The sequence below is a fragment of the Reinekea sp. G2M2-21 genome (assembly GCF_015687175.1).
Classification (GTDB): domain Bacteria; phylum Pseudomonadota; class Gammaproteobacteria; order Pseudomonadales; family Natronospirillaceae; genus Reinekea.
Genome location: NZ_JADPQG010000001.1, coordinates 1,671,814 through 1,787,156 on the forward strand (window position 1 = coordinate 1,671,814; position 115,343 = coordinate 1,787,156).

At 48.8% G+C, this 115,343-nt stretch carries 101 protein-coding genes, 1 tRNA gene and 1 pseudogene (2 of these 103 only partly in view); 21 read left to right on the forward strand and 82 right to left on the reverse strand.

Features of this window, described 5'->3' with window-relative positions:
* The 10 genes from IYN85_RS07640 to IYN85_RS07685 all read right to left on the reverse strand — a co-directional run.
* Positions 1-28 carry the beginning of a MerR family transcriptional regulator gene (locus tag IYN85_RS07640; protein ID WP_196158211.1) on the reverse strand. 344 nt of this gene lie to the left of the window's left edge, so only the first 28 of its 372 coding nucleotides appear in the window; its start codon is at positions 26-28; its stop codon lies beyond the left edge, outside the window.
* Positions 6-311, reverse strand: a complete 306-nt coding sequence (gene ihfA / locus IYN85_RS07645; RefSeq protein ID WP_196158516.1) for an integration host factor subunit alpha — start codon at positions 309-311, stop codon at positions 6-8. Before ihfA ends, IYN85_RS07640 begins: the two co-directional genes overlap by 23 nt.
* Positions 312-318: 7 nt before the next feature.
* Positions 319-2,694, reverse strand: a complete 2,376-nt coding sequence (gene pheT / locus IYN85_RS07650) for a phenylalanine--tRNA ligase subunit beta (RefSeq protein ID WP_196158212.1) — start codon at positions 2,692-2,694, stop codon at positions 319-321.
* A 24-nt stretch (positions 2,695-2,718) separates the two neighbouring features.
* Positions 2,719-3,735, reverse strand: a complete 1,017-nt coding sequence (gene pheS, locus IYN85_RS07655; RefSeq protein ID WP_196158213.1) for a phenylalanine--tRNA ligase subunit alpha — start codon at positions 3,733-3,735, stop codon at positions 2,719-2,721.
* A gap of 109 nt (positions 3,736-3,844) precedes the next feature.
* On the reverse strand, positions 3,845-4,297 hold the full coding sequence (pyrI, locus tag IYN85_RS07660; protein WP_196158214.1) for an aspartate carbamoyltransferase regulatory subunit: 453 nt from the start codon (positions 4,295-4,297) through the stop codon (positions 3,845-3,847).
* Positions 4,290-5,228: an aspartate carbamoyltransferase gene (gene pyrB / locus IYN85_RS07665; protein WP_196158215.1), complete on the reverse strand. Its 939-nt coding sequence runs from the start codon at positions 5,226-5,228 to the stop codon at positions 4,290-4,292. The genes pyrI and pyrB overlap by 8 nt, the downstream gene beginning before the upstream one ends.
* A gap of 355 nt (positions 5,229-5,583) precedes the next feature.
* Positions 5,584-5,659 (reverse strand) — tRNA-Ala (locus IYN85_RS07670).
* A gap of 96 nt (positions 5,660-5,755) precedes the next feature.
* Positions 5,756-7,252 carry a glutamate--tRNA ligase gene (gltX, locus tag IYN85_RS07675; protein WP_196158216.1) on the reverse strand — a complete coding sequence of 499 codons (1,497 nt, stop codon included), beginning with the start codon at positions 7,250-7,252 and terminating at the stop codon, positions 5,756-5,758.
* Between the two features lie 705 nt (positions 7,253-7,957).
* Positions 7,958-9,415, reverse strand: a complete 1,458-nt coding sequence (locus IYN85_RS07680; protein WP_196158217.1) for a glyceraldehyde-3-phosphate dehydrogenase — start codon at positions 9,413-9,415, stop codon at positions 7,958-7,960.
* A 269-nt stretch (positions 9,416-9,684) separates the two neighbouring features.
* Positions 9,685-11,124, reverse strand: coding sequence for a glycoside hydrolase family 13 protein (locus tag IYN85_RS07685; protein ID WP_196158218.1), 1,440 nt, complete (start codon positions 11,122-11,124; stop codon positions 9,685-9,687).
* 195 nt (positions 11,125-11,319) lie between these two features.
* Between IYN85_RS07685 and IYN85_RS07690 the strand changes: the two genes are divergently transcribed.
* Positions 11,320-12,237 carry a DegV family protein gene (locus IYN85_RS07690; RefSeq protein ID WP_196158219.1) on the forward strand — a complete coding sequence of 306 codons (918 nt, stop codon included), beginning with the start codon at positions 11,320-11,322 and terminating at the stop codon, positions 12,235-12,237.
* A gap of 34 nt (positions 12,238-12,271) precedes the next feature.
* On the opposite strand, the gene IYN85_RS26340 is transcribed toward IYN85_RS07690, so the two are convergent.
* The 16 genes from IYN85_RS26340 to leuC all read right to left on the reverse strand — a co-directional run bounded on the left by IYN85_RS26340 (position 12,272) and on the right by leuC (position 31,989).
* Entirely contained in the window at positions 12,272-13,885 is a 1,614-nt protein-coding gene (locus IYN85_RS26340; protein WP_196158220.1) for a diguanylate cyclase, read from the reverse strand.
* 96 nt (positions 13,886-13,981) lie between these two features.
* Positions 13,982-15,967 carry a DUF3488 and transglutaminase-like domain-containing protein gene (locus IYN85_RS07700; RefSeq protein WP_196158221.1) on the reverse strand — a complete coding sequence of 662 codons (1,986 nt, stop codon included), beginning with the start codon at positions 15,965-15,967 and terminating at the stop codon, positions 13,982-13,984.
* Positions 15,960-16,928, reverse strand: a complete 969-nt coding sequence (locus IYN85_RS26135; RefSeq protein WP_196158222.1) for a DUF58 domain-containing protein — start codon at positions 16,926-16,928, stop codon at positions 15,960-15,962. The genes IYN85_RS07700 and IYN85_RS26135 overlap by 8 nt, the downstream gene beginning before the upstream one ends.
* A gap of 6 nt (positions 16,929-16,934) precedes the next feature.
* Positions 16,935-17,858, reverse strand: a complete 924-nt coding sequence (locus IYN85_RS07710) for a MoxR family ATPase (RefSeq protein ID WP_196158223.1) — start codon at positions 17,856-17,858, stop codon at positions 16,935-16,937.
* A 163-nt stretch (positions 17,859-18,021) separates the two neighbouring features.
* Entirely contained in the window at positions 18,022-19,539 is a 1,518-nt protein-coding gene (gene purF, locus IYN85_RS07715) for an amidophosphoribosyltransferase (protein WP_196158224.1), read from the reverse strand.
* 3 nt (positions 19,540-19,542) lie between these two features.
* Positions 19,543-20,034, reverse strand: coding sequence for a CvpA family protein (locus IYN85_RS07720; protein WP_196158225.1), 492 nt, complete (start codon positions 20,032-20,034; stop codon positions 19,543-19,545).
* A 160-nt stretch (positions 20,035-20,194) separates the two neighbouring features.
* Positions 20,195-20,719, reverse strand: a complete 525-nt coding sequence (locus IYN85_RS07725) for an SPOR domain-containing protein (protein ID WP_196158226.1) — start codon at positions 20,717-20,719, stop codon at positions 20,195-20,197.
* On the reverse strand, positions 20,709-21,941 hold the full coding sequence (locus tag IYN85_RS07730) for a folylpolyglutamate synthase/dihydrofolate synthase family protein (protein ID WP_196158227.1): 1,233 nt from the start codon (positions 21,939-21,941) through the stop codon (positions 20,709-20,711). Before IYN85_RS07730 ends, IYN85_RS07725 begins: the two co-directional genes overlap by 11 nt.
* Positions 21,925-22,788 carry an acetyl-CoA carboxylase, carboxyltransferase subunit beta gene (gene accD, locus IYN85_RS07735; RefSeq protein ID WP_196158228.1) on the reverse strand — a complete coding sequence of 288 codons (864 nt, stop codon included), beginning with the start codon at positions 22,786-22,788 and terminating at the stop codon, positions 21,925-21,927. The genes IYN85_RS07730 and accD overlap by 17 nt, the downstream gene beginning before the upstream one ends.
* Positions 22,789-22,872: 84 nt before the next feature.
* A complete protein-coding gene (locus IYN85_RS07740; RefSeq protein ID WP_370592167.1) occupies positions 22,873-23,529 on the reverse strand; it encodes a phosphoribosylanthranilate isomerase in 657 nt (218 codons plus the stop codon).
* A gap of 1 nt (position 23,530) precedes the next feature.
* Entirely contained in the window at positions 23,531-24,391 is an 861-nt protein-coding gene (gene truA / locus IYN85_RS07745; protein WP_196158229.1) for a tRNA pseudouridine(38-40) synthase TruA, read from the reverse strand.
* Between the two features lie 63 nt (positions 24,392-24,454).
* Entirely contained in the window at positions 24,455-27,313 is a 2,859-nt protein-coding gene (locus IYN85_RS07750) for a FimV family protein (protein WP_196158230.1), read from the reverse strand.
* Positions 27,314-27,691: 378 nt separating this feature from the next.
* Positions 27,692-28,810 carry an aspartate-semialdehyde dehydrogenase gene (gene asd, locus IYN85_RS07755; protein ID WP_196158231.1) on the reverse strand — a complete coding sequence of 373 codons (1,119 nt, stop codon included), beginning with the start codon at positions 28,808-28,810 and terminating at the stop codon, positions 27,692-27,694.
* 13 nt (positions 28,811-28,823) lie between these two features.
* Positions 28,824-29,906 carry a 3-isopropylmalate dehydrogenase gene (gene leuB / locus IYN85_RS07760; RefSeq protein WP_196158232.1) on the reverse strand — a complete coding sequence of 361 codons (1,083 nt, stop codon included), beginning with the start codon at positions 29,904-29,906 and terminating at the stop codon, positions 28,824-28,826.
* A gap of 11 nt (positions 29,907-29,917) precedes the next feature.
* Complete coding sequence (leuD, locus tag IYN85_RS07765; RefSeq protein WP_196158233.1) at positions 29,918-30,565, reverse strand: 3-isopropylmalate dehydratase small subunit; 648 nt, start codon at positions 30,563-30,565, stop codon at positions 29,918-29,920.
* An 11-nt stretch (positions 30,566-30,576) separates the two neighbouring features.
* Positions 30,577-31,989 (reverse strand): 3-isopropylmalate dehydratase large subunit, encoded by a 1,413-nt coding sequence (gene leuC, locus IYN85_RS07770; protein ID WP_196158234.1) that lies wholly within the window; start codon positions 31,987-31,989, stop codon positions 30,577-30,579.
* Positions 31,990-32,095: 106 nt separating this feature from the next.
* Here leuC and IYN85_RS07775 point away from each other — a divergent pair.
* Positions 32,096-32,899 (forward strand): annotated as a pseudogene (locus IYN85_RS07775) (LysR family transcriptional regulator); the annotation flags it as partial.
* A 16-nt stretch (positions 32,900-32,915) separates the two neighbouring features.
* Here IYN85_RS07775 and rrtA read toward each other — a convergent pair.
* A complete protein-coding gene (gene rrtA, locus IYN85_RS25850; RefSeq protein ID WP_230390521.1) occupies positions 32,916-33,533 on the reverse strand; it encodes a rhombosortase in 618 nt (205 codons plus the stop codon).
* Between the two features lie 76 nt (positions 33,534-33,609).
* Between rrtA and IYN85_RS07780 the strand changes: the two genes are divergently transcribed.
* Both IYN85_RS07780 and IYN85_RS07785 read left to right on the forward strand, forming a co-directional pair.
* The gene (locus IYN85_RS07780; protein ID WP_196158236.1) at positions 33,610-34,497 is read left to right on the forward strand and encodes a recombination-associated protein RdgC; all 888 of its coding nucleotides are present in this window, start codon (positions 33,610-33,612) and stop codon (positions 34,495-34,497) included.
* A 227-nt stretch (positions 34,498-34,724) separates the two neighbouring features.
* A complete protein-coding gene (locus IYN85_RS07785) occupies positions 34,725-35,393 on the forward strand; it encodes a hypothetical protein (protein ID WP_196158237.1) in 669 nt (222 codons plus the stop codon).
* 32 nt (positions 35,394-35,425) lie between these two features.
* On the opposite strand, the gene IYN85_RS07790 is transcribed toward IYN85_RS07785, so the two are convergent.
* From IYN85_RS07790 to ccmA, 15 genes are all read right to left on the reverse strand, one after another.
* Complete coding sequence (locus tag IYN85_RS07790) at positions 35,426-35,890, reverse strand: DUF2489 domain-containing protein (protein ID WP_196158238.1); 465 nt, start codon at positions 35,888-35,890, stop codon at positions 35,426-35,428.
* Positions 35,887-36,135: a YheU family protein gene (locus IYN85_RS07795; RefSeq protein WP_196158239.1), complete on the reverse strand. Its 249-nt coding sequence runs from the start codon at positions 36,133-36,135 to the stop codon at positions 35,887-35,889. Before IYN85_RS07795 ends, IYN85_RS07790 begins: the two co-directional genes overlap by 4 nt.
* Before the next feature lie 3 nt (positions 36,136-36,138).
* A complete protein-coding gene (locus IYN85_RS07800) occupies positions 36,139-36,585 on the reverse strand; it encodes a hypothetical protein (RefSeq protein ID WP_196158240.1) in 447 nt (148 codons plus the stop codon).
* A gap of 242 nt (positions 36,586-36,827) precedes the next feature.
* Positions 36,828-38,858 carry an NAD-dependent DNA ligase LigA gene (gene ligA, locus IYN85_RS07805; RefSeq protein ID WP_196158241.1) on the reverse strand — a complete coding sequence of 677 codons (2,031 nt, stop codon included), beginning with the start codon at positions 38,856-38,858 and terminating at the stop codon, positions 36,828-36,830.
* Positions 38,859-38,880: 22 nt separating this feature from the next.
* The gene (gene zipA, locus IYN85_RS07810; protein WP_196158242.1) at positions 38,881-39,972 is read right to left on the reverse strand and encodes a cell division protein ZipA; all 1,092 of its coding nucleotides are present in this window, start codon (positions 39,970-39,972) and stop codon (positions 38,881-38,883) included.
* Positions 39,973-39,989: 17 nt separating this feature from the next.
* Complete coding sequence (gene smc / locus IYN85_RS07815) at positions 39,990-43,490, reverse strand: chromosome segregation protein SMC (protein WP_196158243.1); 3,501 nt, start codon at positions 43,488-43,490, stop codon at positions 39,990-39,992.
* Between the two features lie 315 nt (positions 43,491-43,805).
* On the reverse strand, positions 43,806-45,011 hold the full coding sequence (gene ccmI / locus IYN85_RS07820) for a c-type cytochrome biogenesis protein CcmI (protein WP_196158244.1): 1,206 nt from the start codon (positions 45,009-45,011) through the stop codon (positions 43,806-43,808).
* Complete coding sequence (locus IYN85_RS07825) at positions 45,011-45,481, reverse strand: cytochrome c-type biogenesis protein (protein WP_196158245.1); 471 nt, start codon at positions 45,479-45,481, stop codon at positions 45,011-45,013. Before IYN85_RS07825 ends, ccmI begins: the two co-directional genes overlap by 1 nt.
* On the reverse strand, positions 45,468-46,001 hold the full coding sequence (locus IYN85_RS07830; protein ID WP_196158246.1) for a DsbE family thiol:disulfide interchange protein: 534 nt from the start codon (positions 45,999-46,001) through the stop codon (positions 45,468-45,470). Before IYN85_RS07830 ends, IYN85_RS07825 begins: the two co-directional genes overlap by 14 nt.
* Positions 45,998-47,956, reverse strand: a complete 1,959-nt coding sequence (locus IYN85_RS07835) for a heme lyase CcmF/NrfE family subunit (protein ID WP_196158247.1) — start codon at positions 47,954-47,956, stop codon at positions 45,998-46,000. Before IYN85_RS07835 ends, IYN85_RS07830 begins: the two co-directional genes overlap by 4 nt.
* Positions 47,957-47,964: 8 nt before the next feature.
* Positions 47,965-48,411 (reverse strand): cytochrome c maturation protein CcmE, encoded by a 447-nt coding sequence (gene ccmE / locus IYN85_RS07840; protein ID WP_196158248.1) that lies wholly within the window; start codon positions 48,409-48,411, stop codon positions 47,965-47,967.
* Complete coding sequence (ccmD, locus tag IYN85_RS07845; protein ID WP_196158249.1) at positions 48,408-48,581, reverse strand: heme exporter protein CcmD; 174 nt, start codon at positions 48,579-48,581, stop codon at positions 48,408-48,410. Before ccmD ends, ccmE begins: the two co-directional genes overlap by 4 nt.
* A 1-nt stretch (position 48,582) precedes the next feature.
* On the reverse strand, positions 48,583-49,341 hold the full coding sequence (ccmC, locus tag IYN85_RS07850) for a heme ABC transporter permease CcmC (RefSeq protein WP_230390522.1): 759 nt from the start codon (positions 49,339-49,341) through the stop codon (positions 48,583-48,585).
* A 107-nt stretch (positions 49,342-49,448) separates the two neighbouring features.
* Positions 49,449-50,120, reverse strand: coding sequence for a heme exporter protein CcmB (ccmB, locus tag IYN85_RS07855; protein WP_196158250.1), 672 nt, complete (start codon positions 50,118-50,120; stop codon positions 49,449-49,451).
* The gene (gene ccmA / locus IYN85_RS07860; protein ID WP_196158251.1) at positions 50,117-50,749 is read right to left on the reverse strand and encodes a cytochrome c biogenesis heme-transporting ATPase CcmA; all 633 of its coding nucleotides are present in this window, start codon (positions 50,747-50,749) and stop codon (positions 50,117-50,119) included. The genes ccmB and ccmA overlap by 4 nt, the downstream gene beginning before the upstream one ends.
* A gap of 106 nt (positions 50,750-50,855) precedes the next feature.
* Between ccmA and IYN85_RS07865 the strand changes: the two genes are divergently transcribed.
* Entirely contained in the window at positions 50,856-52,937 is a 2,082-nt protein-coding gene (locus IYN85_RS07865; RefSeq protein ID WP_196158252.1) for a hypothetical protein, read from the forward strand.
* On the forward strand, positions 52,934-53,260 hold the full coding sequence (locus IYN85_RS07870) for an EscU/YscU/HrcU family type III secretion system export apparatus switch protein (protein ID WP_196158253.1): 327 nt from the start codon (positions 52,934-52,936) through the stop codon (positions 53,258-53,260). The genes IYN85_RS07865 and IYN85_RS07870 overlap by 4 nt, the downstream gene beginning before the upstream one ends.
* A gap of 451 nt (positions 53,261-53,711) precedes the next feature.
* On the opposite strand, the gene IYN85_RS07875 is transcribed toward IYN85_RS07870, so the two are convergent.
* The 15 genes from IYN85_RS07875 to hppD form a co-directional block, all read right to left on the reverse strand.
* The gene (locus tag IYN85_RS07875; protein WP_196158254.1) at positions 53,712-56,801 is read right to left on the reverse strand and encodes an AAA family ATPase; all 3,090 of its coding nucleotides are present in this window, start codon (positions 56,799-56,801) and stop codon (positions 53,712-53,714) included.
* Complete coding sequence (locus IYN85_RS07880) at positions 56,798-57,952, reverse strand: exonuclease SbcCD subunit D (RefSeq protein WP_196158255.1); 1,155 nt, start codon at positions 57,950-57,952, stop codon at positions 56,798-56,800. Before IYN85_RS07880 ends, IYN85_RS07875 begins: the two co-directional genes overlap by 4 nt.
* Before the next feature lie 138 nt (positions 57,953-58,090).
* Positions 58,091-59,230, reverse strand: coding sequence for a hypothetical protein (locus IYN85_RS07885; protein WP_196158256.1), 1,140 nt, complete (start codon positions 59,228-59,230; stop codon positions 58,091-58,093).
* On the reverse strand, positions 59,220-59,912 hold the full coding sequence (locus IYN85_RS07890) for an ABC transporter ATP-binding protein (protein WP_196158257.1): 693 nt from the start codon (positions 59,910-59,912) through the stop codon (positions 59,220-59,222). The genes IYN85_RS07885 and IYN85_RS07890 overlap by 11 nt, the downstream gene beginning before the upstream one ends.
* A 10-nt stretch (positions 59,913-59,922) precedes the next feature.
* Positions 59,923-61,152: an FtsX-like permease family protein gene (locus tag IYN85_RS07895; protein WP_196158258.1), complete on the reverse strand. Its 1,230-nt coding sequence runs from the start codon at positions 61,150-61,152 to the stop codon at positions 59,923-59,925.
* Position 61,153: 1 nt separating this feature from the next.
* Entirely contained in the window at positions 61,154-62,383 is a 1,230-nt protein-coding gene (locus IYN85_RS07900) for an ABC transporter permease (RefSeq protein ID WP_196158259.1), read from the reverse strand.
* Positions 62,384-62,395: 12 nt separating this feature from the next.
* Complete coding sequence (locus IYN85_RS07905) at positions 62,396-63,139, reverse strand: outer membrane lipoprotein-sorting protein (RefSeq protein WP_370592168.1); 744 nt, start codon at positions 63,137-63,139, stop codon at positions 62,396-62,398.
* A gap of 1,021 nt (positions 63,140-64,160) precedes the next feature.
* Positions 64,161-64,673 (reverse strand): GNAT family N-acetyltransferase, encoded by a 513-nt coding sequence (locus IYN85_RS07910; RefSeq protein ID WP_196158260.1) that lies wholly within the window; start codon positions 64,671-64,673, stop codon positions 64,161-64,163.
* An 8-nt stretch (positions 64,674-64,681) separates the two neighbouring features.
* The gene (locus tag IYN85_RS07915; RefSeq protein ID WP_196158261.1) at positions 64,682-65,257 is read right to left on the reverse strand and encodes a hypothetical protein; all 576 of its coding nucleotides are present in this window, start codon (positions 65,255-65,257) and stop codon (positions 64,682-64,684) included.
* Entirely contained in the window at positions 65,254-65,661 is a 408-nt protein-coding gene (locus IYN85_RS07920) for a GNAT family N-acetyltransferase (RefSeq protein WP_196158262.1), read from the reverse strand. The genes IYN85_RS07915 and IYN85_RS07920 overlap by 4 nt, the downstream gene beginning before the upstream one ends.
* Before the next feature lie 92 nt (positions 65,662-65,753).
* Entirely contained in the window at positions 65,754-66,116 is a 363-nt protein-coding gene (locus IYN85_RS07925; RefSeq protein ID WP_196158263.1) for a hypothetical protein, read from the reverse strand.
* Between the two features lie 83 nt (positions 66,117-66,199).
* Entirely contained in the window at positions 66,200-66,850 is a 651-nt protein-coding gene (gene maiA / locus IYN85_RS07930; RefSeq protein ID WP_196158264.1) for a maleylacetoacetate isomerase, read from the reverse strand.
* A gap of 23 nt (positions 66,851-66,873) precedes the next feature.
* Positions 66,874-67,887 carry a fumarylacetoacetate hydrolase family protein gene (locus IYN85_RS07935; RefSeq protein WP_196158265.1) on the reverse strand — a complete coding sequence of 338 codons (1,014 nt, stop codon included), beginning with the start codon at positions 67,885-67,887 and terminating at the stop codon, positions 66,874-66,876.
* 42 nt (positions 67,888-67,929) lie between these two features.
* On the reverse strand, positions 67,930-68,484 hold the full coding sequence (locus IYN85_RS07940; protein WP_196158266.1) for a VOC family protein: 555 nt from the start codon (positions 68,482-68,484) through the stop codon (positions 67,930-67,932).
* A 15-nt stretch (positions 68,485-68,499) separates the two neighbouring features.
* Positions 68,500-69,582, reverse strand: coding sequence for a 4-hydroxyphenylpyruvate dioxygenase (gene hppD / locus IYN85_RS07945; RefSeq protein ID WP_196158267.1), 1,083 nt, complete (start codon positions 69,580-69,582; stop codon positions 68,500-68,502).
* A gap of 116 nt (positions 69,583-69,698) precedes the next feature.
* Here hppD and IYN85_RS07950 point away from each other — a divergent pair, with 116 nt between their 5' ends.
* Positions 69,699-70,172, forward strand: a complete 474-nt coding sequence (locus IYN85_RS07950; RefSeq protein ID WP_196158268.1) for a MarR family winged helix-turn-helix transcriptional regulator — start codon at positions 69,699-69,701, stop codon at positions 70,170-70,172.
* 74 nt (positions 70,173-70,246) lie between these two features.
* Here IYN85_RS07950 and IYN85_RS07955 read toward each other — a convergent pair whose 3' ends face one another.
* The 3 genes from IYN85_RS07955 to IYN85_RS07965 all read right to left on the reverse strand — a co-directional run bounded on the left by IYN85_RS07955 (position 70,247) and on the right by IYN85_RS07965 (position 72,571).
* The gene (locus tag IYN85_RS07955; protein WP_196158269.1) at positions 70,247-70,768 is read right to left on the reverse strand and encodes a cysteine hydrolase family protein; all 522 of its coding nucleotides are present in this window, start codon (positions 70,766-70,768) and stop codon (positions 70,247-70,249) included.
* A 136-nt stretch (positions 70,769-70,904) separates the two neighbouring features.
* Positions 70,905-72,068: a type III PLP-dependent enzyme gene (locus IYN85_RS07960; protein ID WP_196158270.1), complete on the reverse strand. Its 1,164-nt coding sequence runs from the start codon at positions 72,066-72,068 to the stop codon at positions 70,905-70,907.
* A 125-nt stretch (positions 72,069-72,193) separates the two neighbouring features.
* Positions 72,194-72,571 carry a GNAT family N-acetyltransferase gene (locus tag IYN85_RS07965; protein ID WP_196158271.1) on the reverse strand — a complete coding sequence of 126 codons (378 nt, stop codon included), beginning with the start codon at positions 72,569-72,571 and terminating at the stop codon, positions 72,194-72,196.
* A gap of 147 nt (positions 72,572-72,718) precedes the next feature.
* Between IYN85_RS07965 and IYN85_RS07970 the strand changes: the two genes are divergently transcribed.
* The 4 genes from IYN85_RS07970 to IYN85_RS07985 all read left to right on the forward strand — a co-directional run bounded on the left by IYN85_RS07970 (position 72,719) and on the right by IYN85_RS07985 (position 79,474).
* Positions 72,719-73,186, forward strand: a complete 468-nt coding sequence (locus IYN85_RS07970) for a DUF2271 domain-containing protein (RefSeq protein WP_196158272.1) — start codon at positions 72,719-72,721, stop codon at positions 73,184-73,186.
* A gap of 18 nt (positions 73,187-73,204) precedes the next feature.
* Entirely contained in the window at positions 73,205-74,491 is a 1,287-nt protein-coding gene (locus tag IYN85_RS07975) for an ankyrin repeat domain-containing protein (RefSeq protein ID WP_196158273.1), read from the forward strand.
* A gap of 3 nt (positions 74,492-74,494) precedes the next feature.
* Positions 74,495-76,708: a PepSY domain-containing protein gene (locus IYN85_RS07980; RefSeq protein ID WP_196158274.1), complete on the forward strand. Its 2,214-nt coding sequence runs from the start codon at positions 74,495-74,497 to the stop codon at positions 76,706-76,708.
* Between the two features lie 408 nt (positions 76,709-77,116).
* Complete coding sequence (locus tag IYN85_RS07985; protein WP_196158275.1) at positions 77,117-79,474, forward strand: GH36-type glycosyl hydrolase domain-containing protein; 2,358 nt, start codon at positions 77,117-77,119, stop codon at positions 79,472-79,474.
* Between the two features lie 27 nt (positions 79,475-79,501).
* Here the strand turns inward: IYN85_RS07985 and IYN85_RS07990 are convergent, their stop codons facing one another.
* The 3 genes from IYN85_RS07990 to IYN85_RS08000 form a co-directional block, all read right to left on the reverse strand.
* Positions 79,502-80,347, reverse strand: coding sequence for a RimK family alpha-L-glutamate ligase (locus IYN85_RS07990; protein WP_196158276.1), 846 nt, complete (start codon positions 80,345-80,347; stop codon positions 79,502-79,504).
* 371 nt (positions 80,348-80,718) lie between these two features.
* The gene (locus tag IYN85_RS07995; RefSeq protein WP_196158277.1) at positions 80,719-81,306 is read right to left on the reverse strand and encodes a lysophospholipid acyltransferase family protein; all 588 of its coding nucleotides are present in this window, start codon (positions 81,304-81,306) and stop codon (positions 80,719-80,721) included.
* A 133-nt stretch (positions 81,307-81,439) separates the two neighbouring features.
* Positions 81,440-82,174, reverse strand: coding sequence for a helix-turn-helix transcriptional regulator (locus IYN85_RS08000; protein ID WP_196158278.1), 735 nt, complete (start codon positions 82,172-82,174; stop codon positions 81,440-81,442).
* 89 nt (positions 82,175-82,263) lie between these two features.
* On the opposite strand from IYN85_RS08000, the gene IYN85_RS08005 reads away from it, so the two are divergent.
* Positions 82,264-82,800, forward strand: coding sequence for a peroxiredoxin-like family protein (locus IYN85_RS08005; protein ID WP_196158279.1), 537 nt, complete (start codon positions 82,264-82,266; stop codon positions 82,798-82,800).
* A gap of 14 nt (positions 82,801-82,814) precedes the next feature.
* Here the strand turns inward: IYN85_RS08005 and IYN85_RS08010 are convergent, their stop codons facing one another.
* Both IYN85_RS08010 and IYN85_RS08015 read right to left on the reverse strand, forming a co-directional pair.
* Positions 82,815-83,729, reverse strand: a complete 915-nt coding sequence (locus IYN85_RS08010) for a GNAT family N-acetyltransferase (RefSeq protein WP_196158280.1) — start codon at positions 83,727-83,729, stop codon at positions 82,815-82,817.
* Between the two features lie 214 nt (positions 83,730-83,943).
* Entirely contained in the window at positions 83,944-84,390 is a 447-nt protein-coding gene (locus tag IYN85_RS08015) for a hypothetical protein (protein WP_196158281.1), read from the reverse strand.
* A gap of 331 nt (positions 84,391-84,721) precedes the next feature.
* Between IYN85_RS08015 and IYN85_RS08020 the strand changes: the two genes are divergently transcribed.
* Positions 84,722-85,081, forward strand: coding sequence for a DUF3088 family protein (locus IYN85_RS08020; protein ID WP_196158282.1), 360 nt, complete (start codon positions 84,722-84,724; stop codon positions 85,079-85,081).
* 42 nt (positions 85,082-85,123) lie between these two features.
* A complete protein-coding gene (locus tag IYN85_RS08025; RefSeq protein ID WP_196158283.1) occupies positions 85,124-85,342 on the forward strand; it encodes a DUF1653 domain-containing protein in 219 nt (72 codons plus the stop codon).
* Positions 85,343-85,475: 133 nt separating this feature from the next.
* Here the strand turns inward: IYN85_RS08025 and IYN85_RS08030 are convergent, their stop codons facing one another.
* On the reverse strand, positions 85,476-85,805 hold the full coding sequence (locus IYN85_RS08030; RefSeq protein WP_196158284.1) for a hypothetical protein: 330 nt from the start codon (positions 85,803-85,805) through the stop codon (positions 85,476-85,478).
* A 238-nt stretch (positions 85,806-86,043) separates the two neighbouring features.
* On the opposite strand from IYN85_RS08030, the gene IYN85_RS08035 reads away from it, so the two are divergent.
* The gene (locus IYN85_RS08035; protein ID WP_196158285.1) at positions 86,044-87,174 is read left to right on the forward strand and encodes a carbohydrate kinase; all 1,131 of its coding nucleotides are present in this window, start codon (positions 86,044-86,046) and stop codon (positions 87,172-87,174) included.
* Positions 87,175-87,178: 4 nt separating this feature from the next.
* Entirely contained in the window at positions 87,179-88,096 is a 918-nt protein-coding gene (locus IYN85_RS08040; RefSeq protein ID WP_196158286.1) for a pseudouridine-5'-phosphate glycosidase, read from the forward strand.
* A 58-nt stretch (positions 88,097-88,154) separates the two neighbouring features.
* Here the strand turns inward: IYN85_RS08040 and IYN85_RS08045 are convergent, their stop codons facing one another.
* Complete coding sequence (locus tag IYN85_RS08045; RefSeq protein WP_230390524.1) at positions 88,155-89,117, reverse strand: hypothetical protein; 963 nt, start codon at positions 89,115-89,117, stop codon at positions 88,155-88,157.
* Positions 89,118-89,346: 229 nt separating this feature from the next.
* Between IYN85_RS08045 and IYN85_RS08050 the strand changes: the two genes are divergently transcribed.
* On the forward strand, positions 89,347-92,514 hold the full coding sequence (locus IYN85_RS08050; RefSeq protein WP_196158287.1) for a DEAD/DEAH box helicase: 3,168 nt from the start codon (positions 89,347-89,349) through the stop codon (positions 92,512-92,514).
* A gap of 15 nt (positions 92,515-92,529) precedes the next feature.
* Here the strand turns inward: IYN85_RS08050 and IYN85_RS08055 are convergent, their stop codons facing one another.
* A complete protein-coding gene (locus IYN85_RS08055) occupies positions 92,530-93,267 on the reverse strand; it encodes a YafY family protein (RefSeq protein WP_196158288.1) in 738 nt (245 codons plus the stop codon).
* Positions 93,268-93,356: 89 nt separating this feature from the next.
* On the opposite strand from IYN85_RS08055, the gene IYN85_RS08060 reads away from it, so the two are divergent.
* Positions 93,357-93,686, forward strand: a complete 330-nt coding sequence (locus IYN85_RS08060; RefSeq protein ID WP_196158289.1) for an antibiotic biosynthesis monooxygenase — start codon at positions 93,357-93,359, stop codon at positions 93,684-93,686.
* Between the two features lie 49 nt (positions 93,687-93,735).
* Here IYN85_RS08060 and IYN85_RS08065 read toward each other — a convergent pair whose 3' ends face one another.
* From IYN85_RS08065 to IYN85_RS08105, 9 genes are all read right to left on the reverse strand, one after another.
* A complete protein-coding gene (locus IYN85_RS08065; RefSeq protein WP_196158290.1) occupies positions 93,736-94,404 on the reverse strand; it encodes an HAD family hydrolase in 669 nt (222 codons plus the stop codon).
* Between the two features lie 81 nt (positions 94,405-94,485).
* Complete coding sequence (locus IYN85_RS08070; RefSeq protein WP_196158291.1) at positions 94,486-95,082, reverse strand: nitrous oxide reductase accessory protein NosL; 597 nt, start codon at positions 95,080-95,082, stop codon at positions 94,486-94,488.
* 2 nt (positions 95,083-95,084) lie between these two features.
* Positions 95,085-95,903, reverse strand: coding sequence for an ABC transporter permease (locus tag IYN85_RS08075; RefSeq protein WP_196158292.1), 819 nt, complete (start codon positions 95,901-95,903; stop codon positions 95,085-95,087).
* A complete protein-coding gene (locus tag IYN85_RS08080; RefSeq protein ID WP_196158293.1) occupies positions 95,893-96,843 on the reverse strand; it encodes an ABC transporter ATP-binding protein in 951 nt (316 codons plus the stop codon). The genes IYN85_RS08075 and IYN85_RS08080 overlap by 11 nt, the downstream gene beginning before the upstream one ends.
* Complete coding sequence (locus IYN85_RS08085) at positions 96,836-98,116, reverse strand: nitrous oxide reductase family maturation protein NosD (RefSeq protein WP_196158294.1); 1,281 nt, start codon at positions 98,114-98,116, stop codon at positions 96,836-96,838. Before IYN85_RS08085 ends, IYN85_RS08080 begins: the two co-directional genes overlap by 8 nt.
* Before the next feature lie 64 nt (positions 98,117-98,180).
* The gene (gene nosZ / locus IYN85_RS08090) at positions 98,181-100,070 is read right to left on the reverse strand and encodes a TAT-dependent nitrous-oxide reductase (RefSeq protein WP_196158295.1); all 1,890 of its coding nucleotides are present in this window, start codon (positions 100,068-100,070) and stop codon (positions 98,181-98,183) included.
* 41 nt (positions 100,071-100,111) lie between these two features.
* Complete coding sequence (gene nosR, locus IYN85_RS08095; RefSeq protein ID WP_196158296.1) at positions 100,112-102,229, reverse strand: transcriptional regulator NosR; 2,118 nt, start codon at positions 102,227-102,229, stop codon at positions 100,112-100,114.
* Between the two features lie 194 nt (positions 102,230-102,423).
* On the reverse strand, positions 102,424-103,602 hold the full coding sequence (locus IYN85_RS08100; protein WP_196158297.1) for a dipeptidase: 1,179 nt from the start codon (positions 103,600-103,602) through the stop codon (positions 102,424-102,426).
* A 92-nt stretch (positions 103,603-103,694) separates the two neighbouring features.
* Positions 103,695-104,084, reverse strand: a complete 390-nt coding sequence (locus IYN85_RS08105) for a helix-turn-helix domain-containing protein (protein ID WP_196158298.1) — start codon at positions 104,082-104,084, stop codon at positions 103,695-103,697.
* A gap of 99 nt (positions 104,085-104,183) precedes the next feature.
* Here IYN85_RS08105 and IYN85_RS08110 point away from each other — a divergent pair, with 99 nt between their 5' ends.
* On the forward strand, positions 104,184-105,038 hold the full coding sequence (locus tag IYN85_RS08110; RefSeq protein ID WP_196158299.1) for an SDR family oxidoreductase: 855 nt from the start codon (positions 104,184-104,186) through the stop codon (positions 105,036-105,038).
* Positions 105,039-105,126: 88 nt separating this feature from the next.
* Here IYN85_RS08110 and IYN85_RS08115 read toward each other — a convergent pair whose 3' ends face one another.
* Entirely contained in the window at positions 105,127-105,276 is a 150-nt protein-coding gene (locus IYN85_RS08115; protein WP_196158300.1) for an RICIN domain-containing protein, read from the reverse strand.
* Positions 105,277-105,370: 94 nt separating this feature from the next.
* Positions 105,371-105,439 (reverse strand): hypothetical protein, encoded by a 69-nt coding sequence (locus IYN85_RS26345; protein WP_370592179.1) that lies wholly within the window; start codon positions 105,437-105,439, stop codon positions 105,371-105,373.
* Between the two features lie 888 nt (positions 105,440-106,327).
* Here IYN85_RS26345 and IYN85_RS08125 point away from each other — a divergent pair.
* Positions 106,328-108,910, forward strand: coding sequence for an ExeM/NucH family extracellular endonuclease (locus IYN85_RS08125; RefSeq protein ID WP_196158301.1), 2,583 nt, complete (start codon positions 106,328-106,330; stop codon positions 108,908-108,910).
* A 299-nt stretch (positions 108,911-109,209) separates the two neighbouring features.
* Here the strand turns inward: IYN85_RS08125 and IYN85_RS08130 are convergent, their stop codons facing one another.
* The 3 genes from IYN85_RS08130 to IYN85_RS08140 form a co-directional block, all read right to left on the reverse strand.
* Entirely contained in the window at positions 109,210-111,873 is a 2,664-nt protein-coding gene (locus IYN85_RS08130; RefSeq protein ID WP_196158302.1) for a TRAP transporter large permease subunit, read from the reverse strand.
* 12 nt (positions 111,874-111,885) lie between these two features.
* Positions 111,886-112,911: a TRAP transporter small permease subunit gene (locus IYN85_RS08135; protein WP_196158303.1), complete on the reverse strand. Its 1,026-nt coding sequence runs from the start codon at positions 112,909-112,911 to the stop codon at positions 111,886-111,888.
* Positions 112,912-113,011: 100 nt separating this feature from the next.
* Positions 113,012-114,106: a TRAP transporter substrate-binding protein gene (locus IYN85_RS08140; protein ID WP_196158304.1), complete on the reverse strand. Its 1,095-nt coding sequence runs from the start codon at positions 114,104-114,106 to the stop codon at positions 113,012-113,014.
* Positions 114,107-114,726: 620 nt separating this feature from the next.
* Between IYN85_RS08140 and IYN85_RS08145 the strand changes: the two genes are divergently transcribed.
* A protein-coding gene (locus IYN85_RS08145; protein ID WP_370592180.1) for a Re/Si-specific NAD(P)(+) transhydrogenase subunit alpha crosses the window boundary here: on the forward strand, positions 114,727-115,343 show its beginning. 946 nt of this gene lie beyond the right edge of the window; only the first 617 of its 1,563 coding nucleotides appear in the window; its start codon is at positions 114,727-114,729; the stop codon falls past the right edge of the window.

Here is a 115,343-nt window from a genome sequence, read left to right on the forward strand (position 1 = left end):
ATTCATCATTCTGGCTGGGTTCCAGCATAAGTCTCGACGGTCACCTTTAGTTTCTGTCCGGGGCGGAATGTCACGACGCGACGCGCCGAAATAGGTATCTCTTCCCCGGTTTTTGGATTGCGTCCTGGCCGCTGACGCTTGTCCCGTAGATCAAAATTCCCGAAACCGGACAATTTGACCTGCTCATTATGAACGAGACTCTCTCGAATTTCTTCAAAGAAAATCTCAACCATTTCTTTGGCTTCACGCTTATTGAGGCCTAATTCCTCGTATAAACGATCCGCCATTTCAGCTTTAGTCAGGGCCATGATGAGCTCCTTAACCTCGCAGAACAGCATCCAAGCGGGTCTGCAGAGTATTAATGATCGATTCCATGAATCGATTTATTTCGTCATCTGTAAGAGTGCGCGAAGGATTCTGCCAGGTCAAGCCCATTGCTAGACTTTTTCGTTTGGAATCAATACCTTTGCCGCGATAGATGTCAAACAAGTTCAAGCTGATCAGATCGTCTCCAGCCATTTCCCGAACAGTGTCCATAACCGAACTGACCGATACATCCTCATCCACAACGACGGCTAAATCCCGGGTAGACGCAGGGTGTTTCGACAACGGCTGGAACACAGGAAGCTCGGATTTCAGCACTCTGTCCAAGCGCAATTCAAACAAGAAAACGTTCTGTTTAAAGCCATAGTCCTTAGCGAGTGTCGGGTGCAAAGCACCTACATATCCGACTAATTTACCATTTCGCTCAATACGGGCACACTGCCCTGGATGCATGGCTGAATTGGTTCCGGGCACAAATTCGAAATTAACGCCTTTCACCAACGCCAGCATTTGCTCAATATCGCCTTTCACATCGTAAAAATCGACGGCTTCACCGGTTTCATACCAACCTTCCGCAAGGCGTTTACCGGTGACGACACCGGCCAGCATTTGCACCTGCTCCAAGCCCTTCTCTTCCTGACGAAAGCGTAGACCAGTTTCGAACAAACGGACATGATCCTGTTGACGATTCAAGTTGTGTAGCATGGCCTTCAGCAAACCTGGCCATAACGATACGCGCATGACCGACATATCGTTTGAAATCGGGTTGGCTAAAACCACACCCTCTTTCTTTGGAAACATTGCTTTCTGGGCTGCGGGCTCAACAAAGCTGTAGGTTATCGCTTCTTGGTAACCCAAAGAGACCATCCGATCGACGATCGCAGACTCTGGCGTCTCCTGTTCCGGCGCGCCCTGTGGCTTCAAGGCGGCCATCGGTGCCGTTACGGGCAGTTTGTTGTAGCCATAAATACGGGCCAGCTCTTCAATCAGGTCGGCCTGTATTTCCATATCAAAACGCCAGCTTGGCGCCTGAACTTTCCAGTATCCTGGCTTGGTATCGAGCAAGGCAAAACCTAGACCTGTTAAAATCTGCGAAATGACCTCGTCTGCCAGTGTCATACCCAAGCTGCTGGACACAACATCCGCAAAAAGCTCGATAACCGCCGCCTTGGGCAGATGGTCGGCAGACTCCCTGACAATAACCGGGCCCGGCTGGGCACCACAAATATCCATTAACAACTGCGTTGCACGTTCAATAGCGGTGACCTGCAGCGCGCTGTCTACGCCACGCTCGAAACGGTGACTGGAATCTGTATGCAAACCATAAGATCGGGCCTTACCGGCAATCTCAATAGGTGCAAAGAATGCGGACTCTAAAAACACCCGAGAGGTATTTTCCGATACGCCTGAGTGTTCACCACCCATAATGCCGGCCATAGCCAATGGGCCTCGCTTGTCTGCAATAACCAGCACAGAGTCGTTTAACGCTATTTCCTGCCCATCAAGCAACGTGATTTTCTCTGCTTTCTCAGCGCGCCGAACAATGATCTTCTCATTCAATTGGTCCAGGTCAAATCCGTGCATCGGCTGACCCAGCTCTAACATCACGTAGTTGGTCACATCAACAACAGGGTCAATGGAGCGGATACCGCCCCGACGCAACCGTTCAACCATCCAGATCGGCGTTGCCGCTTTGACATTCACATTATTCAGAACACGTCCGGCGTATCTTGGACAACCTTTGCTATCGATAATGTCGACCGGGAATACATCGTCATGAACGGGGGCAATGGGGCTGATTGCAGGCTCAGAAACGGCGACATCGTTTAATACACCCACCTCACGTGCTATACCACGCATGCTCAAACAATCTGCTCGGTTGGGCGTCAGGTCGACTTCAATAGCGATATCATCCAACTCAAAATAGTCGCGAAGATTAGTTCCCACCGGCGCATCGGCGGCCAACTCCATGATACCGTCATGGTTTTCAGACAGTCCCAATTCTTTTTCACTGCACAGCATACCGAAGCTTTCTACCTGACGAAGCTTGGCCTTGCTGATTTTAAAATCACCAGGTAATACCGCACCTACTTCCGCAAAGGCAACTTTCAGCCCTGCCCGGGCGTTAGGTGCACCACAGACCACTTGTGCAACACTGTTGCCATTGCTGACTTCACAAACCTGCAATTTGTCGGCATTCGGGTGAGGTGCACAGTTGATTATTTCACCGATGACAACACCGGAAAAATCTTCGGCAACTGGCTCAAAACCATCGACTTCAAGGCCAGCCATGGTCACCTGATCCATGAGTTCCTGAGCGGTAATGGACGGATTAACCCACTGACGCAACCACTTTTCACTGAAATTCATATGCTTACTTAGTCCTTACCGATATCAGTTGAATTGACTCAAGAATTTTAAATCGTTCTCGAAGAACAGCCGCAGGTCATTAACGCCGTAGCGCAGCATAGCCATACGCTCAACACCCATGCCGAAAGCAAAACCCTGATATTTTTCCGGATCTACACCGGATGCGCGTAATACATTGGGATGTACCATCCCGCACCCCATAATTTCCAACCAACCGGTCTGACTGCAGACACGACAACCATCACCACCGCACATAACACAGGCGATATCCACTTCTGCACTGGGTTCCGTAAACGGGAAATAGGAAGGACGGAACCGAACCGGTAGCTCTTTCTCAAAAAAGACCCGCAGAAACTCTTCAATCGTCCCTTTCAAATCAGCGAAACTGACCTTTTCATCGATCATCAAGCCTTCCATCTGATGGAACATCGGGCTATGAGTTAAGTCAGAATCGCATCGGTAAACTCTACCCGGACAAACGATCCGGATTGGTGGTTGCGATGACTCCATGGTTCTGACCTGCACAGGCGATGTATGCGTCCGCAATAGAGTCGTTGCATCAAAGTAGAAGGTATCGTGCATGGCTCGCGCGGGATGATGAGACGGAATATTCAACGCTTCAAAGTTGTGATAATCGTCTTCAATTTCGGGGCCGGTCGCGATGTCATAGCCGATATTGGTGAAGAAGGACTCCATGCGTCGAAGCGTCATGGTCACCGGGTGCAAACCACCCGTTTTCTGCCGACGACCAGGCGCTGTTACGTCAATTTTTTCAGAAGCCAGCTTTTCAGCAAGCGCATGTTGCTCAAGATGGGCTTTTCGTGCATTGATCGCATTCGAAACGGCTTCCTTCACTTCATTGATTCGGGCCCCGGCAGCGGGACGCTCTTCAGCAGTAAGCTTGCCTAGGGACTTTAACTGAGCGGTGATATCACCTTTTTTACCCAGATATTTAACTCGAATCTCATCTAACGCCTGAGCATTACTTGCTTCATTTACTGCTGCCAGAGCGTCGTCATGCAGCTTATTGAGGGTATCCATGTACCGTCTAAACTCCCGTCAATCGGTGGGCTTAAAAGGCGTTCACTATAAGGAAGGATGAGAAATAAGCAACTGATCTGACAGCATTTTTTGCCGTCAGATCAGGGTTTTAGTGCTTAAAAAGACTGTCTGCGAAACTGCGTTCACAAAAATGACAGCGCAACTGCACTTTTTCCGGTGTTTCGGTCACTGAGAACCGGGTAGCCACCGGTTCTGCGTGTGATATGCAGTTAGTGTTTGGGCATGGGAAAATCCCGGTAAATTCAGCCGGCAGGCCAATGGGGAATTTCTTCACCACTTTGTACGCTTCAATGATGTTAACTGTTGCGTGAGGTGCATATAAAGCCATCTCAGCAGCATCTTGTTCAGAAAACAACCAACCCTCCACTTTAATGATGTCTTTAAGACCACTCCCTTTGGACGGTAAATTCAAGCCGACAGTGAGTCTGGCTTGGGCGTTACGCTTCTGGATTCGGGCCAGTATGTTTAGCCCCTGACCCGCCGGGATATGATCGATCACCGTGCCGGTTTCAATTGCCTCTACGGCCATGGTTTCACGCATTATTCAACTCCTGAATGTTTTCATTCATGACCAACGCCAACAGTGCTTCGCGCGCATAAACGCCGTTTTCTGCTTGCTGGAAGTAATAGGCGTGACTGGTAGCATCCACATCTGGGTGAATTTCATCAACCCGCGGCAATGGATGCATAACCTTCATTGTCGATTTGGCGGGATTGAGCATATCGGCGGTCAGAACATATTGCGAAGCGATGTGCATGTATTCGGTTGGATCAAAACGCTCTTTTTGCACCCGGGTCATGTACAGAATATCGACTTTTTCAATGGCTGCATCCAGCGAGTCCAGATACTCAAATGCGACACCCTGTTCATTCAGACTTTGTTCAATATACGAAGGCATTTTCAATACTTCAGGCGCAACAAAATAGAAAGTCGGGTTAAAGCGCCCTAATGCCTGGGCCAGCGAATGAACTGTCCGGCCATACTTTAAATCGCCCACAAAAGCGACGGACAGGTTTTCCAATCGACCCTGGCATTCATAGATAGAGAATAGATCCAACAGCGTTTGCGATGGATGCTGATTCGCCCCATCCCCCCCGTTAATAACCGGTACCGTTGCAACTTCGGACGCGAGCCTTGCTGCCCCTTCGCGTGGATGCCGCATAATAATCGCATCCGCATAAGATGAAATCATATGGATACTGTCGGTTAAGGTTTCACCCTTTTTCGTCGACGTATTGGCACCATCCGAGAAGCCGATCAGACTGCCACCCAACCTCTGCACAGCAGTTTCGAATGACAATCGAGTACGCGTGGACGCTTCAAAAAAACAACTGGCAATGACGCGATTCGCGAGATACGGACTGGGGCCTTGGGATTTAAAAATAGTAGCAAGATTAACAATGAGTTCGAGGTCTGACTTGCTCAGATCACTAATAGAAACAATGTTCTTCCGAAACAGTGGGTTGACCATGATTTTGCCTGAAACGAATTTGCGGCAGTATACAAAAGAAACCCGATAGCGGATAGGTGCCCGTCAGGTGACTGGTGCTTACGAGCACGTCTTAGAATGATGGAACTCGGGTGGTCCGACATCTCGGTCGAACCGCAAGCGGTTTGATCCCGCTTCAATCTATAGCGTCACTTCAATCCCCCAGACACAAAAATGCCCGCGATAAACGCAGGCTTTTTCTTGAAAATGGTGGAGCTCGGGTGGTCCGACATCTCGGTCGAACCGCAAGCGGTTTGATCCCGCTTCAATCCATAGCGTCACTTCAATCCTCCAGACACAAAAAAGCCCGCGATAAACGCAGGCTTTTTCTTGAAAATGGTGGAGCTAAGCGGGATCGAACCGCTGACCTCCTGCATGCCATGCAGGCGCTCTCCCAGCTGAGCTATAGCCCCTCAACAGGTGCGAGGCATATTAATGAGCCTCGCTATGCCTGTCAATATTTTTCTTTGAATTTTTTCAGTTAATTCAAAGAGTTACGCGATCAATCCTTAATCAAGAAAAGCAGAGATCTGATTAAACTCTTTTTCCAACGATTTCAGTTTCTTTTTACCCAAGCCACCCAGAACCGAAATAGCGTGTCGCAAACGACCTCTGGTCATATCCGGTCCCAAAATAGCCATGGCGTCCATTACAGATACTGATGCCGTCGAGCCGGTAATGGCGATGAACAATGGCGCATTCACGTCTTTAAATTTATGACCTGTATGCTCGGCAATGGCTTTGACATCGGCAAAAATATTGTCTTTCTGCCAATCTCGCAACGTTTCTAATTTCCACAATATTAGCTGTAAAACGTTTTTAATCTCCTCTGTTTCTAGTTTCAGCCCGGCAAAGCTGGCCTCCGTCAAATCAGGATTGCCCTGAAAGAAGAACGCCAACAAAGGAGCGATATCACCCAGAGTCTCTGCCCGCGTTTGCGCTAAAGGCATCAGTTGAGTAGCAAACTCAGCATTGAATTTCCAATCGACTAAACGCTGCAATAACTGCTCTGGCGTATGATGTTCACGGAGATACTTGCCGTTTAACCAGTTCAATTTCTCCTGATCAAACACCGGTCCGCCAAGTGAGATTCGGTTAACGTCGAAGGCACCGATCATATCCTGCAAATTGAATATTTCTTCGCCATTTGGCATGGTCCAGCCCATCATTCCCAGGAAATTCAACAAAGCCTCTGGCAAAATTCCTAGCTCTCGAAAGTATGTGATAGACGTAGGATTCTTGCGCTTACTCAACTTGGATTTGTCTGCGTTACGTAACAACGGCAAATGCACATAAATCGGAGCTTCCCAACCAAAGTACTGGTACAGTGCCAACTGTTTCGGAGTGGATGATATCCATTCCTCGCCACGCATGATGTGGCTGATTTCCATCAGGTGGTCGTCAACAACGCTGGCCAAATGATAGGTTGGCAAGCCGTCTGACTTCATCAGAACCTGCATATCGATTTGCTTCCAATCGATCTCCACATCGCCGCGTAAAACATCTTTAATGACGCAAACGCCCTCTTGCGGGACTTTCATACGAACAACATGTGTTTCGCCTGCGCTTAACCTTTGCTGCACTTCTTCGGCAGACAAATGCACGCAATGGCCGTCGTAACCGATATCTTCGCCAGCTTCGCGCTGCTTTTCCCGCAAGTCATCTAAACGCTCAGAAGTACAGAAACACGGGAAAGCATGCCCTTCATCGACCAGCTGCTGAGTGTATTTCTGATAGATATCTTTGCGGTCCGATTGTCGGTAAGGACCGTGAGGACCGCCAACATCGGGCCCTTCAGACCAACTCAAACCGAGCCAGTTCAGACTGTCCAGAATAGCCTGCTCCGAAGCTTTGGTTGAACGCGCCTGATCCGTATCTTCAATGCGTAAAATGAACTCACCACCGGCACTTTCCGCAAAAACTTTGTTAAACAGGGCAATGTAGGCGGTCCCTACATGAGGGTCACCTGTTGGGGACGGTGCGATGCGCGTTCGAACTTTGGTCATGTTGGTCTCTTTAACTGATTTGAGAAAGAGCCGGATTATAGCGATGGACGTAACCGCCCGCCAGCCAGTCCTCTAATTAAGAACAACGCAAAAAGCCTTTTCTAACCCGACACGCGTTCGCTCAGAGCGCAGAAACGATATAGGTGCTTCAAAATACCCTCACGAGTTTCAATCTGAATGGCACTTAATTAAGCTGATTTGGCGAATAAATATTATTTGCAAGAGCAACTGCGACCTGTTTTAACTGTATATACCTTGCCGTGAAGAACCAATCCGATCCGGCGACTATTCTTAGGCTCTTAACACAAGACTCCATTGGAGGATTTTTTTCCAAGGGTAGATCCCCTTGATCCGGCCCTCATCAGTGGCGAAGTCGTTACAATCGAATCAAAATCCATTGGAGCTTCGCTTCTAATCGATTGCAAGCCCACTTTTGCCGCACGCATTGGCTTTCTGCCTTTCAAACGACCACGCGAGAAATTTACGTCTCACAGATTGGTCAAGCAGAGGTGCTCGAACAAGTGAGTCGACCAGGAGTGGCAGTCGTGAACGACCTGATGAAAACGGAACTGACGAGAGTGATCAATCGTTTGTGGCGGCTGGGATTATTAAGTAACGAGCCATAATCGTAGGACCGGCATGGCCCTTGACGGTACGATACACGCAATAATCCCCAGCCTGGGAATTAGGCAAATGCCAACTGGCTTAAGCTTTAGGGTAAATTTGATAGTGCACGCCTGCCATGGTGTGCATTAACCGCACAACCTGCGCGCTATATCCAGCTTCATTATCATACCAGAGATACAGAACGGCACGATTGTCACGAACAATAGTTGCACCACTGTCCACGATAGCGGTTTTCCGATTGCCCACAAAATCACTGGACACCGCCTCCGGCGAGTTGGTGAAGTCAATTTGCTTGGACAGTTCTGAATACAGCGATTGTTCGCGCAGAAAATCATTCAGGGCTTCAGTTGTCGTGTCGGTCGACAAGTTTAAATTGAGAATGGCCATGGACACGTTCGGTGTGGGAACCCGAATGGCATTACCGGTCAGCTTGCCTTTCAGCGTTGGCAGGGCTTTCGCAACTGCGTTGGCTGCTCCGGTTTCTGTGATCACCATATTCAACGGCGCAGATCGCCCGCGTCGCTCACCACTGTGGTAGTTATCGATGAGATTCTGGTCATTGGTGTAAGAGTGAATTGTTTCAACGTGACCATTCACAATGCCAAAGTGTGCGTCTATGACCTTCAATACAGGCGTAATTGCATTCGTTGTACAGGATGCCGCAGACACAATGGTATCCGTTGCCAGCACATCTTCATGATTCACCCCATAAACAATATTTTTTAAGTCGCCTTTGCCGGGCGCCGTTAACAACACTTTGCCAGCTCCCTTTGCTTCAAGATGCTGGGCCAATCCGGCTTCATCCCGCCAAATTCCGGTGTTATCAACAATTAATGCATCGTGAATCCCGTAAGATTCGTAATCGATTTCTTTCGGTGAGCTGGCGTAAATAACCTTAATCGACGTACCATTTGCAATAATGCACTGATTTTCTTTATCGACCTGAATAGTGCCTTCAAAACTGCCATGCACCGAATCCCGACGCAACAGGCTCGCTCTCTTGGTCAGATCATCGGCAGCTTTGCCCGGGCGGACTACAATGGCGCGCAAGCGCAAACCCGAGCCGGTTGTTTTCTCAATCAGAATACGCGCGAGTAAACGTCCGATACGACCGAACCCGTAGAGAACGACATCACGCGGGGCTGTTTCATATTGACGGTTCACGTCATATCCATCAACCAATTCCGCCAATTCATCTTTCAAAAAATGCGACAGCGGTGTTCCTGCCTGTTGACCCTTATATTTCAGGGCGAGCTTACCGATATCGATATGACCGGCGGCTAGGTTCAACTTCGTCAACTCTTGCAACACAGACAACGTATCTTGAACGGACAACTCATGCCCTTCCACCTGCTTCACAAAACGGTGCGATTTAAGCAATCCGATGGAGGATTGATTAATAATCTGGCGACCATAAATCGACGTTATCACATCATTCTTTCGGTACAACTGACCGATCAAAGGAATCATGGTTTCGGCCATTTCTTCTTTCTGCTGCCACTGTGACAACGTCTGATTAACTTGAGTCGCATTCATGTGTTCGGAGCCTTGTTTATTATGAATTGTCAGTCAAACTGGCCCGGTTTAGTTTGGTTTTATGACAAGTTGATAGGGTCTTGAGCCAGCGTCGCGGCGTGATCCTAGTGAAGAACAGAAACAGCAACCAGAGGTTTTGTCAGCAATTTATGGTCAACTCGTGAGCGTATGAACAGATAAACCCTCTGACTGTGTTTTTATTACAACAATTTATCGGCCCATCTCAATAAAAAAGGACAGATTTGGCTAAATAACCGTACATCTCGAAATTAACTTACGAAAACTTCCACCGCGCCTGCCGGTAAATTAATTTCACTTTGCACTGCTTTTTTTTCATTGCCTTCAGCACCTTGCAGATGAAACAGCGGCCTACCGGTACTCTCCAAACGAATTCGCTGTTCTTTGAAGCTCCGATTAAAGGCAACAACCACTTGCTCGTGATCGCAGAAACGCTTGAGCAATACAACATCGTCACCAACAGCGGTCATCGAAAAATCTCCCTGTGTCAAAGCGGGGTATTGTTGACGAATGCGGGCATGTTTGCGTATGCAAGACGCGATAGACAAATCCCAGGACTCCGTCTCCTGCCAAGGGAACGCTTCGCGACAATGTGGATCGTTACCTCCCGTCATTCCCACCTCGGTTCCGTAATAGATACAAGGCGCGCCTGGAACGGACAGTAAAAATGCCAAACTCTGGCGCACAGCCGTCGTATTGTCACTCACAAGCCACTTTGCTCTTGGCATATCATGACTATCCAATAGATTTAACTGCACCCTGTTTATTGCCCAGTCGTACCAGCTGTAAACCGCATCGACCCGTCGGCAAAATTCCCGAGCTGACGCGGGCGTCAGATCAAGGTGATTCTGCCGATAGTTCGTCTTCAATGAGTCCGCACCAAAGAAACTCAATGCTGCGGTTCCCATTGGGTAATTCATGGCAGCATCGAATTGGTCACCTTGCAGCCAGCGATCTGCCTTGTCCCAGATTTCACCACAAATATAAGCTTCAGGATTCTTAGCTTTCACTCGAGTTCGAAATTCCTGCCAAAAACTGTCGTCATCGATATCACCCGGAACATCCAGACGCCAACCATCTATTCCGAAATCGATCCAGTATTCAGCCACCGAAAATAAATAGTCACGAACGCCTGGATTATCTGTATTGAACTTGGGCAATGCTGGCAGATCCCACCAGGCTTTGTAGTTTAATTGCTCATCTTTACCTGACGGATAAGGGTTTAAAGGGAAGTCTTCTATATGAAACCAATCCAAGTAAGGGGATGTCGGACCGTTCTCAAGAATATGGTGAAAAGGCCAGAATCCGCGTGACGCATGATTAAACACGCCATCCAGGACAATTCTCATGCCCCGCTCATGTGCATCGTCCAGCAGTTTGCGCAATGCTGCGTTGCCGCCAAGAAGCGGATCCACCTGAAAATAGTCGAACGTATGATAACGGTGATTTGCGGCTGACGAAAAAATGGGATTCAGATAAATGGCGTTGACCCCCAAGTCCTTGAGATAGTCTAATTTTTCCGCAATGCCATATAGATCCCCCCCCTGATAACCCTGTTCAGACGCCGGCGTTCCCCAGGGTTTGAAGTGAATTCCTCTTGGCCCATGATTGACGGACCCACGTGCAAAACGATCTGGGAAAATCTGATAGAAAACCGCGCTCTTCACCCAATCGGGTGTTACTATCGCCATGCTGCCCCTCTCAAAGTCTTATCTGTCCCGTTAGCCTGCCACACACCAAGACGCCTGTTAACTTATTGTCGATAGCAAAGGGGGTGGAATATAAGGGAAGTTTTATTCGTTCACGCTATTCAAATTCTCGCGAATACTGTGCAAAATGACGTAATAATAATCCAACACAAACGAATGACTGGAGTATCGTAAAGGATGACAACATTAATCGTTGATTCAGCCTGTGACTTACCAAAGGCTTTGATTGAAAAGTCGAATATTCGATTGCTCCCTGCCACGATCATTTACGATCAACAATCCATGCAGGACTTTCGAAATACGGAACAAACGATTCGACTGTATTCCAGCGGCGCGATGGATAAAGGCCATGACGGCGAAACAGCGCCAACTTCGACCACCGACATTATTAAAATTATTGAATCCGTCATTGAAAGCGGTGAAGAAGAGATTGTCATTCAAACAGTCAACCGTGTTCGCAGCCCCACCTATGAAAACGCGGTAGAAGCGGTTTCAATCATCACTAAGAAAAATACCAATAAAAACCTTAACATCCGGGTACAGGATAGCCGCACGATCTTTACGGGCCAAGGCGTTCTCGCTGCACACACCATTGCTTTGATCAACAAAGGGGTGAACGGCACAAAACTGCGCCGAACCATTGACCTGCTGAGTTCAAAAGTGCACGCATATCAAGTACCGCAAGACGTATATTATCTGCGCGAAAGGGCTCGAAAGAAAGGCGACAACAGCATCAGTTGGCTAGGCGCTATTGTCGGACGAACAGTCGGAATCTGCCCTATTGTACTGGCCTTGGATGACCAGACTTTCCCGGTCACTAAAGTAAGGGGCTTTGCGAAAGCAGCTCAGACCCTATTTGACCATACGGTGGTCAAAGTAAACGAAGGATTGTTGTCCCCTTTTATTGCAGTCAGTTACGCAGGCAACCCAACAGAACTGGACAACATCAGTGGATTTGCCGAGTTAAAGAAGGCAGCCAAAGCCAGACGCTACCAACTGATTGTTACTCCCATGTCACTATCTGGGGGCATCAATCTGGGCCCAGGTACGCTGTCAGTTGCTTTCGCAACTGAGCCATACCCTTGGCAAGATTAACAACCAGCTATCTCAATGTTCTACACAGCGACGTCTATTCGGCATCGCTGGCCATACAGACCTGATTGCGACCATTTCGTTTTGCGGCATATAAAGCTGAGTCTGCACGTTGGGCCAATTCGGAGAACTCTTCGTCCGGCTGACTGCTCGCCACACCACAGCTGAATGTCACAGTTATATCGGTATCTTTGTGGCGATGCACCAACTTAGCAAAGCTGTCTCGAACTTCGTTCAAGAGGTTATAAGCGGTGGCTTCATCGGTATCCGGTAAAATTACCGCAAACTCTTCGCCACCGTAGCGACCAATAGTATCGGTCATACGGAAACGCTGTCGCAGATACAACGCCAAGGCGTGAATTACCCGATCTCCCATGCCGTGTCCATAGGTATCGTTTACCAGTTTGAACCGATCAATGTCGATCATGGCGAAACTCACAGGCTTGTTTTCCGAAGCCATTCGCTTTAAATCATTCTTCAATGCTTCCAATGTATTATTGTGATCGACCAGTCCGGTCAAACTGTCGCGTATCATTTGCTCACGCAATCCACGATGTCGCCGACACCGGTTTATTACGGTGGCAATCAGTACATCTTTGGGTACCGGTTTGGTCAGAAAGTCATCTCCGCCACGTGACACCGCGTCGAGTTGTTTCTCTATATCTGACTCCGCGGATAAATAAAGAATCGGGATGGCATCATACTTAGCCTGCTGGCGAATAACCTGTGCCAACTCTGGTCCCATACAGCCAGGCATATACATATCCATTAAAATGGCATCCGGGTGAAAACTATCCATGACATCAATGACGTCCAATGGCTGGTTCACGGCTCGGGTAAAAATTCCAGCAAAATTCAGCGTTTTTTCCGCATAAGTTGATTGCGACCTTGAGTCATCGACCACCAGTACCCGATAAGGGGGTTCATTGCGCAAAGAATAGATGCTCATTAACTGTTCAATTAACATGCCGAAATCAAGCTGACCATCAAAAAAGGCGATCCCGTTCGCGCGAACAACCGCCAGACGTTCTTCAATGGTAGGTGGATTGGCGGAATAAAATACTGCAGGAATGGGTGCCCTTAATTCACCCTGCAACTTAGTAACCAAAGCAATGCCGTCGTCAGCAAAATCTTTGTCGACAATGATTGCCGATGGCAGACGATACAGAATGGACTTTTCAAACTCTCCTGAATCATCGTAGCATTGCGTGGGTATGCCGAAGTGTGACATCTGCTCTGCTAAGGATGACGCCATGCTGGGATCTTTAAAGCACAGATAAACCGGTTTCCGCCCCGCAGACATCTGTTTAACCGGCAGATCATCATTGACCCGAGAACAAGCGTCTGCAATATCACTGATACAACGATTCAGCTTTTCCAGGACATCCGACTTTGGCGCTTTATGGCCATCTTCTTGCACCAGTAATTCAGACAGCTGTTGAGACGCGGCAGCTAGAGTGGTGAATTTGTAGCGATCGGCCAATTTATGTAACTTCGCGGCAGACTGACTGAATTCATCAAACCAGACTTCATTCCAATGCACATCCTGCAACGTGCTCCAGCCATTAACAATGCTACGAGCCTGCTCATGAACACGTCTGCCAAAATGTTGTTTTAATTGTTCTAATTGATCTTGTTTTGAATTCGTCACAAATAACTCTATTCAATGACTGTCGTTCTTCAGACTGCGTTGAGTCTGAAATCCTATCTCCTTATATAGTAGTGGCATATCCTGATTTCTGCAGCGTTAATACATCTTTTGTTGACGCAAATCCGCTATCAGAAGGCTCAGCGCCTTTTTATCCAAACGTTCTCCGGGCTTATAGATAGACCTTTCAATCAGCGTTTTTATCGAATCAAATCCGCTCCACTCAGGATACTGATGCGCCAGACGATCCAAGTAATTATTAATGGTCTCACCTGGCTCACGTGCTCCAAACCAGCGTTCGATTTTAGCTAAACTACGATAAGGCTCCTTGGTACGAGCGGGAAACTGAATCATGCCTAAAAAATACGCGACCATCAGCGCGACAATGCCCATCAGACTTAAAAAGGCGATGGCCAATTTAAGCGCGGTGGCCTTACCAAAACCCGCCTCAAACCAATTGAGCGCGGTGCTGTTGTCGTAATCCAGTACGAGAACCTGCCACTTATAATTCAGAGAATCCCAGTACATGGTTAACTGATTTATCAAACCCAGTTTTCCGACGCGAGTCATCAACGATAAATCTGACGGTTGAGTATCCAGGAAGAAGTCATCGATGTTAATCTCGACTCTCCCTGGCGCTACTGCCGCGGTGGGGTCTATTCGACGCCAAGAGCCATTAATCCATGCCTCCAGCCACGCATGAGCTTCCATTTGACGAACCTGGATGTAATCACCAGAAGCAACATAATTGCCCCCCAGGTAGCCCCCTACCAAGCGCGTGGGTATGCCTACAGACCGCAAAATGATCGCCATCGCACTGGCGTAATGCTCACAAAAACCACGACGTGCACCCAACCAGAAATTTTCCATGCCCTGAGCGCCCTGATACAGAGGGGGCCGCAAGGTATAGTAAAAGTCCTGTTCACGAATGTAAGAAAGAATGGATTCAATGAATTCTGAATCTGAGTTAACTTGCGAACGCCGATCAATCGCCCAGGCTCGCAGACCCTCATTTCCAGTCCTTGGCAGCAAGGTACTTTCTTGTAAATACCTTTCTTGATCCGACCACTCTACTTCCAAGGCACTGCTAGCCTGGTATCGGTACACGGAATTCAACGGTCGTTCAGACACGGCCCGACCGTCCGGCATGACTTGAAGGTTATCGCCTTGGGCTTGCGTTGGCCAATCGAGAAAATACAACCAGCGACGCCCGGAACTCTCCATGATTACCGTGTACTGATACCCCGTATTCAACGGAGTCGGCAATGTCGCGTTTCGTGGCCAGCTGAATCGATTGTTCTCACTGACGGTGGAACGCCAGGTCTCCCCGTCGAACGCTGACATGGTGTTTCCACGCCAATACCACTGAGATCGGGGCGGCAGATTACCAGAAAAACTCACCCTGAATGCAGGTGCGTTAGACCGTGCTAATTCCGCAACGGAGCCAGGATTGAGTTCATCCGACATACCGGTCATAGCCCCTCGTTGTTCATTAGGGATGGTCCATAAAGGTGGCAGGCGCGGAAAAAAGAGGTAACCGGCAATCATGACGGGGATTGCGCCGATAATGAGCAGCGTAGATTGTTTAGCGGCATAGCGGAAATTGAATTGCACGTCAGATGTCACGGCCTGAAGCGCAATAAAGTTAACCAACAGTAACCCAACCATGACTAAGCCAGCCACAGGATCAAACCGATATAGAAGGTAAACACCCGTTAAAAATAAACCTAAGTAAATCTGTAAAATAGCGTCTCTGCGCCGCAGTACTTCCAGCGACTTCAACAAGTACCCCAATAAACAAAGCGCGACTGCTGTATCCAGCGAGTAGCGGTTCAAACCAGAAAGCAAAATTCCGATGATACCAACGGCCATCGCGGCCAACACAACAATCAACGGTGGTTTTTTCAACTCACCGTGTAATACGCGCCACCGCCAAATCACCACCAAAAACAGCACAACTAAAAGCCAATTCGGCATATAGGGCATGAACGGCATTACGGTGAGAAATTGAACCACCAATAGCGCCTTGAAGGCCGCTTGATGGATAACCCTTTGATATGGCGGAATGTAGACAAGGTCAGACATAGCCAAACTCCGCAAGAATTCGCCGTACTTTATTCAGATGCTCACTCCCTTTCCCCGGTTCTATTTCGTACCCAGGCAACACAACTCCAAATGGCAATTGGCGACGATGAAACACCTCGCTGTAATAAGCTATCGCGGCTAATCTCTGTTCATCTGATACCCCAGGAAATTGATCCCATGCAATAATTTCATCGGAAGATTGATAGTCGGAAAAGGCCTTTACTAACAACACGTCTCTGGCAAATCCTGGCCAGTGCATTCGCTTGATCGAGTCACCGGGGACATAGGCTCTCAAGGAGTGAAAATCCTCAGAGCCTTCACGAAAAAAATGATCGTCCAGCAAATCTTGATCGTCATCGACATCTGAACCGACAGCAACACGCTCAAACTGTTGCGAAATCGGATATGCCCATGCCCGCACATCAAGGTGAACTTGCGACCAAGCGACCACTAAACCGAAGGGGAAGCGTGACTCCAGGCGAAACCGGGGTGGCGATACCGGACCACGGTTATAGGCTGTTAACGGTAACCGTACCCATGTTTCCAAACCGGAAACATGGGCTTGAACAGAGCCCCATTCTTCATGGATAAATTCTACCACCCCTCGATCAATGGGCTTACGGGATGTCAGTTTAATCGTAACCTCAGCGGTGTCGCCTACCCTAACAAGATTTCCTGAGATACCTATTAGAGATAAACCGCTGAGATTCCGAAAAGTCAGGTGCACCGCTACCCATAAAATGGAGACAATCCAGAAAGCAAGCGCGTAGTTCAAAGCACTTTCAAAATTAATCGCCAACAGGATTACCAGCAATGAAATCAGTAAGAGCATTAACCCTTGACGCGTTGGAACAATAAATATTTTCGACTGATCCAGCGTGACAGAAGGCTGCACCGGCAAACGCTTTTCGATCCAGTTCGACATATTGATGTTGAGCTTTTTACGTAACCAGCGAATCACGACGGTTTACTCACCGATCACATCGACAGATTCCAGTATCTGCGACACCAATAAATCTGTGCTCAGGGAACGGTGTGCTTTAAGGCGGTGACCCGCAACACTGGGGAAAACGGCTTGAACATCATCTGGCGTTACGTAGTCCCGACTAAAAGTAGCGGCATAGGCCCGAGACGCCATGGCCAGTGACTGAGATGCGCGTGGGGAAAGCCCTAATGCGCACAAGGCATTATCGCGTGTACGTTGCACCAAGCGCATCAAATAGTTCAAAATAGCGTCACTGACCTGCACTTCACGAACCAACGCTCGCATCGCCAAAAACTCATCGACCGAGAACAAGGGCTCAAGCGCATTCAGGTTCACACGGCCAACGCGCCCCATCAATAACTCCTTTTCTACCTGCTCAGCTGGGTATCCCAGTGTTAACCGCATGAAAAAGCGGTCCAATTGAGATTCCGGCAGCGGATATGTACCCGATTGTGTTTGTGGATTCTGTGTAGCAATGACAAAGAAAGGTTGAGGTAAGGGCTCGGCTTGGCCGTCTATAGAGACTTGGTTTTCCTCCATAGCTTCTAACAAGGCAGACTGTGCTTTCGGTGTTGCGCGGTTTAATTCATCGGCCAATAACAGTTGGGTGAACACAGGTCCGCGATGAAATTTGAACTCTTGTCTGTCGCGGTCAAATATCTGTGCGCCAATAATATCCGAAGGCAGTAAATCAGCCGTAAACTGTACACGCTGATACTTCAAACCGAGTAGATTGCCCAAACTTTGCGCTAGCGTCGTTTTGCCTACACCTGGGAGATCTTCCAACAGAACATGCCCACCACACAGCAACGATACCCATATCAACCGTATCTGTTCAGACTTACCTGCAACAACCCGACTGGCCTGTTTGACCAACTGATCGGTGACTTGAGCGATGCGCGCCATGAACTCTCCAATTCCATATTTTTCGATAATTAATCATTATTTATAGCAGAGCAGTCAGCTAAGGTCGCGGTCTTTGCAGGAAGTTTAATCAATACGCGGAAGACAGAAGAGAAAATTGGTACAGAACAGAAAAAGGCCGCTGGTGCGGCCTCGGAGGTTACTACTATTGTTCGTCGTTGTGCAAGTCGACCATCGATGAGTCACTGATCTGAGTCTTAGACTTACTGTCATCGTTACGCAGTGCTTCAAGCGCTTCTAAGTACGCCTGGTCAACATCACCCGTCACATAACATCCGTCAAACACCGAGCAATCGAAATCGTGAACATCTGACTTTTTGGTTTGCGTGGCCCGTTTTAAGTCATCAAGGTCCTGATACACCAACCAATCTGCGCCAATCGACACTCGGATCTCCTCATTTGTCCGTCCATGTGCGATCAATTCTTTTGCCGCGGGCATATCGATGCCGTAGACATTGGGGAAAATCACTTCAGGTGCAGCACTGGCAAAATACACCTTACTCGCTCCAGCATCACGAGCCATTTCGATAATTTCGTTACAGGTCGTTCCTCGAACGATGGAATCATCAACCAATAAGACATTTTTCCCTTTGAATTCCAAACCAATGGCATTCAGCTTTTGACGTACGGATTTTTTTCGTTGCGTCTGTCCAGGCATAATGAAGGTTCGGCCAATGTATCGGTTCTTCATGAACCCTTCCCGAAAATTAACTCCTAACCGGTTAGCCAACTGCAAGGCTGACGTGCGGCTGGTATCAGGAATAGGAATAACCACATCAATGTCATGATCGGGCTTTTCCCGTAGAATCTTGTCCGCCAAAGCGTCACCCATACGCAAACGGGCCTTATAAACTGAAATTCCATCAATAATGGAATCGGGCCGCGCAAAATAAACGAACTCAAACATACACGGCGTTTTTTTGACTTGATCGGCACACGCTTGCACATGCAACTGACCGTCAGCATCAATAAATACAGCTTCACCCGGGGCGACATCATCAATCAATTCGAAGCCAAGCACGTCCAATGCGACGCTTTCAGAGGCGACCATGTACTCTGTCCCGCCCTGCTCATTAACGCGTTTACCGTAGACTAAAGGCCGGATGCCATTTGGGTCCCGAAACGCCAGCAGACCAATGCCACTGATCATTGCAACAACACCGTACGCACCTCGACATCGCCTGTGTACGCCTCGTACTGCAGCGAACACATCCTCTGCCATAGGTCGCAACTTGCCCTGAAGTTGCAATTCATGGGCAAACACGTTCAATAAGACTTCGGAGTCTGACGTGGTATTAACGTGTCGCAGATCCGACTGAAACAGCGCCTTATTCAACTCGGCAGCGTTAGTCAAATTGCCATTATGAGCCAACACAATACCGTAAGGTGAGTTAACATAAAAAGGCTGGCTTTCAGCTGTACTGCTGGTCCCAGCAGTCGGGTAACGCACATGACCAATACCCGTATGACCAACCAAGGACTGCATGTGACGAGTGTGAAAAACATCGCGGACCAAACCATTATTCTTGCGCAAGAAAAACTTACCGTCTTGCTCGGTAACGATACCGGCCGCATCTTGCCCGCGGTGCTGTAACACGGTCAATGCATCGTATAACAACTGATTTACCGGTGACTGACCTTTAATCCCAACAACACCACACATTCGTTACTCTCCTCCAACCGACAAGATCGCACCTGACGCTTTATGAATATTCTCGCCTGTCCAGCGAATAACCGGCTCAAAGTATGGCACCAGTACAGAATCCTGCCAGAACTGATCCAGAGCAAATAATTGACCCAACGCCAAAATAGCAACGACGATGATCAAGCCCCGCAGTAATCCAAATACGACACCCAACGCTCTATCGGTGCCGGTAAGGCCGGTCATCCGCACAAATTCGCCGAGTAAATGATTGATCAGTGAGCCTACGATCAGGGTAACCAAGAATAAAATGACAAAGGCGGCGGTATAGCGTTGCGCCTCATTGGCCAGCCAATTTGACAATAGGGAAGCCAGATTGTCGCTGAATATGCGCGCGATCAATAGCGCAGCTATCCATGAGGCCAGTGACATAGCTTCTTTCGTGAAGCCACGACGAATGCTGATAAGCGCAGAAACGATAAGAATGACCAATATGGTCCAATCAATAAAAATCATGATGCAACCGAAATAGAAATCGCGCGCATTCTAACAGGAATGACAGATTTGTGAATGACTTTCACCACTCTCAACCGCTTGGTCAAGAATGAACATTGGATTGAAGCCGGTCGGCCTAATGGCTCGAACACGAAAGCCTTTAAAGGTGTCAGCGGTATCCTTACTCTTCCCGGTAGCGGACGACAAGCCCTTGCTCACCGAATGTGTCCTTCACCATTGCTTTCATTTCATCCGCTTCAGATTTACTCTGCAAAGGACCGACAAACACTTGAGTGAACAGACTGCCATCCGACAGAATTTTTTCACGAACATAAACCTGCAGTTCAGCACCTCTGAGAGCCTCTTTAAACTGAGTTGCCTTTTTGGCATCGCGGAAACTGGCGACCTGAACACTCCACAAATCAGAGCTATTGCCAGATTTAACAGCCACCGTTGTTTCGTTGGTCGTCACCTGAGGGGTAATGACGAACTCTACCTCGTCGGGATCTGGCAGAGGACTCAATTGCGGCTCGGACGATTCCACCACCTTGATGTGAGATAAATCAGGTCGTTTCGGCTGAGGAGGAATATTCGTAATGCGTTCCGGAATCCGACCCTCAGCATCCAGCAAAACGGGAGCGATCAGCAACACAAAAGAGGCCAATACCAAAATACCGACCAAACGCTGCTGTAATTTACGTTCCAACACAACTCTCCAGGAAAGCTAAAGCGACGCAAACGGTATAGAAAGACCCACCAATAAACAAGGGTTCCGAAGGGTAATGTTGATCTAGAAAGTCCATGCTCTGCTCGATATTGCCGAACAACTGGAGTTCGTCTGTAGCGGACAGTTTTTGCTCAAAATCTGCGGCAGACAAGCCACGGGGGACATTGAGGTCCAACAAATTCACACTTTTTGTAATAGGCTTTAACGCGTCGACAAAACCCTTTGCGTCTTTATCAGATAACATACCCAACAATAAATGATACTGCTTTGGCGCCAGTTTCCGCGCGATATACTCGCCTGCATGGGGGTTATGACCAACATCGACAATAATGTCACGATTATTATGGCGCACATGTTGCAGTCGACCAGGCATTTTTACGTCAGCAATCGCAATCTCAATATTCTCATCCGACAGATGAAAACCAGAAATGAGCCAGGCCTGTATTGCAGTGACCGCATTCGCATCGGGAACAGATGGATTTAAGTTACGACAATGACCATCATTCCAACTCAAGACACCGCTTTCCGTCGAAAACTGCCCCCCAAAGCGATAAGGAATGGCACCAATCATTGAAAGGGTTTCATACAGACTTTCAGGCACTTCCTGACTACCGATAACAACCGGTCGCGCATGTCGGGCGATACCTGCCTTTTCTCGCGCTATCTGCTCGACCGTATCACCGAGAAAACCTTGGTGATCCAAGCCAATATTGGTGACTACTGCGACATCAGGATCGATAATATTAACGGCATCCAGGCGACCACCAAGTCCGACCTCCAGAACCCAAACGTCAAGGTTTTTCATGGCGAAAAGATACAATGCCGCGAGAGTTGTGAACTCAAAATAAGAAAGTGACACGTCTCGCCTGGCTTTATTTACCTCATCAAATGCCGCTACGAGCTCTTGATCGGCAACCGGACTACCATTAACGCGAATGCGTTCATTAAATTTAAATAGATGAGGCGAGGTGTACCAACCTACTGATTTACCGGCTTTTTCTGCTAATTTAGCCAATACCGCCGTCGTCGTGCCCTTGCCATTCGTACCGGCGACGGTAAATACGAAAGCATCCGGATTCAGTAAGGATAATCGATGAGCTACGGTCTTTAATCGCTCTAGACCGAGCTCGATTTCAATGGGATGAATGGACTCAATATAGCCGAGCCATTCATTTAGAGAATTATTAATTGACGGGTGCATTCACAAGTTTTTTCATTAAGCCAGAGAGTTTAGTGCGCAGATCGTGACGCCGCACGATCATATCGATAGCTCCCTTCTCCAGCAAGAACTCACTGCGCTGAAAACCTTCGGGTAATTTCTCGCGAACGGTTTGCTCAATTACCCTGGGGCCTGCAAAACCAATCAAAGCATGTGGTTCGGCCACGTTAATGTCACCCAACAACGCCAGAGAAGCCGATACGCCTCCAAAGCAGGGATCAATCATCACGGAAATATACGGAACACCATTTTGACGCAACCTTTCCAGAACCGCGCTGGTTTTCGCCATTTGCATCAGCGAGAACAAGGCTTCTTGCATCCGAGCACCACCAGAGGTCGCAAAACAAACAAAAGGAATACGTTTTTCCAACGCTACATTTGCTGCTTGTACGAACTTTTCGCCGACAACAGAGCCCATGGAACCGCCCATGAAGTTAAAGTCGAATGCAGCGACGACCACTGGTTGCCCTTCTACGGTGCCTTGCATGGCAACCAAAGCGTCGTTTTCACCCGTTTGTTTTTGCGCAGCACTTAAGCGATCTTTGTAACGTTTACCGTCTTTAAATTTCAGGCGGTCTTCTGGCTTGACCTGAACCGCAAGCTCCTGACGGCCTTCACCGTCCAAAAATAAATCCAGTCGACGTCTCGCGCCGACACGCATGTGATGATCACACTTTGGACAGACATCGAGGTTTTTTTCCAGTTCTGGGCGGTAAAGCACTGCCGCACATTTAGGGCATTTTTTCCACAACCCTTCAGGCACGTTCGACCGGCCATCTGAATCGGATCGAATAATCGAAGGTACGATTTTCTCCAACCAACTGCTCATAATGTCCCCATACTATATTTGATGAATATTCACCTATTATTACTGATTAACAGGCAATGTTTTATAAGTGAACGACGGACACACTTATGACGAAATTTCATTGAAGGATAGATCAGCCTGCCGCACCTGCTCAGCAAAAGAGCGCATTTTGGCAGCATCCTTCACACCTTTGGACATTTCAATCCCACCACTGACATCGACAGCATAGGGTTTGATCCGACAAACCGCGTCTTTAACGTTGGCGGTGTTAAGCCCCCCTGCCAGAAATAATCGAGATTTGATCTCCTCGGGAATCAATGCCCAGTCAAAAGACTGACCAGTACCGCCCGGAACCCCTTCAACAAAGGCATCCAGCATGATCGCATCCGCGTTGGGGTGCATCGTCAGTTGGCTTTGCAGCTGTGCTGCATCCTTTACGCGCAATGCTTTGATGTAACGCTGACCAAATTGCTCACAAAAAGATTCAGTTTCGTCACCGTGAAATTGAATAACGTCAGCTCGGGTCGCTTGAACGGCTTCACGAATATAACCGGGATCGGCATTCACAAACAGCAACACCTTATCCACAAGCAAGCTCACTTGTTGCGCCAGTTGCTCCGCAATGTCCAAAGAAACCGCTCTCGGACTCGGTGGATAAAAAACCATACCGACGGCATCAGCGCCTGCAGCGCAGGCATATTGCATATCTTCCGGGCGGGTCATACCGCACATTTTAATTCTTGTTCGGTGATACATAGTCATATCAAACCTGATCAAATCTGTGGTGTGTCATATCCAGTATGGGCTGAATAAATGTCGGTCCCGGACTGGTTTCCGGGAAGTTGGGCACATCATATGAGGCTTTAATAAAATATAACCCCGCACCCTTGGCTGTGACTCCACCTTTACTGCGATTACGATGTGTCAGCACCTCTTCCGCCCAAGCTACCGGCATCCGTCCACGACCAATAGGAAGTAAAACACCAACCAGGTTACGTACCATATGGTGCAGAAAGCCATCTGCACGTGCTTGTATAATGACAAACTCACCAAATCGTTCAACCGTCAATTCACGCAACGTCTTCACTGGAGAGTGCGCCTGACATTCCGCCGCCCGAAAAGAACTGAAATCATGCGTACCCACCAGCAGATTGGCGGCCTGTTGCATGGACTTCTCATCCAGAGAATATTGCTCCCACGTTGTCACCTCATGCAAAAGGGCCGATTTCACCCAACTGTTATGAATAACAAACCGATAAGCGCGCTCTTTTGCTGAAAACCGGGCATGAAAATGAGTGTCTACAAACTGCACCCACTTAACACTGATATCGTCAGGTAATTGCCCGTTAATGCCCATTTTCCAGCCATATTCTGTACGCTCACTTTGCGTATCGAAGTGAATCACCTGATTAGTGGCATGGACGCCGGCATCGGTTCTACCCGCAACAATGGTCGATATTGACTCATTGGCAACTTTGCTCACTGCTTTTTCAACAGCAGCCTGTATTGTTTTCATACCGCTTTTTTGAACCTGCCAGCCGTGAAAATGGGTACCTTTGTATTCCAGTCCCATGACAACTCGGTAGCGATCAGTTTCTCGTTCAAAAGGAAAATTTTCTTGCATGCTTCATCTTTTAAAACAAAAAAGCCGCTCTAAAGCGGCTTATTCAATAAGTGGCAGGCTCGATTAAAGCTGCGCCATCAATTCTTTTGCTTGCGCTTTCTGGTCGTCATTACCCTCTGAAGCAACTTCTTCCAGAATGTCCCGCGCACCTTCTTTGTCATCCATTTCAATATAAGCCCGCGCTAAATCGAGTTTAGTGCTCGCTTCGTCATTTCCGGACAAAAAGTCGAACTCATCCTCTTCTAATTCTGCTTCACTGTCGAGAGAATTTGCCAACTGCTGCAATGGATCATTATCAAGCTCCATCCCATCAGGCGTAACCATATCAATATCCAGGCTATCTGACTCATCTTCTAGACTCAACTCTAGCCCATCATCTTCGGCAACTTCTGCAGCAACATCATCGTTTGAATCTAACGATAACTCATCGAGCGAACCCAAATCTAAATCAAGATCGGTATCAAGCTCATCGTCACTGGCTAAACCGAAGTCAATATCCATTTCAACAGATGAATTGTCAGAGGCAGGCTCCTCTGCTACATCAACAGACAGACTATCCGAGTCATCCTCTTCTCCCAGATCGAGTGAGAAGTCCAGGTCGCCATCATTGCTTTCTAATGTCTCTTCGGGAGTGCCCAAATCAAGACCGTCTGTTTCCAAGTCGTCCAGACTAAAATCAAGATCACCTGCCGAGTCGTCAGAAGTTGATTCATCCAAATCACCTAAATCCAGGCTGAAATCAAGATCCGATTCTACTTCTTCCGCTTTATCTGGCTCTACCGCATCTACAGAGGTGCTCAGATCAAGATTCATAGCGTCGTCGGATGCCGGTAGCGTAGCTCCAACATCCGCTGAATCGTCTTCCAGATCTAGATCAAAGTCGAGACTTTCACTTTCAGTTGTAGATTCTGCGTCATTTACATCAAGGTCGAAATCCAAGTCAGCGCCCAAGTCCAGATCATCTGAACCAGCCACCATTGAATTGTCATCTGAACCCAACGACAGATCATCATTCATGAAGTCGAGATCTGACTCATCAGCACTGGCAGCACCAATTGGTAATTTAGTGCGCAATTCCGCAACTTGAGTCTGTTCAGCACCACTCAGTGACAACCGACCTTCAAGAGCATCAAACGCATTGCTATTACCCGTTTCGGCGTATACTTCCAACAACTTGAGCGCGACATCGGTTCGATTCGGATGATCCGCGAAAGCTTCCTTCAGTTTTTCTTCGGCCTGATCGTATTTCTGATAAGCCATGTACATTTCTGCTTCAACAACAGCATCCAGTGTTTCTGGCTCATCGCTTATTTCTTCATCAAACTCGTCTTCAACTTCTGCAAGCAGATCATCATCCAGATCGGCAGAAAATTCTGAGGTCTCGTCAAACTCAACGTTAGGCTCCATATTCATTTCGCCCAATGTCTGATCGCTACCCTGACGTTTACTGCGAATGTACAATGGCAGCAAGATCAACAGCAGTAGCGCGGCACCAGTGATGGCCATATTTATGGTACTACCCATCAACCAATCAGAGGCTTTGCGTGTTAAATCATTCACGAAACCCATAAAGCCAACCGGAGCAGTTTGAACTGGCGCTGGCGTTGTAACGGGTGGTGGAGTTGTAACCGTAGGCTGTACAGGCGTTACGGTGTTATCTTGCGTTTGAGCATCCGCCGCGGGGGCAGTAGCGTCTGCAGGTGTCGTTGCAGTCGCTGCGCCTTGCTGGTCTGCTGCGGCATCAGTAGCTTCGTTAGTCGCAGTCAACGCTTCCTGAACTTGGGCAAGATCTGAATTTTGAACATCCAACAGACGTTCCATAATTGAGATCTGCTCTTGCAGTTCCTGCACACGGGATTGCAACTCATCACGCTCACGTTCAAATTGATCATTCAACTCTTCAGCTACAGCCAATTGGTTTTGCAATTGATCAACTGTTGCCGATGCCTCACCTGAAGCCGTCGTGGTTGTGGACTCTGACTCCGCCGTTAACTCAAGGTAACCATCGGGATTTTTATCGCCTTCGCCTGTAGGCAGCGCCGAAGATGTGGATTCTGTGGCGGACAATTGCACCTCGGTACTACCTGTTACCGGTGACCGTAGTTTCGCAGCCGCACCTTTATTCTGTGCCTGTACCTCGGCAATTGCTTCATCCAGTGTTCGCGCGGCAATCTGCCTTCCATCCGGCAAGGTCAAAACGCTACCAGCTTTCACGCGATTGATATTTCCATTCAGGAAAGCCTGTGGGTTCAGATCCTGAATCGCCAACATCACTTGCTGCGGAGAATAGCCCTCTCGATCTGGCACTTTCAGGGCAATTTCCCACAGAGTATCATTGCGCTGCACGCGATACTGGTTCGATCCGAAATTATCTTCACGTGGGGTAACCGGGTTGGCAACAGCAGTGGTAGTCGTTGTTTGGTTGGATTCAATGACCGTACTGGTTGTCAAGTCAGTCGCTGCGATGGTTGATTCACCCGCATTAGTCGACTCAACCACCAACGCATCAACGGCCAATCCCGTGTCAAAGACAGGCGGATCTAACAATACAGTGTATTCTTTTAACAAACGACCGCCGGGCCAATTGAGCTCCACTAAGAAATTCAGAAATGGCTCTCGAACGGCCTGCTTAGTGGTTAAGGTAACCACCACATCACCCGAATCATTTTCTTTGACCCGAAACTGAATGTTTGAAAGGAAAAAGCTTCGTTCAATACCCGCACGACGAAAATCGTCGTTACTGGCCAACGTCGGCAAAATTTCGCCGGCGGTAAGACCTTGTAACTGAAGCAACTTGATTTCAGCCACCAATGGGTCATTTAGATTCGACTTGACCGAAATATCACCCAGGCCCAAACCAAAAGCTGAACCGATGAATGACATCATTGCCACGAGTACTGCAAACGCCTGTTTTTTTACCATAATCCTTTTTCCCTTTCTCCAACCTGACCAAAACCGCCGGGGTCTAAAGTTTATTGAAGAGGAATCTCTCTTGTAATGACCATTAAAACTTCATTTGAGAACTGGTTCACATTTGAAGTTTTAATGTCCGATTTCGTTGTTAACAAATGTAGAAAGAACATTCAAAACTGCGGCTAAGTATTATTTATAAAAGGACTTTTAGCAACTAAAGGCTTGTTCAAGTTCTCGTTTTTGTGACGAAAAATTGATGTCTTACATAACAAAAGGCGACCCCAAAGGGTCGCCCATGAAGACAAGTTCATGAATTTCAAAGAAATTTTTCTTGTAACCGACGAAAAATCACTTGCTTTTTCAAGTTAAAAAAAATCAAGAAATTGCTTACAAATCGCCTTTCAAAATAGCCAACATTCTCCGCAGAGGCTCTGCAGCGCCCCACAACAGCTGATCACCCACGGTAAAGGCACCCAGATAATCGCCACCCATTGTAAGTTTGCGAACTCGCCCAACCGGAATATTCATGGTCCCGGTAACGGCTGCCGGTGTTAATTGCTGAACCGTTGCTTCTTTGTTATTCGGCACAAAAGAAACCCAATCATTTGCGTTCGCAATTAACTGTTCAACGGTATCCAGCGCAACATCTTGCTTTAACTTGATGGTCAACGCCTGCGAGTGACAACGCATCGCACCAACCCTAACACACAATCCGTCTATCGGTGTTGGGTGCGCTTGCGACCCTAATATTTTATTAGCCTCAACCTGCGCCTTCCATTCTTCCTTACTTTGACCGCCCGGCATGGGCTTGTCGATCCAAGGAATGAGACTACCTGCCAATGGCACCCCAAATTGATCACAAGGGTAGTCGCTGGACCGAATATAATCTGCGACCGCTTTATCAATATCCAAAATAGCGCTGGCAGGATCCTCCAGTTTTGACAGCACTTGGTTATGAACAGCACCCATCTGGCTAATAAGCTCACGCATATTCTGCGCACCAGCACCGGAAGCCGCCTGATAGGTCATAGGCGAAACCCATTCAATTAGGTTTTCCTTGAATAACCCATGCAAGCCCAACAGCATCAAACTCACGGTACAGTTACCACCTACAAAGGTTTTAACACCGCCATCAACCGCCTCATCAATCATCTTGCGGTTAACGGGATCCAGTACGATAACGGCGTCATCTGCCATGCGCAGTGAAGATGCTGCGTCAATCCAATAACCGGCCCACCCCTGCTTACGCAAAGGTTCATAGACCTCCGCTGTGTAATCCCCCCCCTGACAGGTCAGAATAACATCGCAAGCAGACAGAGCCTCCAAATTGCGAGCATCTTGCAATGTAGATGGCCCCTGACCTACATCGGGTGCGGGCAATCCGTGTTGACTCGTTGTGAAGAATACTGGTTCAATCCCGTCAAAATCACGTTCTTCTTGCATTCGTTGCATCAGCACCGAACCAACCATTCCCCGCCAACCGACGAGACCTACTTTCAAAGTCATAAATTCTTACCTCCTATTGATTGGTCAATGCCGCCAAAACAGCATCACCCATTTGTGCAGTGGAAACTTTACGATTGCCTTCGGAATAGATGTCAGCGGTTCGCATCCCCTGATCGAGCACATCGCCCACTGCTTTTTCAATCGCCTGGGCAGCCTCTTCGGCCGCCAGTGAATAGCGCAACATCATGGCGACGGATAAAATGGTTGCCAATGGATTAGCAACACCTTGACCAGCGATATCCGGTGCAGAACCATGGATTGGCTCATACATACCTTTGCCATTCTCATCTAATGACGCAGATGGCAACATGCCGATAGAACCGGTCAACATTGCCGCGCAATCCGATAGAATATCGCCAAACATATTACCGGTGACTATGACGTCAAACTGCTTCGGCGCGCGCACCAGCTGCATCGCAGCATTATCGACATACATATGACTAAGTTCGACATCCGGATACTCAGCTGCCAGTTCATTCATAACTTCGCGCCACAACACAGTGGCTTCAAGAACATTCGCCTTATCAACAGAACACAACTTACCGCCACGTTTTTGCGCTGCTTCAAATGCCTGTCGACCAATCCGGCGAACCTCAGATTCCGAATACACGTAGGTATTGAACCCTTCTCGTTCACCAGAGTCCTTGGTGCGAATACCACGGGGCTGTCCGAAATAGATACCACCGGTCAACTCACGGACAATCAGCAAATCAAGACCTGCAACCAATTCAGGCTTTAGTGAACTGGCTTCGGCCAATTGCGGGTACAATATCGCAGGACGTAAATTACCAAACAAATTTAAGTTTGAACGCAAACCGAGTAAACCTTTTTCCGGCCGAATGGCCATATCCAAAGCATCCCACTTTGGTCCACCGACCGCACCCAACAGCAAAGCATCACAACTCTTCGCAAGCGCCAAAGTATCCTCCGGCAAAGGCACGCCATATTGGTCGATCGCAGAGCCACCGACCAACGCATGATTTTTTTCAATGCCCAGCCCAAAATCAGCGTTTACCTGGTCCAAGACCCGCTCAGCTTGACCAACAATTTCAGGTCCTATGCCGTCACCCGGCAAAATTAAAACATTACGCGACATCCCACGACTCCTTATTTAATCTGACCGAACACCCAAGGGTGTATCTGGGCCCGTTGCAATTCATACTCTTTAATTTTGTCAGCATCCTGCAGAGTTAAACCGATGTCATCCAACCCATTCACCAAGCAATGCTTACGGAACTCGTCTACGTCAAAATCAACTTCCTGTCCGCCATCTTCAATGATCTTCTGGTTAGGCAGGTCAACGGTTAATGAAAACCCTTCCAGAGCTGCCATTTGCTGAAACCAACGGTCAATCTGCGTTTCTTCAACCACAATCGGCAGTACACCGTTTTTAAAGCAGTTATTGTAAAAAATATCCGCAAAACTACTGGCAATCACGACGCGAAAACCGAAATCTTCGAGCGCCCACGGCGCATGTTCGCGACTGGAACCACAACCGAAATTCGCCCGCGACAACAATATACTGGCACCCTGATAACGAGGTTGATTGAGCGCAAAGTCCGGGTTAAGTGGTCGCGTTGAATTGTCCATACCCGGCTGACCTTCATCCAGGTAGCGCAATTCATCGAACAGATTTGGCCCGAAACCAGATCGCTTAATTGATTTCAAAAACTGCTTCGGAATGATCATATCGGTGTCGACATTCGATCGATCCATTGGTGCCACGACACCTTTCACTACAGTTAAAGCTTTCATGAGAGGCCTCCTTATTGACCGATATCGACGAAATGACCCGCTATCGCAGCCGCCGCTGCCATTGCAGGACTAACCAAATGGGTCCGCCCTCCAAAACCTTGACGACCTTCAAAATTACGATTTGACGTTGACGCACAATGCTCGCCTTGCCCCAACTTGTCGGCGTTCATCGCCAAACACATAGAACAACCCGGCTCGCGCCACTCGAATCCCGCCTCAATAAAAATTTTATCCAACCCTTCTGCTTCTGCCTGCTTCTTCACCAGCCCGCTGCCGGGTACCACCAACGCCTGCTTCAGGGTTTTGGCCACCGTTTTACCTTTGGCAACTTCCGCAGCGGCCCGCAAATCTTCAATTCGAGAATTCGTGCAGGAACCGATAAACACCCGATCCAGCTGAATATCCTTAATGTTCTGACCCGCTGACAACCCCATGTACTGCAGAGCACGCTGAATACCGGCCTTTTGCACCGGATCCGTGGCGTCTTCCGGGTCGGGAACACACGCATTCACACCCAGAACCATCTCAGGAGAAGTCCCCCAGGTCACCTGCGGTTCAATATCTGCAGCGTTTAACTCGATCTCTTTGTCAAACACCGCATCGGCATCACTCACCAAAGATGCCCAATAAGCACTCGCCGCCTCCCATTGCTCACCTTTGGGTGCAAAAGGTCGGCCTTTAAAATAATCAATGGTTGTTTGGTCGACAGCCACCATGCCCGCTCGCGCGCCCGCCTCAATGGCCATGTTACAGACGGTCATGCGCCCTTCCATGCTGAGCGCCGCAATCGCCGAACCCGCGAACTCAATCGCATAGCCGGTACCACCAGCCGTGCCAATTTTACCAATGATGTAAAGCACGATGTCTTTTGCAGTCACACTTGGATTAACGTCACCGTCAACCCTAATACGCATGTTCTTCATCTTGCGCTGAATCAGGCACTGTGTAGCCAACACATGTTCGACCTCTGAAGTCCCAATACCAAACGCTAAGGCTCCCATCGCGCCATGAGTTGATGTGTGAGAATCGCCACAAACAATGGTCATGCCCGGCAGGGTTGCCCCTTGCTCAGGCCCCATGACATGCACAATACCCTGATTAACGTCGTTCATGTCAAACTCACGAACACCAAAGTCCTGACAGTTCTCATCCAAGGTCTTCACCTGAATTTTTGAAATCTGATCGCTGATCCCATCAATCCCACTGTCACGCTCAGTTTTTGTAGTCGGGACATTGTGGTCTGGCGTGGCGATATTGGTATCCAAACGCCATGGCTTCCGACCTGCCAACCGCAACCCTTCAAAGGCTTGAGGCGATGTCACTTCATGCAGTAACTGCCGATCAATATAGATTAACGCCGTCCCATCTTCTCGTTGTGAAACGACGTGTGCATCCCACAACTTGTCATATAACGTTTGTGCCATCTGCGCACACCTCAGGTTGTTTTTTACATGCTGGCTATTGTAAATTGACGATTCAATAATACAAATTTATTATTTTTATCAATTCCATTCCCAACAGGAATATGAAATGGATTTACAAAGCCTGGAAGCCTTTATCGCAGTCGCCGAATTGGGTTCGTTCAGTCGTGCAGGGGACAAGCTGTTTTTAACACAGCCCGCTATATCAAAGCGCGTGGCCAACCTTGAAAGCCAACTGGGAACTCAGCTGTTCGATCGCATCGGGCGTGATGTGTATCTCACAGAGGCCGGTGAAATGCTGAAATCTCGAGCGAATATCATCATCGATGACATCCGCGATCTGCAGACCTCGGTCAGCCAGCTCAACTCAAAAGACGTGCGCCATTTAAGCATGGCCAGCAGTCACCACATTGGCTTGCATTACTTGGGACCGTTGCTGCGTCAGTTCACTGACGAAAACCCGCTGGCTAAGCTGGAACTGCGCTTCATGGAATCGGAACAGGCGATCAACAGCCTGCTGAAACGCGACATCGAGCTGGCATTGACGACCATCCCCAGCCCATTAAATCGTGAGCTGACAGCAAAAACCTACTGGCGCGATAATTTGCGATTTGTCGTCGCCAATGACCATCCGCTGGCCCGACGAAAAGACAAACTAAGGCTGAACGAACTGGCACACCTAACGGCCATTCTGCCAGATCAACAAACCACGACTTTTCAGATTATTGAGCAAACCTTTGAAAAACATCACATCCCGCTAAAAAGGGTACTCAGTGTGAATTACCTGGAAACAATCCGGGCATTGGTATGCCATGGCGTTGGCTGGAGCTTGCTACCGGACATCATGATCGACGACCAACTGACGGTGTTGAATATTGATCGGGTTAACCTGATCCGAAACCTGGGCGTGATCCGGCACAAGCAACGCACTACCAGTCGAGGTGCTCGTGTTTTCCTCGATATCGTTGAGCAATCCATTGCGCTGACAAAACAACCAACCCAGACAACAAACCCCATAGGTGAGATTCATGTGCCACCGGAGCCTGAATAAATTCACCCACCCAATCGGCCCCTGGTAAGGAAAACCAGCCGTTTTCAGACAAGACTTTGACGCTCATCAAGGCAATAAAAACGCTTTTGACCCAGCGACCATAAAAAGGACTGACATACGCAGCGTAGACTAACCAACCGTATAACACACCGGATAAGCCGACATAGCGTTCATATTCTGACCGCCACAAGGCCAAGCTGGTGAATAGCCAAATGATGGCGAACGCCGACCAATGCGCCTTTGATAACCGTGATGGGAGTAAAACCGCCATCACCACCAACCCCCATTGATTCAGCACCCAGTGACGTAGATTCAACTGAGTTAACCAAGCAGAAAACGGACGCCACCACTGCCCCCGAGCGACGAGCTGCTGATCAAATTCCAATAAAGCCTGTAGCGGTGACCAAACCGCAATCAATGTGATTAAAGCCATCAATACCAACACAACAGTAGTCATATGTTGGGTCACAAAATGACGTCGATTACGGTCTTTCAAATCCAACTTCCCAATGCAATTTGTGGGTAAACCGGTACAATGCCGCACTTTCTAATGCACGAACGTGGTTTACAACATGTGGTTTAAGAACATCCAAGTATATTCATTTACAGAACAGTTTTCACAGACCGCGGAACAGATAGACGATTTATTGAAACAGCACCCTTTTACACCGCTGAGTCAGATGCAGGAATCCACTTTCGGCTGGGTACCGCCGTTCAAGGATGCTGAACTATTTTGTGAAAGCGTCTCTGGCAAACTGTTCATTTCCGCCCAGATACAGGAAAAACTGCTGCCAGCCAGCGTTATCAACGATCATTTGCAAGAAAAACTGGATGCCATAGAAGACGCTGAAGGCCGCCGTCCTGCACGTAAAGAACGCGAACAACTCAAAGAAGATATCCGCGCGGCACTGCTGCCGAAAGCATTTCACAAAACCCGACGAATCAGCGCCTGGATTGACGCCCGTCGTGGATGGCTGGTTATAAACGCATCATCCGAAAAAACCGCCGACGACTTTACCGCCCACTTACGTGAGGCTCTCGGTTCACTGCAGGTGCTACCTTTTGCGAAATCTGCTGCAGGAGCCGACATTTTAACCTCATGGTACCTGGATCCTGATACTCGCCCAGAAGGAATGTCGCTAGAAGCCGAAATGGAACTCACCATGGTACAGGACCCGACGGTAAAAGCGCGGTATAAGAACCTGGATTTGGGTGCACCTGAGATAGGACAGTCGCTGGACAGTGGCATGCGCATCAGACAAGTTGCCATCGCCTTCGATGAACAATGCCTGTTTGTCATCAATGAAAAATTGCAATTAAAACGATTAAAGTTCCAGGAAAAACTCATTGAACAAGCGAACGATTCAGATGACCCAAGATCCGATGCATTAATGATGAGTGATACCATCACGCAGATTATCTCTCGTCTGGAGCCATTAACGGCAACGGATAGCATTTAAGCCTGTCAGGATTAATGACTACTCGCCATTGCCTTGTCTAATTTACCGACGCTTTGGCGCGTTTTCACGCTAGTCATAACAAACCGTTAAATCTCTCAGATATGGACCACCACCCACATACAAACTCAGTGGTCCAAGGCCAATTGAGGCGACAGACTGGTCAGACTGCTACACTTATGATCAAATGCACCTAACTACATGGACTGTATTTCCGGAAAATGATGTATATGAACCTCAATCGACTTCACCTGTTATTTGCCCTGCTTCCGATGTTGGCATTTGCGGAAGACACCATAATTACGGATGACCTTATTCTCGAAGACATCGGCGAAACCATCGACAATAGTGAGTTAGAACTCGATCAACTGAGCACTCCAGATCTACCTGCAGCCGTGATGCCAGATATGTTCCGGGAAATAAATTCCGAAATCGTAAGCGACAACAACCCTAGCACCTCTGACGAGACCAAAGCGAACGACCAAGCCAAACAACCGATTCCTGAAAACGTCAAAGTCAACGTTATTGAGGTTCGGGAAACGTTCTACAAACTGACGTTAAACCCTGAAACAAACGCGTATACACGAGCAGAAACCACCGAAGCCAAACCCGGTGATTTGATTGAGTTGGTTATTCGGGCGACGAATGAAGCCGACGAAACCGTTGAAAACATAGAAATGGTGAATAACGTACCGAGTGGCCCGGTACAACTGATTGAAGGCTCTTTTGCTACGGATCTAAACAACAGTCTGTATCGCTTATCACGTAATGGAAAGGACTTCTTCCCGTCTGATGCTGAAATTGAACCTCAGGCAATTCGCCATATACAATGGCTAATTTTCTCACTAGCACCTCAACAGAGTATGGAATTTAAGTATCGAATCCGCATTAACCAATAATGCAAACTTCCCTATTCTGGAATGGTTTTCGCTCAATTCTGAGGCGCTTTAAACTGTCGAAGCTCAGCAAAACAGACCATTAACGCTTCGCGATGTTCGTTTTCGATTTCTTCACGCAGCGCATCCTGAGCCTGTCGTTGTTTGGCGGTCAACTGTTTACGAGCCTGGTGCGTATCGAAATCCTTTACCTGCTCAAACACCACATCCAGAATTTGATAGGGCTGACGAAGCTCGGGGGCTAGCAAAAGAGCATCCAACAGCATTTTGCAGCGAATGGTTGCCTCAGACAGGTTCAGGTTTTCATCCAACACATTCGCCGAAATCACCTGTAGGCTTTCTTCGATGTATAGAGTCTGCTTGCGTTGCTTCTCCAATGCAGCAACATTGGCTTTTTCACGTTGCGCTTCCTGTTCTTTCACCTGTGCAGTTAACCGGTAGGCGTATATCGACAAGGAAGCGATAATGATGGCAGCCAACAAAAGTAACAAAGGAATCATTGAGAGTCTCCTGGAAATTCTTGTTCACGAGCTTTGGCCGTTTCTGCGTCCAGCAAGTTAATGGTCTGCGATTCGTCGTCCCAGGTAACACACATTTTACCGCGATCTAACAACTTTAGGACTTGGTCAATCATAGATTGCCGGCTCATCTCGACAATATCCGTTTCTTGGGATTGCCGACTGAGCCAGTCTTCAATCACAGCCTGAAGCGTCTCAGGCGGCAACTGCTTGTGCGGAATAATCATCGATCAACGAATGGACTGGTTGTGACTGTGAAATCCGAGTTCCTGTTCCCATTCGCAACGTACAGAAAGCTCATCACTCGGGCAATGATAAGCACCCGGACTTTCCCAGAAAAAGGTGTGCTTGCCGCTAAGTTCAGTTTCGAGATGCACCGTGGCCGAAACCCAATACATCTTCTTCAGCAGTGCCTCGAACTTTGCCATCCATTGTTCCCAATGATATTCCACAGCCTGGTAGGAGGCCGCAAAATGAATGACCTGAGTCTGATACGTCCCGTGCTCCAAATCTTCTTCTGGAATAGAAAACATACTGCTTGTCAGATAGGGGAAGGTATCGACTTCATTGAGCTCCAATAGAGCGTCGCAATTGATTAGCCGGCTTTTTAGTTGAAAACCGGGATCACTGGAGGCTACATCCCTGATAATACCATACACAATGGTTTCTTGATCCATGCGCTTATCCGTCACTCAAATGTCATTTTTCTGATTATAGGTGAATGGAGCCTAAAGACTCGTGCGCCAGTTTGCAAAACAATTATTAAAGGGCATCTTTAAAACGTCAACCTGACTCTGGATTTAAGAACGAGCTAGGACAAGGCGGAAAAGCGCTCGTCATTCCCTTCAGTGTTAGCCTTGTTTTGCACTCTGCTCGTACACGCGTAGAGATCAACGGACTTTTTTGAGATGCCCTTAACCTAATTACCACTCACCCACAGACCCTGTTCGGTTAGCCAGCGAATAAAATCGGCTTCATCCATAACCGGAATACCCAACTCTTCTGCCTTTTTCAATTTGCTACCGGCACCGGGACCTGCAACAACCTGATTGGTCTTTGCAGAGACACTTCCAGCCACCTTTGCGCCTAAACGCAGCAGATAGTCCTTTGCTTCGTCACGACTCATTTGCGAAATTTTTCCCGTGACAACCCAGGTCTGGCCACTCAGCAGCGCGGTTTCGGTCGACGCAACAACATCATCCCAATGCACGCCCAGTGCAATGATTCTCTGCACTTCCATAACGTTTTGCTCTTCGGCAAAAAAGTTCACCACATGAGCAGCAACTTTGGGGCCGACATCTTCAACTTCCAGCAGCTGGGCTTCAGTTGCCGCTATTATCTTTTCGATGGACCCGAAATGGGTCGCGAGATTGCGCGCAGTGGTTTCACCCACTTCACGTATACCGAGCGCAAACAAGAAACGAGGCAGCGTTGTCTGTTTGCTTTTCTGAATCGCATTAATCAGATTTTCGGCTGATTTTTTGCCCATTCGCTCCAACGACTCTACCGTATCCGCAGTTAACTCATAGATATCACTGGCCGCGTGAATTTTATTGGTTTCCAACAGAGCATCGACAATTTTTTCTCCGAAACCGTCAATATCCATCGCCTTGCGGGAAACAAAATGCTTAAGTGCCTCGCGACGTTGAGCACTGCAAATTATGCCACCGGTGCATCGGGTCACCGCCTCACCTTCAACGCGCTCAACCAACGAACCACACTCTGGGCATTCGGCAGGCGCCGTCACCTTCTTAGCGCCAGGCAAACGATCATCCGACAAGGCTTTAACGACCTGTGGAATGACATCTCCTGCGCGGCGAACGATAACCTTGTCGCCAATGTGCACATCCAATCGCTCTACTTCATCCATGTTATGCAAGGTGGCGTTACTGACTGTCACACCACCAACAAATACCGGTTCCAGACGCGCAACCGGGGTTAACGCACCGGTTCTCCCGACTTGGAATTCAACATCCAGCAAGCGGGTTATTTCTTCCTGAGCCGGAAATTTCCGGGCAATAGCCCAACGTGGTGCACGGGACACAAAACCCAACCGATTTTGCAGAGCAAAATCATTTACCTTGTACACAATGCCATCAATTTCATAGGGCAAGTTGTCACGCCGGGCTTCTAGCTGCTCGTAGAATTGCTGAACGCCTTGCAACCCAATGACAACCTGACTTTCCGCATTGATTTTTAAACCCCATTCTCCAAACTGAGCCATCAGCTCACCTTGATTTGAGGGCAAATCACCGCCGCTAAAGTGACCAACGGAATAACAGCACATTTCTAAGGGGCGCTGTGCGGTGAGCCGAGAATCCAACTGTCGTAAACTTCCTGAAGCTGCATTGCGTGGGTTCACAAACACCTTTTCACCCTTGGCCATCGCCTTCGCATTCATTTTTTCGAAGCCAGCCTTGGGCATATAAATCTCGCCACGAACCTCCAGCTCCTCTGGCCAACCCGCCCCCCTTAACTGCAATGGAATGCTTTTAATGGTGCGCACATTGGCGGTGATATCTTCACCCGTTGTGCCATCACCTCGGGTAGCACCGCGTACCAACGCTCCGTTTTCATAGAGCAAGCTGACGGCAATACCGTCCAGTTTTGGCTCACAAGCAAATTCAATATCAGCGGTGCTGTTCAGGCGATCCTTCAGGCGTTTTACAAAGGCAGCCAGATCTTCTGCACTGAATGCGTTATCCAAAGACAACATGGGGATCCGGTGCTCCACGGTCGTAAACCCGGCCTGCGGTGCACCCGCCACCCGCTGTGACGGAGATTGAGGAGTCACCCAATCCGGATGCTCTGCTTCTATGCCCTTTAATTCCTGCATTAAGCGGTCGTATTCCGCATCGGGAACACTGGATTCATTCAAAACATAGTATTGGTGATCGTAGTGAGTGATCTGATCGATTAACGCGTTGTATTTGGCACGCAGGTCAGACATAAATATTGGACTCAGCTGTCATTCAGGATGGAATCAATTTACTGCGTTCAAACGAACGGATCTTTTCTCGATAGTACTCAATGCGTTGCGGCGTTACCGTACTATGATCTTCGTCCAGAATCTGGGCCTGGAGGTGTTTCGCCAAAAATTGAGCCATTTCAATCATGTGATCAAAAGATTCAAGGGCATTCGCTGCAGTCGGCAACTGCATGAACAACGTCACTCCCGGCGTGTTAACCTGGTTCATAGCATCCGGATCGAAGGTCCCGGGCTGAACACAATTCGCCAGCGAGAACTCGGTAATACCACGAGGATTGCGGTAATGGAAAATATCCATAGGGCCGTGTCGCAAGCCCGCAGTGATCAACAGATCTAACAAAAGACTGCCCGACAGCTCTTCGTCGTCATGAGCCATTACATGAACAATAACCAGATCTTCCACTGGCCCTAACTCCTGCACTTCCAGCTCGGGTTCATTGGCTTTTTGCCCAGCGTCGTGGCGCACTTCGGACTGCGAATAGGGTTCCGTGTCCTGCAGGTCTGAGTCTTCAGCGGGCACATATTGCTCCGCCATTTCAGCCTCCAATTCATCAGATTCGTCAAACTCTTCAGCCTCAAAAACAGAATCTGAATCTGCTCTGTCAACGGCTACGCCGATCGGCTGTTCGCGATCCGTGGCTCGGGGATCTGATACATCAACCGCTTGTGTATCTTCCGCATCATCGTCGTAAGCGCTGAAGTGTGGTTCAGACATGGCAGCCGAAAAGTCGAGTTCGGACTGCATCTGCGTATCCCGTTCAACTTCTGGTTCCGGCACCTCTGGCTCGGCCACTTCAACCCGCTCCATCAGCATAGGCACTCGTTCACGGAGATTAAGCTTGCTCTTCAGCTCATGCTGTTCTTCGTCGGTCATGGTCCGGATACGTGCCCCACCATTGGGCAGTTCACGCGCTATTTGTGCTTTACGTGCAGCCTCTTCTGGATCGACATAATCGTCCTCCGCGGCAACAGCGGCTTTTTTGGGCTTGGCGGCTTTCATCCGACGCAGACCATCCCAAACGATGGCCACAATAGCGATCAGTCCTAACCAGATTATGATGTCTCGCAATTCCATAACTTCACACCTTTGGCTTACATAGCAGCCAGTTCTGCGGCCTCTTCGACGTTCACCGAAACCAGGCGGGATACACCGGGTTCATTCATGGTGACCCCCATTAATTGGTGCGCCATCTCCATGGCCCCTTTGTTATGCGTAATATAAATAAACTGCACATGCTCGGACATAGCTTCCACCAACTTTGCATACCGTCCTACGTTAGCATCGTCCAATGGCGCGTCAACTTCGTCGAGCATACAAAATGGCGCAGGATTCAATCGGAAAATAGAGAAAACCAACGCGATGGCGGTGAGTGCTTTTTCTCCACCCGACAACAAATGAATGGTGCTGTTTTTCTTGCCCGGCGGCCTGGCCATAATGGCCACACCGGTATCCAGCAATTCTTCACTGGTTAATTCCAGATAGGCATGACCACCACCAAATACCTTTGGAAACAGTTCCTGTAGACCACTGTTAACACGATCAAACGTTTCCTTGAACCGGGTACGGGTTTCTTTGTCGATTTTTCGAATGGCGTTATCCAAAACTTCCAGCGCTTTTTGTAAATCGACGTCCTGCTCATCCAGATATCGCTTACGCTCACTTTGCGTCTGGTACTCTTCAATGGCTGCCAGGTTAATGGGACCTAAACGTTGTATGCGGGTCGCCAGCCGCTCCAGGGCCTCTTCCCATTCTGGTTCATTCGCGTTTTCAGGCATATTGGCGAGCACCGTCTCAAGGTCAAACTGTTGCTCGGCCAGTTGTTCCTGCAACGTGGTTCTGCGCGTCATCATGGCTTGTGCTGCCATACGGTTCTTTTCCAACTCGCTGCGCACAGTCATCGCGTTCTGGTCCAGCGTATGACGTTCTTTTTCGTATTCACGCATTTTTGCGTCAGCGGATTCAACCTGCGACCGTTTCTCGGCAAGCGCCTCTTCCAATTCAAGCCGTCGCTCAAGGCGCTCTTCCAGCTCCATTTGCACATCATCTTGCGGATCATCTCGCTCCGCCAGCTGTTCTTTTAACTTCTGTAACCGCTCCGCCGCTCGCTGCTTTTGCGTTTGAGCACGTTCAAAGGCAGTCTGAAAAGAGTCAACTTCGGCCTGTAATTGCTGCCTTTTTAGCTGCAATTGATGATGTTGTTCGCGAATCAGCCGCAGAGCGTCTCGTTGATCATCTATCTCGATGCGCATTTCTTCGCGTTCGCCGAGCAATGCCTCACGCTCATCGACATCTTCTTCCATTGAATCCAGCGCCTGCTGCAACTCTTCACGCGTTAACCCGAGCGCTTCCCGCTCTTCGGACATTTGCCCTTCAACGGTTTCAATTTCCTGATCAAGCCGGTTCTTACGTGCTTTTAACTCTTCCGCTTGAACGCGCTTACCACTTAATTCTGCTTTGACTTCTGCCAACTCACGGGCCAGGCGTTGATTTTCTACCTGCAGCTGTTCGCGTTCTTCTTCGGTTGCTTTCAACTGCATTTGAGCCATTTCGAGACTGACCGCGAGGTCTTCTTCCGTGACTTCCAGCTCGTCTATCACTTCTGCGAGTGTCTCCAGCTCCTGTTGGAGGCTGATTAGACCATGTTGATTGTCTTCGCCTCGACGTACCCGTAACCAGTTACTGCCTACCCAGATGCCTTCTTTGGTGATACAGGATTGACCCGGCTGCAATGTTGGTTGCAGTGCCAGGGCCTGCTCCAGTGAATCGACCGTTTTCACCGCGGCCAACCAGCTGTGCAGCGACACATTACAAGTCACCTTTGCCAACAGTGAATCACCGGCATTTATCGCTGGAGGCATTTGGGCGCTCACTAATGTTAGCGTACCGTCTTTAAACCTGGCTAACGGCTCAACCATTCCAGAGAGCGACTCCACTCTTACCGCTTGCAATGAGTCGCCTAAAACCGTTTCAACGGCCGATTCCCAACCACTTTCAACATGAAGATCTTCGGCAAGCCGCTTGGCTTCACGCATTTGATGGCTGGCAAGCCAATTCTGCACACCTTCAGATTCATCACCTAAGGTGGCCTTTATCAAGGCTTTAACAGTGCTCAGACGAGCTTGTTTCTGTTGCAGTTCCTGGCGGGCTTGGTCCAACGCCTGACGTTTTTGGTCTACAGACTCACGATGTTGCAACTGCCGCTCGGACAACTCATCCAACCGGGTTTGGAAATCATCACTTTTTTCTTCCAAAAGTTCCGCGTCATCGACCAATTTGGCTAGATTTTCCGCTTCTGGGTTGTCTGCAATTTCTTGTCGTTCGCGATGCAGGGTTTCCTGGCGTCGGTGTAATTGTTCTACGACGCGCTCCAGATGCTGAATACGCGACTGCGCAACTTCTGCCTGTCGCTTTGGTCCCTGCGCATTCTGGTTAAAGGAATCCCACTTACTTTGCCAATTGGCCTGACGCTCCTCTAACTCGGCCAACTTTTCAGTGCTGATTTCGACCTTTTCAGCAGCCGCTTCAATTTCCGGCTCCATGATAGCCAGCGTTTCACGCTTCTCTTCTACCCGATCGGTATCGGTTTCCGCTTCGCTTGCGGCTTCCTGATATTGCCGCTCCGCTTCCTGAATATCCTGCAAAAGCTGAGCAGACTGCTCTTGCCGGTGCTGCATGGTTTGTTCAAAACGGGCAATTTCATTGCCTAACTGATAAAACTGCTCTTGGACACGGTTAAACGCATCAGTAGCGTCATGATGCTGTTCACGTAAAACTTCGTTTTCGGTATCAATATGGCGTTGCTGGGTAACGAACGATTCATATTGCGTCTCCAGCTCAGCGATTTTTAATTCTTGACCGCTCACCTCGTCATTGAGGCGCTGCCATTTCAACGCAGAAAGCTGTGCCTTTGTTTCGCGCTCTTCCTGCTTGTAGTTTTTGTACTTTTCCGCTGATTGCGCTTGACGGTGCAAATGCTGTAACTGACGCTCCAATTCTTCACGCAAATCGGTCAGTCGTTCGAGGTTCTCCCGGGTACGTCGCATTCGGTTTTCAGTTTCGCGACGCCGCTCTTTGTATCGCGAAATACCGGCAGCCTCTTCAATATAAACCCGCAGTTCTTCCGGCTTGGATTCAATCAACCGAGAGATCATACCCTGTTCGATAATGGCATAGGAACGTGGCCCTAGACCGGTTCCCAAAAACAGGTCAGTCACGTCTTTACGGCGGCATTTGGTGCCATTGAGATAATAGGAGGAGTCGCCATCGCGAGTAACTTTGCGACGAATAGAGACCTCATTGTAGGCTGCAAATTCGCCGCGCAAGGTGTGGTCTGAATTATCAAACACTAACTCGACCGTGCATTGGCTGACCGGTTTACGGGAGTTACTGCCGTTAAAAATAACGTCTGTCTTGTTTTCACCACGCAGGTGTTTCACCGAAGATTCGCCCATAACCCAGCGCACGGCATCAATCGTGTTCGATTTACCGCAACCATTCGGACCGACAATGGCCGAAAGATTGGTGGGAAATGGGATCTTGGTAGGATCCACAAAGGACTTGAACCCTGCCAACTTGATACTTTTTAAGCGCATTCGGCTAATTTCTTCGATTCATATGAAAGCGTCGATTCTAGCGTCAAACCGACTCGGTGGAAACCACCCCCAAAAACCATTTTTTATCGATTTTTCAATAACTTAATCACAAATCAATAAATAAACGGCTTTTTGACGAAGAATGACTCAACCTCGCCCTTCCTCTTAACTGCGCCGCACGACGCCAAGACTGGCCTGTTGCAAGCACTAGAATCAAGCTCATGAGGCGTTAAGCCGTGAACTACGAACTCGCAGCGCACTAAAAAAGCCTCCGTCGTTTTCACGAGGGAGGCTGTATTTCCTTGCCAAAAATGCCTAGGGTTGTGAGATCACGACATCGGCGAACATTTCTTTACTGTCTATCGACACTTGCACAACATCCCCTTCCCAATCCCCAGGCTGAGTATTGGCCAAACCGGTCAGAGATATCCGTGCAGTGACTTCGACTTGTTCCTGGGTCGATATGCCGCCCATCGGTCCCATGGCATCCTGATCCGACAACATCACAGTCATTAATGGACCAGTCACGGGCAGCCGCTTAACAGCCAACGGCATGCGTTGGCCAATGGGCCGAGCATAAATAAACAAAGCCGCGTCCCTTGAGAGACCTTCCCAAGCTGCAGGCAATTGTACATTCACAATGATACGCGTTGGCTGTTCTGCTTCGTAATCGATCCCCTGACTTGCCAGCTGTTGTTTCGCCCGATTGATGAAATCATCAATAATGGCAGGATCCGCCTGCGGATTCTTTAACTTCAATCGAGACCAATAATCGATAGCCTTTTTATAATCGCCCAGATCAAAGCTCATTCGACCCGCAAGCCCTAAGGCAGTATCATTTTGGTAATACTGTAAAGACTCTTCAAATGCTGCCAAAGCCAGTTCCGGGCGATCCAACGAGACGTTGGCCTGTCCGATATAGGCCAAAATGGCAGCTTCGTCTTCCGCATTGTGCTCAACCAAACGTATTTGCTCCAGAACATGCTCCAGGCTGTCTATGGCGTCTTCATACTGTTGCAGGTCTAGTTGCATACGTGACAATCGGAACCAACCTTCAATATCGTCAGGTTTTGAAGCTAATAATTTTTTATACCCGTTTAAGGTATCTGCCACTTGGTCAGACTTTACGTCACTGGTCATCGACAGGGCTTTAAACTGCTCGCGTACTTTCACGGCGTCGGCAGCCCCGATATTGGCGTAAGTCAACCAGGCGACGCCAAAAACCAAGACCGTTAGCATGGGCACCCATACCCAAGGCAGTTGGGATTTTTGCGTTAAATGCTGTTGCTGATGTTCAGCATCGGCCAACAAAGCTTTTTCTTCTTCCAACTTAAAAGACTCATATTCTTCAGAGCTTAAGTCCCCACTTTCTTTCTGCACCAACAGAGCCGCCAGGCGTTCTTTGTGGATCTCCAAAGCACGTTCGGCAGAGTCCTGAGAGAGTTCATCTTTACTGCGCTGACGTACCGCAAACAGAACGAAAACGAGGACAGGCAGCAGCCATATTAATAAACCAAGCATCAGGATTTTTCCTCCAACAGTGCTTTTAACCGAGCTGACTCTTCTTCGGTCAGTGCTGGGTTTTCATTCTGTTTATTTCTCTTTGTCAGGCGGAATAAGATTAACATCCCAATAACCAAACAGGTGATTGGCAGCACCCAAAGCCAAATTGTGACCAGAGACATTTGCGGTTTATAGGTTACAAACTCCGTATAGCGATCGATCATGAAATCAATGATTTCCTGATCGGTATAACCCTGATGTAACATTTCATAAGTTTTTAATCGAATATCTTCTGAAATCGGGGCATTGGAATCAGCCACATTCTGATTCTGACATTTCGGACAACGCAATTGAAAGGTTAACTCGGTGTAGCGGTCACGCAGTTCATCACTGTCGAAGGTCAATACCTCATTTGCGGTCGCCTGAACCGCGAGCGCGCAAGTGGCTGCAAACATCAGGCAACGGACTAATTGGTTATACCATTTCATCAAAAATCGCCTTTAATTGGTTTTCCCAAATCTTATCGGTAATTGGCCCTTGGTAGCGATGTTGCACCTGCCCATTAGAATCTACAAAGAAGGTTTCCGGCGCACCGGTAACACCGAGATCAAACCCGAGCTCACCATTTGGATCAAAAATATTGACGTCGTACGGGTCAGCATAATCTCGTAGCCAATTCATCGCCAATTCCCGGTCATCTTTATAATTGATACCAATAATTTTCACCCCTGAAGCAGCCAATGAATTCAAAACCGGGTGCTCGTATTTGCACGACGTACACCACGTCGCCCAGATATTGACCAGCATGGGCTCGCCAATAATATCGCTTCGGGTTAAGAATTGCTTGTTATCAACCAAGTCACTGAGTTTAAAGTCTGGCAAAGATTTACCGGTCAGTGCGGAAGGTACCGCCTTAGGATCGACTCCGGTGACCAATGCGTAGCCAAAGACTGCAAACATGACAGTCACCACAAACAAAGGCAAAATCAACAGTGGTTTAAATTTCATAAACTCGCCCCCGTTCTGGCAGTACGCCGATACCGCTTGTCAGTAATACTCAGTACGCCACCTAGCGCCATGAGCAACGCTCCAAACCACATCCAGCGAACAAAGGGCTTCACCTGTAAGCGTACTGACCAAACCTGACGACTGTCATCTAGCGGTTCTGCAAGCGAGGCATACAAATCTCGGGCTAAGTTGCCATCGATTCCAGCCTCGGTCATCACGTTTCGCTGTACCTGATAAAACCGTTTCTCAGGATGTAACTCTGCAATGGGTTTGCCATTGCGAAATACGTTTATCGTGCCTTTATCGGAGCTGTAGTTAGGTCCACTGACCTGATCAACACTCGTTAACTCGAATCTATAGTTACTCATTTCAACAGATTCGCCGGCGGCCATTCGGAAGTCCCGCTCAAGGTCGAAATTAGACACCAATACGACACCGGTCGTAGCAACCACCAGACCGAGATGCGCAATCCACATACCCCAAAATCCGACACCAGCCTTCTTCAACCCGGTGACAAAACTGTCAGCATTTTTGGTTTTTTCTGCCAGCAACCGAATCAGTGAGGCCGCAGTCCAAAAGACCAATGACATACCGAGCCAAACCTGCCAATGCAATTGACCACTCAATGCCCATGGCAACAGCAAGGCAATCACAATCGCTCCCGCGATGGCCACAATAAAAAAGCCAGTCCAGGATTTAAGCTGTTGTTTTTTCCAGCGCAATAGTTGACCGAGCCCCAGTAAACTGATCAAGACAACCATGAGCATATTAAACACAAGGTTAAAGAAAGGAGCACCAACGGAAAGCTTGCGCATTCCAAATGCGTCCGCAATCAAAGGCAGTAAGGTTCCGAACAGCACAGCAAATGCAATGACCACCAGTAAAATGTTATTCATCAGCATGAAAGATTCACGAGATACAAACTCGAATTTGCCGGCGGTCTTAATTTTGCCGGCGTTGAGTGCATAAAGAATCAAACTACCCAGTATCGTGATGGCTAAGATCACCAGAATAAACAACCCCCGCTTAGGATCCGAAGCAAAGGCGTGCACACTGGTCAATACGCCGGAGCGAACAAGGAAGGTTCCAAGCAAGCTGAATGAAAAGGCAAATATGGCCAGTAAAACGGACCAGCTTTTAAACAAATTACGCTTTTCAGTGACGGCTTGAGAATGAATCAACGCGGTACCAATTAACCACGGCATAAAAGAAGCATTTTCAACCGGATCCCAGAACCACCAGCCACCCCAGCCTAGCTCGTAGTATGCCCACCAACTGCCTAGTGCAATACCGACAGTTAAAAACGCCCAGGCAACATTCGTCCAGGGACGAGACCAACGTACCCAACTGGCGTCAAACCGACCGGTAATCAATGCGGCAATAGCAAAGGCAAACGCGACGGAAAAACCAACATACCCCATATACAACGTTGGCGGGTGCAAGATCAGACCGATGTCTTGCAACAACGGATTGAGGTCTGACCCGTCCGTCGGTGGAATGGGTAACAGTCGGGCGAATGGATTAGAGGTAAACAAAACAAACATGGTGAAGCCGAAGGACACGATGCCCAGCACGCCCAGCACCGCACTTTTTAACTCAACCGTTAGTGAACGGGCAAAAACTGTCACCGCAACTGTCCAACCAGTCAGCATCAGAATCCACAACAACATGGACCCTTCATGGTTGCCCCACGTTGCTGAAAACTTGTAATACCAAGGCAAGGCACTATTTGAGTTTTGGGAAACAATGACAACGGAGAAATCATCGTTTAAGAAAGCACGCACCAAAATGGCGAAAGCAACGGCGGTAAAAAAGAACATTGCCCAAGCTAAAGCAGGTGCTGTGCGTTGCAGTGCTTCTTTATTCATGCCGACACCGGTCAATGGAATGACCGCTAGCAAAAACGCGAAAACCCAAGCCAATATCAGCGAAAACTGTCCAAATTCTGGAAACATGAAAACCCCTATTTATTCATAGTGTCCGGATGACCCGCTTGCTCAAGCGCATGAGTCACTTCCGGCGGCATGTATGTTTCGTCGTGCTTTGCTAAAACGGTGTCTGCCGTAAAGAGTTTGTTTTCATCCAGCTTACCGATAACGACAACACCTTCACCCTCTTGAAACAGGTCCGGCAATATACCCTCAAACATAACATCAACATCGGATGCGAAATCGGTTACCTGAAAACGAACTTCAAGTGAGCCGTCGCTGCGCTTCACCGAGCCTTCCCGCACCATACCACCCGCTCGAATGACCTGAGACTGCGGTGCATTGCCAGCGGCTATTTCAGAAGGCGTAAAGAAATAATTTACGTTCTGACGCAACGCAAACAACACCAGTAACACAGCAATCGATACACCGGCGACACCCAGTAGAATAAGAATGAGTCTTTGCTTACGTTTTGGATTCATACCTGCTCCCGACGTTCACGTCGCTTTTGATCTAAAATAAGTTTTTTCTTTAATCGTCTTGGGCTCATGACATTAAACAAAATCACAGCTGCCCCAACGGCATAAGCTGTCCATACATAGAGCCCATGATTTCCCATGGCAAAAAATTCACCGACTGTTGAGAACGCCATATCAGTTAGCCTCCAAACGTTTGATCTCTTCTTGGGCCCACTTTGCTTTTTTCTCGCGATCCAGAATTTCCAAGCGGGTACGAATCAGCATCCAGGCACCAAACGCCAGGTAAAAACCGAGAATGGACATTAATAAAGGAATCAACATGCTGACGTGCATCGGAGCCGCCGACGATATTTTCAACGTGGCTGGTTGATGCAATGTATTCCACCAGTTCACGGAAAACTTGATGATCGGAATATTGACGACGCCAACCAACGCAAGAATAGCGGCAGCGCGGTCACCGCTTTCCTGACGTTCCATAGCGTTCTGCAGAGCCCAGAGACCAAGATACAGCAGTAATAAAATGAGCATTGATGTCAGACGAGCATCCCAGACCCACCAGGCACCCCAAGTAGGTTTACCCCAAATCGCGCCGGTAATTAACGCCAACAAAGCCATACTGGTACCGATGGGTACACATTGTTTGGCAGCGTAAAAGGCCAGCTTTATGCGCCAGACCAAACCGACTGCGCCGGCTATGGCAATGGTCATATAGATTGCCTGTGCTAAAAACGCAGCCGGCACATGCAAAAAGATAATACGATAACTGTTACCCTGCACACGCTCGACAGGAGAGAAAGCCAACCCCCAGACCAGTGCCGTTGCGATCAACAACACGGCGGCCCACCCAAGCCAAAAACTCCAAGGGCGTGACATTTCGTAAAACCATTTTGGTGAGCTCCACTTATGAAACCACCGAACGAACATTTGCCACATGCTGTTAATACTCCTCACCAGTCATTGCGCTTTTTGTAATCGCTATCTTAATTAATTGTCTTAACGTCTTTTCGTTAACCATATTAATGGATTGTTCTTCTCATTTTTTAGTCACCCACAGTGACATCAAGCGCTGCCACCGTAAGCCAGGGCGAAACAACGAAAGCACCAGCGGCGATGGCCCCGAGCAGCGATAATTGAGCGACCCAGGGCATACCATTTACAAACGCCTGAATGGCAGACGTACCAAATATGATGACCGGTACAAAGAGCGGCATAATCAAAATGGTTAACAACAAACCACCCTTTCGCAAACCAACGGTCAAAGCAGCACCAATACTGCCCAGCAAACTCAGTGTCAACGTACCCAGCGCAAGGGTCAGCATCAGCAAAGGCAATGCCGAACCCGGCAACGCCAGCATGACAGACAGCAAAGGCGATAATAACGTCAATGGCAAACCGGTCACCAACCAATGGCTGAGGATTTTACATAACACTAACAATTGCGGCGGCACCGACGACAACAGCATCTGTTCCAATGAACCATCTTCGTAATCGTGTCGGAATAAAAGATCTAAAGACAACAGAGATGCCAACAAAGCTGCCACCCACAAAACGCCGGGTGCCATTTCACTGAGTTTTTCGAGATCCGGCGTCACTCCTATAGGAAACAGTGAAACGACAATCAGAAAAAAGAACAGGGGGTTTGCTAAATCGGCGCGTCGGCGATTTGCCAGACTGAGCTCACGGCGCATCATCTGTGCTAGTGCCAACATCATAAGGGTGCCCCTATCAGCAACTCGCGTACGGCTGTGTGTGTCAGGCCATGATGACTTGTCATGACCACGGTACCGCCAGACTCAGCAAAGGCTTCAATACGCCGCTCCAGCTGACGCACGGCATTCACATCCAGTGCGGTAAAAGGTTCATCAAGTAACCATAATTTTATCGACGGCATATCCAGATAAAGTCTGGCTAATGAGACCCTGCGTTGCTGCCCCGCGGACAAGCTGCCAGCAGGGACATCTTCATAACCCCTTAAACCGACGGTATCCAGTGCTTGCCAGATCGCTTCTGAGGGTAAGTTCTGATTGTGCAGGGCAACGGCAAAAGCCAGGTTTTCCAGAGGGGTTTGCTGCAAGGTGACGGCTGGTCGATGCGCCAGGTACCAGAAACCGTGACCATCAAGCTTTTCGCCTTGCTCGCTAAGCGAATCATGCCACTTCAACTGGCCTTCAACGACCCAACTCAATCCCACCAGGCGGCGCAATAAGGTTGTTTTTCCTGCCCCATTCGGCCCCTTAACATGCAGTATCTCGCCTGCTTGGAGGGAAAAATCGAGATGATTAAACAGAACCCGTTCGTCTCTTTCACAGTACAGATTTTCAGCACGCAACAGCTCTGTCATAACACCTTCCACATCGATAACCGGGGCATTATAACGACACCTGCAGTGCCATCGGTAACCTTTACCAAAGCCTGAAATTTCAAGGAATTAGGACTTTGGCCGATAAATGATTAAGATCAATGAACGGGTTAAAAACAGGCCAATGTCCATGGCAAATGAAGGCATCCGACTTCCCAGTGACACAACCGTCGCCAGCCAGAAGGTAAAGCGCGGTCACGGCCTGCCCGAAACCAAGGCTTTGCCTACAAAAACCGAACCACTTCCTCCGCCTTCACCGCTGTTGACCGTCGTTCTGCAATCGACACCACTGTTGGAAGGCAAGCGTCAATCCCTGTACGAACTCGTATTGCAGAATGACCCTAAAAGTGAACCGCCGATTCGATTACCGTCAGATACACACATAAAGCCCGGCACATCGCTGCTACTAGAGTTGGATGACAATGGGCAGTACCGTCCAATCGAGAAACCGAACGTCGAGCAATTGCAGCGGCTGGTGCAGTTAGAGCTTGAATTTTGGCGAGCCCATCTTTTACCCAAAACTGACAGTCGAAGCTTCCCTGACTTGCCTTCGACAGACACTCTGCGGCAACTCAGCCAAAACCACCCGACACTGAAACCCTTAATACAATGGCTGACGCAGCGACCGGACATTGTCACAAAACCGCTTATCCACCAATGGTTCAAGGAAATTGCGCCACTCAGCCCCTGGCGGGCGTGGGCGCCCATGGTCAGCGCAACCGCCGGCAAGGCGCCACCACCCACAGAGATGGGTCAGCCAATGGGCAGTGCACCGCCCACTGAGAACGTCACGGCTCAAAAGCTGAGTGCACTCATCGTGCCCGATCCAAGATTGACTCAAGCTATCGGCTTACAACCGACAATAGGCTCTACACCGAAGCAAGTTCAGACGGCAGTGGACCAGTTGATCTCTTCTTTAATGGGTCGCGCGCCTGGCACCACAACTCAACAAGCACCCACCAACACTTTGCAAACCAATACGCCGCTATCGCCTAGCTCCAATTCACAGAGCGAGCCGACCCGACCAAGTCTGAACTTTATGGGTCAGATCTTTCGCCTGTCAGCAGATGCCCCAACTGTCACCAGCAAAGACCTGCACCACCAATACACCGCCGTCCGCCTAGCCAATCATGCCACGCCTGCCTCTTTGGCGAAGCCGACAGTGAAAACATCAGGTACGGACACGCCTCAAAACCCAGCAGCGGGTCCAGTGCGACTTCAAGCAGCCAGCAACCTGTTAACTACGGCAGAGCAAAGAAATCTTATTCCGGTGTTAATCCCATCAAGTGCAGCCCTAAAAAATACCAGCCAAACGTTACCACCAGGACTGCCAAACTCGTCGACGTTATTCGTGAATAGTCAGCAGCTGTCAGCGCAATTACAGCAAAGCAAAACCACTGTGTCGGCTGATCAAGCGCCGAAAATCAACTGGCAACACCAACCGCTGATTGCCCCTGGGTATTCGACGGACCGCGGTCAAAATATTCCTCTGGAAATCAAACTCGGCCAATGGCTGAACGCACTGCAAGGTGAAATTGCTGCCTCTCCGGCACATTTGCAACATCAACTTAAATACCGAGCCAGTGAACTTCTGAAACAGATTGCCGAAGGCCAGATCAACATCACAGCACACGGGCCAGGCAGTTCCGCTCAGTCCACAAAAAACAGAACCGAAGAACCCGCATTGCATGCGTTACAGGCTTGGTTAGAAGCCACGCAGGCTCGACTGCAGCACGCCGCCGTGCAAACCACGACGATGCAATGGAACGCACCAGACACACCGATTCAACAAATGCACCTGCCCCTGATCTGGCTCGGCTTAACCAGCTGGGCTGACATTGAGTGGTGGCAAGAGAAACCCAACAAGAAAAAAGACAATGACAAAGAAGCCGCTTTTGGTCGCCGTTGGCGGATGAAAATCTACTTGACCTTAGCACCTTTGGCACCGATCTGCGCAGACATAGATTGGTCTGCCGACGCAACACAAATAACCTTTTGGAGTGAAGACCGCTCAACACTGAATCATCTGAGCCAACTCATGCCCATGCTTCATCGCTGGACAGATGGTTTAGGCGAAAAAAGTCTTGCTACTCGGCACGGTATGCCCAAAAGAGCGGCAGAACGCAAAGCCGACCAAACCGAACAACACCTGGTGGACATTCGCACATGAACCAAACACAAACCAAAGCCGCAACGTTAAAATACAAAGGACGAAAAACACCTATCGTCTCAGCATTGGGGGAAAACGAACAAGCGGCGGCCATGTTGGCATTAGCCAAACAACACAATGTACCGGTTTACGAAGATGAAGATCTGGTGAACATTCTTTCGCAACTTAATGTTGGCGAGGCAATTCCCAGCCAGCTTTATGAGTGGGTCGCCAGCGTGTTAGCGTTCGCCTTCTTTGCACGCAACGAAGTACCAGATGGTTTTTCACCCACAGCGACGCGCTCTGCTTATGATCGAGTACGCAAGACTTACGAAGGCGACTAACAAACAAGGTTTGCCGATTTGAATACCGCGGTTGGAAACAGATTAATTGCCAATATTTATGACACGATGTATGGTTTTGCCACAATCAACTTTGACTGTCTACTGGAAACAGTTTTTACGTCTAACACGAAGTGCAGCGCCGTAATAGCGTTTCCATTAGCTCCCTTCGTGCGCGTCATTAAGTCACTTCAGCGCTAATAGTTCGAAGGAAGAGCGAGGCGTGTGTTGCAGGTAATATGGCTTTACAAACTGAGGGCTTGCAGATATGCCCTAGGCGAACCACGAAAACCCTGGTAACCAGCCTGGAACAAAATTTAAAGCGGATGAAACTGAATTATGTCGATTTTTATTATCAGCACTGCCCAGAGGACAACCCGCCAACTAAGTAAACAGCCACCACCCTCTATAACCTCGTCCGGCAAAGCAAAGCATTGCATGTGAATATTTCCTGTTACACAAAAGCACCCTGCACCCGTACCCGACTGCCCAAGGCACCAGGAATAACATCGATTCGCTGCTGCATCTGCTCCTTCAGTTCGGTGACATGACTGATGATGCCAATGGTGCGGCCTGTTGCTCGCAAGTCAATAAGGGTTTGAATAGCCAAGTCGAGACTTTCAGTGTCCAAACTGCCAAAGCCTTCGTCAATAAACAGCGTATCTAACTTGATGCCGCCTGAATAACTCTGCACAACATCACTCAAACCCAGAGCGAGTGATAACGCAGCCATAAAACTTTCACCACCAGACAAGGTATTCGCAGCCCGTCGTCGACCGGAATAAGCATCCTCCACTTCCAACTCCAGGCCGGAGGCTTTATTGCCTTTGGATTTATCAATTTTTCGCTTTAGTGTGTATCGTCCTTTGCTCATCAGCTGCAAACGTTGACTGGCTTCATTGAGTACATCATCCAACAGCACACTGAGGACAAATCGCTGTAACGACACACGCATTCCGTTTTTACCTGAGGCGACTTCTTCAAGCGTTCCATAAATGGCGTAACGTTGTTGAATATCCGCTTCCTCTTTGACAACTTGCGCCAACTGATCGGCTGCTTTACGCAGCAATATGTATCGTGCACTGACGTTGTCGTTCTGCGTCTTTTGATCCCGCATTTGAACTTTCAATTTTTGCACCTGTTCTGCCAATGCGTTCAGATCCGGTTTTTCAATGCCGGCCAACTCGGTCTCAAGTGCATTTTGTTGGCCGTTGAGTGAAGCCGATGTTTGATTGTACGCTTTCAGTTGCTCGGCTATCTTGGTTTGCTCGCCTTCATCTATGAGTGCTTTGGTAAAGTTGGCCTCGTCGGTAAAACCATTACGACGAAGCGTGTCAGTAAACGCTTGCTTCGCACTGTCCACTTCGAGCTGTAAGTTTGCTAACCGTTGTTCACTGTTTACCAACAAACTGCGCAGAGCACTGGATTGTTCGTTCAATCTATTAATGTCATTCTGTGCAGCGGCAAATACAGAATCTATCTGATCAATGTTTTGTTCGCGGGTACGGATTTCCAAATCCAGTGCAGTGGCATCGCGCTGCGCTTTGGGCACCTGGTTTTCCATCTGTGTTAATTCGGCCACCGCATTCGCTACCAGCTGCTGGCTTTGTTCGAAATCTGCATTGGCTTGTGCGAGCAGCTCATCCAACTTCACGGATTCCTGCTCAAGCGAATTCAATTTTGCGCTTTCTTGTTTGGCCAGAACGAGGTCCTGCTCCAATTGCTTTATCTGGTGTTGACACTGTTGCCATTGTTGCCGAAACCACTCTATACCGTTGTCCGCCAGCACGCCGAGTTCGGCGGTTTGATGATCGATGTCATTGGTCAACACCGTCAATTTTTGCAACAGCTCATCCACTGCCTTCTGGCTTTGCAACGATTTACTCAACAGGTTCCGAGCCGATTCACGAGCTGAATCCACCTGTGCCTTCGTGATAAGCTCGATATCCCGTTGATGGGCGGGGTTTGGATGTTCCATACTCCCGCAGACCAAACAGGGTTGGCCCTGTTGCAACTGCGAAGCCAGTTCCGCAGCTTGCCCCTGATGCCAGGTCATTTCCAGCGTTAACGCCTGATGTTCAGCCTGATCAGCGGCCTGTTGACGATCCGTTGCTTGCTGTTTTTGTTTTTTCAGAAGCGCGGTCAACTCCTGGTGATCTTTTCGCAATTGATCGATTTTACCCCTCTGCTCGCCCTGTTTTTTGAAGATTTCCAGGTCCACTTTCAATTGTGGCAAAATCTGAGTATTTTCCTGAATGGACAATATTCGTGCTTGAGTCTCTTTGTAGGTTTGCGAATTTTTAACTTTCTTTTCTTGGAGTTGTGTTAATTGCTTTTTGCAGTTCTCGTTGGCGAGCCGACACTGTCGCTCACTATCAACACAACGGGACCATTGCTGTAACAGACTCTTTTTTGTGTGCCATTCATGTAATTCTTTTTTCAAAGCATCGAGCGTTTGCCATTGGCTGCGTGCTTGATCAAACCGCTGCTGAGCTGTTTTTATTTCGGCGGCCAGCTGCTGCTCTTTCAATACCAAAGCTTGTTGACTTTGTTGTTCGGTGGTAAATGTTGCTGTCGATTTTAACCAGGCCTGATGCAAGGGAAGCACCTTAGAGGCTTTTTGCGCAGCTTGCAGAAATTGCTGTAACTGATCCATCACCGGGCGTTTCGCCTGGTGTTCACTGATCTGTTCCTGCAGTTGAGCTTGCAGATCAAAACGTTTCTGCACACTCTGCGCGTTGTCGTATACTTTGGTTGCTGTGTTGTACTGCGCTTCAACGTTCTTCAGCTGCTGTTCTTTTTCGCTTAATTCAACCCGGGCTGTCTCCAATTCCGTTTGCAGTGTGTCTCGATCTGCAACAGCAGCCATATCCAGAATACCCACCACGCGGTCATGCAAACTGTTGCGTTGTGCGCGTATCTGTGCAGAAGCTTCTTTCAATTTGTCTTCGATTTTTTTGTATATCTGAGTCTGGAACAACTGACTGAAAATCTGCTCTCGCTCACCTGAATCCGCCAGCAACAGTTCCCGAAACTGTCCCTGCGGCAATACCATAACTTGACGAAACTGTTTGGCGCTGAGACCGGTCAGTTCGGTTACCCACTGGGTTACTTCGGTGACACCTTTTAGCGGCAGGCGTTCCGCTTGGTTTTCGTCAAACTCACCTTGGCAATCCACCACCGACATCCGGAATGCTTCAGCACTGGTTTTACGTTCAGTGACACCTTCGCCACGAAGTTTGGCTACTTCCTGAGTTGGTTTACGTCGAATCCGATAGCAGGAATCGGCCAACTGAAAATCAAATACTACTTCGGTTTCCAGTTTTTCATCCGCTTGCTGGCAGCGCATGGCGGCAGGGTCACGTTCATTCCCGGTCGACTCACCATACAGTGCAAAACTAATAGCATCTAAAAGCGAACTTTTACCGGCACCAGTAGGTCCGTTGATTAAAAACAAGGGGTTTTCACCCAGCGCGAGGAAATTTACCTGTTCGGTTTTCGCAAAGGGTCCAAAGGCTTTCAGAGTTAATGCAATGGGTTTCATTGACGGGCCTCCGAACGGTGAATAGCCTTAATGATCTCTGTTATGGCCTGTGTTTGCTCGTCCGTCATGGGTTGGTTGTGACTCTGGTTGAAGAAGTCCGCAAACATATCCAGTTCGCTGCGCTTCAATTGCTCGCGGGCCAATTCCGCGGATTGGTTGGCCCCAGCCATGCCCGGCTTTTCCAGGTGCAATAAATTCGGGTAGAAATAACGCAATTTGCCAACAGCGTCGAGAATCGCCGTGGTATCGGTCAGCCGGATCAGCAAATAGTCTTCGCTGTTCTCGTCGGTTTTAGCCTGCTCCAGAATGTGCGCAAATGCGCCCTCGATAATTCGCATGTCGCGACGCGGTTGCAGATGAATTTTCTCAATCACCGGTGGCATGGGTGCCAGCCCATCATCGATATCCACCAGCGTCACACCTTTCTGCTGTGTCACTTCTGAAAAACTGTACTTCAACAATGAGCCGGAATAACGAATGTGTTGCTCACCCCGATACTGCGGTGCGTGCAGGTGACCTAACGCCACATAATCAAAGACCCGCATAGGTTCCCATGCGACGGAGTCTGCCCCACCGATGGACAGCGGTCGCTCCGATTCACTGGCCTCACTGCCGCTGACAAAACAATGACTGAGCAGAATATTCCGTTTACTGGTATCCAGTGTGTCGGTGATCTGAGTCACAAGCCAGCTGTGGGCTTCATCGAAGGTCTGTACGTCTGTATCGAAACGGTACCTCACCTCTTCCGGAGAGCAATAAGGAATGCCATAGAAACGCAACTGTTCTTGACCCACTGTGAGATCCAGCGGTTTTTTGAAGTTATCCAGATGACTGAGAATGTACAGGCCTGAAGCCTGCAACAGATCAGCACCGAAGCCCAACCGCTCAGCACCATCGTGATTACCACTGATCATCACCACCGGTACGTTCATGTCTATACATAGCGTTCGTAAAATTGCGTTCAGCAAGCTGACGGCATCCGCCGGTGGCACACTGCGATCGTAAATATCACCTGCAATCACCACCACGTCTACCTGCTGTTCACGCACCACCGTAATGAGTTGTTCCAGCACATAACGCTGGTCTTCCAGCAAACTAACGTTATGAAATTGTCGGCCTAGGTGCCAATCGGACGTGTGAAGAAGGCGCATGTCGTTCCCGTGTTGAAGGTAATGTAGCGAATACAGTTAACCCAGAATGATACCGGAGAGCGCCTGCAAACGGGAGCTATGATGGGAAAAGGATCAGGACCACCTTTCGGCAGTCCTGACAGCGTGGGAATTCAATGGTTAAAATACCCAGTCCAGATCAACTTCGACCACAGTGGGGTATGCGCCATATTCGTAATCGAGCGAATGCTCTTTCACCACTGGCAACAGGGCGGAGACATTTACCGACAGATTATCCGACGCGTTATAACTGAGTGATGAATTCAGCAACACAGAACCGTCATCCAGACTCGCACTGACACCACCGCTGAGCTGAGTCACTATATTCAATGGGTAACTCGCCTGAGCACTGCCGTACCACTGCCCGGTCGGGACCACAGCCCCAAGCTGGTAAAACGATTGACTCATGGCGGTAGTATTATCACCACCTAAGCCGTTGTAATGCAGCTCGGCCATCACATACAGATCATCGAAGAAGGTATAGTCCATACCCAGAGTCGCGCGCACATCGGCGTCTTCGGTGTCGGTCAATACCGCGGTTTCCTGCCAGAACCCAACGGCGCCAAAACCGGTACTAGTGCCGAGCGAGCCGATCCAATGATCATCGTTAATGCGCAGTGCAATTAACTCCCAGTCACTGTTCAGCAGATACGCCTTTAACCGGGAAAATGCAACGGTGTCCTGTCCAAATACATAGCCAGCTTCCAGTTCCGACACCGCACCCAACTGCCAGGTACCTCGGAAAGCATCCACGCCGGGACGGTAACTGCGATCCGTGGCAAACACTTCTGCCGGCTGGATCACATCAATCGGCGAATAAAACCGCGCCTGACCAAAGGATATGGGTTGTCGACCCAAGGTATAGTCTCCGAACGGGCTGTACCAAGTGGCACTGAACTGATCTAGGTTCTGTTGATACTGCAAGTCAATCTGTGCGGGCAAATCATCCACCCGATACATCGCAGTCGTGGTTTCTTGATTCGCCGAGCCGGCCTGGTCCAGCTCGCTGTTCGCTGACAGGCCGTATCGTATGTTCAGCTGTGTTGTGTCGCTGGGGTAAACCAATACATTCCAAAAGGCGCTCACATTACCGTTCAGCTGATACTCTGGGCTCTGCATCTCCGCTGGCAAACCCGATACCGTTGGGTGTGTATATGCAGTGAAGGTGGCCGACAAGTCGGCCGATTGTTCTAAGTCAAAGGCCTGTACACCACCGGCAAACAACACCAGCAGAGTCAGGGATTTCAGCTCAGTCTTCACGGCGCTCATCCTTAATGACACGACCATCTTCGATGTGAATCAAACGACTGGCGCGCTCCATGATTTTCGGATCGTGGGTGGAAAACACAAAGGTCATGCCTTCATGCCGGTTCAAGTCATGCATCATATCGAGCAAGTCCATACCGGTTTGCGAATCTAGGTTAGCGGTTGGTTCGTCTGCCAAAATGATATCGGGCTGACTCACCATGGCACGAGCGACGGCAACTCGTTGTTGCTGACCGCCGGAGAGCTGATTGGGCAGCCGTGTTTCGCGACCTTCCAAGCCAACCTCGGCTAACATCTTATAGACGCGCTCTTTGCGCTCAGCGGCTGGAATTCCCTGCAGCAACATAATGTATTCGCAGTTTTCAGCGGCACTGAGTACCGGGATCAGGTTATAAGCCTGAAAAATAAAGCCGATATGATCGCGGCGGAAATCCGACAACTCGGATCCACTCATCTCGGAAATTTCCTTGTCACTCAGCAAAACTTTGCCTGAGTTGGGAATATCCAACCCACCAATCAACTGCAACAGTGTTGATTTCCCGGAACCGGAAGGTCCGACAATGGCGGTAAATTCACCCGGTTCAATAACAATGTTAACGTCATCCAGGGCTTTAACGAGTGTGTCCCCTGCGCCGTAGTGGCGGCTCAAATTCCGTGTTTCGATAACTGGTTTCATGGTGAATCTCCTATAAACTTTTATGCAAGGCGGTCGCAGGGATGATGCGGGATGCGTGAATGGCCGGGTAAACACAGGCCACCATCGTCATAACAAATACAGCGAAAGGTAAATCGGTAAACTGCAGCATGCGTAATTCCGGACGTAGAACTTCCGCTAAGGCGACACCGGAAAATTCCATACTGCCATAATCGATACCCACATTACCGATAATCACGGTAATCAGCGCACCCAAAGCTGCACCGATAATCAATGACCCGATACACATGACCAACCCTTCCACGAGGATCAGCGTCAACACGCTCATTCGACGGGTACCAATGGCAATAATGACGCCGAACTCATACGTACGCTCGTAGATGGACATGAACATGGCATTGATCACGCCGAGAATGGCGACGACAAACAAAATGCCACCCACAATGAACATGCTGAAATCGAACATCGAAATGATGGACGCAAGGTCCGCCATGAGTGATGTCCAACCTTCCGCAACGGTGGTGTCCGTGGACAGATTTTTCCAAACCGGCAACGATTCATCGCCCGACAAACCTTCATCAACAAAGTTAAATGCGATTTCATGAACATTGTCGCCAATGCCCATCATTTCCTGCGCTTTCGCCAACTGAATGAACACCAAACCCTTATCAAAAAAATTAGAGTTCATGTGGAAAATACCGCTCACTCTGAACAGCCGCTGGTCAATCTCGTCACTGTCATAGTTGTTCAATGACACGACTAAGCGGTCACCCAGATCCACCTCAAGCAAATCGGCCAGTGCTTTACCAATAAGAATCTGACTGTCCGAACCTTCGTTGTTCAGATACTCACCATCTACAATGCTCAGCTTCAATTTTGACACCGATGCTTCCAGATCCGCATCGATGCCCACCACCTGCACGGCCAGGTTATTGGCGGTACTCGACACCATGCCAAAGTCCAATGCTCTTGGGCTGTAACTGGCAATCATGTCTTCGCTTTGCAGCGCAGCTATATGCCCAGCAACATCGTCTATCTGTTTTTCACCATCGCGTTCAGCCAGGTATTCCACATGATGGATCTGCCCATCGCCAGGGTACAACCGCGTCGCAGAGCGGATCATCACATCGGCCATCGCTTTCATATAGCCGTCTGTGAAAATCAGAATCGCCAGGGTCATGCTGATCAACAGCATGGTTAAAAACGTTCGGCGTTTATTGCGTAAGATATTCCGCAACGCCAGCTTCCATGTGAGTCCCATCTTACAAACTCCTCATTGCTTTAATCGGCACGATGCGAGCAGCACGCAACGCCGGAAATATCGAAATGAACGCCGCTGAACCAAGCACAATCAGCGCCGGCTCCAGGAACACACTCACATTCCATAGCCCCCGCATATGCGACATTATCACACCCGAGACTTCCATCGGGTTGGGTAAGGCAAAGCCCACACTGGCCACGTAATAATTAAACGGCATCACCAAAATGAAGCCGGCCAAACAACTGATACCGGCGAGTAACATTGTTTCAATCACGATCAGCGCGAACAGCCGTCGCGGTGAAGTGCCTATCGCTTTTAATACGCCAAACTCACCGGTGCGCTCCATAACCGACATCAACACAGTATTCAGCACGCCAATGCAAACTAGGAAAATGATGATGTAATAGGCTACGTAACCCCCATCAATATCAGCCTTCATGGTGCGGTAAAATTCATCGGCAACGACCTGCCAGCTCACAGCTTCCAGCCTCTTCTGATCCACCAGCCATTGGTCCAACTCAGTGGCAAGCGCTGTGCTCTCTTTATAGTTTTCGGTCAGTACCGCCCAATAATGCGATTGTCCGGGCATGACAAAGAAATCCTGTGCGGCGGCTAACGGCATATATACATCGCGAGCTTCTTGCCCGTCTTTGGTGCCGATAATCCCGACAACCATGTACAGATCGTTTGCGATAGAGCCGTCGGCACCCTGAGAAATCAGAATGATCTCATCGCCGATCGTCACTTGCAGTTGCTGCGCCACCGATGCTCCGATCATCACTTCGTAATAGTCGTCTACATCGGGCTGGGCATTAAAGTAGCGGCCCTGTTTTACCTTCTCTTTCAGGAAAGTCATGTCGGCTTCTTTGTCGACATCGATCCCCAGAACCCGAACCGGGAAGCTCTTGCTTTCGCCATACGCCAACGCACTGCTGACAATACGTGACGTTGCCTGAGTTACACCGGGCTGCGCCATCAATTGTTGGTAAAATTCATCGGTCGCTGGCACGGCAGCGTACAATGTGGGCTTGTCCTGATAACCCACCTCACTGATCTGTGCGTGACCGGTGGAATCTTTGGTGAAAAACTTGATCACCTGCTCGTAACTGCCGAACTGGACTGAAAAAGACAACACCAATAGAAAGTAGCCGCCGAACATACTCAGCATAGTGAGCAGTGTTCGCCGTTTGTTCCGCAGAATGTTGCGGAACGCGAGTTTCAGCATCAACATTTTGATGGCTCCTTAGCGTGTCTTTTTCAGATTCTGCAGCGAGAAAAAGTCTTCATCGATATCGACATCAAAATCCATGCTTTCATAGATGACGCGGGTACGGTTTTCCGGTTTGTTCAGCGGTCGCAATTCCATCACGGTCGGCAACGTCACCTCACCAAAGGTTTTAATATCACTGAAGATCATTTCGCGCATGGCAGAACCGTCTTCATCAAAATAAACCTGCTTCAACGGCATCAAATTGGTTTTATCGATAATGATCTGCATCGCACCCCATACGGTAACCGTGTCTGGTTTTGCGACCAGGTCCAGAGTGTATAATGTGTCATCTTCGCTGAGCGTGACATCAAACTCATCCACCCACGAGCCTTCGCGCATCAGGTCGTCGTTCGTAAAATCCGACCCCATCCAGCTTCCCATCATCATGGACGGCGGCACTTTGATAACTTTGCGGATCTTCGGCAGGTAATTCCACATATCATTCTCACGTTTTAATGTTGACACCCCCCGTTCCTTTTTCGGTTCTAACACCCTAACCAATGAGTAATCCAACCCGATGGACCAGGATTCCATCGACATGGAACGTTCAAAGTCCGGGGTCACAATCTCCATGGTCATGACCGCGTGTGAGTTTTCCTGCTGATAGAGGTTGTCGACCCGCTCCAGCAGCTCAATGGCCTTTGGGTCCGAGGCTGCCATCACGGTGCTAGCGAGTAGTCCTGCCAATAGAGTTATAAGGGTTATCTGTTGCTTCACGGTATTCTCCTTGTTGAAGTCACTGGTATGGGTGGAACTCTAACAAGGCCGCTGGCTTTAGGTAAGGAAAGGGGCAAATGTCATGACAAGTGTCATTGACGGCACGATCGACGACTTGGATCAAATGAGAATGATTTTGGTTTCAAGGGTTCGGCCATGCACGGACCGCGCAGATACACCAATTCTGAGTAATGTACATCACCACATTTGGGTCAGATCGGTAGATGAGCAAGATGTTAGTTGCAGGGAATGGCGAGCCCTTCTCAAAACCCACAACAATGCTCAGTCGTCGATTTGAAGGACACAATGGGCGGGGCTGCAATTGCAACTCTGTTTGTTAAGCCCTTTGCCCAGACAATGAATATTACCTGCAGAACTTGCCTCAATTTTTGCGCAATTCTGCGTTGGCTGAGGTAGATAACAATTATCCAGAAACGCCCTTGTTCAAAAAAAACGTCATCACGAAACCTACGCAGAGTAAAACGCGTACCGCCAACCGAAGCCATAAATAAAGGAGACCATTATTCAGTTCAAAATTGCGTCGAACAATCGGCGCACAGACCAAATAACAAAAACTGGTAATGGACAGGAAAACACCGAGCAAACCGATCCCCTGATAAGTCGTCACCACATAACGACCCCTCATGCGGATAGTTCCATTAAGTGTCCTGAGTCAGGAGTTCGAATAGTTTCAGAGCTAATGGGAAGCGCTAGTACAAGGCGCTCTTTGTAGAGAATATCGAGATCTTTTCAAGAAGAGCAACGACGTAATAGTGTTTTCCATTAGCTCCCTTCGGGCGCGACATTCAAGCTCTCTAGCGTCGTTCTGTCTCTTGCCAATGGAATACATTGACTGCGAGACACGCCTAGCTATAAAGCTTGATTGGCACGCTGAATTCATGCGAACTTCTAACTCAGGACACTAATGCAAACCAAATCGTACACGCCACCACGACGAGACTGATAACCAATGTAAAAATAAGAGTAGATTCTTTTTGGTTTAATCAATTTAATACTCAATCTATGCCCCCGAAATATCCAAGTGACACGAAAATCTCAGCAAATCCACGAGTTTGCCATTCAACTCGGCCGCCGCAAGTTGCGTGTCTCTATGGCTAAAACCGACTTTCGTTAACACGCATTGAGAACCAACATTGTCAGCGGTGGTATAGGACTCCAGCTCAGTCAGCTGCTTTGATTTAGCGTTGGCAACCAATAAACGCAAGCCTGCACCGGCATAACCGCGACCTGTAAAACCCGCGCCAATGCGGTAGCCCACTTCTGCTTTTTGCGTAGTGATGTTGGTGAGATTAAAACGGCCGATCAACTCACAGCCACAATACGCCAGATACATCTGATAGTTCGTACCATTGTTTATTTCACCAATCTGCTGATCAACCAATTCGAGAAGGGTCGAAGCAGACTGATAGGCTATCGGCCGTGGTGGCACCCATTGTTCGAAGTAAGCTGCGTTGTCGCTTTCAAAACGATAAAGCTCATCGATGCAATGGCTGGCAAGAGGAACGAGTTTCACCGTAAGAGTCATCGCGGTTTTATGGCGTCCAGTATGAGTGACGTAAAACCCAGACCATCTTTACTGTTACGATGATCCGACAGTAACGAGCGATAAATCGGGCCGGTTTGATAATCCCATTGGTGGTAGTGAAAACGTCCACGTTCATCGCAGTATTCCAACAGGTCTACCTGAAAACCCACCGCTTTAAAAACCTCGCTAAACGTCTGGTGGTTGTAGACCACCTTATGGTCAGCCGCTGGGTGATCAGCCGGACCGGGACCACCAACCTGCACCAAGCTTTGATATTCCGCATCGGGGAAGTAACCATCCGGTACCGCGACCCGCAATAGTCCACCAGGGCTCAGTGCATCATAACAATAGCGCGCGGCTTGAATGCCCTGCTCTACCGTAAGATGTTCCCACACATGTTCACACAAGAATTGATCAGCTTTGCGCTCCGAAAAACTGGTTACCCAGTCCGTTTCGCAGAGTAGATCCAATGATTCTTTGCCGGTTGCCAACCAACCGTCATAGCTCTGCTCCCCGGCGCCGATGATAATATTGAGTGGCGAATATTGTGATAAAACGTTTGGTTTAATCATTTAATCAGCGTCCTGTACCATTCGGTAAAGCCATACTGTTCATAAAAAGCAAAGGCGGTTACATTGCCGCTGGCCACATGCAGCTGAATGGGCAAACCTTGTGCCCGTTCAGCCACCGTGTCCAATAAACGCGTCGCCAAGCCCCGGCGGCGTTCGTCTTCCATCACGTAGAGTTTCTTTACCAGACAAGCGTCAGGGTCCAGTCGGTACAGACAAAACGCAACCACCAAACCGGCATCGATCACACCAACGGCTTCACAGCCATCGCTCAGCCAATTTTTCATCCGGATATCCAATTGCACCAATGTTTTGTCGTTGTCACCTCCCTCTTCCAGCATGAGTTTTTGATCGAGCACGGCCAGTTGCATGGCGTGGCTGAAGTCTAAATTTTGAATTGTGTGCATTGGGAAACCTGGTAAAAAAGAGAGAAATGACTTTAACCTAACGCTAATCCGTCAGTAGGAACTGCAAATCTTAAAATACGCAATAGTTCAGCCTACTGCTCCAACCCAACATAATGCGCTATTTCAAACATATCTGGTCGCCCTTCTTCGTTACCGAAGTAACAGACGTCGGAATACTTGCCGTCTTCTAAAATTCCGACCACAAAGTCACATTTGTGCTTTTTCGCAAATGTGTAAAAGGTGTTCAATGGTTCTTTGAGTTTCTGGGTTTTCGATACCGTAAATTCAATACCAATGTCCATGTCGCGGTGCCCGACTGGGGGTTCATCGGCTTCGTCGTCACGGTAAATGATGGTAACCGTGGTTTTCGGTTCGGCCCAGCCTTGAATGTCGGCAAGCAACTCGGTGGCGATTTCCGTTAAATCATCGTGTTCGGCAAAGATATACAGATTCATATAAGGTCACTGATTGGATTTTTGCGAAGCATAGCATAGCGACCATGAAAGTCATGATCGCTATTTATTAGCGGGTATTACCATCAGGCTGTGTAGTCCGGGTTGTCCTTCTGGTGTTCCGGCATGGCAGCACGCACGGCATCGTGTGTCAGGCAGTGATCGTAAATACGGCTGATGGTCGGGTAGCGCCGCAAGTCCACGCTAAAACGCTTCGCGTTCCAAACCTGAGGCACCAGATAGACGTCTGCCATGGTCAGTTTACTGCCAAAACTATAGCCTTCGGAATACTGCTTCAACATCGGCTCCAAGGCGCCAAACCCAAGCATGATCCAATCTCGGTACCAGTCATCACATTGTTCCTGACTGGCACCGAAGTCCGCTTTCAGCTTTTTCAATACACTGAGATTGTTTAACGGGTGAATATCGCAGGCTATGGCGTTCACCATCTGCCGGACGATACCCCGTTCCTTAATGGTGCCAGGTAACAGTTTCGGATGCGGGTACTGTTCATCGAGATATTCGAGAATCGCCGTGCTTTGCCCTAGTTTGACATCGCCATCCACAATAAACGGGATGCGCCCCTGCGGGTTTAACGCCAGATAGGCCGGTGAAAACTGCTCGTCTTCACCGGGCTTAATGTTGATAAACTTGCTTTCGTACTGCAGCTCTTTCAGGTTCAGCGCAATTCGTACTCGAAAAGCCGCTGATGAACGAAAGTAGGTAAAGAGTTGCATTGGTTATCCTTTCGGTTGATCGGTCAAGTATCCAGTTTCGTGACCACCTGATCGATGGCGCCGAAAATGGAGTGTCCTTGAGGGTCGAACATTTCGATCCGTATCCGGTCGCCAAAATCCATGAACGCGGTTTTGGGTGATCCCTGATAGATGGTTTCAATCATCCGAACCTCAGCAATACAACTATAGCCCACTCCGCCCTCTTTCACAGGTTTCGCTGGTTCGCCATCCGTTTTGTTCGACACGGTACCCGAACCGATGATCGCCCCGGCACCGAGTTTCCGGGTTTTCGCCGCGTGCGCCACTAGGGTGGCAAAGTTAAACGTCATGTCGATACCGGCATTGGGTTCACCAAACTGCTCCTCGTTCAGGTGCGACACTAATGGCAAATGGACTTTGGTATCTTCCCAGTAATCGCCCAACTCATCGGGCGTAACACATACCGGGCTGAACGCACTGGACGGTTTGGATTGAAAAAAACCAAAACCCTTGGCCAGTTCTGGTGGAATCAGGCCGCGCAGGGACACATCGTTGACCAGGGCAATCAATTTAATATGACCAGCGGCCTGTTCTGGCGTTGTGCCCATCGGCACATCATCGGTCATCACGACCAACTCGGCTTCAAAATCGACGCCCCAACCTTCGGTTTGGGGAAACTGGATAGGGTCTTTTGGGCCCAAAAACGTATCTGAACCGCCCTGATACATCAGCGGGTCCGTCCAGAACGATTCCGGAATTTCCGCACCACGCGCTTTGCGCACCAACTCTACGTGGTTAACATAAGCAGAACCATCTGCCCATTGGTAGGCGCGCGGTAATGGCGATGCGCACAGGGATTCATCGAAGGGTTGCGAATCGATTTTGTCTTCGTTCAGTTTTGCATAGCGTTTGGCCAGTAATGGCTGAGTGGTGTCCCAATCATCCAACGCGGCTTGCAGGGTTGGCGCAATATCTGTCGCATCCGCCATACGCGTAAGCGCCTGATTCACTACCACCAATTTGCCATCACGCTTGTATTTCAGGGAAGCAAGTTTCATAGAATTCCTTAACAGACTTCAGATTCAGTTTTTGGGATTGGTTTAAGCGCCTGGAAACTCACCGTCACCGTGCAACCAAGCGGCATGTTTGGGTGCCCGTTTGGTTCGCGACCATTCTTCCAGCATAGCCGGAGCTACGCGTTTCAACTCGGCCAACATGCCGGGTTTGGCGGTATTCGCCGCCAGTTCCAAGCGGTGGCCGTTAGGGTCGAAGAAATAAATGGATTTAAAAATGGTGTGCTCGGTCGGTCCGATCACGTCAATCCCGGCAGCGGTCAGACTTTCTTTCGCGGCTAAAAGTGCCTCCATACTGTCCACTTTAAAAGCGATGTGCTGAACCCAAGCTGGCGTGTTTTCGTCACGCCCCATTTGTGGTGAATTGGGAACTTCGAAAAACGCCAGCACGTTGCCGTTGCCAGCATCCAGAAATACATGCATGTATGGATCCGGTGCTTTGGTAGACGGCACTTCGTTTTCCGCAATCGCTAACTGAAATTCCATGTTTAAATGTTTTTGATAAAACGCGACCGTTTCGGCCGCGTCCTTACATCGGTACGCCACATGGTGAACACCTTGCAGTGAAAATCCGTTATCCATAAATCACCCCTGCGCTCAGGCGCTTTGTTTGCCAACGACGCCACGGGCAATCTGATCCCGCTCGATAGATTCGAACAAGGCCTTGAAGTTACCCTCTCCAAAGCCTTCGTCCTTTTTCCGTTGAATAAATTCAAAAAAGATCGGCCCGATCTGCGTTTCCGAAAAAATCTGCAGTAACAGCCGTGGGTCGCCATCTTCCGTTGAGCCGTCCAACAAAATACCACGGGTTTTCAACTCGTCGACTGGTTCGCCATGACCGGGCAACCGCTCATCCAGCATGGCGTAATAAGAATCCGGCGGCGCGGTCATAAAAGGAACGCCACTAGCCTTCAACTTATCCCAGCAAGCCAGCAAATCGTCACACGAAAACGCGATATGCTGGATGCCTTCACCGTTATATTGCATCAGGTATTCTTCGATCTGACCACTGCCGCCGTTTTTCTCTTCATTCAACGGGATGCGAATCAAACCATCAGGGGCAGTCAACGCGCGGGAAACCAATCCGGTGTACTCACCTTTAATATCGAAATAACGGATTTCACGGAAATTGAATATTGATTCGTAAAAGTTCGCCCAATAATCCATCCGGCCGCGATACACGTTATGCGTCAAATGGTCGATAACCTTGAAGCCACAGCCCTCCGGATGGCGATCAACGCCTTCATGCCAAATAAAGTCGATATCGTAAATGCTGGTACCGTCGTTGTAGCGGTCGATCAAATACAATGGAGCGCCCCCGATCCCTTTAATGGCGGGCAGCTTTAACTCCATTGGTCCTACGGGTACGTCAATTGGTTGGGCGCCCAATTCCAGCGCCCGCTTGTAAGCGAGGTGCGAATCTCGAACGCGGAACGCCATGCCGGAAGCACAGGGACCATGCTCTTCGGTAAAATAGGCAGCGGGTGTTTTTGGCTCGTAATTGACGATAAAATTGATGTCACCCTGACGCCAGAGTGTGACGTCTTTGGAGCGGTGTTTCGCTACTTCGGTAAAACCAAGCCGGCTGAAAACATCCTCCAGTAAGCCACGTTCCGGTGCGGAAAATTCGACAAATTCAAAGCCTTCTAGGCCCATAGGGTTTTCAAATAGGTCTGCCATGTATCTCTCCGATAAGCCCTGTGATTGTGGGCATTTATTATTTTTACTGGCAAAAACATTAGTTTCATATGAAACTAAATACAATACACCGCCCATCTGACGCCTGTGGAGAAACTATGCCAGATGTAAATAAAACTGTACTGAGCTTACAAGACTTCCTGCCCTATCGCCTGTCGGTTTTGTCAAACCGGATCAGTCGTGCACTGGCAGAGCGTTATCAGGAAGAATTCAACATTACCCGTCCACAATGGCGTGTTATTGCCATCCTTGGTGAACATTCGCCCATCGCGGCCTATGAAGTCACCGAGCGTACGGCGATGGATAAAGTTGCCGTGTCTCGTGCGGTCAATGGTCTGGTGGAAAAAAAACTGGTCAAGCAACAGTCGGATGGAGCCGACAAACGGCGTTCGCAATTGAGCCTGACGGCAACCGGTAAGAAGACCTACAACGCAGTTATACCGGTGGCTCAAGCCTATGAGAACAAGTTGATGGCTCAGCTAACCGAGACAGAACAAAAACAGCTGTTGGCGCTGTTAAATAAACTTGACACTTTAGACCTGGAAGCCGATGCGGCAGAGCTATTGCTTTAGGCTGCAAGGCACTTTGGTCTATGCTGGCATAGACAGCACAACGGTTTCCCGCCGGACAATAAAAGACAACACATTTAACCGGTGTATTGTGAGCTGGAAAGCACTTGTATTCGCCGGGTAGGATGCGACATGTTAGCCATGGTGTGATTGTGGTGCGCGATGATCTGGTGCGCCGGCCATTCGGTGTCTAACGTGGTATGGGCATCGCTCAAAAAGATCAGATCAAAATCTAGACTCACCGCCGAACGTGCGGTACTGCAAACACAGAATTCGGTTTGCATTCCAGCCACGGTAACCTCGGTGACACCTTTTTCCTGTAAGGTTTCCAGCAGCGTGGTTTGGTAAAACGCATCACCTGCGGTTTTATCAATAACGCTATCATCCGCTTGCCGCATCAAACGTTCATCCAATTGCCAACCCGCTGCACCAGGCGTTAGTTCTGGGTGGGAATCGTTGCAATGACGGACAAAGATCACCGGTCCACCCGCCTGGCGAGTTTTCTGTATGGCCTGGTTAATCGCATGAATCATATTTTCAGCGTCCACACCGACGTGGGTAAGCACCCGCTGCACATCGATAACCAACAAAGCATTCATCGTTTTTATTCCTTCATTTCCAAATGATTTGAATTTTCAACCAGTCGCACGTTGAACAGTAATGATTAGCCGCCGCTTTAACGCTCCCGGCGTTAGCGTAACAACCGGGAGCGTTCAATCATTAACAACCAACCGTTTAAATGAAATGCGCCTTCAGCGGCGGGAAGCCATTAAACTCAATTGCGCTGTAGGTGGTGGTGTAAGCCCCGGTTGAAAACCAGTACATCCGGTCACCAATGGCGAGGTCCAATGGTAACTCGTACTTATAGTTTTCATAGAGGATATCGGCGCTGTCGCAGGTTGGACCGGCGATCACGGCCTCTTCACCCTCACCCGTTTTTTCGACGTAGAGTGGGTATTTAATCGCTTCATCGGTGGTTTCAATCATGCCGCCAAACTTACCAATATCGGTAAACACCCAACGGTTCAAACCGGTGCGGCTTTTCCGGCTGATCAACACCACTTCGCTGACTAGAATACCCGCGTTGCCTACCAAAGAACGCCCCGGTTCCAGAATAATTTCAGGCAACTTGCCGTCGAAATCCTCGTTCAGAAAACGGGTGATTTCATCCGCGTAGGTACGCAAGTCATTGGTACGGCTAATGTAGTTTGCTGGAAAGCCACCGCCTAAGTTCACCATTTTCAGGTTGATGCCATCTTCGTCAGCCAGACGTTCGAAAATCCATTTCACTTTCGCGATGGCCGAATCCCAGGCGCCAATATCGCGTTGCTGTGAACCCACATGGAAGGAAATGCCATAGGGCATTAAGCCCAGGTCTCTGGCGAGCAAGCACAAATCGATCGCCATGTCGGTTTGGCAGCCAAACTTTCGCGACAATGGCCAATCTGCGGTGTGAGCCCCTTCGGTCAGAATACGGACAAAAACCCGCGCTCCGGGCGCAGCCGCCGCAATGTTCCGCAAATCCGCTTCGGAGTCAGTCGCAAAAAGAGTCACGCCCTTTTCGTGAAAGTACTGTATGTCCTTTACTTTCTTAATGGTATTGCCGTAACTGACGCGTTCGCCGCCCACACCTAGCGCCAATACCTTATCCAACTCGTAGCGGGATGCCACGTCGAAATTACAGCCACGGCTGTCGAGGATTTTTAGCAAAGGTTCTGCCGGGTTTGCTTTAATGGCGTAGTAGGTTTTTGCGTACGGGAAACAGTCGATCAATTCGTCAAGCTGACGACGGAAGGTTTCTGTATCCACCACCAGACAAGGCGTTTCCAGAGTATCTGCAAAGGCCTTAATGCGCTGAAAGGTTTCGCTGTCGTAGTAGTCTTCGGGTTGGATTTGCATAGCGGTTGTGTGCTCACAAAGTGTGAAATAAGGACGCGGTTTCGCATCCGGTTAAGGCGCGAAGTATAGGGTCGGTCCGGGCATTCTGCACAAACTTTTTATTGGCAAAGGGGATTTTTTTAGACTTATTTTTTGTAATGAAAAGACTGCAGGCTTTTTTCAAAGCCAAGTCGTTCATAAAAGGCATTTAGCCCAGCCTGCGCCCCAAAGAAAACAGACGTTGGGCAATGTTGTTTGGCCCTTTCAAACAGCTCGCTACCAATACCCCGCCGTTGATAATCTGGGTGCACAAATGCTTCCGGAATGGTACTGAACAGATACCCATCACTCAGGACGCGTAAACAGCCAACCAGCCTGCCATCGTCTCTCGCCGTGATGCAGTCCGTCACCGTCAGCGCGGCTAAAACTTTCTGGCGGTCGTAATCTTTCGGCCAGACAGCGTTGGCCAACTCAATAAATTCATCTGCAAAGACGAGATCGCCTGAAATGTATGTGACGCTCATATTGGACACTTCTTAACGGATTTCCGTCAGTTTGAAGATCGCTGTTTAGAAAATCAACTCGACCCTTTCTGATAATCACTCTCATTTAAGTTGACTTGCTCATTACTTTAAATGAGAATGATTATCACTTACAAATAGAGAATGTATATGACTTCCAACCGACACCTGCTCACCGCTGCCCTGTGCTGCTGTATGACCACCCTTGCGGCGAAACCGCTCACAGTTCAAGTACAAATAAAAAGCTATAACGGAGAAGCCAGCTACTCCACGCTATATCTCGTCAACCCTTCGGGGCGATATGAACAGACGTTGTGGGTCTCCGGTGAAGAAGAAAAGTACTACGAAGAAGGTTTGAGTCGATGGTGGAAATACTTGACCCGAAAACCGCAAGCTCTGGACGGAATCACAGGCGCAAGCACTTCTGCTGGCGATCGATACGTGGTGAGAACTGACATTCCAGAGTCCTTTTTAGATGCAGGTTATGCCCTGCGGGTAGAAACCTCAGTTGAAGATCAGGCAAGTCATCAAATCGACATTGAAGTTCCCCTAAACATGGAGCTGAGCAATTCGAAAATACCCGGCACCGGCTGGGTGTCTTTCATTCGATTTCGTTAACCACACAAGGATATAGTTATGCTCAAGAAAACAAGCGCTTTGCTTTTTACACTTGCGATAGCGACTACCGCTGTAGCAGAGAACCCGTTATTAGATTCCCAATTCTGGAAAAACGCCTCGCAGGAATCTCTTGCACGCACGTTGGAAGCTGGACATTCGGTGACAGATATTACCGACAACGACTACACGCCTTTGTTATTGGCATTGCGCAATGACGCGACACCTTCGATGATTGAAAGCCTAATTGAGGCTGGCGCAGACGTTAATCGAATTGGTCATGATGGCCGAACAGCTCTTTTTTATGCTGGCTCGTCCGGTCATTTAGATTTGCTAGAAAAAATTATTCAACACAACCCTAATATTGACATTCTGGATCATGGTGGCCGCAATGCTCTATTGTTTGCGGTAAACAGCCAGCCTTCTGAGGCGATCATAAGTGCATTTATTGAACTCGGTTTTGATATAAAGGCTTTAGATAAAGCGCAACGCAACGCTGCACACATCGCTGCGCAACGCACAGAAACGGTTGACTATATTGAGTTTCTGGGAAAGCTCGGTGTGGACCTCACCGCGAAGGATGGTGAAGGGCGAGATGTTTTTTTTAATGCGCTCTACCGTAACACTAATTTAAACGTTATTCAGTGGTTGGCGCCCACAAAAAATCTAAAAAAACAAGTGGACAATCGTGGTCAGAACGCAATGTTGGTTGCTGCATACCGCAATAATAACCGGAGCGTTTTCGATTTCCTATTGACAGAAGGTGTATCCGCAAAAGCCATTGATAACCAGGGCAATACCGGTTTACTTATCGCAAGTGAACGCAATTCAGTTGAAGTGATCGACTTCTTTATTCAACAGGGCAATGACGTCAATCATAAAAACTCGCAAGGAAATACTGCTTTGCTAATGGCGACCAAGCGCACAGCAAACAATGATGTCCGTCGTTCCGACAACATCAAGATAACAATCAATATACTAACCGCTGGGGCAAACACCAGCGCAGTCGACAACTACGGCAACAATGCATTGCACAACGCACTGAGCTACCAGCAACCTATCGAAGTAATTCAGCAATTAGTGAATGCCGGGGTACCACTGAATCATACGAATAACGAAGGGCTAAGCCCATTGATGCAAGCAGCTCTGATTGCACAAAACAGTGAAGTCATTGAATTACTGTTAGAGTCAGGAGCAGATCCAGGCATAGAGGATGATTTTGGCGATACAGCCTGGGTGCTGATACAGGATAACCCTCACTTGCGGGCCAGCAAGGCATTCTTGCAATTGCAAGCGGCAACTCTGTAAGTCATGAGTTGGACTAATACTTTATCCAACGCCAGCGACGCTCGTTGCTGGCACCGGTGGCTGGGCATCGTGAGCGTCATGTTCATGTTCGCTGTTTCAATTTCGGGATTCCTACTTTCGTCAGAGCCGGTGATACAAGCCTTGTCAACGACATCACAATCTATCACTACCCAAACTCTGGCTACTACTTTAGAAATAATTTCACAACATACTAAGAACATCGAAAAAGTCACAGTAACCGACTATAACCAAATCATTGTCGAGCATCGTGACAATGGAAAACTGGTTCAAACCTATTTCGATATCACGACCGGTGACCCCTTAAATGACGTCATCCAGTCGACATTCTACCGGCGGCTAAAATCCTTCCACCGTAGCTTGTGGTTGAATGACACGGGTCGATGGCTGGTATTGTTTTCTGCGCTTACGTTGCTGACCTTGTGTATAACAGGGTTGAACTTGGTCGCGAGACGACAAGGTGGCTGGCGTGGAATACTAATGCCCGCGCGGGGGAATGGCCTGGTAAAATGGCATACAATTCTCGGGCAACTGTGTATATTGCCGTTGCTGATAATGAGTGTAAGCGGTATTTACTTGGCACTGGTAACATTCAATCTGCTACCGTCGGGTCAAGTTTCTCCGCTTTACCCAGAATCCGAATTGGAATTGACTCCGGTTCCCGTCTGGCAGCTCCCTGCATTCAAAACGTTGCCATTGCGAGAAGTAAAAAGCCTTACATTTCCCATCCCAGATGATTGGTTCGACGTTTATGTGCTGCGAACACATAGTGAATATCATTTTCATGACCAGTTTACGGGACGCAAACTATCGCAGCAGGATTATCCACCATCGATGATCTTAAAACTCTGGATGCTGACATTGCATTCGGGCAAGGGAGCACCACTATGGGCCGCCGTACTTGGTATTTGCTCACTCTGCATTCCGATCTTCTCGATTACAGGATTTGTTCTTTGGCTCAAAAAACGTCATCGCTCACCTGCATCAAAAAACTGCGAGCCTGACCGAGCAGAGGTCGTTATTCTTGTAGGATCAGAAACTCAAACGACATGGCATTTTGCTGCACACCTGATGTCAGTCTTAACAGGACACGGGCTACAGGTTCATCAAGCTGATTTAAACAGCATGCAGCGATACCCGCAAGCGCGCTGGCTATTTATTCTCACCTCGACATACGGAAATGGTCAGGCTCCGAGCAATGCTCAGCAATTTTTGAATAACTTGGAAAAAGACGCGCAGCAACCCCAATGGCGTTATTCGATTGTAGGCTTCGGCGACAGCAGTTACCCAAATTTTTGTGGCTACGCCAAACAAATCAGCGATGCGTTACAACGTTATGCACTGGCAATTCAACCCTTATTTACCATCGATCGACAAAACCCGACAGAATTCAACCGCTGGGGACAACAAATGACGGCACAACTAGATAGTTCACTCACATGGACAGAACAAAACGACTTACCCAATTCGCTTGACTTTATCTCGATGCGCATCAGCAAACAAACGTTCTCTAAGGATGGCTCTGTTATGCGACTCTGCCTTTTGTGTCATCAACCGTTTCAAGCGGGCGACCTCCTCGCTGTTAGGCTGAAAAAGAACAGCCGAGTTCGCATGTATTCCATTGCATCATCCAACCCATTCGGCGCGAAAAATCAAACCATTGAATTGTGCGTTAAGAAAATACCGGGGGGCGTGGTATCCTCCTGGTTGCATTCTCTGCAAGTAGGAGACGCTGTAAATGCTCGCATTCAAACTAACCGCCATTTTCACTTGCCCAGCAATAAACCCGTCGCCTTTATTGCCACGGGCACCGGCATCGCCCCATTTGCAGGCATGATCGAAAACAACGTAACACGGCAAAACATGATGTTGTTTTTTGGCACTCGTCACCCGGAACAAGACAGCTGCTACGAAGATGATATAGCCCAGTGGCAACAACACGGAAAATTACAACACGCCTTTGTCGCCTACTCTCGAACTCCTGCGCGACAGTATGTACAGGAACCGATTCTATTCCAGGCGGATCTTCTGCTCTCTTTATTGGCCGAAGATGGCATAATCATGCTGTGTGGTGGAACCGCTATGGCCCAGTCTGTTGCGAAGACACTCGACACCTTGTTTTTAGAAAACAACTGCCCTTGGAATACACGTGAACTGCAACATCAGGGTCGATTTATTGTGGAAGCCTACGGCAGTTAATTAATTGACATGCGGAGAGTTGCCAATAGTCGCAGACGTAAGTCACTTCAAATGAAGCGGCGACATACTCATGAATCCAAACCTGAATTATTATAACAATTTTAGGGTCTTCGCATCATTCGAAGACCTGGTTGAATCGAATCGTTCTGCTTCAGGACTACCTCGATTCGATCCTTCTGGCTGATCCCTAACCGGCAAGAAACAAGCATGTTAACCATGCCGTCATTACACCCGACTTTGGAAACACTACCACTAGCCAATCCGATTCAGAGATTCTTGTCTTGAAAATGACTCCGGTGAATCTAGCAACTGCAATGGCCAATTGAATGAACCAAGTCCTTCAGCTTTACAAGGGTGGAATGTTACGGGTAACATAAACCTAATTAGAATAATTCGGACAAGGCCCTAATGGGACAATTTATAGAGAACGGAACCCGTTACCAACTGACAGACCCGCTCATTGCGCCGAAAGCGTCGTCCTTCTTGTGGAACAACAACATGATGCTGCAGGTGACCTGCCGCGGCTATGCAACTGCGCAGTTCATGCAACCCGAACCGGCCAAATACGCACATGGTCCGATGCTGGCCGCAAAGACGTTTATGCAGCCAGAACACCCTTACTTTGCACATCACCCGGGTCGCTTTTTTTACATAAAAGATCACGACGAAAATTCCCTTTGGTCGGCGCCGTACGAGCCCGTTCGCGCACCGTTGGACACGTTCCGTTTTGAACCAGGGTTGTCGGATATCCGCTGGTGCGTCGTAAAAGACAATGTTCAACTCGATATCACCGTCAGCCTGGCCAGCGATGCCAGTGTGGAACGGTGGCATGTTGTGCTGACAAACTTATCGGCCGACGCAAAGCGTTTATCGTTCACGCCTTATTTCCCCGTCGGTTATTCGTCCTGGATGAACATGTCTGCCGACTATCTGCCCAGCCTGAACAGCGTTGTTGCCCGCTGCGTGACGCCCTATCAAAAGCTGGAAGACTACCCGAAGCAGAAAAACTTCAAAGACCTGACGTTTTTTATGGCCAGTGAAGCGCCCGACAGTTGGTCAGCTCGCTTGCAGGCGTTTGAAGGTGAAGGCGGCCTGCACAACCCGGACGCTTTAAAGCAAGGCGCATTGGACAATCAATCCGCCGTGTACGAATGCCCGGCGTGCGTTATGCAATATCAGCTGTCCTTAACCGCAGGTGAGCACCGGTCGTTTACTTTTTTATTTGGTCCGGCGCAAACCAATGAAGACATCGAGGCGTTAGCGCAAAACTATCTACCCCGAGAAAAAATCGCTCAGGATCAACGTTCGTATCACGATTCAATCACAAAAAATGTTGGCAAATTTATCCTGACCAGCCCAGATGATGAGTTTAACCATTTCGTCAACCATTGGTTGCCTCGGCAGTTGCAGTACCACGGAGACAGTCAGCGGCTGTCAACAGACCCGCAAACTCGAAACTACCTGCAAGACGCAATGGGCATGGCCTATCTGGACCCCAAGAAAACCAGATCTGCGTTACTCACCGCGCTTGGTCAACAAAAAAGTAGCGGCCAAATGCCGGATGGCATTTTGCTGCGCGACGACGCTGAACTGAAATACATCAACCAGATTCCCCACACCGACCATGGCGTATGGGTCATCATCTGCCTGCAAGCTTACCTGAACGAGACCGCTGACTACTCTCTGCTGTGGCAGGAGGTTGCGTTTACTGACAGCACGCGTTCAGCCACCGTTTTTCAGCACGTCTGCTTGAGTCTGGATTGGCTACTGGCCGATCGTGATCAACGGGGGTTGTCGTTTATTGCACAAGGTGACTGGTGTGACCCGATGAATATGGTCGGTCCAAAGGGCGTAGGGGTGTCTGGCTGGTTAACCCAAGCCCTGGCGTACGCCCTGAAACTTTGGGTGCCCATCTGTGAGTTGATCGAACAAACCGACATGGCGGACCTATACCGCCAGCAGCTAAGCCACCTGCATACGGTCATCAACACATACCTCTGGGATGGCCAATGGTATTTGCGGGGCTATACCGATGACAATCGCCCTTTTGGCAGCCATAAAGATCAGGAAGGGAAAATATTTCTCAACACGCAAAGCTGGGCTCTGTTATCGGGTGCGGCCAGCGAGAAACAAAAAACAGATTTACTGCAAGCGGTTCATGAGCATTTAGACACACCCTATGGTCCAATGATGAATGCCCCTGCGTTTACGCACATGCATGAGGACATTGGCCGGGTAACCCAAAAATTCCCCGGCAGTGCCGAAAATGGTTCCATTTATAATCATGCGGCTATGTTTTGGTGTGCTGGCTTGTTTGCCGCGCGCGAAACAGAACGTGCGTTTGAGGTTATGGACGCCATGATTCCGCTGGCACGCAACGAAGGTTTGAGCCGACGAGGACAACTGCCGGTGTTCATCCCCAATTACTATCGAGGCGCTTTTTACCAGTACCCCAGCTACACGGGATTATCCAGCCACCTGTTTAATACTGGCACGGTCGCCTGGTATTACCGTTTGCTGATCGAAGAACTGGCCGGTTTAAAAGGCAATGAACATGGGCTTTGTGTGCAACCCACCTTGCCGGCCAATTGGCCGGAAATGAAAGTGACCCGAATATTTCGCGGCTGCACAATTCACCTGACGGTAAGTCGGGATACCACCCGTGAACAAGACGAACTGTGGCTGGCCGATAGCAAATTAGCGGGCTTTCAGGTAACCGACTTACCGGCTAACGGAACACTCGAACTCACCTATAAAAAAGTGTAGAACGCTAACGGTTTATCGGGCAAATCATCAAGCGACTTTCCGCATCCGCCGGCCGCCGCCTGGACCACCACTCCGGTTTGGCCGGAACGGATCGTCCTGCTGATCGTCCGCCAACGTTTTGTGCAGAAAGGCTATGATCGGTTCGGTAAGGTCACCGATCAGCGCCTGTATTCCTTGGTTACCGAAAATGCGGTTGAACTCAAACAAATAGGGATGATTGCCCACCATCGCCACATCGAAACCGGCGTGATCAATACCTAGCGTAGTTGCCACCTGAGTCACCAGATCGATGGCAGCTTGCGGAATGTCTGCGCTGAGAAACATACCGCCCTGACTGATGTTGTTGTGAAACCCGTTCATACTTTGCAAACGCCAATATCCGCCCACCACATGTTCGCCAATGACCACCAGTCGTAAATCCCGGTCAATCTGCAAATACTCTTGGACATACAAGACATCGGCCTGGGCAACATAGTGCTGCCAGTCCAACCTATTCTGGATTAGAAAAACCCCTTCACCTCGTGCGCTTTTCACCAATTTTGCGACAAATGGATAATCCAGCGTATCCAGGATTTTATTGCTACTGGTTGGCGTGTTCGGCAAGATCCAGGTCTGAGGTAAATTAGCCGGAAAGAGAGTCGACAGCACCCGCGTCATCTCTATTTTATTGTGCCCAATCCTGTAGGTAGCTTCGCTGGGAAACGTACGTACAGCACAACCGTAAACCAACGGATTCAACTGCCAATACTCTGGGAATAAAACAAAATCCGCTTCACGGATCTCATCCAGATGATTCAAAAAAAGTTCGGGTTTCAGGTAACGGTGTTCGGGGAACTTGAGGGTTCGCAACGCATCAAAACTGATCAGTCTCATACAACGCAGCTAAAATAAAGGACGGCGTATTTTACTCAGGGCAAATTGAAAGAAAAGCCCCCTCCTGAAGAAAGTTTTTTAGGGCTGGAAGTGAAAACAATAGCGGGCGACAAAGGGGGGTGTAAGGGGTACTCCCCTTGAAAGGAAAAATCCTCCGAAAGGTTCTTTCGTTAAAAACTACAAACGAATCTTCAGAACTGACTGGTTCTTCTCAGTAAGGGATATACAGTTAAAGGTATTCTTTAAATGACAACTTTCAAGCCAAGTGAGCTTTAGTACCTGCCATTTGGCACAGTAACTTTTTTTATCGGTAATGCAACACATAAAAACCACCGCGTTTTAAACGGTGGCGTTTATAGAGGAAGAAAAACTCAGTAATTGTCAGGGAACTTGCCGTTGAATTGTTTGAAATAGTCGTAACAGTTTCGTTCGTCTTTTTCCAGGTCCCCAATAGGTATGTACAGATCACCAAAGATAACCTTCTTCTTCTTATAATCGATACTGACTCGAAAAATGGGCACATTGGCTGCTACGGCCATGCGAATGAACCCTGTTTTCAACTTACCCACCTTGGATCGGGTTCCCTCTGGGGCTATGGCAATATGCAGTTTTTCGTGGCTCAGGTATTGGTCGGCTACCTGCTCGACAAAGCCTTTAGGAGAGTGTCGATAGACTGGTATCCCACCCCAACTGGTCATGAGCCCCTTGAACGGCCAAATGAAAATGGAATGCTTACCTAGCCAATTCACCTTGAACCCAATGGCAAACATGGTCATCAAGCCGATAATAAAGTCCCAATTGCTGGTATGAGGGGCCACTGCAAACATCAATTTGGGTTCGTTCGGTAATTCGCCTTCGGTACTCCAGCCTAACAAGCCAAGCACCGAACGACCAAACCAACGACTGAAGGCATTGCCAAATGGCTCCCAACCTTCGGGGACTTTGGGTAACTGAACCAAAAGAATCTCCAGATTTCTATACAACTGTTCTGAAACTGGAGTTTAGCGGCTTTTTAGAGTTAGGTTAATAACCTCTGGGAATAAACGTTTGTAGTTTTTACCGTACAAAGCCGGCAAACCAAGCTCTAACGACTCAGACTGAGCGGGCTATTTCACCCGGCCACTGCGCAAAGTGTTGATGAAATGCCCGTGAAAAACCTTCCGTTGAACGGTACCCTAAATCGGCCGCAACCTTGGCGATACGATCCCCTTTTCGAAGCTGAATGTGCGCCAATGACATTCGCCAACCGCGTACGTAATGCATCGGGGTGACGCCAATTCGTTTCTGAAAGCGCTGATAAAAAGTCGTACGCGACAAATGACAAAGCTCAGCCAATCGTTCTGTTGTCCAATCGGCACCGGGATTATCGTGCACGGCTACCAATGCGAACTTCAAGTGGTCATCAGCCAGACCAGACAGTAAACCAGCCAGCACCTGACCTTGTTCTATGGCGTGACGCAACAGCAGGATCAACAAGACTTCGAATAACCGGTCCAGCACGACCGGGGAACCGCAACGTGACGTCACCGTTTCCTGCATCACCATGGATGCAATCGGGTATGCCGCATCTTGCGCTGTAAAGTTGGCGTGAAGTTCATCGGGTAACCCGAGCCATAAAGGGCTCTGGGGCCCGCCAAAGTCCAGCGCAATATCGCATGCAGCAGACGCCTCAGACATGGCTTTTTTATAAAAACTGACGCTCATCCCCCCGTCGCATTCCCTGACTCGCAAACGAGGAACGGGCAGCTGGTTTACCGGGTTTGCTCCCGGTCGCAACACCGAAAACTGCACATGCCTGAATAAGGCTGTAAGCCTATCTAATGCCATAAATCCGTACTTTTCATCATTAAATACGCACAAATCATAGCTGCTAGTACATTAAAGTACAGAAAAACCCAACGAAAAGGCGAATCTGCATGTTAACCCCCAGAAAGAAAGTACCCTCACTCGTGGTCCCGACGCTGACCGGAGATACCTATGATTTATCGAAATCCGGTGGCGAGCGTGGCTCACTGGTCGTTTTTTACCGCGGTCTGCATTGCCCGATTTGCGCGAAATATCTGAGCGAATTAGAAAAACTGGTACCTCAGTTTAGCGAGCGAGGACTCAGCGTGATTGCCATCAGCAGCGACAACAATGAGCGTGCGCAAGCCATGGCCGACAAGCTCAAGGCGGAGAATCTGCGCGTGGGTTATGACCTGCCTTTATCGGTCGCGCGTGACTGGGGGTTGTATATTTCGACCTCACGGGGCAAAACATCGCTGGGTATTGAAGAACCCGCTTTGTTTTCGGAACCGGGCCTTTTTCTGGTCAGCCCAGACCAAAGCCTTTACTTCGGTTCAGTGAGTACCATGCCCTTTGTGCGACCGCACTTTTCGGAATTAGTCGGGGCGTTGGATTTCATTATTGCCAACAATTACCCCGCCCGCGGTGAATATACAGGCGAGGTGTGAGAAGTTGTCACCCCTCAGACAATTTTACGGAAGATGGGGTAACGCTGCGCAGGCTGAAACCCCATAGCCAGATACGCAGGAATATCTGACCCGACTTTGACACGCTTGGCACCCAATTTAAGGGCACGATGACACCCTTCTTGAATGAGGGCCTTCGACAAACCCTTGCGTTGATGACGTACAACCGTTCCAACGGGCTCCAGGATAGCCAGTTCATTTTTGGCATCCAGCCATAAGGTGACAAAGGCCGCTATCTCACCATCTGCGGCTATGGCACAAAGGTCCAGGTCAGGGTTGTAATCTGACATGGTGGTCATTGCTGCCCAGGCTTGCGTACAACGCGCTTCGTTATAGTCGGCCGATTCATAATATCCCCAGGTTTGTGCGTGCGCTTTTGCTTTTGCCCTGGGGGTTATATGCCCGCCACTTAACAGTGAATAACCTTCGGCAAGTTGTACCGCCTCTTGATGGTGCAGTGACAGATAGGAATCGACTTCTTCCCAACCCGCTGGCTGATACCCAAAGCGCGTCAGCCAGGCATCGATGGCGTTTGAACGATTCGGAACGCTGAGAAATATTTCCTGTTCACCGGTTTCGTTGTTTAAATGACTCATGTGGTTATCACAAAATTCAAACAAGTCTTGCAGAAGTGTTTCATGTGGTTCAGCGTCCAGCAACATCACCGCTTCCCCGCGCTGCTCGCCTTCGGACAGAATAACCGCGCAAATGTGCTCACCCCGATACCAGATACCAACCTTTTTTTGCCAGTCTTCCACACTGGTATTATTTAAAATACGCGACACGGAATAGGTGAAATTCAAGCGGTCGAGGGTCCAGTTACCCAGTTGGTATTTTTGATAGAATTGAACCAGAAAATTGCGAATTTCCGTAAAATCCCCTGATTGATAAGAATGGAATTGGTATGGCATATGAGCACCGATGTTCAAAAATAGCAGCTATACCAAGGGTGAACATTAGCGGCAATAAAAAGTTCGGAGAACGGACAAATAGTTACTCTTTACTGAATCTGAATCAATTCTGTTACGTGAATTGATGCTTGAGCCAACAACTTCTATGTTTTCGCGAAGATTGGCTCATTGAACCGTTGCGATAACTACGATAACAAAACTATCTCTAACCAATTCACAAACGAACGGCAAAATCTAATTGCTCAAACTTGTTCCGGCTGTAGGCAATCGCAAAATACACCAACCCAATATGCAGCGGCCAACCGGCCAACGTATTAATTAACGCGAATGATACTTCTGAAAATCCGTCACTAAATTGAAACACTATTGCTTTAGCGACGAAGGCAATAACCCAAACTGTGGAGACCTGTTGCCATACCCGAATGTATCCTTGGGCGTTTTGCCCTTTGAGGTTCCGTAATGCTGGTGCAAAGGCCTCTGCCATTAACATGGGCACTGGCTTTTTTAATAGAGCAAAAACAAGAAATACCAGTGCCGATTGCCCGACACAGATCTGCACTTTAAGCGCAAGCATGGTCTGCAAGGATTGCTCTGGCACCCATATGGAAATGACCAAATCTATCACCGAAAACGCGAGCAATACGTAGACAAATTTGCCCATAATTTTGAAATACAAGTCGACAATAATGCTTTACAACGCCAACACCATGGTTGCGACCAACAAACCAACGAAATGGGTTAAATAGAGGTAACAAAGGGATGGTAAGAACACAGTAAGCAACGCCGTTTTACTCAGCAGAGTTGCAGAGAATTTTCAGATTTTGCATAACAATCCTTATGATTTGGTTTAATACCGACCAACGCCTACCCTGGGTTAATCGGTTCAATACGCTGAGAACAATCGTTTATTGTGTTCAACAGTCGTTCTATACTGTGCGGCCCCAGAAAACTTGTCAACACTGATACCACGCATCTGTTAACCAGGACGTTACATGACTCAAAAGCCAGTTACTAAAGACACACTGTTCGTGCTTGACCCTCACAACCATATTGTGGATGAAAGCCCCCGGTTCTGCCCACCCTGCGCCATGGTTACAGGGTATCTTCACTATTACCCCGAGGTGGCGAAACAACTGGACGTAATCACGGTTTCTCCGGTACGCCCGCGTCGGCAAATCATTGAACAGATTGGCGAAGAGAACCAAGGTTCGCCGGTACTAATACTCGCCGATGAATCAACGGTTCCCGACGACATTGACGTTCAGCTTTTTGACGGAAGACGGTTCATCAATGAATCTCGCGCTATTCTAAAGTACCTGGGTCAAACCTATCACGCAGGCTTGCCACTGTAAGACACAGCCAGCATCCCACAGGAATTTAAGAGGAAATTGAGCATGACTATGCTGAAACCCGGAAAGTATCGACACTTTAAAGGCAACGAATACGAGGTAATTGGTACAGCTACACATTCGGAGACCGAAGAAACCATGGTAGTGTATCGTACCCTCTATGGGAATTATGATCTCTGGGTGCGCCCTATTGATCTTTTCGTAAGTACAAAATTAATTGACGGTGTGGAAGTGCCACGTTTTGAGTTTATTGGTGACAACTGAAGTTCTGGGTGCACTGCAAACACAGCAAGGTTGCACTGCTTTTCCGTCCAATAAACAATTGTGTCATGGTCAACTAATTTCGGGTAGCTCGACACATAACGCCCGCCACTTTGGCGAGCAACTTATTGAGAGTTCAAGGCGCAGAATGCCTGTTAGTGGCGGCGCTTGTTAGCGCTTTATCATCATCACGCTCGTTACGATCATGGAAACTGGTGTTTGAACTCTTAAATAACCCTTGCTCAATTACAAACCTACTTTCTCGCTCAAACACATACTGTCCGAAAGGCTTTTTACATAGGTCGCCTTTTCTACGAAACACTCCAATAGGTCCGCCAACTGCCGAACACTCCACTTCAAACTCCAATATTTCTCGGACTTCTTCTTTAATTTTGGTGGTTCCTACCCAGCAACATTCCTCTGGATAAAAAGGAACGTTGCCATCAAGTGTAACCAATTGGTCCAATAGTGGCTCTACCAGCCAATCGATACCGCTTCGAAACCATAAAGAATATCGAACGCGCATACTCAAATTAGACGTACACATTATTGGCAGGCGCCAGGGCGAAGTAGTCTTCCTAAACAGGTTTCCGGTTATCTTTAATGCTCGCCTGACCGTATAGAATATCAGTTATAAAAATCGTGCTTGTTATTTTCATCCTCACCGCTTAAAGTAACAAAAGTTATTTATGGTAACTTTTGTTATGAACACTACTGAACGTAAGCTAATCAGCGCCATTCAGGCGAACCCATTGGCCTCACAGCAGGAACTTGCCGAAACACTGGGCATGTCTCGTGAGTCCATTGCCGGTTATATCTCCAGGCTGACCAAACGCGGCGCTATTCTCGGCAAGGGCTACATTTTGCCGGAGCGTGAAAATATCGTGGTGATTGGCGGCGCCAATGTCGATTTGACGGGAATAACGACCAACGCCTATCGCGGTGGTGATTCCAACCCCGGCAGGGTGGCGCAAAGCGCGGGCGGTGTCGGGCGTAATATTGCGGAAAACCTGGCGCGTCTGGGCAGTCATACTTCAATGATCACACTGGTAGGATATGACAGTCGCGGGCGTTTTCTGGTCGATCATGCGCGGGACGCCGGTATTAACACGCAACATTTCATTCAATGGCCCGATTTTGCCACCAGCACTTACCTGGCGCTGAATAACGAACAGGGCGAGTTAATCGGCGCCGTCGCTGACATGAGTATCGTTGAACAACTCACCCCGACATTGCTCAATGAGAAACGTTCACGGCTTAACGCGGCCAGCCTGATTGTTGTTGAAGCCAACCTGTCTGCGGCAACCTTGGCTTGGTTGGCAGAACAGTCGCTCACGGCACCGTTGGTTGCCGATGCGGTGTCTGCCACGAAAGCAGTAAAACTGGCGCCGTTGCTGCCGAAACTCAGTGTGCTCAAGGTTAACGTCAGTGAAGCTCGGGCACTGCTGGATCTACCGAAAACAACCCAATTGGGCGAACAGAGCCTGGCGACTGCGTTACTCAACAAAGGTGTGGCAACGGTATTGCTGAGCCTGGGAGCGCGCGGCGTACTGTTTGCCAACAACGATACACACTTCATACAAGCGGTGCCTGCGTGCGACATGCAAAGCGACACCGGCGCTGGTGACGCATTAATGGCTGGTTTTTTACACGCCCAACAACGTTACGAGTCACCCGAACAACAGGTGTCTTTCGCCCTGGCATGTGCAGCCTGCACACTAGAGGCAAAAGACGCTGTAAACACTAAACTGACTGAATCGTATGTAACTCATCGGTTCGAATCTTTTATCCAACATTCTGCAACATTGTCAGCTTCTGCTGAAACGGAGATATGAAACCATGAATCAATTTTTAGACATCCACCCGGACGTGGCGGAAGCTCTGGCGCAAAACAAACCCGTCGTCGCGCTGGAAAGCACCATCATTTCTCACGGTATGCCCTGGCCTGAAAATGCAGAAACCGCAAAATTGGTTGAGCAAACGGTGCGAGAGAGTGGTGCGACACCGGCTACTATTGCAATCATCAACGGCCGATTAAAGGTCGGCTTAAGCCACGCTGAAATCGATGAACTGGCCAAAGCGGGTTTAAGCGTGACTAAATGCTCGCGTCGGGACCTGCCATACGTCATTGCAAACAAACAGATGGGGGCAACCACAGTCGCTGCCACCATGATCATTGCAGACATGGCAGGCATCCGTGTTTTTGCAACCGGCGGTATTGGTGGCGTGCACCGCGGCGCGCAGGAGACCTTCGACATCTCAGCGGATCTGCAGGAGCTGGGCAAAACCAGCGTCGCTGTGGTCTGTGCGGGCGCGAAATCCATTCTGGATCTGGGTTTGACCCGCGAATACCTGGAAACGCTGGGCGTCCCGGTTCTAGGGTTCCAAACCGATGCTCTGCCCGCTTTCTATACTCGCACAAGCGATCATACGGTTGACTATCGCTTGGACCGTGCTGAACAAATCGCTGAGTTCCTGACGGCGAAGTGGCTACTCAACCTGGATGGAGGCGTGGTTATCGCCAACCCAATTCCGGAAGAATTCGCCATGGATAAAGCCGCCATCGACAGCGCAATAGAGCAGGCCCTACGGGAAGCCAATGAACAGAACGTCACAGGCAAGGAATCAACACCCTTTTTATTGGCTCGTGTTGCGGAACTCACCGGTGGTAACAGCTTGGCCAGCAATATCCAGTTGGTGCTGAACAACGCGCGTTTAGGGGCTGCAATCGCGCAGCACTATTGCAACCTGAGTTAAATCTATACGAATTAAAAAAGCCAGCATTTGCTGGCTTTTTTTGGTTCTTAAGCCGCCGTTATTCCGATGTCGACTCTTCCAGTTTTTTGGCTTTATTGTTTAAGATTCCCGGTATGAGTTTTTCGGAAAATCCAGCCAACAGACACCAAACGATTAGCAGAGACAAACCCTGCGGCGGGTGCGCCAAGGTCCCAATTTCATATGAAAACTCAATGGCCTGGGACACTGCGAACGTACTGGATGACGTCAAAGAGGCATTCACAATCGCCGCCAACTCTGCGCTATCCTGAATAAATTCCGGAAAGAATGCGCCGCTCAGCAAACCCGATTGCAACAGGTAAAACATGGTTAAACCCGCACCCGCCCCAACGGTCGCCCGCGCCAGAATATAACCAACTTTATTAATGGCTTGCATCTGATCGAGCGTGGCATGTGCAAACTTCGACTGTAACGACGTCAGCTGACTGAAAGAAGAGCCGAGAATGCCTGCCGTGGCGGCCGTAAACAGGTAATACAAGCGCAGATTCGTAAACTCAAAACCAAAAACAGCCCGACACAGGGTCGGCGTAAAAAACAAAACGAAGCTCAATAGAAACAGGGCGACCACCTTTGTCCGCATCTGGCCTTCATGCGCCCTCATAATGCGTTTAGACTCTCGCCGCCATTGAATATCGGTAATCAATTGAATCAGGTACGATCGAATAACTTGGGTATCGGTTTCGTCAATTTTGGATTTATAAAACTGCTGCAAATGAACGGGCAGAAATTCCACTTCGGCCAGTCGCCGTTGCCATTCAGCCATCAACGCAGGCTCATCCAGAAAATCAACCGTCGCCACTTCCACGCTGTTCACATCCTGCCAACTCATTTTGCCACTGAGTTGGCTTTTTAATTTCTCTAATGGTTCCGCCCTTTCCGTGTTACGAGACATCAGACGGTTAATGGTTGTTTGCAGGTTTTCGGTAAATTGAATCAGCATGTGCTGGTCACGCTGAATGAGTCGGGATTGTTGAGTGATCATGACAGATCCTTAGTTGTTATTCGTATTGACCTTACCAGCAGACATCACTCTTGCTACGCCGCAGAATTATGGCACTAAACGAGAATGAGTGACAACAAATGATCCGCAAGTGTTCTGCTTGCCCAATCTACCGATTTAGGTATGTAACCGCCTGAAACCTTGAGCACGGCCTTGCACACAGATATTCTATGGACAACTGACTTTTCGCTGTCTACAACAAGGCCATTTCATGCCCGAAAACGCTATCGCTGCACGTATCCAATATTATAAGCAATGCTATCAAGCATCTTTTCAGACAGCAGAGGGGCACGGCGTTTTCGACAACCAGGATCTGATCCCGCTGGCGGTTTATGCCACCAATCAAAGCCTCGACAGACAAGCCAACGACGCAATCCTTAGCCAGTGGCTGGTTGACCAGGATGAAAACTACCTGGTCGAGCTTTCCAACTTTGTATTGTTCCCAACCCCAAACACAAGCGCGACTGTGGATGTTTGCTACCAACCCACATTTTGTCGAAATGGCTTCCTGCAGCTACAGCAGCGTGCGGGAGTGGAGCTTGCTGCCTCTTTAACGGAACTGGATATCGACCAAGACGAGCTGCTGGCAACTACGCCTTCGTATGACAACATCATTCAATTAGCATCTGAATCTGCGGACGTACTCACCATGGCCGCGCCAGATTCCCTACCAGACCCGGCACGATTAAATACCTGGCTCGTTCGCCTGGCCAAGAAAATAAAACAGCCGACCTGCGTATCCATCTCAGTTATGGCGTTGATACCAAAACAACGGCGCTCAACGCAGATTAAACAACAGTTCACGGAATTGCTGCAACATCTCGCTCAAGGTCAACACACCGAAAACAGCCTACTGGCGCAGGTGCTGCTGAAGAAAACCGCAGTTCGTCTTGGTGATCATCTGAGAAATCCTAACATCAGTACTCCACTGCCCTACCTGTCTGAACCACAGAACAAGGCGTTGCAGCGCGCCGACCAAAACGCAATCAGTTTTATTCAAGGGCCACCGGGAACCGGTAAAAGTCACACACTCGCGGCATTAGCAAACAGGCTTGCGGCGCAACAAAAAAGCGTATTGATTACCGCACAGAGTGACCATGCTCTTTCAGTGATAAAACATAAGCTCATCCATGACTTTCATCTGGACGAAGATTTGATTGTGCATTTTGGTCACGGCAAACGAAACGCGCACTTTGTCCGGCAAATTAAAAAACTGAGCCGGTTACCGCGAATTGAAAAATCTAACATTGAACAACTGAGTGACCAAACGGACCGAGCCCAACAAGCCATTTTCCAGGCATTGACTAATCTGGAAGCCAGTGTGACGAAGATCCCCAGTTTGACCACAGAGCAATTGACCAGCGTTTCGATCGGTCATCGGTTAAGTCGCTTGTGGATGCGCATCAAACGCGCGGAATCGTTTCACATTATCGAGCAACTCGATGATCTGAATAACGCCATCCAACAGTTAATCGCGTTACAGGCTGATCTGACCAATGCCACGTTGATCAAACGCTTTCAAACCTCATATCGTTTGCACGCCAGTGCCTGGGGCGACATCAGTGAGCGCGTTGGCAAACAAACCGTGACGCAGGCACTACAGAGTTTTCATCAGCAACAGAACGGCAGTTTCAGCCTACAATCCGGTTTGGGTGTTTGGTTAGTGAATTTGAATGATATTCCTGACAACGTGAGTGGGCATTTTCATACCGTCATTGTTGATGAAGCAACGCAGGTAAATATGGCAACCGCATTGCTTGCGCTCAGCATGGCGGAGAACCTGGTTGTAGCCGGTGACCCACAACAACTGCGGCACGTTAGTTTTCTCGCGGCAGAGCAGGAAAAAAGAATCGCTCAGGCTCTGCAGTTGACCGAGCACGATGTCGTTAGTTATCGCAGCATCAGTTTTCTGGATTATATCGATCAACTGTTGTTGCAAACCGGACAACCTCAAGCCATTACGTTGTTGGATGAACATTACCGATCGGTCCCTTCGTTGATGCAGTTCAACAGTGACCAGTTTTACAACGGCGACATTCAGGTGTTAACCGGGTTAAACCAAGCCGCCCGGCAGCAGGCTCAACATTTAACATGGAATTATGGTAACGGCACCCGAACCGACAAAGTCAACGTGGCGGAAGCGGAACGTTTAGTCGAGTATCTCACTGAGTGTATTGAGTCGGAACGCAATAATGCGGTTAAGTCCTCCATCGGTGTTCTGTCATTTTTCCGCGATCAGGCAGACTATCTGAAGAAGCAGATTTTACAGGCCATCCCGTTAAAAGATATTAAAGAGCACCAGATTAAAATTGGGACGCCATTTTCGTTTCAAGGGGAAGAACGTGACCATGTTTTCATATCCTGCGCGATAGATCACGACACCCACCACGGCACCTGGACATACTTGAACAGAACCGATGTTTTCAATGTCACCACCAGTCGAGCCCGGTTGCTGCAAACGTTGTTTCTCTCATGCCCGGTCGATTCCATGCCACCGACTTCGTTACTCAGGCAGTATCATGACTTCAGCCTTCCAGCATCGGCCATTAAAACGACTCGCTCAGCGGAACCTTGGCTGTCGGATATGGCCGAGATGCTGAAAACCGAAGGGTTCGATGTGGAGCTACACCACAACATCGCTAATGTGGCGGTAGACCTGCTGCTGACTAAGGGCGGCCAGCGAGTTGCCGTCGACCTAATCGGTTTTCCTGGGGACGTTGGCACTGCCGTTCATACACATCGCTACCTGACACTCAGCCGGGTAGGCATTCCATTGTTTCCTCTTTCGGTGACCGATTGGCTCTTTGATAAAGACGCATGTCTGACACAACTGAAGCGCTGGGTGCAGCAGCCGAGCCGGTTGAAAGCTAACCCGCTGACAGAAGTAAAGGACGCGGGCAGTAAAGACTCGGTACCGGCTCCTTTGGCCCACCCGATGACGCTAGTCAGCAAAGAGCATTGGCGTGCCATCTGCCGTTTCGCCGAGGCAGAGGGACTGGCCACGCTTGCGGGCTTTCGCTTGACTCAAACTCAGACTGTTCTGCAACAGATGAACGATCTGTTAGCACAGTTGTTCGAGCCCTCATCGCATACCTACAGCCGGTACCAAACATCCGTGAATGCCGTGTTGAAATCCTACATAGACAACCTTAATACGTTGCAACTGTTATACGAGCAGGTTTGGGAGACGTCTAACCGAGATCATTCCTATTGGGAGGCGTTAATTGCCCCCATTCGGGAACGGCACCGCGAAATCGTTGCGGCTCTTAATGCGATGCGAAAAAGCATGCAGATTGAAGTTGCGAAACCCAAACGCGACGATCGCATACTCTTAGACGACCTGGAAACGCTCACTGCCCGCTTAAAACAATACGATTAAATAACCCGCCTTCATTTACAACTGACGGGACATCTGCTCGACTTCATTCGAGAACTGACTCAATGGTTTCAAACGGAAACGGCTCGAAAGCGGCTGAACCCGTTTGACCCGGTCGATCCGGAATGTTCGCGCAGCATCACGAGAATGGTCCCAAACCAATACATACCAAACTGGCCAATTCAAAAACAAGTAATGCGGTTCTATCTCCCGTTCGTGTAAGGCGCCATCTTCGCGCTGATAATCGACAATCAGAGAACGCTGCTCGACAAAGGCTTCTATAACAGCATCGGTCAACTTACTTTTTTGCGTCGGTACGTACGATTGCATCACCTGTTCGGATGCTGCCTGCCCCAACAGAATGCGCTGGCGAAGTTTGCGAATTGCAGGTCGCTGAGCATCGGGGAAAGAGGCAAACAATTTATTCCTCACCGACGACAGATGACTGAAAAACAGCGGCGAATTCAACTTCTCCAAAACACTGAGGGACAACAACAAGTCGATAACCTCCCTGTAATTCAACGTCAACCGCCCGATCCCCCACCTTGGCGTTAATCGCACACCTCCACCCCGCCCTTGCTCGGTCTCTATGGGATAACCTCGGGCTTTTAAGGTATCGAGGTCCCGCATCAGAGTGCGGACACTCACCCCTATGTCCTCGGCCAACAGCGACGCCGTAACCGGATCGCCGGATTTCAGGTGACCGAGAATCTGATCCAGTCGGTCTAACTTCTTACTCGCGGAACCTCTGCCCAACTTATATGTCCTATTTTGTCATAGTTAAACATAGCCTATCACCCGTCGCTGGAATGAACCAGCGGGAAACCTAAAATAGAGGCATAGCAATGAACACAGAAAATACAAACAACGTCGTTGAATGGGCACCTTTTACGTTAGCAGAAGGGGTTACCGAGCAACAATTGTTAGAGGCTGCAGAAACGATTCAATCCCGGTTTTTGGCACTACAGCCGGGCTATATACGCCGGGAATTGTTAAAGAAAAGTGAGCAGGAATGGGTCGACCTGGTGTATTGGTCATCTCAAGAGGATGCTGAACAGGCCTTTCAAAAGGCCGCTGAAAGCGAAGCCTGTGGAGGGTATTTTTCATTGATGGTTATGCCGGAAAACCCAGAAACTGCCGTACTACATCTGCAGCAAATGAAACAGTGGCGGTAAGTTTACCTGCGCTGGCTCATCCGCCACTGAGCCCGTTGTAACGGGCTCGTCAGCGCAGTAAGTTATCTATGACAGCAAGCGTGTCTCGCTGAAAATGATCGCTGTGAATGGAATAGTCCGCCTTCGTTGCCCCTTCACCGGTAACGATGCGAGCAGTATGAATCCCGACAGATTGCCCGCCCTCAACGTCGGCCAGTTCAGAATCACCTATCATCAGTGCTTGTTTGGGATCAACCTTTAACTGACTCAAAATGTGATTAAAACAGGCAGCGCCGGGTTTGCGGAAACCGATAGCACTTGACCAGACAACCTCATCAAAAAAGTATGCCATGCCCCGAAACCGCAGATCGTCCTGAAACAGGGAAGCTGGTCCGGTCACGTTCGACAACAGCCCCAATCGAAAACCTCTGTCAGAAAGCTCCTGCAAGAGTGTTACGCTCTGCGAGTGTGTGATACCCGCTCGGCAAAACTCCCGCAGGTGTGCCATGCCCATTTCTTCCGTGAAACTCATCTCATGCTCGGCAAAACAGCGCTGCCAAATGGACCGCCAATCCGGTTGCAGCACCTGATCACGCTGATATAACCGCTGTATCTCATTCTCAATCGCCTGCCCGATTCGCTTTCCTTTAGGGTTCCCTAACAGCCGCTCAAGCGAAGTTGCCAGCGACGCCGAATACACCAGTGTATTACCGTAATCGAAAATAATGGTCGTGATCATTTACCAGTCGCCACCTCTACAGATTTGCACACTGTATCAGGCCCCTTCCGCGTACAACATTCGTTTTTAGCAACAGCCTGACTAATGCGTCATAGATGGCTGTTCAACTGACATCCCTGAGACCATCGGCGAGTTTACGTCAGAATGCATCGGCATTCCCATATCCATGGAGTTTGCCGCTGTGAGCATTTCCAGCGTTATCTCATCAAAGCGTAAAATTTGACCCCCATATTCGTCAGCAAAGGCTTGGGCATCTACTTGCTTGCTGAACGAGCCCAGTGTCTCACCCATGGCGCCAAAACGATTTGCCCCCCAAACGAAGTAAGCAGATTGCGCGTCAATAAAGTGTTCGTCGTCAGGAGACGCCCAGGGGGTGACCGACATATCGTGTACGTATATCTTTATTGCCCGATGTTGGTTTTCAGGTTGTAAATAAAAGCCGAACAGATCTCGCGTAGAACAGAATTTTTGGACTTCGTTATCGCCTTTACTGATCAATTCACCTTTAGGACCTTCGAATCCTGATATAACCATGCCACACAGATGGCATTGGTCGCTGCCTTCTATCGCGGCCGCCGATAAGACCGCTTCGGTTGGATTGGATGACTGACACGACATCAGTAAGGTCATTGCAATTAGCACGGCACTGGCTTTGCTGGATTTATTTATTAGTGACATAGTTAAACCTTCTTTCGGTGAAAACGTAGTAAAGACAACGCCAAGCTTGCGACAATCCAAACCATCAGGCAGGCGTAGAGCGCTGGCAAACTGATGTTCATTTTCCCCAGAGACGCAAGCACACCCATACCTTGAGCGTCTATGGAAACGAGATTGATCAGCCGAAACAAATCGGTCGGGTTAAACATCAACAGCCCGGTCAACATAGACTCGTTCAACCAACCTTCACGTCCGACCAATAAAGCCAACAACGCAAGGTCGTACAACAATGTCAGGGAAAACCAAACCAATAATGCCAAGCCCGCCGCCTGAGCTTTTTCAGAGACCCATAAACTTAAACCATGAGCAAGCGTTAGGAACACGGCCCCCAACAAGGTTGCCGAAATAATAAACACGAGGAATGTCTGGATCACAGACCAACTAACGTTATTCCAGGAAAATGCCACCGCTGCACTGCCGAAGCCAATCAGCGTAGCGACAAAAAGAATGGCTAATTGACCGAGAAACTTGCCCAGAATCAGATCTATTTTCTTTAACGGATACGTCAGTAACAACAGTAATGTCCCCTGCTCCTGTTCGCCGACGAATGCGTCGTAACCGAGTAGCAAAGCAATCAGCGGAACGACCAACACGGTCAGGCTACTGAGACTGGCGATCGTCGCGGCTAGCGGCAATACACCGGATTGCCCATTGACGACACCGCCAAACCAGGTAATGCCTAAAGCCATCACGGCGAAAATCAATGTCGCGCCAATTACCCAACGATTTCGCCAACCGTCGCGCCATTCTTTCGCTGCTACAATCCATACTTTAGTGTACATAGATAGCCTCCACTTTCTTTGCACTGACGGTTTGTTGCATAAAGTACTGATACAGTTCTGGCAATGAAGGAGCTGTTATCTGCAAATCGTTCAAAGTGTCTTTGGACAACAGACGACTCGCGATGTCCAATGCTTTCTCCGCCGGAACACTCAACAAACCATTTTGTTGTAAATAAGGTTGCAGCACGGGGTCCTGACTGAGAGACCCGTTCAGACCTTTCGGTATTACCTTTACCGGCAACCGAGCTTGTTCGTGAAGTTCGGCAATACTCCCCTGCACAACGACGCGTCCTTGATTCAAAATAAGTGCGCGATCCAAATACTGCTCTAAGCCAGGTAGCACATGAGTACAGATAACAATGCCACACCCCTGTTGCTTGAGTTCCGCGAGCATGTCAAAAAACTCCAGAGTTGCCACCGGGTCGAGACCCACAGTGGGCTCGTCCAAAATTAACAACTTGGGATCATACACCTCGGGCTTACCCAAACTGGACGGTAACAAAGCCTGAGCTAAACCCAACCGCTGCTTCATACCTTTTGAATAGTGCTTAACAGGCCTTCGGGCAGCGTCCGCTAAATGCACACGGGTTAAAAGTCTGTTGACGGTGTCTTTGGCGACGGAGCGTGACAAGCCGTTTAACCGGGCGAAGTACTGTAATGTTTCATAGCCAGTGAGTGCTGGATAGAAGCTGACGTTTTCAGGAACATAGCCTATGCGGTAATTTGCTCGACCCGCCGGCAAACCAAAAACCTCTACGATGCCACTGTCAGCAGTCTCAAGGCCCAGAATGGTTTTCATCAATGTCGTTTTCCCGGCTCCATTGTGACCTAACAAGGCCAACATCTGACCTTCGGACAGCTCAAAACTAACTTGCTGCAGCGCCGCGAGTGAACCAAACTTCTTATCTAGCTCGTTCACGTGTATCAATACATCAGCCATCTATGGGTAACTCCTGTGGGCGAATCAAAGGGAAGCTGTCTTTTACACCAGGCGATTTCAATACCGGAAAACTGCGCTGAACCCAGCGCAACAGCAGAACAGCAGGACTGTCCATTAGGACCTTGGATTCAGGGTATTTCCAAAATAGTTTATCGATGTCATCATTGGGTTCGAATGCAGAGTCTCCCACACCATCATTATCAAGATCCCAACCGACGTAGTTACTCCAATAATTTCCAACGCCCTGTTCGCTCCACTCCTGTAAACGAGAGGACACATATTTCACCTGAATTTCGTTATCGACAAATTGATTGTTATAGACTTTGTTCTGTTCTGATCCTGCCGTCAGGTGAATACCCATATCACTATTGGCAAATCGATTGGCATGTATTTCATTATTCGTAGAGTTATAAACAAAAAGCGCTTTACCTTCGTCGCCTGAAACCGCAGGTTGCATTGAACTTCGAATTTTTAAAATGGTGTTGCCACTGAACTGTGACTTGTTTACGAAGTTGAGTAACAGCCCGTAGTCTTCACAGTTTTCTGCCCGGTTATTGACCACTTTCAGGTTATTTGAACTCATCAGCGCATAACCAACTTTTACATTCAGTGAAGAATTTTCCGAAATCTCATTGTTGTAGGAATACATGTAATGAATGCCGAAACGCAAATCCGACAAGCGATTATTACGCAAGACATTTTGCTGGCTGTTTATTATATAAAGACCATCTCGGGTTTGACTGACCACATTGTCGACAACAGCGGCGTCTACGACATTGGTCAGATGGATGCCGTTTCCACGATCCGCTGCGCGCATCTCGCTGTTGCCTTGCACCTGGTTACGTAGCACAGTGGCAGTTTGGACGCTTTCAAGGTAAATGCCAAAACCATCACCCTGTAGCCTGTTGTCGACTAATGTGATGTGTTCCGTATGTTTTACCTTTATACCAGAATCGGTCGCTGTGAGATCATACCCCCAATTGCGAATCGTCAGGCCTTTCAATTCCACATGTGACGCGGTCACTTCAATGGCATTCCCGCGTCCGGAGCCGTCAATGACCGTTTTATTCATACCATCGAGGACCAACATTTTATCAATAATGAAATTACCGATAAAGGTAGTGGCAGGTAATATGAGTATGTCTCCGGCATTGCTCTGATCAATAACCTCTTGCAGGTTTGCTTCGAGGGGCACCATGAATGTCTTGCCGAATGCGGTGTTGACGCAAAGCAGGCAAACACAGAGCCTAATTAAAGCAGATAGATTTCGCATGATTTCTCCAGAATTTTCTACGCGAAATCTGATGGTCGCCAGAGCGACCATCAGATTGAACTCCCTACTTTGGTTCCACCAACATACGACCACGCATTTCCATATGAAGTGCGTGACAGAACCAATGGCAATAGAACCACTGCACCCCTGGTTTGTCGGCGATGAACGTGACCGAGGACGTTTGCTGTGGACCAATTTCCATACTCACACCGTGATTTACAACCGCAAATCCATGTGTCACGTCTTCGACCATATCGAGATTGGTGACGACAACTGTCACTTCATCTCCTTGTTTCACGGTGAACTTTTCCAAACCAAAAGTTGGCGCGACCGATGTCATATACACGCGGACTTTATTGCCGTTGCGAATGACTTTGTTGTCCGTTTCCAAGGTAATGCCATCTTTCTTGGCCATTGCAACGGTCGCTGCAAAAATCGGATCATCACGAGTCCATATTTTTTTGGTTTTCATTTTACTTCGGTGGACGATCATACAGTCATGAGGTTCTGCATAGGTTGGACCATCGTGCACCAGCTTCATTTCATCACCGGAGATATCAATCAACTGATCGTTTTCTGGGTGTAACGGACCGACCGGTAAAAAGCGGTCTTTCGAGAATTTACACAGCGCGACCAGATATTTACCATCTGCATCACGGGTTTCGCCCATGGTGGTATGGTTATGGCCTGGTTGGTACTGAACATCCAGCTTCTGGCGAATGTAATTCACTTTCTTGCCATTAAAATGATCGATGGCATCCTGTACATTCCATTTCACGATTTGACTGTCAATAAACACAGTCGTATAGGCGTTACCGCGTCCATCGAAAGCCGTATGCAAAGGCCCAAGACCTAATTCAGGTTCACCAACAATCGTGTCACGTGGTTTGATTTTGTCATCAAAAAGCGCATCAAGTTTATCAATCGCAATGATGGATACCGTCGGCGATAACTTTCCGTTGGCCACAAAGTACTCACCATTCGGCGACGTATTCAAACCGTGTGGGCTTTTCGGTACGGGGATATAACGTGTGAGCTTTGAACCTTTGCGACCATCAACAACCTTCACACCGTTGTAAACTTTGTAGTCGCCCGCGGCAATCGCTGCCTCAATTCGCTCAATGTTAAAAATCACCACATGGTCACGTTCGGCGGCGATCATGCTGCCGAGATTCATACCCATTTCTGAGTTATAGCAGGTAGAGGCAGCATACTTGCCCGTATAATCGGCATCGGTGTTGTCCAGGTTACCGTCCACAATAACCTGGAAAGCCATTTCCATTTTCTCGGCATCAACTACATTAAATAACGATGTGTATTTACTCGGATCATCTAGCACCGAACCATCGTTTGGCAATGGAACTTCATATTCGCCATTGCAGAATACATATTTGGTGTACGGGACCTTCTGTACACGTAAGCCGTGAATGGCATGCGCATTGGGAATGTCGAGCATCTTGTCAACTTTCATCACGTCGCAGCGAATTCGGGCTACCCGTGTGTTAGCCTTGTCATTAATGAAGACATATTTTCCGTTGTATCGACCGTCGGTCATACTCATATGCGGATGGTGAGAATCGCCGTTGGTGTACTTGCCGGTTTCTCCCATGATGGCTTTCGACTCATTGGTCATACCCCAGCCGGTAGCACTGTCATGGTTAAACACAGGAATCCGCATGAGCTCGCGCATTGAAGGTAATCCTAAAATTCGGACTTCCCCTGAATGACCACCACTCCAAAAACCGTAGTACTCATCGAGTTCACCTGGATCAACGCTGTGTTTTATTTTATCCTGAGTCGCTGCATGAGCCATTTGCGAGAACATCGTTGCGGTCATCGCTGGGGCGGCCACACCGAGTCCACCGATTAACGCTGACTTTTTAAAGAAACTGCGGCGACTGTTTGCATCTTCAAGACTGGTATCTTGGGTTTCTGGTTTATCATTATTTGTCATCTGTTTTCCCTCTTTCTGGGTTTTCGGATTTATTTCGCTCGTTAAATTTCTACAGCATCAATAATCTGAACTGCGTTTTTCTTTTTCTTTTTTGCTTTCAATAGCAACGGTGGGCATTTTTCCTCGTTGAAGTAAGTCATTTGGCAATCCAGGCAATAGTGACATTCACGCTGATTGATCACTCCATCAGGTTGAATTGCCTGAATTTCACATTCATTGGCACAAACACGGCATGGCTGACCGCATTCTTTTCGGCGTTTTAACCAGTCAAATAATTTTATGTTGGTCGGAACAGACAAGGCTGCTCCTAAAGGACACAGATAGCGGCAGAATGTTTTGCGTTGAAATAAATTGCTGAACAATATCAAACCAGCCCAGGCAACAAACCCCCATTCACGGGAAAAACGTAACAAGAAGGTCGTTTTAAAAGGCTCGATTTCGGCATAATGTTCGGCCAATGACAGAGATTGAATGGACAGACCAAATAGTGCCAACAGCACCAGGTATTTGATCGCCCATAAGCGCTCGTGAACAGCAAAGGGCAATTCGAACTGTGGGATGTGCAGTTTTCTGGCAAAGTGATTTATTAATTCTTGCAAGGCACCGAACGGGCATAACCATCCACAAAAAACGCCCCGCCCCCACATCAGTGCGGTAACCGCGACCGCAACCCAAATAATGAAGATAATGGGATCCAGTAAAAATATCTGCCAATTAAAATCGGTCATGAATGCATTTAAAAAGGTAAATACATTGACGATGGAAATTTGACCGGCACAATACCAGCCAATGAACAGCACGGTGTAGACCAAGAACCAATGACGTACATTGTGCAGAAGACGCGGATAACGAACCAAGACATCCTGAAAGAACAAGACCCCCATCAGCACGGTTAATCCCGCCAGGAGAATGACAATTTCTATTTTCTTATCCAACCAGACCTGTTGCCAAAGCGTCCGTTCAGGCTCCGTCATGATTGGTTGAGGTCGAATCACGTAGTCTTCCGGTACGTTATATTCGCCTTTGAAACTGGTAAAGACGGAGTCTATCGCACCCAATTGTCGACGAACCAACAGCTCAAACTGCCACGGCTGACCTGGATCGAAAGTCTGGTGTTCGCGAATGATAAACATCGACATTTCCGCGAAATGCGGTGCATCGGACAACAGCAAATCCATGACACGGATGTGGTCCAGATCTCGAAAACTGATCGCTTCCTCATTTTGCAGCAGCTGAATACGATCAAAAATTCCGCCGCGCACATAGCCGGAACCCTTAAACGAATAACCATTACCCAACAGCAGTAAGACATGCTCTCCCGGTTGTAAGCTCGACATCAACCAATCATATTCATCTTGACCTAGCAGGTTTTTACCAACTGCCGGAATATCTACCAAAGTGTAGAAAATATCCGTAAAAAGATTTTCCGCCTGGGACGGATCAGCGGTTTCAGGTTGAGCAACCTTGGTGTTTGAAAAAGCGGACTCGACAACACCATTGGTCAGTTTCAGTCGACGGATACTTCCGTCACCGGTCAGTTGCAGCCACGATTTCTCAGGTTGATATTCGGTGTTAATGCGAGCAGGCAACACAACCGACTGTGTATCCTCGATAATACCCAAAGCGCGTGCCAGCTCAGTTGCGCCGCGGCTGATACCGACATTCATTACCATCACGGTTACGGTTGCGCCAGAAATCCCGTCCAGTTGAATTTGGCCTTCTCCCGCATTACCCCCAACTTTAAAACGTTGAGTTAGCGAAAGCCCCGTGTATTGAGCGGTAAAATCATGCAACTTGGTTTCTGGAATGCCGACCAGCAAGATGGGCTCATGGTGTTCAAGAACGTCCGCGTGCAAGAAGGTGCCCTGCGGAGAAATAGACACCAATATGTTGACGGGTTCACCACTGTAGGCCGGTACCCGATGAATAGCGTTGGTCTCAAAAGCGTAACCTGCGGTCTCGCCGTCACGCGTGATCAACCAGTAAGGCAATTGGGCATCGGCTTTTCCGGCAACCTGCTGCTTGGTCCACTGCGCGTTAGGAAAATGAGTTTGTAAGAGCGTTTCGGGATCACGTGCGGGACTGACAAAGAGTGCCCAGCAGGAAACGCTGGGTAACAGCAACAAAGCAGTGAGAAGTATCGTGGTTAACCGGCGCATAACGTCACAAAGGTTAAATATGTAACGCCACTATGCGCAGGACCCACCGGCCATTACATGACTATGATCAAGTCAGAAAAATTATTATCCCGGGAAGCAACTTGAGATTGATTATCATCATCAGAATTACCTCATTAGAGGTACCTCTTTGACCGGAAAAATAGCCCGCTGAAAGACGAGCGGGCTTTGTGACATCAATTTTCTGTGGGTAAACGCTCTCCAAAAACGCGCACCACATTCCCGCCCATGACTTTACGGATAACGTCAGCACTGAACCCACGCGCCATTAATGTTTGCGTAATCGCGGCAAGCTCCGAACTGTCCAAGGCCGTATGCACGGAACCGTCGAAATCCGATCCTAAACCGACATGATCTTCGCCCAGCAGTTCCACAGCGGCAGCGATTGCCGACGCAATACCTTGGGGTGAGATATCACACACGGCATCCCAATAGCCGATACCAACCACACCACCTTGCGCAGCAATTTTCTGCATTAACGAATCGGCTATATTGCGTGGTGATTCGCAATGTCCATGCGTTCCGGTGTGACTGATAACGACGGGGTGCGTCACCATCACCAAAGCTTGCTCTACAACCGCTTCGGAGGAATGCGATAAATCGAGTACGACGGGCATGCTGTCGAGTTTGCGGACCACGGCCTTGCCGAAGTCGGTTAACCCCGCTTGAGACGCTCCGTGCAAAGACCCTCCGAGCTTATTGTCGAAGAAATGATGAAGACTCATCATGCGGAACCCTGCGTCATACAAACGGTCAATATTACTCAGTTCGCCATCCAATGCATGCGAGCCTTCGGTACCGATTAATCCACCCACTATTTCGCTGCCGTTAGCGCGCGCCGTCAGCAGGTCTCGCAAATCCTGTTGGGTTTCAATCACTTTAAATTGCTGTGGTGCTTTGGCTTCCATTTTGTGCAATCGACTCGCCTGATAAAGGGCGCGTTCGGTCAGGCTGTTCCAGGTTCGGATAGGCCACAACTGCCCAACAGCCAACAGCGTAATGTTGTCCCGCGCCTCCGCACTGTTATGGTTGTAGTTCAGACCTGCCGGGGTTTTGGTCACGGTCGTGAATACCTGAATGGCTTGATTGCCTGCGACCATGCGCGGTATATCGACGTGCCCATAATCACTACGCTTCAGAAGGTCGCGATTCCACAGCGTTGAGTCGGCATGAAGATCGGCAATTACCAGTGAGTCGTGCAACGCCCGCGCAGAGGTGCTGATTTGGTACGGCGCGTGAGGTTCTACGGTATTCATGCCTTTCTCTGCAATCGCCGGAACGAAACCAAAAAATCCAACCGTGCTAATCACGAACAGGAGCGCCAACGACACGCCGATCCATTTTATTATTTTCATTTTTTATCACTTTATGATTTTAAACGACTGCCACGTTAGGGAAAGTACTTCTGGCTGACAAGCAATATCACCCTCTCACACCGGCAGAGTCATTACGATTGTTCGGAATGCGCGATTTGTGCCTCGATAATGTCGGCAATATTGGCTTCAATCCAATCCGCAAAATCTTTTACCTTAACGCTGAAATCCTGACCGAGCCCCGTCAAACTGTACTCGACATGCGGCGGTACAACAGGGTACGACACCCGCTTTACCAAACCGTCGTGCTCCAACCCCTGCAGTGTCTGCGCGAGCATTTTCTCGCTGACTCCGGTGATTTTTTTACGCAGTTCGCTGAAACGATAGGTTTTCTCTTCCAAAGCCAGAATCACCAAAACCCCCCATCGACTGGTGACGTGCTTTAACACGCCGCGTGACGGGCATTTGTCGGAAAACAGATTGCCACGGGGCATCTTATGATTTTGTAAGGAATTCGTATGCATTCAAACTTACCTTTTGGTATGTACTTACTAAAAGTTTGTTAGAAGCATAGGCTTAACCACATCACAACGCAATTCAAAAACACGCAAAGGAGATAAACTATGATTTTAGTCACTGCCGCTACCGGCCAATTGGGCCGTTTGGCATTGGTTGCATTAGCCGAAAAAGTGGGTGCCAACAATGTCATCGCTGCGGTTCGTAACCCTGAAAAAGCCCAAGATCTTGCACAACAAGGTTTTGAGGTACGCCATGCCGATTATGAAAAACCAGCGTCACTGCAGGCTGCATTAAAAGGCGTCGAAAAAGTCTTGTTGATTTCGTCCAGTGAAATTGGGCAGCGAGCACCACAACATCAGGCGGTAATTGATGCCGCACGAGAACAAGGCGTGTCCCTGCTGGCTTACACCAGCATTCTCAACGCGACCTCGTCACCACTCGCATTGGCTCAAGAACACGCAGCGACTGAACATGCGTTGGCCGCATCTGGCGTACCATTTGTATTGTTACGCAATGGCTGGTACCTGGAAAATCATCTGGCCGGTGCACGACAGGCGGTGGATATGGGCGCCGTTTTTGGTGCGGCTGAAGACGGAAAATTTTCATCCGCCACTCGTGCCGATTTTGCTCAAGCCGCTGCGGAAATACTGACCCGACCGAATCAAGCCGGAAAGGTTTATGAATTAGCCGGCAGCGAAGGCTTTACCTTGACTGAATATGCGGCTGCCCTGAGTGACATCAGCGGTAAAACGGTGAACTATACGAGTTTCGATGAAAGCCAATACCGCGTCGCACTGATCGACGCGGGCCTGCCTGAAGGCTTTGCAGCCATACTGGCCGACAGTGATGCGCAGGCCGCAAAAGGCGCGTTGTTCAGTACCAGCCAAGATCTGGAAACGTTGCTGAGTCGGAAAACGACTTCAATGCGAGAAGCATTGGAAAAAACACTGAAGCGGTAACGCGGAACTTATTCAGCACGCCGACACTGAACTTCCACCGGTTATTCCCAGCGGAAGTTCAGTTGGCCAATATCTGCCATTGCTGATATCAACCGCCATTATCCATCCACTGTGTATTCTGTGCACCATCGACAGTTGGCGCGGCATAGATGTCCATCAGTTTACCGCTGTTGACGTTGGTAATTTTAAAGTGGCCTGTTCCGGTAGACGAAAATTGACGTTGCTGACTTGTCCCCATTCCGGTACCACACCGGCAATGAGTAAAGCCCCCCCATAATTTCGTAGGACTGGCTATGTAACTCTGTGGTGAGCTGACCGACACCGAAGTTCAGTCAGGCGGATGGTTTAATCTGATGACCAGGATCGACAAAAGAATCGCTGCAATGAAAACCCACCATCACTCGCAACCCAAGACAATGCCCGCATCATTAGGCCAGCCCCCTCCCTCATCTTCCAATTGTTGGACCCTGTCGATATCCGCGCCGTAGGCAAATACCGGCGCAATATTTACTGGACTAAGAACACTCCCGAGAAGGGTTAAGAAAGCGAAAACGACTCTTGAATAGTTTTTTAATCTGTTTACCCCTGTTTTTTGATGTTTTTGTCATCGTTCAGGGCAAGCATCAGCAATTAATTCCTGCAATTTATAGTTTTTATGACTCAAAAAAGAGTCGTGCCTCGCAATTAAGAGTCATCAGACAGGTGATTGCTCCGCGATAATACCAACTGGTAGGTAATGGGAAGAAAAAACCATAATTTCCGTAAATATCTGAGAACAGTATCTAAACGAATCAAAATGATGATGAAAGTCAGGCCAATAATGCAGCTTTTTAACACCTCATTCGTGAAAATTTCGCTCAAGACAGAGTCTCTATACCACCCTTTTTGAACGTATTCAGGGCAAATTCGCCCTCGATCGAAATTTTTTGGCCTGAAACAGAGCATTCCGCGAGAAATTGGCAATTCTTAGCAACCCAATCTTCTTAATTCTTGACCAATAGGTTATATTTTTTACGCCTTTGCCAATGACGATGATCTCGTCCGTTGTAAATAAGCGGCCCGGTTAACGCTCACCGGATGGAGCCACTTCGGCACAACCCGAAAGCTCCATGCGCCATTACACAGGCATAGGCAACACACTGAAACAACCTGTTTAGGAGCCTCAACAGCTCCGGAAACTGAAAACCTGAACAACAAAAACAATAGGGATATGGCTAATGATTCCTGGTCTACATGCCATACGCAGTTCGCTATTAACAACAGAAAAATGGAAGTGGAGTTTCACCATAATGTATAAAAAACTACTCATAACAACGGCCGTTCTGGCCGCAAGTTACTCACAAGCAGAATTAATGATCACTGGGGTTGTCGATGGCCCTTTATCTGGTGGTTTACCAAAAGCGATTGAGCTTTACGCAACAGACGCCATCGCCGATTTAAGCGTTTACAGCATTGAAGGCATTGGCGCTGGTGGTACCTCAGGTTCAAATGTATTTAGTTTCCCAGCCCAAGCCCTTGCTGCTGGAAGCTATTTTTGGGTGACCAATAACGAGGCTGGATTTCAAGAATATTTTGGGTTTGCCGCTGATGGCGTCGGCACTTTAGGTAATAATGGTGACGATATTTATGTTCTGAAAACCAGTGCAGCAACGATTGATATTTATGGTGAACTTGGTGTTGATGGTACCGGTACAGCTTGGGAATTTCTGGACGGATGGGCCTATCGTAAACACACCACCGCGCCAAACGGCGGAACTTTTGACGCCGCACAATGGAACTATTCAGGTATAAACGCATTAGACGGTTCCTCATCAAATACAACAATGCCCGTAAAAGGTGTCGTTCCTGCAGGTCCAACCATCCCTGACGTAGGATCCTGTGGCGATCCTGCGACCTTAATTTCCGAAGTACAGGGCAATGGCAACAGTTCGTCACTTGAAAATGAATACGTCGTAGTAGAAGCCATCGTCAATTTTGACGCACAGGGCGACGGTAGCTCCTTCCAGTACAGCGGTTTCTTCCTGCAAGAAGAAGACAGCGACATGGATGCGGATCCATCGACCTCTGAAGGCATATTCGTTTACGACTTTGCCAACGCTGTTGCTTCCGGCGACTTGGTTCGCCTCGTTGGACAAGTTGCAGAATTCAACGGAATCACCCAGATCAAAGATCTGGATACATTGACGGTGTGCTCATCGGGTCACCCCCTTCCAACGCCAACTTCTTTGACCTTCCCACTTACAAGCCTTGACCAGTTAGAAGCCGTTGAAGGCATGGGTGTAACCATCGACACACCGATGGTGGTCAGTGATTTCTACGGTACCGGTTATGGCTTCATCAACTATGGCCAGTTCGTCGCGTCCTCCAAACTGCATTATCAACCAACCACGCTAGCCGCCCCGAGCGTGGAAAGTTACAACAATGCGATCACCGCGTTTAAACTGGACAGCATTCTGATTGATGATGGCGTTGCCGCATCAAATCCAGATGTCATCCCATTCCCAACGGCCGCTGGATACAGTAACACCAACTATTTCCGGGTTGGATTTGAACTGAGCAATCTCGCTGGTGTCGTACATGGCTATGACAATGGCTCAACAAAACTTCCCTACTCTCTGATTCCGTCTACGAGTCCTACCTTCATTCCAACGGCCAAATATGACCGAACGCTGGAACCTTATATCGACGGTTCAGAAAATCTGGTTATAGCCAGCATGAACGTACTTAATTTGTTTAACGGCATTGAAAACGAAGCGGATGAAACATTTTTCCCTACCCTGACGGAAGAGAAAAATAAGACTTTTGGGGATTACCGTGGAGCAAACTCAGCAGAAGACTATGCCATTCAGCTGAGCAAAATCGTTGCTGCCATATCCGCGATGGACGCTGACATTGTGGGGTTGATGGAAATTGAAAACGATGGTTTCGGTGAGAAGAGTTCGATCAAAGCGTTGACCGATGCACTCAATGCAGAAGTTGCCGTAGAAAACGAATACGCTTTCGTGAATGCCGGAGAAAAAATCGGTGACGATGCCATTGCCGTCGGTCTTTTGTATCGCAAAAATGTATTGTCTCCGGTCGGTACAACCGTGATTCTGGATTCTGCGAATTCACCGCTCGATGAAAACAACGAGCCTTTGTTCCTGGATACAAAAAATCGACCTTCACTGATCCAAACTCTGAAGCACCACGAATCAGACCAAGCAATTACCATTGCTGTGAACCACCTGAAGTCGAAAGGCAGTAACTGTAACGCCCTGTCTGATCCTGACCTAGGCGATGGCGCGGGCAACTGCAACATTACTCGCTCACGAGCTGCTCAGGCTTTAGCAACATTCTTATCCGACAACCCCACTGGCGTAGAAACTAACAACATCATCATGGTTGGTGACTTCAACTCGTACGCTAAAGAAGACCCCATTGTTGCCCTTGAAACGGCTGGCTTTACTAATCTGAAAGATACAGATAAGTCAACTGAAGAAATTCCGTTCAGTTACAGCTACTCTGGATTACTAGGCAGCTTAGACTACATCATCGGCAGCGAAGCAATGACCGAAAACCTGCTAAGTATCGACGCCTGGCACATCAATTCTATTGAATCTGATGTACTGGACTATGACACTACTCTAGACCCATATGAGAAAAACGATACGTATGCCAGCGCCGATGACCCTTACTACTCATCTGACCACGACCCGATTGTGGCAGCGTTTTACCTGGCAACTACTAAGGATGACCAGGACGAGGATGACCAGGACGAAGATGACAACTCCTCAGATAAGCCTAAGAAAGGTGGTTCATTGAGTTGGAGTGTCCTGATGCTTGGATTGCTTGCTGTGCTGTCACGCAGAAAAACAGCGGCTGCAAAATAAGCAATAGATACTGATTTTTTCAACCCAATAATAATCCCGCCTTTGGCGGGATTATTGCCATTACTCCTCCTTGTTTAGCGCGCAACACACTATCTCCATTAAACTGCAACGCTAAAAACTTGCTTGCCCGCACGTGTTAACGGTCGACACCAAGCCATAACGCCTTTCAAGACTATCGAAGATAATATCAGGGGGACCTGACAGAGAGGACAATACCTTCGCAACCAGTTGCGATGTAAGGATAAAAAAAGCCCGGTATAGACCGGGCTAAACACATTACAACATAGATTAAATACGACTTAAAAACTCAATGAAACATCTTTGTGCGTGGATTGGCAAGCCGCAATATCCAGCGCTAATCGATCGGTTAAGCGATCCTGCAAGCGAACACCAATGTTATAGCCAATGGCTTTATCCAACTTTTTCAAAGCGGGGAGTACAGACGAATTGGCTTCGTTCATCCATGCAACATCACTGGCGAGCTGCGCCAGGGCCTGGTCTTTGAACGCCAAAGCTTCCTGAGCATCAGGACTGTCGCCGCGTAATGCACGCCGAGCTTTAGTCACCAGACTGCGAACCGATTCCGCGCCGGGGATGGCATCCAGCTGATCTTCCAACACTTTGATACCGTCCATTGCCGTATCAGCATCATTGTTGGTAATCAGATTGTCCAACGCTGCGACAGCGGATTGCTGTTCCGCCAGACGGGACGCACTGTTCAATACCCTCAATATTTCCTGCAAAGGTCGGTAGGCATTATCGACATGGTTTTGATAACCCAACCGCGCAATTTTCAGATCTTTCAGCAAGGCTTGGTAACGTTCGTTCTCAGACTGCCACTGTGGTGGAACTTCACTTTGCAGCTGAGAAATGTCCGATTCCAGAATAGCGATGTCAGCTTCAGCATCGGCCAGATTCTGTTCGGAAATACTGTCATCAAAACGAGCGTTATCGATATAAGCGTTGTGCTCTTCAATAGCCGCTTCCAACTGTCGAATTTGACGTTCACGCGCCCTCACATCGATATGCAGATCGCGATAGTTCATCGACGCTTCGGCAATAACCAGTTTCGCTTGATTTACTTGATCAACTTTAGCGAAGGTCTGCCGACTCTGATCGATCACACTGCCAATACTCTGTTGGTAAGAACTCGGCAAAACGCTGATGTCGACACCTGCCATGGTATCCAATGCTTTTAGAATATCCTGTTCATGTTTTGCGTAATAATCGAATACTTCGACTTCCAAACATTGCTGTAATTTTGGGTTCATCGGAGGCGGTGCATTTTCCGATGTCAGGAAAGTGCGGTTTGGCAGATAATTCACCAACGGTGGCGCGAGACCGACAATCAACAGCGCGAACAACTGCAAGCCGATGAACGGTACGACACCTTTATAAATATCCAGCGTTTTGACTATTTTTGGCGCCACACCACGCAAGTAAAACAACGCAAATCCGAATGGAGGTGTCAGGAAGGACGTCTGCATATTTAGACCGATCATCACACCCAACCATACCGCCGTGACGTTAGCGTCAGGCGCCGCCAGCAAAATAGGCGCTACCAACGGAACCACCACGACGGCAATTTCGATGAAATCCAGGAAGAAGCCCAACAAAAAGATAACCAGCATAACCACTAAAAACTGCGTCCAGAATCCGCCGGGCAAACTGGTGAGTGCATGGCGAACCAACTCTTCGCCACCAAAAGCCCGGAAAGCAGCCGTGAGCATCGCCGCACCAATCAAAATAATGAACACCATACTGGTGGTTTTGATGGTTTCAGTCATGACCTGATTCAGCGTGTCGTCTGTTTTGAACACACGCCAGGTACTCCAAAACACAGCGAAAGCCAACACTAGCGAAAAGAACACCGCCAACACAAAACCAAATGTCTGACCCGGGGTGGTGAGGTTTTTAACATTAATCTCCCAAATACTGAGCACTAACGCTATACCAACAATAGACACACCCGCCAAGATCGCCGGTAGATAAACATGTTTGTCACCTTTAAAAATACGGTAACCGCCCATCAGAATCGCGCCGATCGCGCCAATGGCCCCGGCCTGGTTTACCGTGGCCACACCGGTGAGGATGGACCCCAACACGATGACAATCAGCGCCAATGGTGGTACCAGGGCTTTCACCACATTCCTTAAAAATGACCGGTCGTATTCACCATCGTACGGTACTGGTGGTGCGGATTTTGGTTTTAAAACCGCAGTAGCGAGAATATAAAGAATATACAAAGCAACCAGAACCAAGCCTGGAATGATAGCGCCCATAAACATATCACCGGCACTGGCGGACACGACATCCAGGTGCGACGGCATGGAAAATTCGCCAGTCACCGCACGGTATTCTGTCGCACGGATGGTTGAGGCTTGATCGGCAGCAGAAGACAATTGGTCCGCAAGAATAATTAATACAATGGACGGTGGAATAATCTGCCCTAAGGTTCCAGAGGCGCAAATGGTGCCGGTTGCCAGCGACTTGTCGTAATTATTGCGTAACATCGCCGGTAACGAAATCATGCCCATGGCGACAACGGTTGCACCCACAATACCCGTGGTGGCGGCCAAGAGTGCACCAACTATCACCACGGAAATACCCAGACCGCCTGGCACAGGACCAAATAATTGCGCCATGGCAACCAACAGATCTTCGGCTATGCGTGAACGCTGCAGCATAATGCCCATAAAAATAAACAGAGGGATAGCAATCAACGTATCCCGTTCCACTTCCCAATACAGGCTGCGGAAATTCGTCACCCCCGCTGTTAACCACTGAGTTGGACCACCGTCCGCAAAATACGCTCCGGTATCACCGGCAAACAACCAACCACACAAGGCTGCCAGCGAGATAGCAAGGATGGCCGAACCCGGTAGCGCAAACGCGACGGGAAAGCCCGATATCAACGCGCCGACCATGAGCGCGATCAAGATGCATAAAAACAGTAATTCCATAATCTGATTCCTTTATCCGGCGACGTCGTCGTGATGGTCGTCACTGGCTTCAACTTCACCGGTTAAAATAGCCACATGTTTTAATAGATAGCTGCAGAACTGCAGCAACATGGAGACGGCGAATACCACCAGGTACGCCGCCATAATGTATTTAATGAACAGTCCATACGACGATTGCGAGATTTCAAAATTCAACAGAGGGCTGTTCAATATGCTGTTTTTCTCCCACATCCCCATGGTCAAGATGATCCAGCAAAGCGGGAAAGCCAGGAAGAAAATGCCAGCGGTATTCACAATGGCTTTGTAACGGATGGAGCGTTGTGCATAAAGCACATCGACGCGCACATGCCCTTCTTCACGCAGAGTGAACGCTGCGGAAAACAAAAATAAACCGGCATACCAGAAACGAACCAGGTCACCCATTAAAGTTTGTTCATAAGAGAAAATGAAACGGGCCACTACGATCCACGCTTCGGCAAAGACCACCAGTAAGGCAAGCCAGGACACGGAAATAGTTTTAAAGCGATACGCCAACACCAGGCTGATCGCAATTAAAGGGTAATGCACATAGGTGCCACGGAAGGTTGCTTTACCGAGGTTGGTACCTAACTCATCACCAAAGACGACCGTTAACAGGTCTTCCACACGCATCCAAGAGATCAAGCCATCCATCAACCCAATGATTAAGATCGACCAAAAAGCCGCACGAATCACATATTCGGACCACCGAGTCCAGCGCTGGCTGTCTTCAATCATGAGCCGGTCTGGCGTGCTCTTCGTGCGGTATATGACATACGGAAAAATGAGTATGTAACTGGCGAGTTGCAACCACGCATACAGAGCGGCGCTGTCAGCCTGCTCATTTGAGGTGAAAAAATAATTGGCAACGCCTGGCCAATCGCGCCAAACGTTTAAATAATTATTGAGCAAATAGATAAAAGTGAAACATACCATGGCATAGGCGATAGAGCGCACTATCCAGTTCAACTGTTGATAACGCCGCGTTAGTGGCTGGGCGAGCACCGATACAATTTCCACAAAGTCACCAAATCGAAAGTGTGCTGGGGTTAATAAAAAGCGTCAGTCGGACAACCGAGTGACGCTTTTATTCAATCGAATTTACAGCGCGTGATTGAGATCACATGCCCAATACACGGTTACGCTGTTGAACATAGGCCACATCAGAAATCTTATTCCAGCCACCCACTTCTTTGCGGGCCTTTGCGAAACTCTGGTGAATACGTTTCGCTAATGCGGAATGATCCTGAACGTCTTCAAATACTTCTTCAGACGCTTCACCGAAGGCATCGTAAGTATCGTCAGAGAATTCACGCAGCTGCACACCCTGTTGACTGAGCAGACGTTGCAAAGCAGCACCATTTTTCCAGCTGAATTCCGAATACATGTATTCGTTTTCTTGTGCAGCCGCCGCAGCAATGATGTTTTGATCCATTTTGGACAAACCATCCCACCACTTCTTGTTCATCTGCACACTCAACATCGAGCCGGGTTCATGGAAGCCTGGGTAGTAGTAGAACTTAGCCGCTTCGTACAACTTCATGATTTCGTCGTTCCATGGACCCACCCACTCGGTAGCGTCAATGGCGCCAGAAATCAGGTTTTCATATATCTGACCACCTGGCAGAGACACAGGAGACCCGCCGAGCTTAGACAATACTGAGCCGCCCAAACCTGGCATACGCATCTTCAGGCCTTTAAAGTCGGAAGCTGACTTCATTTCTTTGCGGAACCAGCCACCCATCTGTACGCCCGTGTTACCACAAGCCAAGCCTTTCAGACCAAATTCACCAGACAGCTCGTCCCACAGCTCCTGTCCGCCACCAAAACGCAACCAAGCGTTAAATTCAGTCGCCGTCAGGCCAAAAGGTACGGCCGTAAAATAGCCGAAACCCGGGTGTTTACCGGTGAAATAATACTCAGCTCCGTGATACATCTGGGCATTGCCGGAGGCCACTTCATCGAACACGTCGAAAGCACCAACACGTTCACCGGCAGCAAAATATTTCGCGGTAATACGACCGTCAGACAAATCGGCCAAGCGCTGAGCAAAGCGCTGTGCGCCGGTTCCCAACCCCGGGAAATCACGAGGCCAGGTAGATACCATGGAAATTTCAATTCGATTCGCAGCGATGGCAGGTGCTGAGATGGTCGTCGCAGCGGCCACAGAACCGGCGCCAATCAGACCTTTTTTAATGACGTCACGTCTTTTCATTTTGTTCTCCTGGTTGGTCACGTTCCTCTGCCATATGCACCGCAAAGTGCTCGCGTGACAGAGTTCAGTTGCTATCTTTTTTATTTTTTCAGCCGCTACAGACTTTTTCATCCGCTCACAGCCAACCAAAAAATTGGAGCGAGAATTTTGATCACTCTCTTTGCACAAGCAGTTTTATTCTATTGTTTTCCACAGTGCCCATTCAATTTAAACAACCCGAACGCACTTGTGTAGCAAAATATAGGCACTTACTACTATTGTACGACCAACGTCTAAACCTCCTTTTGTACAAAAAACACGCTATTCATCGTTGATTTTCCATTATGGAAAAAGTGAATTTCTTTTCATAATGAGGGGTAATCCCCATAGATATTGGGGCCTCCAGCCTTACGTTGCAGGATCTGCTGCCATAAACAGCAATAGTTATTGATCTGCAGCAACGAGCCGTTCACACTTGGCTGGCTTACTAGCGGGCTGTTAAAAACACCGGTTCAAAAACGCTTGTCTGTCCTTTAAAGTGACGCAGTGAATGCTACAGATAAAAAACCGGAAAATTACCGCCAGGCGGCTAGTTATTAAAAGTTAACAATCTCAAGCAAGGTTGGGAGATCACCATGCCACTGAATATCGCAGTGCCTATAGACACCACTCCGGGGGAAACTCGAGTTCCCGTCAGCCCGGAAACAACGAAAAAACTCATCGACTTAGGGTTTTCGGTCACGCTGCAAAGCGGTGCCGGTCAACCGTCACAATTTTCTGACGAAGACTACATATCTGCGGGGGCGCAGATCGAGACCGACGTCGCTAGGCTTTATAGCGATGCTGACGTACTGATCAAAATCAACGGTCCGGTTGCCAAACATCCGGCGACCGGCCAGTTCGAAGTTGATATGGTCGGCGATGGCAAAACCTGGATTTCATTTTTAGCGCCGGCGCAAAATGCCGAACTGCTCGAAACTTTCAATCAAAAAGGCATGAGTGCGATTTCTCTGGAATCCATTCCTCGGATATCCCGCGCGCAAAAGATGGATATTCTCAGCTCAATGGCCAACATTGCCGGTTACCGTGCCGTCATTGAGGCGGCCAGTAACTTCGGTCGTTTCTTTACTGGCCAGGTCACTGCCGCGGGTAAGATCCCACCCGCCAAAGTCATGGTCATTGGTGCCGGGGTAGCAGGTCTTGCCGCCATCGGTGCAGCGAAAAGTCTGGGCGCTATCGTCCGTGCCTTCGACACCCG

What these genes read in the sequence shown, in the direction of transcription:
- IYN85_RS08035 (WP_196158285.1), top strand. Translation starts at nt 86,044, where the DNA reads ATGAACACTACTGAACGTAAGCTAATCAGCGCCATTCAGGCGAACCCA.
- IYN85_RS07895 (WP_196158258.1), bottom strand. Translation starts at nt 61,152, where the DNA reads ATGGGACTCACATGGAAGCTGGCGTTGCGGAATATCTTACGCAATAAA.
- IYN85_RS07780 (WP_196158236.1), top strand. Translation starts at nt 33,610, where the DNA reads ATGTGGTTTAAGAACATCCAAGTATATTCATTTACAGAACAGTTTTCA.
- IYN85_RS07835 (WP_196158247.1), bottom strand. Translation starts at nt 47,956, where the DNA reads ATGTTTCCAGAATTTGGACAGTTTTCGCTGATATTGGCTTGGGTTTTC.
- IYN85_RS07825 (WP_196158245.1), bottom strand. Translation starts at nt 45,481, where the DNA reads ATGAAATGGTATAACCAATTAGTCCGTTGCCTGATGTTTGCAGCCACT.
- ccmD (WP_196158249.1), bottom strand. Translation starts at nt 48,581, where the DNA reads ATGGCGTTCTCAACAGTCGGTGAATTTTTTGCCATGGGAAATCATGGG.
- IYN85_RS08130 (WP_196158302.1), bottom strand. Translation starts at nt 111,873, where the DNA reads ATGGAATTACTGTTTTTATGCATCTTGATCGCGCTCATGGTCGGCGCG.
- ccmB (WP_196158250.1), bottom strand. Translation starts at nt 50,120, where the DNA reads ATGATGTTGGCACTAGCACAGATGATGCGCCGTGAGCTCAGTCTGGCA.
- IYN85_RS07720 (WP_196158225.1), bottom strand. Translation starts at nt 20,034, where the DNA reads ATGATTTTTATTGATTGGACCATATTGGTCATTCTTATCGTTTCTGCG.
- IYN85_RS07990 (WP_196158276.1), bottom strand. Translation starts at nt 80,347, where the DNA reads ATGAGACTGATCAGTTTTGATGCGTTGCGAACCCTCAAGTTCCCCGAA.
- IYN85_RS08080 (WP_196158293.1), bottom strand. Translation starts at nt 96,843, where the DNA reads ATGGCTGATGTATTGATACACGTGAACGAGCTAGATAAGAAGTTTGGT.
- IYN85_RS08060 (WP_196158289.1), top strand. Translation starts at nt 93,357, where the DNA reads ATGAACACAGAAAATACAAACAACGTCGTTGAATGGGCACCTTTTACG.
- ccmA (WP_196158251.1), bottom strand. Translation starts at nt 50,749, where the DNA reads ATGACAGAGCTGTTGCGTGCTGAAAATCTGTACTGTGAAAGAGACGAA.
- IYN85_RS08040 (WP_196158286.1), top strand. Translation starts at nt 87,179, where the DNA reads ATGAATCAATTTTTAGACATCCACCCGGACGTGGCGGAAGCTCTGGCG.
- IYN85_RS07710 (WP_196158223.1), bottom strand. Translation starts at nt 17,858, where the DNA reads ATGGCGCGCATCGCTCAAGTCACCGATCAGTTGGTCAAACAGGCCAGT.
- IYN85_RS07980 (WP_196158274.1), top strand. Translation starts at nt 74,495, where the DNA reads ATGAGTTGGACTAATACTTTATCCAACGCCAGCGACGCTCGTTGCTGG.
- IYN85_RS08020 (WP_196158282.1), top strand. Translation starts at nt 84,722, where the DNA reads ATGACTCAAAAGCCAGTTACTAAAGACACACTGTTCGTGCTTGACCCT.
- IYN85_RS08070 (WP_196158291.1), bottom strand. Translation starts at nt 95,082, where the DNA reads ATGTCACTAATAAATAAATCCAGCAAAGCCAGTGCCGTGCTAATTGCA.
- nosR (WP_196158296.1), bottom strand. Translation starts at nt 102,229, where the DNA reads ATGCGCCGGTTAACCACGATACTTCTCACTGCTTTGTTGCTGTTACCC.
- IYN85_RS08100 (WP_196158297.1), bottom strand. Translation starts at nt 103,602, where the DNA reads ATGAAAATAATAAAATGGATCGGCGTGTCGTTGGCGCTCCTGTTCGTG.
- IYN85_RS08115 (WP_196158300.1), bottom strand. Translation starts at nt 105,276, where the DNA reads ATGGGGACAAGTCAGCAACGTCAATTTTCGTCTACCGGAACAGGCCAC.
- pyrI (WP_196158214.1), bottom strand. Translation starts at nt 4,297, where the DNA reads ATGCGTGAAACCATGGCCGTAGAGGCAATTGAAACCGGCACGGTGATC.
- IYN85_RS07890 (WP_196158257.1), bottom strand. Translation starts at nt 59,912, where the DNA reads ATGAAACCAGTTATCGAAACACGGAATTTGAGCCGCCACTACGGCGCA.
- ccmE (WP_196158248.1), bottom strand. Translation starts at nt 48,411, where the DNA reads ATGAATCCAAAACGTAAGCAAAGACTCATTCTTATTCTACTGGGTGTC.
- IYN85_RS08110 (WP_196158299.1), top strand. Translation starts at nt 104,184, where the DNA reads ATGATTTTAGTCACTGCCGCTACCGGCCAATTGGGCCGTTTGGCATTG.
- IYN85_RS07880 (WP_196158255.1), bottom strand. Translation starts at nt 57,952, where the DNA reads ATGCGCCTTCTTCACACGTCCGATTGGCACCTAGGCCGACAATTTCAT.
- IYN85_RS07970 (WP_196158272.1), top strand. Translation starts at nt 72,719, where the DNA reads ATGACTTCCAACCGACACCTGCTCACCGCTGCCCTGTGCTGCTGTATG.
- IYN85_RS07740 (WP_370592167.1), bottom strand. Translation starts at nt 23,529, where the DNA reads ATGACTATGTATCACCGAACAAGAATTAAAATGTGCGGTATGACCCGC.
- asd (WP_196158231.1), bottom strand. Translation starts at nt 28,810, where the DNA reads ATGACTTTGAAAGTAGGTCTCGTCGGTTGGCGGGGAATGGTTGGTTCG.
- IYN85_RS07935 (WP_196158265.1), bottom strand. Translation starts at nt 67,887, where the DNA reads ATGAAACTTGCTTCCCTGAAATACAAGCGTGATGGCAAATTGGTGGTA.
- purF (WP_196158224.1), bottom strand. Translation starts at nt 19,539, where the DNA reads ATGTGTGGTGTTGTTGGGATTAAAGGTCAGTCACCGGTAAATCAGTTG.
- IYN85_RS07950 (WP_196158268.1), top strand. Translation starts at nt 69,699, where the DNA reads ATGCCAGATGTAAATAAAACTGTACTGAGCTTACAAGACTTCCTGCCC.
- IYN85_RS07830 (WP_196158246.1), bottom strand. Translation starts at nt 46,001, where the DNA reads ATGAAATTTAAACCACTGTTGATTTTGCCTTTGTTTGTGGTGACTGTC.
- IYN85_RS07790 (WP_196158238.1), bottom strand. Translation starts at nt 35,890, where the DNA reads ATGATTCCTTTGTTACTTTTGTTGGCTGCCATCATTATCGCTTCCTTG.
- pheT (WP_196158212.1), bottom strand. Translation starts at nt 2,694, where the DNA reads ATGAATTTCAGTGAAAAGTGGTTGCGTCAGTGGGTTAATCCGTCCATT.
- leuB (WP_196158232.1), bottom strand. Translation starts at nt 29,906, where the DNA reads ATGTCGCGTAATGTTTTAATTTTGCCGGGTGACGGCATAGGACCTGAA.
- leuC (WP_196158234.1), bottom strand. Translation starts at nt 31,989, where the DNA reads ATGGCACAAACGTTATATGACAAGTTGTGGGATGCACACGTCGTTTCA.
- IYN85_RS08010 (WP_196158280.1), bottom strand. Translation starts at nt 83,729, where the DNA reads ATGCCATACCAATTCCATTCTTATCAATCAGGGGATTTTACGGAAATT.
- IYN85_RS07795 (WP_196158239.1), bottom strand. Translation starts at nt 36,135, where the DNA reads ATGATTATTCCGCACAAGCAGTTGCCGCCTGAGACGCTTCAGGCTGTG.
- IYN85_RS07975 (WP_196158273.1), top strand. Translation starts at nt 73,205, where the DNA reads ATGCTCAAGAAAACAAGCGCTTTGCTTTTTACACTTGCGATAGCGACT.
- ligA (WP_196158241.1), bottom strand. Translation starts at nt 38,858, where the DNA reads ATGTCTGACCTGCGTGCCAAATACAACGCGTTAATCGATCAGATCACT.
- ccmI (WP_196158244.1), bottom strand. Translation starts at nt 45,011, where the DNA reads ATGCTTGGTTTATTAATATGGCTGCTGCCTGTCCTCGTTTTCGTTCTG.
- IYN85_RS08075 (WP_196158292.1), bottom strand. Translation starts at nt 95,903, where the DNA reads ATGTACACTAAAGTATGGATTGTAGCAGCGAAAGAATGGCGCGACGGT.
- IYN85_RS07925 (WP_196158263.1), bottom strand. Translation starts at nt 66,116, where the DNA reads ATGAATCTGTATATCTTTGCCGAACACGATGATTTAACGGAAATCGCC.
- IYN85_RS07965 (WP_196158271.1), bottom strand. Translation starts at nt 72,571, where the DNA reads ATGAGCGTCACATACATTTCAGGCGATCTCGTCTTTGCAGATGAATTT.
- IYN85_RS07915 (WP_196158261.1), bottom strand. Translation starts at nt 65,257, where the DNA reads ATGATTAAACCAAACGTTTTATCACAATATTCGCCACTCAATATTATC.
- IYN85_RS07730 (WP_196158227.1), bottom strand. Translation starts at nt 21,941, where the DNA reads ATGCACCCGTCAATTAATAATTCTCTAAATGAATGGCTCGGCTATATT.
- truA (WP_196158229.1), bottom strand. Translation starts at nt 24,391, where the DNA reads ATGCAAGAAAATTTTCCTTTTGAACGAGAAACTGATCGCTACCGAGTT.
- maiA (WP_196158264.1), bottom strand. Translation starts at nt 66,850, where the DNA reads ATGCAACTCTTTACCTACTTTCGTTCATCAGCGGCTTTTCGAGTACGA.
- IYN85_RS08065 (WP_196158290.1), bottom strand. Translation starts at nt 94,404, where the DNA reads ATGATCACGACCATTATTTTCGATTACGGTAATACACTGGTGTATTCG.
- IYN85_RS07685 (WP_196158218.1), bottom strand. Translation starts at nt 11,124, where the DNA reads ATGGCGATAGTAACACCCGATTGGGTGAAGAGCGCGGTTTTCTATCAG.
- IYN85_RS08025 (WP_196158283.1), top strand. Translation starts at nt 85,124, where the DNA reads ATGACTATGCTGAAACCCGGAAAGTATCGACACTTTAAAGGCAACGAA.
- nosZ (WP_196158295.1), bottom strand. Translation starts at nt 100,070, where the DNA reads ATGACAAATAATGATAAACCAGAAACCCAAGATACCAGTCTTGAAGAT.
- smc (WP_196158243.1), bottom strand. Translation starts at nt 43,490, where the DNA reads ATGCGCTTAAAAAGTATCAAGTTGGCAGGGTTCAAGTCCTTTGTGGAT.
- IYN85_RS07940 (WP_196158266.1), bottom strand. Translation starts at nt 68,484, where the DNA reads ATGGATAACGGATTTTCACTGCAAGGTGTTCACCATGTGGCGTACCGA.
- IYN85_RS08085 (WP_196158294.1), bottom strand. Translation starts at nt 98,116, where the DNA reads ATGCGAAATCTATCTGCTTTAATTAGGCTCTGTGTTTGCCTGCTTTGC.
- IYN85_RS08105 (WP_196158298.1), bottom strand. Translation starts at nt 104,084, where the DNA reads ATGCATACGAATTCCTTACAAAATCATAAGATGCCCCGTGGCAATCTG.
- IYN85_RS07800 (WP_196158240.1), bottom strand. Translation starts at nt 36,585, where the DNA reads ATGGATCAAGAAACCATTGTGTATGGTATTATCAGGGATGTAGCCTCC.
- IYN85_RS07680 (WP_196158217.1), bottom strand. Translation starts at nt 9,415, where the DNA reads ATGAATGCGACTCAAGTTAATCAGACGTTGTCACAGTGGCAGCAGAAA.
- ccmC (WP_230390522.1), bottom strand. Translation starts at nt 49,341, where the DNA reads ATGTGGCAAATGTTCGTTCGGTGGTTTCATAAGTGGAGCTCACCAAAA.
- accD (WP_196158228.1), bottom strand. Translation starts at nt 22,788, where the DNA reads ATGAGCAGTTGGTTGGAGAAAATCGTACCTTCGATTATTCGATCCGAT.
- IYN85_RS08015 (WP_196158281.1), bottom strand. Translation starts at nt 84,390, where the DNA reads ATGGGCAAATTTGTCTACGTATTGCTCGCGTTTTCGGTGATAGATTTG.
- IYN85_RS08005 (WP_196158279.1), top strand. Translation starts at nt 82,264, where the DNA reads ATGTTAACCCCCAGAAAGAAAGTACCCTCACTCGTGGTCCCGACGCTG.
- IYN85_RS07870 (WP_196158253.1), top strand. Translation starts at nt 52,934, where the DNA reads ATGAACCAAACACAAACCAAAGCCGCAACGTTAAAATACAAAGGACGA.
- pheS (WP_196158213.1), bottom strand. Translation starts at nt 3,735, where the DNA reads ATGGATACCCTCAATAAGCTGCATGACGACGCTCTGGCAGCAGTAAAT.
- IYN85_RS07920 (WP_196158262.1), bottom strand. Translation starts at nt 65,661, where the DNA reads ATGCACACAATTCAAAATTTAGACTTCAGCCACGCCATGCAACTGGCC.
- IYN85_RS07785 (WP_196158237.1), top strand. Translation starts at nt 34,725, where the DNA reads ATGAACCTCAATCGACTTCACCTGTTATTTGCCCTGCTTCCGATGTTG.
- pyrB (WP_196158215.1), bottom strand. Translation starts at nt 5,228, where the DNA reads ATGGTCAACCCACTGTTTCGGAAGAACATTGTTTCTATTAGTGATCTG.
- IYN85_RS07700 (WP_196158221.1), bottom strand. Translation starts at nt 15,967, where the DNA reads ATGTCTGACCTTGTCTACATTCCGCCATATCAAAGGGTTATCCATCAA.
- leuD (WP_196158233.1), bottom strand. Translation starts at nt 30,565, where the DNA reads ATGAAAGCTTTAACTGTAGTGAAAGGTGTCGTGGCACCAATGGATCGA.
- IYN85_RS08000 (WP_196158278.1), bottom strand. Translation starts at nt 82,174, where the DNA reads ATGGCATTAGATAGGCTTACAGCCTTATTCAGGCATGTGCAGTTTTCG.
- hppD (WP_196158267.1), bottom strand. Translation starts at nt 69,582, where the DNA reads ATGGCAGACCTATTTGAAAACCCTATGGGCCTAGAAGGCTTTGAATTT.
- IYN85_RS07900 (WP_196158259.1), bottom strand. Translation starts at nt 62,383, where the DNA reads ATGTTGATGCTGAAACTCGCGTTCCGCAACATTCTGCGGAACAAACGG.
- IYN85_RS07960 (WP_196158270.1), bottom strand. Translation starts at nt 72,068, where the DNA reads ATGCAAATCCAACCCGAAGACTACTACGACAGCGAAACCTTTCAGCGC.
- IYN85_RS07750 (WP_196158230.1), bottom strand. Translation starts at nt 27,313, where the DNA reads ATGGTAAAAAAACAGGCGTTTGCAGTACTCGTGGCAATGATGTCATTC.
- IYN85_RS08140 (WP_196158304.1), bottom strand. Translation starts at nt 114,106, where the DNA reads ATGAAAAGACGTGACGTCATTAAAAAAGGTCTGATTGGCGCCGGTTCT.
- IYN85_RS08125 (WP_196158301.1), top strand. Translation starts at nt 106,328, where the DNA reads ATGTATAAAAAACTACTCATAACAACGGCCGTTCTGGCCGCAAGTTAC.
- zipA (WP_196158242.1), bottom strand. Translation starts at nt 39,972, where the DNA reads ATGGAATTGCGAGACATCATAATCTGGTTAGGACTGATCGCTATTGTG.
- IYN85_RS07690 (WP_196158219.1), top strand. Translation starts at nt 11,320, where the DNA reads ATGACAACATTAATCGTTGATTCAGCCTGTGACTTACCAAAGGCTTTG.
- IYN85_RS08050 (WP_196158287.1), top strand. Translation starts at nt 89,347, where the DNA reads ATGCCCGAAAACGCTATCGCTGCACGTATCCAATATTATAAGCAATGC.
- IYN85_RS07955 (WP_196158269.1), bottom strand. Translation starts at nt 70,768, where the DNA reads ATGAATGCTTTGTTGGTTATCGATGTGCAGCGGGTGCTTACCCACGTC.
- gltX (WP_196158216.1), bottom strand. Translation starts at nt 7,252, where the DNA reads ATGACCAAAGTTCGAACGCGCATCGCACCGTCCCCAACAGGTGACCCT.
- IYN85_RS07985 (WP_196158275.1), top strand. Translation starts at nt 77,117, where the DNA reads ATGGGACAATTTATAGAGAACGGAACCCGTTACCAACTGACAGACCCG.
- IYN85_RS07865 (WP_196158252.1), top strand. Translation starts at nt 50,856, where the DNA reads ATGATTAAGATCAATGAACGGGTTAAAAACAGGCCAATGTCCATGGCA.
- IYN85_RS08045 (WP_230390524.1), bottom strand. Translation starts at nt 89,117, where the DNA reads ATGATCACTCAACAATCCCGACTCATTCAGCGTGACCAGCACATGCTG.
- IYN85_RS07875 (WP_196158254.1), bottom strand. Translation starts at nt 56,801, where the DNA reads ATGAAACCCATTGCATTAACTCTGAAAGCCTTTGGACCCTTTGCGAAA.